This window comes from Variovorax paradoxus NBRC 15149 (assembly GCF_001591365.1).
In the GTDB taxonomy this organism is placed as follows: Bacteria; Pseudomonadota; Gammaproteobacteria; order Burkholderiales; family Burkholderiaceae_C; genus Variovorax; species Variovorax paradoxus.
The window spans coordinates 165154-256612 of sequence record NZ_BCUT01000008.1 but is presented as its reverse complement, the minus strand read 5'-3'; the positions used below and the strand labels follow the sequence as shown (position 1 = coordinate 256612).

The following is a 91459-nucleotide window of genomic DNA, read 5'->3' as shown; positions in this document are numbered from 1 at the left end:
GGGGAGCACCCGATGCCCTGTGCACCAGGGCACGCTGCCGGTGTGCCGCTGATCAACCAGCGCACTGAACAAATCACGTCAAACACAACGCGAGGCAAAGAGTCACTCCAGAAGCTCCAACAGCCGCTCAAGCCCGCCTTCGTTGATCGCCACCATGGCCTGCTCGCGCACCTTCGGCTTGGCGTGGTAGGCCACGGAGAGGCCGGCTTCGCCCATCATCGGCAGGTCGTTCGCGCCATCGCCCACGGCAATGGCTTCCTGCGGAGAAATGCCGAGCAGGGATGCAACCTCGAGCAGCGTGCGGCGCTTCTCGGCGCCGTCGCAGATGTCGCCCCAGCTTTGCTGCACCACCTGGCCGGTGAGCTTGCCATCGGCCTCGTCGAGCAGGTTGGAGCGTGCGAAGTCAATGCCCAGGCGGTCCTTCACGCGGTTCGCAAAGAAGGTGAAGCCGCCCGACACCAGCAGCACCTTGAGCCCGGCCGCCTTGCAGGCCGCCACCAGTTCCGCCGCTCCCGGATTGAGCTTCAGCCGCTCGTCGTAGACCTGCTGCAGCGCCTCGACCGGCACGCCCTTGAGCAGCGCCACGCGCCGCCGCAGGCTTTCCTTGAAGTCCTTGATCTCGCCGCGCATCGTGGCTTCGGTGATGGCGGCCACCTCGGCCTTCTTGCCGACCGCATCGGCGATCTCGTCGATGCATTCGATGTTGATCAGCGTCGAGTCCATGTCGAACGCGATCAGCTTGAAGTCGGCCAGCTTCAGCGGCGGCTTCATGCGCTGGACGGCGAGGCCGGGGGAGATTTCTGTGATTGCGCTCATGCGGGGGCGGGTTCCTTGACGATCGGTTGTCCGAGGCTGCGCAGCACGTCGCGCACCATTTGCGCACGCTCCTTGGGCTCTTTCAGCTCGCGCTCGATGCGCAGCTTCTCGTTGCCCGCGAGCTTGATGTGCTTGTTCTTCTGGATCAGGTGGATGATGGCCATCGAGTCGACCGGCGGGTCTTTCTTGAACGTGATGTGGATCACGCCCGGCGCCGCATCCACCTTCACCACGCCGTACGGCCGTGCGAGCACGCGCAGCCGGTGCGTGTCGATCAGCGTCTGCGCCTGCGGCGGCAGCTTGCCGAAGCGGTCGACGATTTCTTCGAGCAGGGTGTCGATCTGCTCGGGCGTCTTCGCGGTGGCCAGCTTCTTGTAGAACGACAGGCGCAGGTGCACGTCGCCGCAGTAGTCATCGGGCAGGAGGGCGGGGGCGTGCAGGTTGATCTCGGTGGTGACCGACAGCGGCGCGAGCAGGTCGGGCTCCTGCCCGGCCTTGAGCGCGCGCACGGCCTCGCTCAGCATCTCGTTGTAGAGCTGGAAGCCGATCTCCATCATGTTGCCGCTCTGGTTCTCGCCCAGCACTTCGCCCGTGCCGCGGATTTCCAGGTCGTGCATCGCAAGATAGAAGCCCGAACCCAGTTCTTCCATCTGCTGGATCGCGTCGAGCCGCTGCGCCGCCTGCTTGGTGAGGCCCTCGGTGTCCGGCACCATCAGGTAGGCATAGGCCTGATGGTGCGAGCGGCCGACGCGGCCGCGCAGCTGATGCAGCTGCGCGAGGCCGAACTTGTCGGCGCGGCTCATCACGATGGTGTTGGCAGTCGGCACGTCGATGCCGGTCTCGATGATGGTCGAGCACAGCAAGAGGTTGTAGCGCTGCGCCACGAAGTCGCGCATCACGCGCTCGAGCTCGCGCTCGGGCATCTGGCCGTGGGCCACCGCGATGCGGGCCTCAGGCAATATCTCTTCGAGCTTCTGGCGCCGGTTCTCGATGGTCTCGACCTCGTTGTGCAGGAAGTACACCTGCCCGCCGCGCTTCAGTTCGCGCAGCACGGCTTCGCGGATCACGCCCGTGCCCTCGTTGCGCACGAAGGTCTTGATGGCGAGGCGCCGCTGCGGCGCGGTCGCGATCACGCTCAGGTCGCGCAGGCCCTCGAGCGCCATGCCCAGCGTGCGCGGAATCGGCGTGGCGGTGAGCGTGAGCACGTCGACCTCGGCGCGCATGGCCTTCATCGCCTCCTTGTGGCGCACGCCGAAGCGGTGCTCCTCGTCGATGATGAGCAGGCCCAGGTTCTTGAACTTGACCGACTGCGAGAGCAGCTTGTGCGTGCCGACCACGATGTCGACCGTGCCTTCGGCCAGGCCCTTGGCCGCCGCGGTGATCTCCTTGGCCGAGCGGAAGCGGCTCATCTCGGCCACCTTGACCGGCCACTTGGCGAAGCGGTCGACCAGCGTCTGGTAGTGCTGCTCGGCCAGCAGCGTGGTGGGCGCGAGGAAGGCCACCTGCTTGCCGCCGGTGATCGCGATGAAGGCGGCGCGCAGCGCCACCTCGGTCTTGCCGAAGCCCACGTCGCCGCAGACCAGGCGGTCCATCGGCTGGGGCGAGATCATGTCCTGCACCACGGCGTGGATCGCGGCCTTCTGGTCGGCGGTTTCCTGGAAGCCGAAGTCGTTGGCGAACACCTCGTAGTCGGCGGCCGAATAGCGGAAGGCATGGCCCTGCCGCGCGGCGCGGCGGGCATAAATGTTGAGCAGCTCGGCGGCCGAGTCGCGCACCTGCTCGGCCGCCTTGCGCTTGGCCTTTTCCCACTGGCCGGAGCCCAGCTTGTGCAGCGGCGCCTCGTCGGCGCTGACGCCGGTGTAGCGGCTGATCTGGTGCAGCTGCGAGACCGGCACGTAGAGCGTGGCCTTGTCGGCGTACTCCAGGTGCAGCATTTCCTGCAAGAGCGGCTTGCCTTCGGCATCGGTGCCCTGGCCCAGGTCCATGTGGATCAGGCCGCGGTAGCGTCCGATGCCGTGCGCGGTGTGGACCACCGGGTCGCCCACGTTGAGCTCGGACAGGTCCTTGATCAGCGCCTCGACGTCGCTGACCTGTTCCTGCTTCTTGTTGCGCCGGCGCGTGGTGGGTGCGGTGGCGAAGAGCTCGGTCTCGGTGACGAAGTCGATGCCCTGCTCGCGCCAGGCAAAGCCCGAGGCCAGCGCGGCGGTGGCGATGCCGATCTTCTCGTCGGCCGAGGCTTCGAACTCGGCCAGCGAATCGAAGGCCGGCGGGCTCACGCCGCTGGCGCGCAGGAAGTCGAGCAGGCTTTCGCGCCGGCCTTCGCTTTCGGCGATCAGCAGCACGCGGTGCGGTGTGGCCTTGATGTGGGCCTTGAGGCCGACCAATGGGTCTTCGGCGCCGCGCACCACGGCAAAGGGCGGCAGCCTGTCGAACTCGGCGTAGGGCGTGTCGGTGGCAATGTCGCCGCCGCCGGCGTTTCCGCGGATCGCGAGCTGCGCATGCGGCTTGGCGCGCTGGTAGAACTGCTCGGCGCTCAGGAACAGCGCCTCGGGCGGCAGCGCCGGGCGTTCGGGGTCGCCGCGCACCAGGCGATAGCGCTCGCTCGTGTCCTGCCAGAAATGCTGGAACGCGGGCTCGAGGTCGCCGTGCAGCACCACGGTGGCGTCCGCACCCAGGTAGTCGAACACCGTGGCCGTCTCGTCGAAGAACAGCGGCAGGTAGTACTCGATGCCGGCGGTGGCCACGCCGTTGCCCATGTCCTTGTAGATGCGGCTCTTGGTCGGGTCGCCTTCGAGCAGTTCGCGCCAGCGGCTGCGGAAGCGCGCGCGGGCGTCGTCGTCCATCGGGAACTCGCGGCCGGGCAGCAGCCGCACTTCGGGCACCGGATAGAGGCTGCGCTGGGTGTCGGGGTCGAAGGTGCGGATCGAGTCGATCTCGTCGTCGAACAGGTCGACGCGGAAGGGCACGGGCGAGCCCATCGGAAAGAGGTCGATCAGGCCGCCGCGCACCGCGTATTCGCCCGGGCTCACCACCTGTGTCACGTGGCTGTAGCCGGCCAGCGTGAGCTGGGCCTTGAGCTTGGATTCCTCGAGCTTCTGCTTGGCCTTGAAGTGGAAGGTGTAGCCGGCCAGGAAGGCCGGCGGCGCGAGCCGGTAGAGCGCGGTGGTGGCGGGCACCAGCACCACGTCGGCCTCTTTCTGGCTGATGCGCCAGAGCGTGGCCAGGCGCTCGCTGATCAGGTCCTGGTGCGGGGAAAAGCTGTCGTAGGGCAGCGTTTCCCAGTCGGGGAACAGGGCGCAGCGCAGTTCGGGCGCGAAGAAGGCGATCTCGTCGATCAGCCGCTGCGCGTCGTTGGCATCGGCCGTGAACATCGCGGTGGCGCGGCCCGCGGCCTTCTCGCGCATGCCCAACTGCGCCAGCAGCAGCGCATCGGCCGACAAAGGAGGACGCGGCAGCGTGAATCGCTTGCCCGCCGTGAGGTGGGGGAGGTCCATGGAACGCTTAGAAAATGCAGAACACCCCGCGCTGAGGGCGAGGGGTGTATGAGACGGTCGATTCTAGAATGGCGGCCCCTTATCCGCTTGCCGGCCCTTGGTCCGTGCCGCACCCCATGTCTTCTTCCCGATTTTTCGTGCTGATTCCCTGCGCCGGCTTCGGCCACCGTGCAGGTGGCGCCCAGCCCAAGCAATACCAGCGGCTGGCGGGATCGTCGATGGTGGCCCACACGGTGGCTGCGTTCCGCGCGCTGGCGGGCCGCTTCGCGGGACTGGCGGTGGTGGTGTCGCCGGACGACCGCGAGGTGCAGACGGCGCTGCCGCGCTTTCCGGCCGACAACGAATTCCTGCTGCGCGTGGGGGGCGTCACGCGCGCCGCCACGGTGCGCAACGGTCTCGCGGCGCTGCGCCAGAAGGGTGCCGGGGCGCATGACTGGGTGCTGGTGCACGATGCGGCGCGCTGCCTCGTCACCTCGAGCCAGATCGAGGCGCTGATCGCGGCCTGCGAGCACGACGCCGTCGGCGGGCTGCTGGCGCAGCGGCTGGCCGACACGCTGAAGGCCTCCTCGGCCGACAGCCGCGTCTCCCAGACTCTTTCGCGGGCCGACAAGTGGCTGGCCCAGACGCCGCAGATGTTCCGCATCGGCATGCTGCTCGATGCGCTGGAGCGGGCCGGCGACGCGGTGACCGACGAGGCCGGCGCCATCGAGGCCATCGGCCTGTCGCCCTTGCTGGTGCCGGGCAGCGCGCAGAACTTCAAGGTGACCTTTCCCGAGGACTTCGCGCTGGCCGAGGCGGTGCTGCTCGGCCGCAGGAAGGCCATCGCATGACGGCCGCGTTCAACATCCGCGTGGGCGAGGGCTGGGACGTTCACCAGCTGGTGGCGGGGCGCAAGCTCATTCTCGGCGGCGTGGAGGTTCCGCACACCACCGGCCTGCTGGGACATTCGGATGCCGACGTGCTGCTGCACGCCATCACCGATGCATTGTTCGGCGCGGCCGGCCTGGGCGACATCGGCCGGCATTTTCCCGACACCGATGCGCAGTTCCGCGGCGCCGATTCGGCCGTGCTGCTCGGTGAAGCGGCACGCCGGGTGCGCGCCGCGGGCTGGGAGATCGGCAATGTCGACAGCACGGTGATTGCACAGGCGCCCAAGCTGGCGCCGCACATCCCGGCCATGTGCCGGCGCATCGCCCAGGTGCTGGGCCTCGCGCCCGAGCAGGTCAACGTGAAGGCCAAGACGGCCGAAAAGCTCGGCCCGGTCGGCGAAGGCCGCGCAATGGAAGCGCGCGCGGTGGTGCTGCTGCACCGCCAGGGCTGATCGACTCAGGCCCGCCGGCCCTGCTGCGCTTCCGCCGCCGGCCTCGGCTCGGGCATGGCGCGCGGCATGCGGATGTGCGCCGCCAGGCCGCGTCCGGGCGTGCTGGTGAGCGCAAAGGTGCCGCCCATGCGCTCGATGTTCTTTGCCACGATCGACAGCCCGAGCCCGGCGCCGGCCGCCGAGGTGCGCGCCACGTCGCCGCGGAAGAAGGGCTTGGTCAGCTGCGAGAGCAGGGCGGGCTCGACGCCCGCGCCGTGGTCGCGCACCTTGATCAGCACCGCGTCGTTGTTCGACTGCGCCTGGATCACCACGTCGGCAATGCCGGTGGAGGGTGTCTTGCCGTAGCGCCGCGCGTTCTCCACCAGGTTGGAGATCACGCGCGTGAGCTCGACCTCGTCGCCCAGCACGCGCAGGTCGGGCGGCACGTCGACGCGGATGTTCATTTCTTCGTAGTCCTGCACGGCGTAGGTGCAGGCATCGACAACGTCGCGCAGCAGCACGGGCTTGGGGTCGACATGGTCGGGGCGCGCATAGTCGAGGAACTTGTCGATGATGGCGTCGAGCTGGGCGATGTCGGCCGCCATGTGGTCGCGCGCGTCCTCGTCGGACACGCTCATCTCGGTTTCGAGCCGCAGCCGCGCGAGCGGCGTACGCAGGTCGTGCGAGATGCCGGCCAGCATGATGGCGCGGTCCTGCTCGATCTTGGCGAGCTGGTCGGCCATGCGGTTGAAGCCGATGTTGACCGCGCGGATCTCGTTGGTGCGGGCGCTCTCGTCGAGCCGGTGCGCCTCGTATTCGCCTTCGCGCACCTGCATGGTGGCGCGCGACAGCTGCTTGAGCGGCAGGTTGATGAGCCGCGTGATCAGCGCCGCGCCGGCCAGGGACAGCGCCATGGCGGTGCTGAGCCAGACCAGCCAGGTGCGTCCGCCTACGCGGCTGAAGCGGGTCGGGTCAAGCAGCAGCCAGTAGGTGTCGCTCTCGATGGTGAAGCCGATCCACAGGCCCGGCTCGTCGTTGACGCGGCTGGCCACCGTGGTGCCTTCGCCGAGCTGGTCGATCAGCTCCTCGGTCACGCGCTGGTCGAGCGCGCCGCTGGTGTAGGGCTGGAAGCGGTCGTTGGGCTCGCGCGGCAGGATGCGCACGCCCTCCTGGTCGGCCAGCGTCTTGATCAGCGACACCCGCGTGATCGCATCCGAATACACCAGCGCCGCGCGCGTGAGATTCACGAGCGAGGCGATCTGGTGTGCCGTCTGGATGGCGCGCGGCTCGTATTCGAGCGAGCGGAAGGTCTGCAGCCAGGCGACCGTACAGCCGATCAGCAGCAGAGCGAGCAGGAAGAATGTGCGCCAGAAAAGGCTGAAGCCGAGCTTCAGGCCCGGTCGCCGGTCACGCTGGCCGCTGCCCTCCAGGGGGCTTGGCATGGTGACCTGCGCGCCGTCCTCCTGGGCTGGGCTGGGTCTGGCGGATTGCAGGCCGATGGCCACCTCAGGGTGTCGTTCAGGCCGTGCCGTCCGGCACGAACACGTAGCCCACGCCCCACACGGTCTGGATGTAGCGGGGCGCCGCCGCATCGGCCTCGACCAGCTTGCGCAGGCGCGAGATCTGCACGTCGAGGCTGCGGTCGAAGGGCTCGAACTCGCGGCCGCGGGCCAGCTGGGCCAGCTTCTCGCGCGACAGCGGCTGGCGTGGATGGCGCACCAGCGCCTTGAGCATCGCGAATTCGCCGGTGGTCAGGGACAGTTCCTCGCCGTCCTTCTTGAGCGTGCGCGAACCCAGGTCGAAGGCAAAGGGCCCGAAGGTGACGGTTTCGTTCTCGGTGGAAGGAGCGCCGGGCGCCTCGAGCGGCGGACGGCGGCGCAGCACCGCATGCACGCGCGCCAGCAGTTCGCGGGGGTTGAATGGCTTGCCCAGGTAGTCGTCCGCGCCGACCTCGAGGCCGACGATGCGGTCGACGTCCTCGCCCTTGGCGGTGAGCATGATGATGGGCGTGCGGTCGTTGGCGGCACGCAGGCGGCGGCAGACCGACAGGCCGTCTTCGCCGGGCATCATCAGGTCGAGCACGATCAGGTCGACCGTGTCGCGCAACAGGATGCGGTTGAGCGCCTTGCCGTCCTCGGCCACGATCACTTCGAAACCTTCCTGGGTCAGGTAGCGGCGAAGCAGGTCGCGGATGCGGGCGTCGTCGTCGACGATCACGATCTTGTCAGTGCGGGCGGGAACTTGAGTCATTTCTACAACGTTGAATTTGTAACAGCGCCGATTCTGAAGGCGTTGAGCCCCCGTTGAGCCGGTTTTACTTATGGTTTGACACTAAGTTACAAAACTTGCGGTCGCTCGCTGTCTAGTCATCCGACGTTCGCCCGGCGGTGGCAAAGTCCGCCCAGTGCTATGACTTTTGTTCAATGAGAACCCTTCTTCCCGTCCTGCCGATCCTTGTTGCTTGCAGCTGCGGCCCTGCCTTGGCAAACGCCGGCGAGTTTCTCAGGGTCGGTGATTCGCGGCGCAACGAGGTACGCGAGGCGGTAGCGGCCCACCGTGCCGCGCAGCGCGACGAAATCCGGCGGGAGGAGGCCGTGGCCGGCAGGCGCCTCACGGCGGCCGAACTCTTCGAACTGCGCCAGCAGGTGCGAAGGCAATGGACGCCGTCCGGCACACCCCACGTGCTGAATTCGGCAGAATCGCAGCCGGCCGAGCGAATGGTGCCGGAGCCGATGTCGGCCGCGCGCGCCCTGACCTTGCCCCGCAGCCAGCGCCGCTGAAGCGGCGAGGGCTGCGTGCTCTCGCGTTCTCGAATACCAACCCAGGGGAGTTAGCTCGTCTTGAAAAAAATCAGTTTGATCGCCGCCTTTGCCGCACTGGCTGCGGCTGGCACCGCCGGCACTGCCATCGCCCAGAACATGGTCCCGCCGCCGCAGAACGTGCTGCAGCTCACGGCCTCGGGCACGGTGGAAGTGCAGCAGGACATGCTCAGCATGACGCTCACCACCACGCGCGACGCCGCCGATGCCGCCACGGTCCAGTCGCAGCTCAAGGCCGCGGTGGACGCGGCCCTGGCCGAGGCCAAGAAAAACGCCCAGCCCGGCCAGCTCGACGTGCGCACCGGCAATTTCAGCCTGTCGCCGCGCTACACCCGCGAAGGCAAGATCAACGGCTGGCAGGGCTCCGCCGAAATGCTGCTCGAGGGCCGCGACTTCGCGCGCATCACGCAGACCGCGGGCCGCATCACCACGCTGAACGTCGGCAACGTGGGCTTCGCGCTCAGCCGCGAGCAGCGCGCCAAGAGCGAGACCGAGGCCCAGACCATCGCCATCGAGAACTTCAAGCAGAAGGCCACCGAACTGGCCAAGGGCTTCGGCTTCGGCGGCTACACGCTGCGCGAAGTCTCGGTGAACGCGAACGACAGCGGCCCGATCCGGCCGCGCGTCATGGCGGCGGCGGCCAAGTCCTTTGCGGCCGACGCGCCGGTGCCGGTGGAAGCCGGCAAGGCCAGCGTGGTCGTGAACGTCTCGGGATCGGTGCAGCTCAAATAGCTTCTTCTTTTATTGAGCGGTCCAGCCGCCGTCCATCTGCCAGGCGACGCCGCGCACCTGGTCGGCGGCCGGCGAGCACAGGAACACCGCCAGGCCGCCGAGCTGCTCGACCGTGGTGAACTGCAGCGAAGGCTGCTTTTCCCCGAGCAGCTCGTTCTGCGCCTGCGTGGCCGAGATGCCTTCGCGCGCCGCGCGGTCGTCGATCTGCTTTTGCACCAGCTGCGTCAGCACCCAGCCCGGGCAGATTGCATTGCTCGTGATGCCGGTGGTCGCGGTTTCGAGCGCGACCGACTTGGTGAAGCCCACGATGCCGTGCTTGGCCGCCACGTAGGCCGACTTCTGCGCCGAGGCCACCAGCCCGTGGGCCGATGCCACGTTGATGATGCGGCCCCAGTTGGCCTCGCGCATCGCGGGTATGGCGAGCCGGGTCGTGTGGAATGCGCTCGTGAGGTTGATGGCGATGATGGCGTCCCAGCGTTCAGGCGGGAAGTCCTCGACCTTTGCCACGTGCTGGATGCCGGCGTTGTTCACGAGGATGTCGACGCGCCCGAATCTGGACGCGGCGAACTTCATCATGTCCTCGATCTGAGCGGGCTGGCTCATGTCGGCGCCGTGGTATTCGGCGCGCACGCCGAGCGCCTCGATCTGGGACTTGGGGGTTTCGGCGTCGCCGAAACCGTTGAGCACGATGTTTGCGCCTTGTTGTGCAAGCGACTTGGCAATGGCCAGGCCAATGCCGCTGGTGGACCCCGTGACAAGCGCGGTTTTGCCTTTGAGCATGAAGATCAATCTCCGGATGAATTAGGATGCGACGAGACCATTATCCGCACCAGGACGACTTCGTTTTCATGACAGAACCGACGCTTCATTACGTGGCGTGCGATGACGCCCAGGGCGGTCACCGCATGGCCTACTGGCAATGGGGCGACGCGCGCAGTGCGCGCGTGGTGGTCTGCGTGCACGGCCTCACGCGGCAGGGACGCGACTTCGACGTGCTCGCCGAGGCCCTCGTGGCACGCGCCGCCGGCGACGTGCGCGTGGTCTGCCCCGACGTGGCGGGGCGCGGCCAGAGCGACTGGCTGCGCGACCCGGCCCTCTACCAGGTGCCGGTCTATGCGGCCGACATGCTGGCGCTGGTTGCGCAGCTGCACCGCGAACAACCGATCGACACGCTCGACTACCTGGGCACCAGCATGGGCGGGCTGATCGGCTTCGTGCTGGCGGGGCACAAGCAGCTGCCGCTGGCCCGGCCGATACGCCGCTTCGTCGTGAACGACGTGGGCCCGACGATCGAGGCCGCGGCGCTGCAGCGCATCGGCGCCTACGTGGGACAGGGCGGCCGCTACGACAGCCTGCAGTCGGCGGCCGACGCCATGTGGGCGATCTCGACCAGCTTCGGCCCCCATACACCGGACCAGTGGCTTTTGCTGTCGCAGCACATGGTGGTGCCCGCATCGCAGCGCACGCCCGATGGCGCCGCCAAGGTGGAGGCCGGCGAATCCGATGGCGGCGCAGCCGGTCCCTGGCTGCTTCATTACGACCCCGCCATTGCCGTTGCGCTGCGCGCCATCACGCCCGAGGCTGCGGCCCAGGGCGGCGCCGTGATGTGGAGCCTTTATGACGCCATCGATGCGCGCACGCTCGTGACGCGCGGCGCGCAGTCGGACCTGCTCTCGCGCGAAACGGCCCTGGCCATGACGCAGCGCGGTCCGCGCGCGGCGCTGATCGAGTTCGAAGGCGTGGGCCATGCGCCCACCTTCGTCGACCCCGTGCAGGTGGGCGCCGTCACCAACTTCCTGTTCGATTGAGGCCAACGTGAAGCGCGAGTCTTCGAGTCTTCAAACGGCGCACGCCTCCGATACGGCGGTGGTGGACTATCCCTTGTCCGCCGCCACGGCCGACCGCACGCCGGTCATGGAGAACATGCTCGCCCGTGCACGCGCTTTCGCCGAGCCGCTGATCGCCGACGAAAAGCTCGATACCGGCGAGAACACGCTGGCGCATGCCGACGCCGTCGCCGCCATCGTCGCGAAGATGGGCGGCTCCGAGGCCATGCAGGCCGCGAGCTACCTCGTCTACGCCTGCCAGCATCTCAACCGCCCGCAGGAGGTCATCGCCAAGGTGTTCGGCGACAACTTCGCGGCGCTGGCGGTCGAAACCACCAAGCTGGTGCGCGTGCAGGAGCAGGCCCGCTCGGCTTCGCAGGGCCATCACCTGGCCGAAGGCGCAGCGGGTGCGCAGACCGAGAACGTGCGCAAGATGCTGCTCGCGTTCTCGCGCGACCTGCGCGTGGTCATGCTGCGCCTCGCATCGCGGCTGCAGACCCTGCGGCACGCCGCCGCCAGCAAGCAGCCGGCGCCCGAAAGCGTGGCGCGCGAGTCGCTGCAGGTGTTCGCGCCGCTCGCCAACCGGCTCGGCATCTGGCAGGTGAAGTGGGAGATCGAAGACCTCTCGTTCCGCTTCCTGGAGCCCGAGACCTACAAGCTGATTGCGCGCCTGCTCGACGAGAAGCGTGTTGAGCGCGAAGGCCACGTCGAGCAGCTGCGCTCGCAGCTCGAAAGCGAACTGCAGGCCGAGGGCGTGCGCGCCACGGTGCAGGGGCGGCCCAAGAACATCTACAGCATCGTCAAGAAGATGCGCGGCAAGTCGCTCGACTTCGCGCAGGTGTTCGACATCCTCGCGCTGCGCGTGGTGGTGCCCGACGTGAAGGACTGCTACGCAGCGCTGGCCTGGGTGCACTCGCACTTCCTGCCAATCGACGAAGAGTTCGACGACTACATCGCGCGGCCCAAGCCCAACGGCTACCAGTCGCTGCACACCGTGGTGCGCGAGATGGTCGACGGCAAGCCCGGCAAGCCGATCGAGATCCAGATCCGCACGGACGAAATGCACGACCATGCCGAGCATGGCGTGGCGGCGCACTGGGCCTACAAGGAAGCCGGACACAAGGGCTATGCGGGCGTGTGGGCGAGCGGCGAATACGACGCGAAGATCGCCGTGCTGCGGCAACTGCTGGCATGGGAGCGCGACCTTTCGGGCGGCTCGCAGGGCCAGGGGCTTTTCGACGACCGCATCTATGTGCTCACGCCCGACGCAGCCATCGTCGAACTGCCGCAAGGTGCGACGCCGGTCGACTTTGCCTACACCGTGCACACCACACTGGGCCATCGGTGCCGCGGAGCGCGTGTCGACGGTGCCATGGTGCCGCTCAACACGCCGCTGTCTAACGGCCAGACGGTGGAGATCATCGCGGCCAAGGAGGGCGGGCCTTCGCGCGACTGGCTCAATGCCGAGCTCGGCTACCTTGCAAGCCACCGCGCGCGCGCCAAGGTGCGCGCATGGTTCAACGCGCAGATCACGCACGAAACCGTGGCGCGCGGGCGCGAGGCGGTCGAGAAGCTGCTGCAGCGCGAAGGCAAGACCTCCACGCGCCTCGAGGACCTGGCTTCTCAGCTGGGCTTCAAGTCGGCGGATCATTTGTTCGAAGTGGTCGGCAAGGACGAGTTCTCGCTGCGCAACATCGAGGTGCTGCTGCGTCCGCCCGAGCCCGCGCCCAACCCCGACGACGGCGTGCAGATCAAGAAGCCGCGCGCGAGCGAGAAGTCCGGCAAGGGCGGCGTACTGGTGGTGGGCGTGTCCTCGTTGATGACGCAGCTCGCCAAGTGCTGCAAGCCCGCGCCGCCCGACGCCATCCGCGGCTTCGTGACGCGCGGCCACGGCGTGAGCGTGCACCGCGTCGACTGCAGCAACTTCCGCATGATGGCCTCGCGCGATGGCGAGCGCGTGATCGATGTCGAATGGGGCGCCGCGAAGGGCGGCGAAGCGCCGGTCTATGCAGTCGACGTGGCCGTGGAAGCGGCCGACCGCCAGGGCTTGCTGCGCGACATCTCCGATGTGTTCGCACGCGAGAAGATGAACGTGATCGGCGTGCAGACCCAATCGGTCAAGGGCACGGCGTGGATGACTTTCACCGTGGAAATCTCCGATGCGGCGCGGCTCACGCAGGTGCTTGGCGTGGTGACGGCGGTTGCCGGTGTGCGATCTGCACGTCGGCGTTAAAAAAGCGCGTTTTCTCCTGCTACAATAGCTGCTTCTCGGACACATCCTTAGGCGCGTAGCTCAGCTGGTTAGAGCACCACCTTGACATGGTGGGGGTCGTTGGTTCGAGTCCAATCGCGCCTACCAATTTCTGTTTCGACTTCCGGCCAACCACCGGGTCTTTCGAACAGAGCTTTCACCGGGTTCCCCGGTGATCCAATCGTCCTAGCGGTGAAGCAGACAAAGACCATGGCCATGTTGTTGTGCTACCTTGGCCGCTCTGCAAACCTTTTTCAAATTTCTTGACAAGCGATCTGATGAATACGCGATCAACGCTGGTTGATCGGGCTCATGCCGACATGCGCCTGGCCGCATTGCTCAGGCAGGCTCCCATCGAATTTGCGCGCGCGGTCTATGGCATCAACGACCACGCAAGCGGCCGCACCGACACCATGGCGGCACGCGAAATAGCCCGCGCCATCCGGCAGGGCACGCCCGTGACGCAGGAGCGCGCCGAGCAGCGCTCGCGCGCCTACTTGCCCACGGCAGGCCAGGAGCACTGTCCGCGCTGCTGGGTGGTCTATGGCCACAAGAGTCCGCTGCGTTTCAGGGAAGCCACCGAAGAACGCCCCGAGACCGCCACCTGCAGCGCCTGCAGCGCCGAGTACGCGACAACGCTCGGTTGAAGCGGCGCAGGCACGGTCAGGGTAAACCTTGTCGCGATGCAGCAAAACCGCTACCTAGAATCATCGGATGACATGGGCATCCATGTGAAGGAGTCCGCAGTGCAGAGCAAGAAGTCCGGGGTCAAGCCGGTGCAACGTGTAATCAAGAAGTACCCCAACCGAAGGCTCTACGACACCGAGACATCCACGTACATCACGCTCACCGAGGTGAAGCAGCTGGTCATACAGAATGCCCAGTTCGTGGTGCGCGATGCCAAGACCGGCGACGACCTCACGCGCAGCATCCTGCTGCAGATCATCCTCGAGGAAGAGGCGGGCGGTGCGCCCATGTTCACCGAGCAGGTGCTGGCCAACATCATCCGCTTCTACGGTCAGGCGATGCAGGGCTACATGGGCCCCTACCTCGAAAAGAACATCCAGGCCATGACCGAGGTGCAGGCCCAGCTCGCCGAAAAGGCCGAGGGCCTCACGCCCGAGATGTGGTCGCGCTTCATGACCATGCAGTCGCCCATGCTCCAGGGACTCATGGGCAACTACGTCGAGCAGTCCAAGAACGTGTTCCTGCAGATGCAGGAGCAGATGCAGAAAAATACCGAGCAGGTCCTGGGCGCATTCGGCATCAAACGCCCCTGAAATCCCGGCCCCGGCCGATAGCTGGGACAATAGGGGCATATATGAGCGAAGTTGCCTCCCCCGAACGTGCCGCCACGACGGCCGCCCCCAAAGTCGGCTTTGTGAGCCTGGGCTGCCCCAAGGCCCTGACCGATTCCGAACTGATCCTGACCCAGCTGAGCGCTGAGGGCTACCAAACGGCCAAGACCTTCGAGGGCGCCGACCTGGTGATCGTCAACACCTGCGGCTTCATCGACGATGCCGTGAAGGAAAGCCTGGACACCATCGGCGAGGCGCTGGCGGAAAACGGCCGCGTGATCGTCACGGGCTGCCTGGGTGCCAAGACCGGCGACCAGGGCGGCAACCTGGTGCGGCAAATGCACCCGAGCGTTCTGGCCGTGACCGGTCCGCACGCCACGCAGGAAGTGATGGACGCGGTCCACGCCAACCTGCCGAAGCCGCACGACCCCTTCGTCGACCTGGTTCCCAACACCTTCGGCATCGCGGGCCTCAAGCTCACGCCGCGGCACTATGCCTACCTGAAGATCAGCGAAGGCTGCAACCACCGCTGCACCTTCTGCATCATTCCCTCGATGCGCGGCGACCTGGTGTCGCGGCCGGTCGGCGATGTGCTCGGCGAGGCCAAGGCTCTGTTCGAAGGCGGCGTGAAGGAACTGCTGATGATCAGCCAGGACACCTCGGCCTATGGCGTGGATGTCAAGTACCGCACCGGCTTCTGGGACGGCAAGCCGGTCAAGACGCGCATGCTCGAACTGGTGCGCACGCTGGGCGAAATTGCCGAGCCTTATGGCGCCTGGGTCCGGCTCCACTATGTGTATCCGTATCCGAGCGTGGACGAGATCATTCCGCTGATGGCCAGTGGCCAGGTGCTGCCTTACCTCGATGTGCCGCTGCAGCACAGCCACCCCGACGTGCTCAGGCGCATGAAGCGGCCGGCCAGCGGCGAAAAGAACCTGGAGCGCCTGGCGCGGTGGCGCGAGGTCTGCCCCGAACTGGTGATCCGCAGCACCTTCATCGCGGGCTTCCCTGGCGAAACCGAGCAGGAGTTCGAGCACTTGCTCGACTTCATCCGCGAGGCGCAGATCGACCGCGCCGGATGCTTCGCCTACAGCCCTGTGGCAGGCGCCACCGCCAACGACATTCCCGGCATGCTGCCGCCGGAAGAGCGTGAAGCGCGCCGCGCCCGCTTCATGGAAGTGGCCGAAGCGGTGTCGATCGCCAAGCTGCGCCAGCGCATCGGTGCAACCATGCAGGTGCTGGTGGACTCGGCACCCGGCATGGGGCGCAAGGGCGGCGTGGGCCGCACCTACGCCGACGCCCCCGAGATCGACGGCACCGTGCGCCTGCTGCCGCCCGAGAAGATCAGCAAGACGCTCAAGGTGGGTGAATTCACGCGGGCCCGCATCGTGGGTGCCGAGGGCCACGACCTGATCGCGCTGCCGATCTGAACCGTCGCCATCCTGGCGAGAGCAAGAGAGAGCAGGGTGGCGATCGCCGACTTGCGAACCACGGACTGAGCGACAGGCGAAAAAGTTGTACGCCTACAGACGCATGCACCCTGGCATTTGAACGTGGCGGCTTGTGTTCTCCAGGAGGTCCCATGTTCTTCCAGCTCTTTCAATCCGGATCCAGCCTTCATCTCAAAAGGGCTGCCACGCTGCTTCACGAAGCCCAGATGGCGCGTCTCGAGCACCAGGCTGCAGCGGAGCATCACGCGGCCCTGGCCAAGATGTATGCGGAGCGTGTGAAGCGCCTTTCCGGCGAGGTCTATCCGCTACCAGCTCCCAGCAGCGAGGCGGCGGCTACGAAGACCGAGCAGGACAAGCCGGCGATCTATTCGATCGAGAGCAACCGCAGGCCCAAGTCGAACCTGCTGACGTAGTTCAAGAAAAGGAAAAGCCCGCTGCAAGCGGGCTTTTCGATGGGCATGGACAGGGCTGCAAGGGCCCGGCCGTTCTTCTTCTCAGTCATCCGAGCGAGAAACGACCAGGAGGCTCATGAACAACGCCCCGAGGAACATGCCGACTAACAAGGTGAATGCTGTGATCACAATGGTCTCCGCTAAATTTGATATTCTCAAATCAAACGTAACCTTGTGTACGCATTCAAGTTACCTTTTGAATCGTTTTTGACGTGAAAGTGTGACTTTTGCTACACGTTGGAGCCGAAAGTCGGCAGTGCATCGTTGCTCTTGGGCGGGCGGCCTGGATACAGGTACCTGGAATACTCGCCCGACTGGCCGTACAGCCGTGCCGCGAGTTCCACAGGGTCCTCGTTGCGGTGTTTCTCATAGAGCACAGGGCCCCAGATGATGAATCCATCGATGCTCAGCGAATGAGGTGCCGGCTCGATGGCCTTCCATGCATGTGCGAACTTTGAAATCCATGCCAGTGCTTCGGCCAGCGCATGGTTGCGAGCAGGGGAGGTGGTGGGTTCGGATGTCGACATGGCGGTTATCCTTTGTGAAAAGACTGTACAAATATACAGTAAAATTCACGATGTCGAGAGTTGTTGCCGCCGGTGACGGCCTACTTTTGCGTGCCGAACCAGGCCCAGAGCGCAGCACCAGCACCGATCCAGACCGCCAGGACGAGCACGGCCCCCGCAATGCTTCGGGGCTTCGCGCCTTGTTCCTTCATCCACAGGTCGGCGCGCTGGCGGCATTCCTCGAGCACATCGGCCGGAATGAGCCGGATGTTCAGCCAGATCAGGCCGGGCAGCAGCAAGGCGTCGTCGAGGTAGCCTAGAACGGGAATGAAATCCGGGATGAGGTCGATCGGGCTCAGCGCATAGGCGACGACGAAGGCCGCGAGCAGCTTGGCGAACCAGGGCGTGCCCGGATGGCGGTAAGCAAACCACAGGGTCACGCCATCGCGCTTGATGCGCGACGCCCATTGCCTGATGCGTTGGAAAATGGCCATGCTCACACGCTGTCGAACCGGCGCATTGCTTCGCGTGTTAAGGTGCACCTCGGCTTCAAAGCCGTCGCAACCCACGCAGATCCGCCGGCGATCCACTGCTGCGAGCCCATACCGCGCTCATCAGCTTGGGTTGTGCGGTTCACCTCTACTGCCAACACGGTGTTATTGATTCGGTTGCTCTGCTTCTCGAGACTCTGCGCGATCATCCGTCGATGTACTGCGTCAGAATGGTGGAAAGCCGCTTCTTCAGGAGCGGGTTGCTGCATCATTCCATGAGACGAAGCCCGTTCCATTTGTTCGAATCCGTGCCGCCGACAAGCGCTTCGCAGAATGTTCCGCTTCAGGATCACGACGCGGTGCGCGAACGCGGCACACAACCGTCGGTGCGGCCTGGCTTGGCCGCGATCGGCATCCGTGAGGGAGAACATCCCTCGATCATGTTCCCAGGGAAAAGAAAAAACCCCTGTAAATCGATGATTCACAGGGGTTTCAGCTTGGTAGGGGTGGTGCCCAGAAGAGGACTCGAACCTCCACGATGTTACTCGCTAGTACCTGAAACTAGTGCGTCTACCAATTCCGCCATCTGGGCCCACATAGCTGCCGAAGCAGTTATGTTTTGAATTTCAGGAAAGAGAGAATCATATCAAAAATAATGGCACTTCCAGCGGTCTGCTGGATGAATTTGAAGGAACTGTTCAAGGGCATCGCGACGGACACGGTTTCGTGCAGCGCGACGACGGCGAAGCCGACATCTATCTGCCCCCGAACGAGATGCGTGCAGTGCTGCACAAGGACCGTGTCAAGGCGCGCGTGGTGCGGCAGGATCGGCGCGGACGTCCCGAGGGGCGGGTGGTCGAAATCGTCGAGCGCCCCGAGCAGCCGATCATCGGCCGCCTGCTGCATGAAGGCGGCGTCTGGCTCGTCGCGCCCGAAGACAAGCGCTACGGACAGGACGTCCTGATTCCCAAGGGCGCCACCGGCCCCGCCAAGGTGGGGCAGGTGGTCGTGGTGCAGCTCACCGAGCCGCCGGCGCTGTTCGGCCAGCCGGTCGGGCGCGTGAAGGAAGTGCTGGGCGAGATCGACGACCCCGGCATGGAGATCGAGATTGCGGTGCGCAAGTACGGCGTGCCGCACGAGTTTTCCGAGGCCTGCCTGGCCGAAGCCAAGGCGCTGCCCGAGAAGGTTCGCCCCGCCGACAAGAAAGGGCGCATCGACCTGACCGACGTTCCGCTGGTCACCATCGACGGCGAGGACGCGCGCGACTTCGACGACGCCGTGTACTGCGAGCCCGCCAAGGTCGGCCGCGGCAAGGGGTGGCGCCTGCTGGTGGCCATTGCCGACGTCAGCGCCTATGTGCAGACCGGCTCGGCCATCGACATCGATGCCTACGACCGCGCGACCAGCGTCTACTTTCCGCGCCGCGTGATTCCGATGCTGCCCGAGAAGCTCTCGAACGGCCTGTGCTCGCTGAACCCCGAAGTCGAGCGCCTGTGCATGGTGTGCGACATGCTCGTGGCCGCCGACGGCGAGATCTACGCCTACCAGTTCTACCCGGCCGTGATGTTCAGCCATGCGCGCTTCACGTACACCGAAGTGGCCGCCATTCTTGGCAACACGCGCGGCCCCGAGGCTGCCAAGCGCAAGGACCGCGTCAAGGACCTGCTGAACCTGGCCGACGTCTACAAGGCGCTGCTCAAGCAGCGCGGCAAGCGCGGCGCGGTCGACTTCGAAACCACCGAGACGCAGATCATCTGCGACGACGCGGGCCGCATCGAGAAGATCGTGCCCCGCACGCGCAACGAGGCGCACCGCCTCATCGAAGAAGCCATGCTCGCGGCCAACGTGTGCAGTGCCGACTTCATCGCCGAAGGCAAGCACCCGGGCCTGTTCCGCGTGCACGAAGGCCCGACGCCCGAGAAGAAGGAAATCCTGCGCGGCTACCTGAAGGCCATGGGCGTGGGCTTGAGCATCACCGACGATCCGCGTCCCGGCGAGTTCCAGGCGATTGCCGAAGCCACCAAGGAGCGCCCCGACGCGCAGCAGATCCACACCATGCTGCTGCGCTCGATGCAGCAGGCGATCTACACGCCCATCAACAGCGGCCATTTCGGCCTGGCGTACGAGGCCTACACGCACTTCACGAGCCCGATCCGGCGCTACCCCGACCTGCTGGTGCACCGCGTGATCAAGGCCATCCTCGGCAAGACGCGCTACCAGCTGCCGATGCTGCCGACGCCGGGCGAGGCGCATGCCAAGCTCGCCAAGCGGCTGGCTTCGCGCGTGAAGGCGCCGACCACCAAGCCGCAGAAAGCCACCGTCGCGCCGACCAAGGAAGTGCTGGCCTGGGAAGCGGCCGGCCTGCATTGCAGCGCCAACGAGCGCCGCGCCGACGAAGCCAGCCGCGACGTCGAAGCCTGGCTCAAGTGCAAGTACATGCGCGAGCACCTGGGCGAAGAGTACGGCGGCGTCGTCACCGCGGCCACCACCTTCGGCATCTTCGTGACGCTCGATGCGATGTACGTCGAGGGGCTGGTGCACATCACCGAACTCGGCGGCGAATACTTCAAGTTCGACGAGATGCGCCAGGAACTGCGCGGCGAGCGCACCGGCATTCGCTACGCCATCGGCACCCGCGTGCGGGTGCAGGTGAGCCGCGTCGACCTGGACGGGCGCAAGATCGATTTCCGCCTCGTGCGCGAAGGCGAAGACCTCACCACGCGCGCCATGAAGGACAAGGGCGCAGCCTCGGCCGGCGTGCCGGTCAAGGCATCGGCCAAGCGCAGCTCGCGCCACAAGGCCGAAGCCGTGTCCGAGCAGCGCGTCGAGCGCAGCGCGACCGTCGCGGCGGCGGGCCCCCAGTCGGCGATGCAGGCTTTCAAGTCCGCCGTCAAGAAGGCCGCCAACAAGATGAAGGGCCGCAAGCCGCGGCGCGCATGATGCGCAACGCAGCATTGCATCCCATCCATACAGACAAACCGAGAAGGAGACACCGAGCATGAGCGTGGAAAACAACAAGGGCCGCATTGCGATCGTCACGGGCGCCGGCACCGGCATCGGCCGCGCTGCGGCGCTGGCGCTGCTGGCCGACGGCTGGAGCGTGACCCTGGCGGGGCGCCGCCTCGAGCCGCTGGAACAGGTGGCCGAAGAGTCCGGCGCCGGTGCGCGCGCCTTCGCAGTGCCCACCGACGTGGCCAATGCGCAATCGGTGCAGGCGCTGTTCGCCGCCGCGGTGGAGCGCTTCGGCCGGGTCGACCTGCTGTTCAACAACGCCGGCGTGGGCAACCCGCCGGGGCCGTTCGAAGACTGGACGCCCGAGCAGTGGCGCGGCGTGGTCGACATCAACCTGAGCGGCATGTTCTTCTGCATCCAGCAGGCGTTCCGCACGATGAAGGCGCAAACGCCGCGCGGCGGCCGCATCATCAACAACGGCTCCATCTCGGCCACCGCGCCGCGGCCCAATTCCGCGGCCTACACCGCGACCAAGCATGCAGTCGAGGGCCTCACCAAGACCGCTTCGCTCGACGGGCGCAAGTACGACATCGCGGTCGGCCAGATCGACGTGGGCAACGCCATGACGGAACTGGCCGCGCGCATGGCCAAGGGTGTGCCGCAGGCCAACGGCGAGCTCGCGATCGAGCCGCTGATGGACGTGAAGATCGTGGGCCAGTCGGTGCTCTACATGGCGAACCTGCCGCTGGAGGCCAACGTGCTGTTCCATACGGTCATGGCGACGAAGATGCCCTTCGTCGGGCGCGGCTAGAACCCGTCAGCAGGGCGCCTGGCGCGCCAGTGCGCCGGCCGTCAGCGGCGGCGCGCCGGCCGGCCAGGCGTCGGCCATGCGGCCGTGGCGCCAGACGGCTTCGCGCGCCGCCTCGAACGGCGGCCGCTGCGCCGCCAGTGCGGCGCCGATCATTCCCGCGAGCACGTCGCCGGTGCCGGCGGTTGCGAGCTTCGCGTTGCCGGTCAGGTTGAGCACCGGCGGCGTGCCGCCGCCTTCGGCAATCACCGTTCCCGATCCCTTGAGCACGGCGACCACGCCGTAGCGCGATGCGAGCTTGCGGGCGGCTGCGAGCCTGTCGGCCTGGATGTCGGCCGCCGCGCAGTCCAGCAGACGCGCGGCCTCGAGCGGATGCGGAGTGATCACCGTCGGCCTGCCGCGCCGCGCACGCGATGCCAACTGGGCCTGCAGCGCGCCGTCGACTGCGATGGCGTTCAATGCATCGGCGTCGAGCACCAGCGCGGCCGCCGTCGCCAGCACGCGCGGCAGCACCGCGCGGATGTCCGTGCCGCCGCCGCATCCGCAGACCGCCGTCATGCCCGAGAGATCGAGCGACCTGGCGTCACGCAGCATCAGCTCGGGTTGCGCCAGGTCGACCGGGGCCGCGCTCGCGTCGAGCAGGCCGACGAACACGCGGCCCGCGCCCGCATGCAGCGCGGCGGAGCCGGCCAGCAGCGCGGCGCCCGCCATGCCGGATGCGCCGCCGATCACCGCAACATCGCCATAGCTGCCCTTGTGCGAGGCGTGGCTGCGCGGGCTATCCGCCGGTGCGCCCGCCAGGCGCGCGGCCGGCGGCTCGCCGGCGCTGCTGCAGCCCAGGTCATCGAACCAGACCGTACCCGCCGCGTCGCGCCCTTGCGCCGTGAACAGGCCGGGCTTGACGGTCAGGAAGCTCAGGCAGAAGCGGGGCGAAAGAGCACCCGGATGAGGCGCTGCGCTCGAAACGCCGGTGTCGGCATTCAGGCCGGAGGGCACATCGACGCTGAGTACCGGCGCGGCCATCGCATGCATCCGCCGCAGCCAATCGGCCATGAGCTTTTCGGGCGGCCGGCTGGATCCGATGCCGAGCAGCGCGTCGATCGCCAGTTCGCAGCCCGCAGGCGGCTCCGGCGCGAAGATCACGCCGGCATCGCGGGCCCGTTGCAGTGAGGCGCCGGCATCCGGCGGCAGCCGGTTTTCGTCGCCCGCGAAGGTCACGATCGGCAGGAAGCCGCGCTGCTGCAGCTGCGCAGCAGCTTCGAAGCCGTCGCCGCCGTTGTTGCCCGGTCCACAGGCGATCCAGATCGTCCGCGCATGCGGCGCCAGCGCCATCGCGAGGCGCGCCACGGCCAGGCCCGCGCGCTGCATCAGCGCATGAGGAGGCAGGGCGGCGGCCGCTTTCTGTTCGATGCGACGTGTTGCCGCAATGTCGAACAGGCCGCAGGCGGTGGCAGGCGTGATGCGTTGCATGGGCCGATTCTGCCCGCCTGAAGCTGCGGCTGCGCAGCCGCCCCGTTGTGCCTACTGGACGAGCCGCTCGACGCCCAGGCCTTCGAGGTCGACGCCCGCGTCGCGGCCGCCGATCAGGTCGGCCACCACGCGTGCGCTGCCGCACGACAGCGCCCATCCGCTCGAGCCGTGGCCCAGATTGAGCCAGACGCCCGGCACGCCGCTGGCACCAAGCACCGGCGGACCGTCGGGCAGCATCGGGCGCGCGCCCTTCCATTGCTGCACGCCCGACTGCAGCGTTGCGGCGCCCGGAAACCAGTCGTGCAGCACCTTGTAGAGCGTTTGCACGGCGGACGCATTCATGGAGCTCAGGGAGCCGCCGATCTCGGCGCCGCCGGCCACGCGCACGCGCTGGCCCAGGCGCGAGATCGCAACCTTGTAGCGTTCGTCCATCACGGCGCTGCGCGGCGCGTTGAGCGATTCGCGGATCGGCGCGCTGATCGAATGGCCGTACACCGGCGCCAGCGGAATCCGCAGGCCGAGCGGCCGCAGCAGCGTGGCCGAGGCAAGACCGGCGCACACCACCACCGCATCGAAGCGCAGCGGCTGCGAGCCGCTCGCGAGCGAAATGGAGGTGGGCGCCGCGCGGTGGATCGGCGCGATGTCGCAATTGAAATGGAACTGGGCGCCGAGCGCTTCGGCTTCCCACTTGAGAAGCAGCGCGAACTGGCGGCAGTTGGCCACTTCGTCCTCGGGCAGGTGGATGGCGCCTGCGAGCTCCGTGTCGGTGTTGAGCGCGGGTTCGATCCGGCGGGCCTCGTCGGCGTCGACTTCCCTGAAGACGCTGCCGGCCGCGCGCAGCACCTCGAGGCCCGGCTGGACCAGTTTTTTCTCGCGCTTGGAGCGCAGCAGCACGAGGTAGCCGTCGCTGCGTTCGTAGCTCAGTTCGCGTGCTTCGGTCACTTCGTGCAGCCGGGTGCGGCTGTAGAACGCGAGGCGCTGCATGCGGGCGCGGTTGGCCAGGTAGGTTTCGAGCTTGCAGGCCTTCTGCCAGCGCGACATCCAGCCGAGGTCGCGCGAATTGAGCGGCCAGCGCAGCTTGATGGCGCCGTGCGGCGACAGCAGCGAGCGCAGCACCTTGGCGCGCATGCCCGGCGCCGCCCAGGGCGTCACGTAGCCCGGCGCGACCACCCCCGCATTCGCAAAACTGGATTCTTCGGCGGCGGCGCCGCGGCGCTCGAACACGGAAACTTCATGGCCGTCCGAAACCAGTTCCCAGGCGGTTGTGACGCCGATGATGCCGGCGCCCACGATCGCGATTTTCATTGAATTTTTGAGTAAGAAGAGATGGCCGCCGCCCGTCGATCGGTGCGCGAGGCTATTGTTTTTGCAGCGCTTTTTCTGCTTGCAGGGCGACGGCCAGGACAGCGTCGTCATGCAGCGCGGCATGCCACAGCATCAGGCCCACCGGCAGTTCGCCGGCGGCATGGCAGGGCAGCGAGATGGCGCAGCCGTCGAGCATGTTGACGATCGACGGGTTGCGCAGCAAGAGCGCATTGATGCGGAAGAATTCGTCGTCGCGCTCGGCGCCCGGCGCAACGCTCGCAATGGCGGGCGCGGTGATCGGCACGGTGGGCGACAGCACCGCATCGAAGGGCGACAGCGCCGCCTCGACGCGGGTGATCCAGTCATGGCGGGCATGCACGAGATCGATGTATTCGTGCGCCTTCATGGTGGCACCCTTGAGGATGCGCTGCACCACGCGAGGATCGTAGCCGGCGCCGCTGCGCTCGAGCAGCAGCCGGTGCCAGGCGTAGGACTCGGCCGCCGAGAAACCGCCCGTGGCGTTGATGGCCTGCAACTGCGCGAGCTCCGGCAGCTCGATTTCCTCGATCCGGGCACCACCATCGCGCAGTGTTTGCATCGCATCTTCGAAGGCGCGGGCCACCGCGGGCTCGATGCCGTCCAGGAACACGTTCTTCACGACGGCAAGCCGGTATGCCCCCAGCGAGGCCGCACCGGCGGTCACGCGGCGTGCCGCGAGGACTTCATGCGCGGTGATGGCATCCCGCACCGAGCGCGTCATGGCGCAGACGGTGTCGAGCGTGGTCGACAGCGGCAGCGCGCCCTGGGCCGGCACCAGCCGGGCGGTGCTCTTGAAACCCACGATGCCGTTCAGCGCGGCCGGAATGCGGATCGAGCCGCCGGTGTCGGAGCCCAGGCCGATGAAGGCTGCCCCAGTGGCGACCGACACGGCGGCGCCGGAGGATGAACCGCCCGGGATGCGCGGCGTGGCCGCATCGCTCGCGTTGGCCGGCGTGCCGTGATGCGGGTTGACGCCCACGCCGGAGAATGCGAATTCCGTCATGTTGGTGCGGCCCGTCAGCACGCTGCCCGCGGCGCGCAGTCGCGCCACAGCCACGGCATCGGCCTTGGCGGCCGGCGCATGCGAGAGCACCATGGAGCCCGCCGGGGTCGGCTGCCCCTCGATGTCGAACAGGTCCTTGGCGGTGAAGGCGAGCCCGGCGAGCCGGCTTTGCGGCGCCGAACCGGCGACCTGCCGGCGGGCTTCGTCGAACAGCGTGCGGGTGAACACGTGGCGGCAGGCCGGGGACTGGGCGATGCCGATGGCGCGCTCCATTTCGGTGCATGCATCGGTGCCACCTGCCAGAAGATTCAGACGGGTGGCGTGGAGGTCGTTCATGGGTGGGCTGCGAGGGCGCGGACGGCTCGGTTCCGGGGTGGGCAAGGAGAAAGGGCGAGAGAGGGCCGTGCTATACTCTTTGGGTTTCGCTGAACATGTGACGGCTTTCGTCGCACCCAGCCAAACACATCCGCAAACCGGCCCAATCAAGGTGTTGTGATTCCATTCGAAGGAAGCACAAAACGGGCTGGATTTTAGACCCAACCTTTGGAGTAATTTTCAATGTCTACCACCATGCGCGAAATGCTGGAAGCCGGTGTCCACTTCGGTCACCAAACCCGCTTCTGGAACCCCAAGATGGCCCCGTTCATCTTCGGCCATCGCAACAAGATTCACATCATCAACCTGGAAAAGTCGCTCCCGATGTTCCAGGACGCGATGAAGTACGCCAAGCAGCTCACCGCCAACCGCGGCACGATCCTGATGGTCGGCACCAAGCGCCAGGCCCGTGAAATCGTGGCTGCCGAAGCCCGCCGCGCCGGCGTGCCTTTCGTCGACACCCGCTGGCTCGGCGGCATGCTGACCAACTTCAAGACGGTCAAGACCTCGATCAAGCGCCTGAAGGACATGAAGGCCCAGCAGGAAGCCGGCCTCGACAGCCTGAGCAAGAAAGAGCAGCTCACCTTCACCCGTGAAATCGAGAAGCTCGAGAAAGACATCGGCGGCATCCAGGACATGACCGCGCTGCCCGACGCCATCTTCGTGATCGACGTGGGCTTCCACAAGATCGCCGTGGCCGAAGCCAAGAAGCTGGGCATCCCGCTGATCGGCGTGGTCGACTCCAACCACTCGCCCGAAGGCATCGACTACGTGATCCCGGGCAACGACGACTCGTCGAAGGCCGTCACGCTCTACGCCCGCGGCATCGCCGACGCGATCATCGAAGGCCGCAACAGCGCCACCGGCGACGTGGTCAAGGCCATTGCCGAAGGCAGCGATGAATTCGTCGAAGTCGAAGAGGGCGCCTCGGCCTGATCGAGTGCTCTCACGCGCCTGAAGAAGGGGCTTGGTGCCCCTTTTTTTTAATCTGATTTTTTGGACACGGAGATAGAACAATGGCTGCAATCACCGCAAGCATGGTCGGCGAACTGCGCGCAAAGACCGACGCGCCGATGATGGAATGCAAGAAGGCCCTGACCGAGGCCGACGGCAACATGGAAAAGGCCGAAGAGCTGCTGCGCATCAAGCTCGGCAACAAGGCTGGCAAGGCATCGGGCCGCATCACCGCCGAAGGCGTGGTCACGGCGTTCGTCGACGGCGCTGCCGGCGGCATGATCGAGATCAATTGCGAAACCGACTTCGTCACCAAGAACGACAGCTTCCTGGCCATGGCCAACGCTGCCGCGATGCTGGTCGCCAAGCACAACCCCGCGGACATCGCCGCGCTCGGCGCGCTGCCCTATGAGCAGGACGGCTTCGGCCCCACGCTCGAGGACGTGCGCAAGGGCCTGATCGGCAAGATCGGCGAGAACATGAGCTTCCGCCGCTTCAAGCACTTTGCCGGCAACGGCAAGCTGGCTTCGTACCTGCACGGCACGCGCATCGGCGTGATGGTCGAGTTCGAAGGCGACGACACCTCGGCCAAGGATGTGGCGATGCACATCGCCGCCATGAAGCCGGTCGCCATCCAGGCATCGGATGTGCCTGCCGACCTGATCGAAAAAGAGCGCGCAGTGGCCGCCGGCAAGGCCGAGGAAGACCGCAAGACGGCCGAAGCCGAAGGCAAGAAGCCGCAGCCGGCCGAGATCGTTGCCAAGCGCATCGAAGGCGGCGTGCAGAAGTACCTCAAGGAAGTCTCGCTGCACAACCAGCCGTTCGTGAAGAACGACAAGCAGACCGTCGAGCAGATGCTCAAGGCCGCCAACACCAGCATCAAGGGCTTCACCCTGTATGTGGTCGGCGAAGGCATCGAAAAGAAGGTCGACGACTTTGCCGCCGAAGTTGCAGCCCAGGTGGCTGCCGCCAAGGCCGCCGCGTAAAAACTGTTACGCCCCAAAGCGGAGGTGCGCGCGCGTGTGCCGCCGCTTTTTCACCGCCTCGTTCTACACTCGCCCCCGCCAACCCAAGTAAGGAAATTGCCCATGTCTGATCCCCGTCCAGCCCACAAGCGAATCTTGTTGAAGCTGTCGGGTGAGGCGTTGATGGGAGACGATGCCTTTGGTATTAATCGCGCCACCATCGTCCGCATGGTCGAAGAGGTGGCCGAAGTGGTGAACATGGGTGTGGAAGTCGCCGTCGTGATCGGCGGCGGCAACATCTTCCGCGGCGTTGCGGGAGGCTCGGTGGGCATGGATCGCGCCACGGCCGACTACATGGGCATGCTGGCCACCGTCATGAATTCGCTGGCCCTGGCCGACGCCATGAACAAGCAGGGGCTGGTGGCGCGCGTCATGTCCGCCATCGCCATCGAGCAGGTGGTCGAGCCCTACGTGCGGCCCAAGGCGCTGCAGTACCTCGAAGAGGGCAAGGTCGTGGTGTTTGCCGCGGGCACCGGCAATCCGTTCTTCACCACCGACACGGCCGCCGCGCTGCGCGGTGCCGAAATCGGTGCCGAGCTGGTGCTCAAGGCCACCAAGGTCGACGGCGTATATTCCGCCGATCCGAAGACCCATCCCGACGCAACGCGCTATTCGACGCTCACTTTCGACGAGGCAATCGCGCAGAATCTCGGCATCATGGACGCCACGGCCTTTGCGCTGTGCCGCGACCAGAAGCTGCCGATCAAGGTGTTCTCGATCTTCAAGAACGGCGCGCTCAAGCGCGTCGTCATGGGCGAGGACGAAGGCACGCTGGTGCATGCCTGAGGAGTAATTTGAGATGACGACCCCCACCATTGCTGAAATCCGCAGTGCGACCGACGCCAAGATGAACCAGTCGCTCGCCGCGTTCCAGAACAACCTCACCAAGATCCGTACCGGCCGCGCGAATTCCGCGCTGCTCGACTCGATCCACGTCGAGTACTACGGCTCGCAGGTTCCGCTGAGCCAGGTGGCCAACGTGTCGGTGCTCGACTCGCGCACGATCAGCGTGCAGCCCTGGGAAAAGGGCATGGGCGCCAAGATCGAGAAGGCCATCCGCGAAAGCGACCTGGGTCTGAACCCGGCCTCCATGGGCGACCTGATCCGCGTGCCGCTTCCCGCGATGAGCGAGGAGCGCCGCAAGGAAATGACCAAGCTGGTCCGCAACGAAGGCGAAAGCGCCAAGATCGCCACGCGCAACCTGCGCCGCGATGCGAACGAGGCGGTCAAGAAGCTGGTGAAGGAAAAGCTCGCCTCCGAGGACGACCAGAAGCGCGCCGAAGCCGAGATCCAGAAGGTCACGGACCGCCACATCGCGGAAATCGACCGCCTGGTCGCGGCCAAGGAAGCGGAGATCATGGCCGTTTGAGGCTGCGCATGGCCTCGTCTTCGCTGCAGATTCCCCACCATATTGCCATCGTCATGGATGGCAACGGACGCTGGGCCACGCGGCGATTCCTGCCTCGCGTGGCGGGGCACAAGCAGGGCGTCGAGTCGCTCAGGCGCTGCGTCAAGGCCTGTGTCGACCGCGGGGTGGGCATTCTCACGGTCTTCGCGTTTTCGTCGGAGAACTGGAACCGTCCGCCCGAAGAAGTTTCGGGCCTGATGGAAATCATGGTGGGCGCACTCGCGCGCGAAGTGCCCAAGCTGAGCCGCGACGGCGTGCAGCTGCATTTCGTCGGCGAGCGCGCCGGGCTCTCCAAGAAAATGGTGCAGGGCCTGGTCGACGCCGAGAGCGCCACCGCGCAGAACACCAAGCTGATCCTGAACGTCTGCTTCAACTACGGTGGCCGCTGGGACATTGCCCGCGCCGCGGCCAGGCTGGCCGAGCAGGGCGAGGCGCTCACCGAAGCGAATCTCGACCGCGCCATGGCTCTCGCGCACGTGCCCGATCCCGACCTTCTCATCCGCACCGGCGGCGAGCAGCGCCTGTCGAACTTCCTGCTGTGGCAAAGCGCCTACGCGGAGCTTTTCTTCAGCGACAAGCTCTGGCCCGAGTTCGACCAGGCCGAACTGGATGCAGGAATCGCCGCCTTCCAGGCGCGCGAGCGCCGCTTCGGCAAGACCTCCGCACAAGTCACGGCCGGCAGCGGCTCCGCACCCGATCGCCAGTTGGCCTGAGGGCCTCACGGTCCGACCCTCCAGCGCATGCTCAAACAACGCATCCTCACGGCCATCGTCCTGCTGGCGATCCTGCTGCCGGCGCTCTTCTACCCGTCGCACGTTCCCTTTGCCTGCGTGATGCTGGTGCTGATCGGCGCCGGGGCATGGGAGTGGGGCCGCCTCAACGGCTATGGCCAGCGGCTGTCGGTCTTCCTCGGCGTGGAAACCGTGGCGCTGTGTGCGCTCTCCTGGTGGCTCGGGCTGCTCGATCGATCGCTGCTGCTCATGTGGCTGCTGGCCAGTGCGGCCTGGGTGCTCGGCGGTGCCGCGTTGCTGCGTGTGGCCGTGCCGGGCTGGCCCCGCATTCCCCGCGGGCTGCGGCTGGTGAGCGGGCTGCTGGCACTCTGGGTGGCGTGGCTCGCGGCCGTGCAGGCGCGCATGGTCGGCATCAACTTCCTGCTGTCGATCCTCGTGCTGGTCTGGGTGGCGGACGTCTTCGCGTACTTCGCGGGCCGCGCCTTCGGCCTCAAGTTCACGCGCAGCAAGCTCGCGCCCGCCATCAGCCCCGGCAAGAGCTGGGAAGGCGTATGGGGCGGCATGGCGGGCGTCGTGGTGCTGGCCTTTGCCTGGGTGTGGGCCGATAGGGCCGCCGGCGCAACGGTGGCCAGCCTCTACACCCGGCTGTACGAGCGCGGCTGGTGGCTGCTGCTGATCGGCGTGCTGTTTCTCGCCGCCATCAGCGTCGTGGGCGACCTCGTCGAATCGCTGATCAAGCGCAGTGCCGGCGCCAAGGACAGCAGCAGCCTGCTGCCGGGCCACGGCGGCGTGCTCGACCGCGTGGATGCCCTCTTGCCGGCGCTTCCCATTGCAATGATGCTGGCTTTCCTGTGAACACACCCAAACAACGCATCACGGTGCTGGGCTCGACCGGATCGGTCGGCGTCAGCACGCTCGATGTCATTTCGCGGCACCCGGAGCGCTTCGAGGTCTTCGCGCTTTCCGCATCGACCAAGGTCGACGAACTGCTGGCGCAGTGCGCGCGGTTCTCGCCGCGCTATGCGGTCATGGCGAGCGCGCCGCATGCGGCGCTGCTGGCCGAAAAGATAGAACAGAACAATCTCAAGACCACCGTCCTGAGCGGCGGCGATGCTATTGAAAAAATAGCATCCCACGAAGAGGTCGATGCCGTGATGGCGGCCATCGTGGGGGCGGCCGGCCTCGGGCCCTGCCTGGCCGCGGCGCGCGCCGGCAAGCGGCTCCTGCTGGCCAACAAGGAGGCGCTGGTGGTCGGCGGCGAGCTCTTCATGCGCACCGTGCGCGAAGGCGGTGCCACACTGCTGCCGATCGACAGCGAACACTCGGCCATCTTCCAGTCGCTGCCCGAAGATCCGTCGACCTGGCCGCGCCGCATCGACAAGATCATTCTCACGGCGTCGGGCGGCCCGTTCCGCACGCGCGCGCCCGACACGCTGGGCACGGTCACGCCCGAGCAGGCCTGCGCGCATCCGAACTGGGTCATGGGCCGCAAGATCTCGGTCGATTCCGCCACCATGATGAACAAGGCGCTCGAGGTGATCGAGGCCCGCCATCTGTTCGGCGTGCTGCCCGAGCAGATCGAGGTGGTGATCCATCCCCAGAGCGTGGTGCATTCGATGGTCCAGTTCACCGATGCATCGGTCATTGCCCAACTGGGAACGCCCGACATGCGGGTGCCCATTGCGGTCGGACTGGCCTGGCCCGAGCGCATCGAGAGCGGCGCGGCGCGGCTGGATTTCCGCCGGATGGCGTCGCTGAGCTTCGACGCCCCCGATGCGGCGCTGTTTCCAGGGCTCGGCCTGGCCTGGCATGCGCTGCGCGCGGCGCCGGGGACCACGGCGGTGCTCAATGCCGCCAATGAAGTCGCGGTCGAGGCCTTTCTTGATCGGCGCCTGCGCTTCGACCGCATTCATGCGGTCAACATGGAAACTTTGGAAACCGTCAGCCCCTCCAAGCCCGCATCGCTGGCCGACCTGCTGGCGCTCGACGCCAGCGCCCGGGCGGCGGCCAATGCCGCGGCGCTGCGCTTCGCGGCCTGACACTCCCGCCAACAGAGGATCCGGATGCTTACCGTCATCGCTTTCGTGGTTGCACTCGGCCTCCTGATCGCCGTGCATGAATACGGCCACTACCGCGTTGCCGTCGCCTGCGGCGTCAAGGTGCTGCGGTTTTCGGTGGGCTTCGGCAAGACGCTCTACCGCTGGCAGCCCAGGCGCCAGCATCCGGGGCAGGAAACCGAGTTCGTCATCGGCGCGTTTCCCTTCGGCGGCTACGTCAAGATGCTCGACGAGCGCGAGGGGCCGGTGGCGCCCGAGGAGCGGCACCGCGCCTTCAACACGCAGCCGCTGCGCTCCCGCGCGGCCATCGTCGCTGCCGGGCCCATTGCCAATCTGCTGCTCGCCGTGGTGCTCTACACGGCCGTCAACTGGATCGGGGTCGAGGAGCCTGTTGCCAAGCTGGCGCGTCCGGTGGCGGCATCGCTGGCGGAAGCGGCGGGCCTGCGCGGCGGCGAGCACATCACGCGCGCCGGCTTCGAAGGCGAGCTGGAGCCCGTGCAGTCGTTCGAGGACCTGCGCTGGCGCATGACGCGCGGCGCGCTCGACGGCCGCGACCTGACGCTCGAAGTGGCGGGCGAGGGCGGCCGGCCCGGCCGCCAGGTCGTGCTGCCGCTCGGCCTCATGGAGGCCAAGGACGCCGACCCGCAGATGTTCCGCAAGATCGGCGTGCTCGCACCGCTGACGCGCCCCGAGATCGGCCAGGTGATGGCCGGCAGCGCGGCAGAACGCGCGGGCCTTCGCAGCGGCGACGTGGTCCGCAGCGTCGGCAATGTGCCCATCGTCGATGGACAGCAACTGCGCGAGGCGATCCGCACCTCGATCGATGGCGACCAGCCGCGCACGCAGACCTGGCAGGTGCAGCGCGGCAGCCAGTCGATCGAATTGGAAGTCAGGCCCGAACTGCGCGAGGAGGGCGCCGCGAAGGTCGGCCGTATCGGCGCCTATGTCGGTGCGCCTCCCGAAATGGTGACGGTGCGCCAAGGCCCGATCGACGGCGTCTGGCGCGGCATCGTGCGCACCTGGGAGGTGTCGGCGCTGACCGTCCGCATGATGGGCAAGATGGTGATCGGCGAAGCCTCGCTCAAGAATCTGAGCGGGCCGCTCACGATTGCCGACTACGCCGGCAAGTCCGCGAGCCTCGGGCTGACCCAGTACCTGGTGTTCCTTGCACTGATCAGCGTGAGCCTTGGCGTGCTCAATCTCATGCCGCTGCCGGTCCTCGATGGGGGACACCTGATGTATTATCTTTGGGAGGGCCTGACCGGCAAGAGCGTCTCTGACGCCTGGATGGAACGGCTTCAGCGCGGCGGTGTCGCTTTGCTGCTGGTCATGATGTCGGTTGCGCTCTTCAACGACGTCACGCGGCTCTTTGGTTAACTTTCTGCCGGCCCTTTCCGCGCCGGCCCAATTCACAGATGAACACAAACTTCAGTCGCTTTCGCCTGCGTAGCGTTGCCGCGGTGGTGGCCAGCGCGTTGGCGGCCACGGCAGCCTGGGCCGTCGAGCCCTTCACGGTGCGTGACATTCGCGTCGAGGGCCTCCAACGCGTCGAGCCCGGCACGATCTTCGCATCGCTGCCGCTGCGAGTGGGCGATACCTACAGCGACGAGCGCGGATCGGCCGCCATCCGTGCGCTGTTCGACCTGGGGTTGTTCAAGGATGTGCGCATCGACGTCAACGGCAACGTGCTGGTGGTGATCGTCGAGGAGCGTCCCACCATTGCCGACGTCGATTTCGTCGGCGCCAAGGAATTCGACAAAGCCGCGCTCCAGAAGGCGCTGCGCGAAGTGGGCCTGGCCGATGGCCGACCCTACGACAAGGCGCTGGCCGACCGCGCCGAGCAGGAGCTCAAGCGCCAGTACGTGAGCCGCAGCCTCTACAACGCGCAGGTCGTGACCACGGTCACGCCCATCGAGCGCAACCGCGTCAATCTCACGTTCACCGTCACCGAAGGCGATTCCGCACGCATCCGCGAAGTGCGCGTGGTCGGCAACAAGGCCTTCAGCGAATCGACGCTCCTGAGCCTGTTCGACCAGGACAGCGGCGGCTTCATGAGCTGGTACACCAAGTCCAACCAGTACTCGCGCTCCAAGCTCAACGCCGACCTCGAAACGCTGCGCTCGTACTACATCACGCGCGGCTACCTCGAGTTCCGCATCGATTCGACCCAGGTCGCCATCTCGCCGGACCGCAAGGACCTGTCGGTGACCGTCAACATCACGGAAGGCGAGAAGTTCGTGGTGGCCGGCGTCAAGCTCGACGGCAACTATCTCGGCCGCGACGAGGAGTTCAAGTCCCTCGTGACCATCAAGCCCGGCGAGCCCTACAACGGCGAGCAGGTCACCGAAACCACCAAGGCCTTCACCGACTATTTCGGCACCTTCGGCTATGCGTTCGCGCGCGTGCAGGCACGCCCGGAAATCGACCGCGTCAACAACCGCGTCACCCTGACCCTGCAAGCCGAGCCCTCGCGCCGCGTCTATGTGCGCCGCGTGGCGGTGGGCGGCAACGCCAAGACGCGCGACGAAGTGATCCGGCGCGAGTTCCGCCAGTTCGAGGCCTCGTGGTACGACGGCGACAAGATCAAGCTCTCGCGCGACCGCGTGGACCGCCTGGGCTTCTTCACCGAAGTGAACGTCGAAACCCAGGAAATCCCGGGCTCGCCCGACCAGGTCGACCTGGTCGTCAACGTGGCGGAAAAGCCCACCGGCAGCCTGCAGCTGGGCGCCGGCTACTCGAGCGCGGAAAAGGTGGCTCTCACCTTCGGCATCTCGCAGGAGAATGTCTTCGGTTCGGGCAACTTCCTGGGCGTGCAGGTCAACACCAGCAAGTACAACCGCACGCTGTCGCTGACCACCACCGATCCGTACTTCACGAAGGACGGCATCTCGCGCACGATCAGCGTCTATCACACCACCACGCGCCCGTATTCGACCAACATCGACGGCGACTACAAGCTGGTGAACCAGGGCGCCTCGATCCGCTTCGGCGTGCCGTTCAGCGAAGTCGACACGGTCTTCTTCGGTGTCGGGCTCGAGCGCTACGCCTTCGATCCGAACACGTCGACCTCGTTCTCCGGACTCTTCACGCCGGCGTCCTACCTGCGCTACTTCCAGTGCTCGAAGGATGCGACCGGCTTGTTCGTGACCGGGTGCGACCAGAAGAGCGTGTGGGGCGTGCCGCTCACTGTCGGCTGGGGCCGCGACAGCCGCGACAGCGCGCTGGTTCCGACCACCGGCCGGCTGCAGCGTGCCAACCTGGAACTGGGCGCCGCCGGCGACATGAAGTACGTCAAGACGAACTACCAGTACCAGCAGTTCTTCGCGATCAACAAGCAGTACACCTTTGCGATCAACGCCGACGTGGGCTATGCCAAGCCCCTGGGCGGCAAGGTCTACCCGATCTTCAAGAACTTCTATGCCGGCGGCCTGGGTTCCATCCGCGGCTTCGAGCAGAACTCGCTCGGCCCGCGCGACGTGCCGCTCCTCGGCCAGACCGAAGGCGCCGCGCTGGGTGGCACCAAGAAGGCCGTCTTCAACGCCGAGCTCAGCACGCCGTTCCCCGGTGCGGGCAACGACCGCACGCTGCGGCTGTACACCTTCTTCGACGTCGGCAACGTGTTCGGTTCGCGCGCCCCGGGCCTCACCGACGAGCAGTACAAGGCGCAGAAGAAGCTGCGCGCCTCGGTGGGTCTCGGGATCAGCTGGATCTCGCCGCTGGGCCCGCTGCGCATCGCCTACGCCTTCCCCATCAAGTCCCAAAAGGAAGTGCTGGATCCGAATACCGGCCTCACTGTGATCCCGAAGGATAGAATCCAGCGCTTGCAATTCCAGATCGGAACGTCTTTCTAAATGAAGCATTTGATTCGCGCCGCCGTTGGCGCGTTGTTGGTCCCCGTTTTCGCGCTGGCTGCGGCGCCTGCCGCCCAGGCGCAGGAAACCTTTCGCATCGGCTTCGTGAATCCGGATCGCGTGCTGCGCGAGGCGCAGCCGGCCAAGGTTGCGCAAGCCAAGCTCGAGGCTGAATTTCTCAAGCGCGAAAAGGATCTCACGGCGCAGGGCGAAGCACTGAAGACGGCCTCCGAACGCTTCGAGCGCGAAGCGCCCACCCTGTCCGAAAGCCAGCGCACCGCGCGCCAGCGCGCGCTGGTCGACCAGGACCGCGATTTCCAGCGCCGCCGCCGCGAGTTCCAGGAAGACCTGAACGCGCGCAAGAACGAAGAGCTCCAGCAGGTCTACGAACGCGCCAACCGCGTCGTGAAGCAGGTGGCCGAGGCTGAAAAGTACGACGCCATCCTGCAGGAAGCGATCTACATCAATCCCAAGCACGACATCACTGACAAGGTGATCAAGGCCCTGAACGCCTCGACCGCTGCTCCTTCGGCCGGCAAGTAACGCCGCGAATCGGCGTGGGACTGCAGCTCGGAGCCATCGTCAGCGCCCTTGGGGGCGAGCTTCACGGGGACCCGGCGCTGTCCATCGAACGGCTTGCGCCACTGCAGAATGCGCAGCCCGATGCGCTCAGCTTCCTGAGCCATCCCAAATACCAGCAGGAACTGGCGGCCTCCAAGGCTGCCTGCGTGATCGTCGCGCCGGCCATGCGCGAGGCCGCGGCCGCGCGCGGGGCGTTCATCGTCGCGGCCGATCCCTACCTTTATTTCGCGCGCCTCACGCAGCTGTGGAAGGCGCATCATGCGCGGCCCGAGGCCGACCGCATCCATCCCTCCGCGGTGATCCATCCCGAGGCCGTGGTGGACGCCACGGCGCGCATCGGCGCCTTGTGCGTGGTGGAGCGGGGCGCGCGCATCGGCGCCGGCACGGTCCTCAAGTCGCGCGTGACGATCAGCGAAGACTGCGTGGTCGGCGAGCGCTGCCTGCTGCACCCGGGTGTGGTGATCGGCGCCGACGGCTTCGGCCTGGCGCCGCACGAGGGCGCCTGGGTCAAGATCGAGCAGCTGGGCGCGGTGCGCATCGGCAACGATGTCGAAATCGGCGCCAACACCTGCATCGACCGCGGCGCGCTCGACGACACCGTCATCGAGGACGGCGTCAAGCTCGACAACCTGATCCAGATCGGCCACAACGTGCGTGTCGGCAAGCACACCGCCATGGCCGGCTGCGTCGGCGTGGCGGGCAGCGCCACCATCGGCGCGCACTGCACCTTCGGCGGCGGTGCGATCGTGCTCGGCCATCTCACGGTGGCCGACGGGGTGCACGTGTCCGCGGCCACCGTGGTGACCCGCTCGATCCGCAAGGCCGGCCAGTACACCGGCATGTTCCCCATCGACGACAATGCGAACTGGGAAAAGAACGCGGCAACGCTCAAGCAGTTGCACAGCCTGCGCGAACGACTCAAGGCGCTCGAAAAGGCCCCTCAGAAAAAGTGAAGACGATGCAGGAACAGAAAATCATGACGACGACGACGCTCGATATCCATCAAATCCTCAAGCTGCTGCCCCACCGCTACCCGTTCCTGCTGGTGGATCGCGTGCTGGACATGGAAAAGGGCAAGCGCATCACGGCGCTCAAGAACGTGACGATGAACGAGCCGTTCTTCAACGGCCACTTCCCGCACCGTCCGGTGATGCCGGGCGTGCTCATGCTCGAAGCCATGGCGCAGGCGGCCGCGCTGCTGTCGTTCCATTCGCTGGACATCGTGCCTGACGACAACACGGTCTACTACTTCGCGGCGATCGACGGCGCGCGCTTCAAGCGCCCCGTGGAGCCGGGCGACCAGCTCACGCTCGAAGTCGAGATCGAGCGCATGAAGGCCGGCATCTCCAAGTTCAAGGGCCGCGCGCTGGTGGGCAGCGAACTGGCCTGCGAGGCCACGCTGATGTGCGCGATGCGCCAGATCAACTGATCCTGCGGCGGTTACGACAAGGCATGACGCAGGTTCATCCCACAGCGCTCGTCGACCCGAAGGCACAGCTGGACGCCTCCGTTTCGGTCGGGCCCTACACCGTGATCGGTCCGCACGTGCGGGTCGGCGCCGGCACGACCATCGGTGCGCATTGCGTGATCGAAGGGCGCACCACCATCGGCCGCGACAACCGGATCTTTCAGTTTTCCTCGCTCGGCGCCATTCCGCAGGACAAGAAATACGCGGGTGAGCCCACCGAGCTGGTCATCGGCGACCGCAACGTCATCCGCGAGTTCTGCACCTTCAACCTCGGCGTGCCCGGGGCGGGGGGCGTGACGACCGTGGGCAACGACAACTGGATCATGGCGTACACGCACATTGCGCATGACTGCCATGTCGACAACCACACCACGCTGGCCAACAACACCACGCTGGCCGGCCACGTGCACCTGGCCGACTGGGTCACGATCGGCGGGCTGACGGGCATCCACCAGTTCGTCTCGGTCGGCGCGCATGCCATGGTCGGCTTTGCCAGCGCCGTGTCGCAGGACGTGCCTCCCTTCATGCTGGTCGACGGCAATCCGCTGGCGGTGCGCGGCTTCAACGTGGTGGGCCTGCGCCGGCGCGATTTTTCGGCGCCCCGCCTGGCCGCGGTCAAGCAGATGCACCGCCTGCTGTACCGGCAGGGCAAGACGCTCGAAGAAGCGCGCGCCGGCATCGCCGCCCTGGCCACCGAAATGCCGGAAGCGGCCGCCGACGTGGCGCTGATGGAGCAGTTCCTGGCCACATCGACTCGCGGCATCGCGCGTTGAAGTAAGCGAGACAGCCGCCATGGGCAAGGACGAACAGCGACGCTTCGCGCTGGTCGCGGGAGAAGCTTCCGGCGACCTGCTCGCAGGCCTTCTTCTCGACGGCCTGCAGGCGCGTTGGCCCTCGCTCCAGACCATGGGCATCGGCGGGCCCCGCATGCTCGCGCACGGGCTGCAGAGCTGGTGGCCGCAGGAAAAGCTTGCGGTGCGCGGCTACATCGAAGTGCTGCGCCACTACGCCGAGATCGCGGGCATCCGCCGGCAGCTCAAGGCGCGGCTGCTGCGCGAATGGCCCGAACTCTTCATCGGCGTCGACGCCCCCGATTTCAACCTCGATCTCGAAGCCGGACTGCGCAGCCGCGGCATGAAGACCGTGCACTTCGTCTGCCCGTCGATCTGGGCCTGGCGCGCCGACCGCATCGAAAAGATCCGGGCCGCGGCCGACCACGTGCTGTGCATCTTTCCATTCGAGCCGGCGCTATTGGCCGAGCAGGGCGTGCAGGGCAGCTACGTCGGCCATCCGCTGGCCAATGTGATTCCGATGGTGCCCGACCGCGCCGGGGCCCGCGCGGCCCTCGGCCTTGCGCCGGATGCGCAGGTCGTGGCCCTGCTGCCGGGCAGCCGCCGTTCGGAAGTGCGCTACCTCGCTGCGCGGTTCTTCGCCGCCGCGGCGCAGATGCTGAAGGCGCGGCCCGCACTCCAGTTCGTCGCCCCCATCCTGCCGGGGCTGCGCGTCGAGGTCGAGGCGCTGCTGCAGGCCAGCGGCGCAGCGGGGCGGGTGCAACTGCTCGATGGCCAGTCGCATGCAGCGCTGGCCGCCTGCGACGCCACCCTGATCGCCAGCGGCACCGCCACGCTCGAGGCGGCGCTGTTCAAGCGGCCGATGGTCATCGCGTACAACATGAATGCGCTGTCATGGCGCCTGATGCAGCGCAAGCAGCTCCAGCCATGGGTCGGCCTGCCCAACATCCTGTCGCGTGAATTCGTGGTGCCCGAGCTGCTGCAGGAGGCCGCCACGCCGCAGGCGCTGGCCGACGCCACGCTCGCCTGGCTCGACGCGCCCGAGAAAACGCAGGCGCTGCAACAAAAATTTTCAGAGCTGCACGTGCAACTGCAGCGCGATACGCCCACACTTTGCGCCGATGCGATCCAGAAAGTTCTTGAAGGCTGAGCAGGCGGCCCTCGTGTGGGACGCGCCGGGCCTCGTTGCGGGCGTCGACGAGGCGGGCCGCGGGCCACTGGCCGGCCCGGTCGTCGCGGCAGCGGTCATCCTGGACGACCAGCGGCCGATCCGCGGCCTGGCCGATTCCAAGACGCTCACGGCCTTGCAGCGCGAACGCCTGAACGACCAGATCCTTGCCAAGGCGCTGTGCTGCTCGGTGGCCCAGGCCACGGTCGAGGAAATCGACACCCACAACATCCTGCAGGCCACCATGCTCGCGATGCGCCGCGCGGTCGAGGGCCTGCGCCTGAAGCCCGCCAAGGTGCTGGTCGACGGCAACCGCCTGCCCACGCTCGACGTGCTGGCCGAGGCCATCGTCAAGGGCGACGCGCGGATCAAGGCGATTTCCGCCGCCTCGATCCTGGCCAAGGTCCATCGCGACCGGCTGTGCGAGCAACTGCACCTGGAGTTTCCGCACTACGGCTTTGCCGGCCACAAGGGCTACGGCACGCCGGAGCACCTGGAGGCGCTGCAGCGCCATGGCGCGTGCATTCATCACCGCAGGTCGTTCAGCCCGGTGGCCGCGGCGCTGGCGCGCACCGCGGAGGGCGCCGCGGCGCTCGTGCTCGAGGCCTCGATGCAGGTTCCGGCCGAATTTCCGGCGGCCGAGACCGTGCACCTCGACCTGCGCACCGCGCCCTGAGCCGAAGCATGACCAGTCCCACCGGCGCGAACCACATCAGTTCGCGCGACAACCCCCTGCTCAAGGAGCTGCGCAAGCTGGCCCAGGACCCGGGCGCCTACCGCCGGCTGGGCCGGGTCTGGCTCGAAGGCGACCATCTCTGCCGGGCGGCGCTTGCGCGCGGCATCCGGCCTGCGGTCGCCGTTTTTTCGGAGTCATTCTGGCCGTCGGCGCCCGCCGAATGGGCGAGTTCTGCTATCAAAACGGTAGTTGTGGACGACGATCTGCTGCGGGCCGTCAGCGGCCTGGAGTCGCCTGCGCCAATGGGCTTCGTGCTCGATCTGCCGGCGCGGCCGGAACTGCTTCCCGATGCGCCCAGCGTGGTGCTCGACCGCCTGCAGGACGCCGGCAACGCCGGTTCCATCCTGCGCAGCGCGGCGGCTTTCGGGTTCAAGCAGGTGATCGCGCTCAAGGGCACGGCCGCCCTGTGGGCGCCGAAGGTGCTGCGTGCCGGCATGGGCGCGCATTTCGGGCTGCGGCTGATCGAAGGCGTGGAGGCCGATGCGCTCGACGAGCTGAAGGTGCCGCTGGTGGCCACCAGCTCCCACCGGGGCGACTGGCTCCATGAGGCGAGGCTGCCGCACCCCTGCGCATGGCTGCTGGGGCACGAAGGGCAGGGCGTTTCAGCGGCGCTGGAAGCCCGCGCCAGCCATCACATCCGGATTGCGCAGCCGGGCGGCGAGGAGTCGCTGAACGTGGCGGCTGCGGCGGCGATCTGCCTGCACGCGAGCGGCGCGGCGGCGCTTGTCCAGGCGGCTTCCTGATCCTCGAATGCCGCATAGGCATGAGGCGCGAATGTTTTCCGGCCCCGAGGCCCGAGAGGGCGATGCCGCCGGGCTACAATCGGGGGCTTACTCGCAATAGCGTCGCCCGGCCGCCTTTAACGCCAAAATCCCCTTAAGCAGCAGTCCGCAGGCAACGCGCCTGGGGCTCCGGGCGACCGTAACCATCCGGAGAACCCAGTGCTTTTGTCTCTCAAGGGAAGTTTCCCGCCCGCCATCCTGGCGCTCGCAGACGGCACGGTCTTTCAAGGCAATTCGATCGGAGCCGCCGGCTCCACGACCGGCGAAGTGGTGTTCAACACCGCCATGACCGGTTACCAGGAAATCCTCACCGACCCGAGTTACTGCCAGCAGATCGTGACGCTCACGTATCCGCACATCGGCAACTACGGCGTCAACGGGGAAGACATCGAAGCCGACAAGATCCATGCCGCGGGCCTGATCATCAAGGACCTGCCCCTCGTCGCCTCCAACTTCCGCAAGACCGCCACGCTGAGCGAATACCTCGTGGCCGGCAAGACGGTGGCCATCGCGAACATCGACACCCGCAAGCTCACGCGCCACCTGCGCACCCACGGCGCGCAGAACGGCTGCATCCTGGGCCTGGCCGCGGGCGAGGCCGTGACGCAGGCGCTGATCGACAAGGCCATTGCCGCCGCCAAGGCCGCGCCCAGCATGGCCGGGCTCGACCTCGCCAAGGTGGTGTCGGTCACGCAGACCTACGAATGGACCGAGACCGAATGGAAGCTGGGCGCGGGCTACGGCGTGCAGATCACGCCCAAGTTCCACGTGGTGGCCTTCGACTACGGCGTCAAGAAGAACATCCTGCGCATGATCGCGCAGCGCGGCGCCCGCATCACCGTGGTGCCGGCGCAGACGCCCGCGGCCGACGTGCTCAAGCTCAAGCCCGACGGCATCTTCCTGGCCAACGGCCCGGGCGACCCGGAGCCCTGCGACTACGCCATCAGCGCGGTCAAGGAACTGATCGAGACCGGCATTCCCACCTTCGGCATCTGCCTGGGCCACCAGATCATGGCGCTGGCCTCGGGCGCAAAGACCTTCAAGATGAAGTTCGGCCACCATGGCGCGAACCATCCGGTGAAGGACCTGGACGACGGCCGCGTGAGCATCACCAGCCAGAACCACGGCTTCGCGGTCGACGAGAAGTCGCTGCCCGCCAACCTGCGCGCGACCCACATCAGCCTGTTCGACAACACGCTGCAGGGCCTTGCGCGCACCGACAAGCCGGCGTTCTGCTTCCAGGGCCACCCGGAAGCCTCGCCCGGCCCCCACGACATCGGCTACCTGTTCGACCGCTTCACCGCGCTCATGGAGCAGGCACGTGGCTGATGCACCCGCGGTGCTCGACGTCTCGGTCATCGCCGCATTGCGCGATGCCGAGGGCAAGATCTATGTGCTGCGCGGCCTCAAGGTCATGCTGGCGCAGGACCTTGCCGCGCTCTACGGCGTCGAGACCCGGGTGCTGTTGCAGGCCATGCGCCGCAACCTCGATCGTTTTCCGGCGGACTTCGCCTTCACCCTCGAGAACCACGACCTCGAGGCTTTGAGATCACAGCTTGTGATCTCAAAACCCGAGAAGCCCGGCTCCGGCGGCGCGCGCTACCGCAGCGTGGCCTTCACCGAGCAGGGCGTGGCCATGCTGTCGAGCGTGCTGCGCAGCGAACGCGCGGTGGCCGTCAACATCGAGATCATGCGGACCTTCGTCAAGCTGCGCAGCATGCTGTCGGAGCATGCCGATCTCAAGCGCAAGCTGAATGCGCTGGAACAGCGATACGACCAGAACTTTCGCGATGTATTCAACGCGATCCATCAATTGATGGATGAGCCGAAGCCGGGCGCCTACAGCGGCCGCGGCATCGGTTTCACCAAGGACAAATAAGATGCCCAAGCGCTCAGACCTCCAATCCATTCTCATCATCGGCGCCGGCCCGATCATCATCGGCCAGGCCTGCGAGTTCGACTACTCCGGCGTGCAGGCTTGCAAGGCACTGCGCGAGGAGGGCTACAAGGTCATCCTGATCAACAGCAACCCCGCGACGATCATGACCGACCCGGCCACGGCCGACGTGACCTATATCGAGCCGATCACCTGGCAGACGGTCGAGAAGATCATCGCCAAGGAACGCCCCGACGCGATCCTGCCGACCATGGGCGGCCAGACGGCGCTGAACTGCGCGCTCGACCTCTGGCGCCACGGCGTGCTCGACAAGTACACCGGCGCGGCCACCAACAAGCCGGTCGAGCTGATCGGCGCCACGCCCGAAGCCATCGACAAGGCCGAGGACCGCCTGAAGTTCAAGGACGCGATGACCAAGATCGGCCTCGGCTCGGCGCGCTCCGGCATCGCCCACTCGATGGACGAAGCCTGGGCCGTGCAGAAGTCGGTCGGCTTCCCGACGGTGATCCGCCCCAGCTTCACGCTCGGCGGCACCGGCGGCGGCATCGCCTACAACCCGGAAGAGTTCGAGACCATCTGCAAGCGCGGCATCGAAGCCTCGCCGACCAACGAACTGCTGATCGAAGAGTCGCTGCTCGGCTGGAAAGAGTACGAGATGGAAGTCGTGCGCGACAAGGCCGACAACTGCATCATCGTCTGCTCGATCGAGAACCTCGACCCCATGGGCGTGCACACCGGCGACTCGATCACCGTGGCCCCTGCGCAGACGCTCTCCGACAAGGAATACCAGATCCTGCGCAACGCCTCGCTGGCCGTGCTGCGCGAGATCGGCGTCGATACCGGCGGCTCGAACGTGCAGTTCTCGATCAACCCGAAGGACGGCCGCATGGTCGTCATCGAGATGAATCCGCGCGTGTCGCGTTCGTCGGCGCTGGCCTCCAAGGCCACGGGTTTCCCGATCGCCAAGGTCGCGGCCAAGCTGGCCGTGGGCTACACGCTCGACGAGCTGCGCAACGAAATCACGGGCGGCGCCACGCCCGCGTCGTTCGAGCCGTCGATCGACTACGTGGTCACCAAGATCCCGCGCTTCGCTTTCGAGAAATTCCCGCAGGCCGATTCGCGCCTGACCACGCAGATGAAGTCGGTGGGCGAGGTGATGGCCATGGGCCGCACCTTCCAGGAGTCGTTCCAGAAGGCGCTGCGCGGCCTCGAAGTGGGCGTGGACGGCCTCAACGAGAAGACGCAGGACCGCGAAGTGCTCGAGAAGGAACTGGGCGAGCCCGGCCCTGAGCGCATCTGGTACGTGGGCGATGCCTTCGCCATGGGCCTGAGCGTCGATGAAGTGTTCGCGCTGACCAAGATCGACCCCTGGTTCCTGGTGCAGATCGAGGAGATCGTGAAGATCGAGCTCGAGCTCGAAACCAAGTCGCTGGCCGACATCGACCGCGACACGCTGCTCGCGCTCAAGAAGAAGGGCTTCTCGGACCGCCGCCTTGCCAAGCAGCTCAAGACCACCGACACGGCCGTGCGCGAAAAGCGCCGCGCCCTCGGCGTGCGCCCGGTCTACAAGCGGGTGGACACCTGCGCGGCCGAGTTCGCGACCAACACGGCCTACATGTACTCGACCTACGAGGACGAGTGCGAAGCCGATCCCACCGACAAGAAGAAGATCATGGTGCTCGGCGGCGGCCCCAACCGCATCGGCCAAGGCATCGAGTTCGACTACTGCTGCGTGCATGCCGCGCTCGCGATGCGCGAGGACGGCTACGAGACCATCATGGTCAACTGCAACCCCGAGACCGTGTCGACCGACTACGACACCTCCGACCGCCTGTACTTCGAGCCGCTCACGCTCGAGGACGTGCTCGAGATCGTCGACAAGGAAAAGCCGCTCGGCGTGATCGTGCAGTACGGCGGCCAGACGCCGCTGAAGCTCGCGCTCGACCTCGAGGCCAACGGCGTGCCGATCATCGGCACCTCGCCCGACATGATCGACGCGGCCGAAGACCGCGAGCGCTTCCAGAAGCTGCTGCACGAGCTGGGCCTGCGCCAGCCGCCGAACGCCACGGCGCGCACCGAGCCCGAGGCGCTCGAAAAGGCCGCGGCGCTGGGCTATCCGCTGGTGGTGCGCCCGAGCTACGTGCTCGGCGGCCGCGCGATGGAAATCGTGCACGAGCAGCGCGACCTCGAGCGCTACATGCGCGAGGCGGTGAAGGTCAGCAACGATTCGCCGGTGCTGCTCGACCGCTTCCTCAACGACGCCGTCGAATGCGACGTCGACTGCATCCGCGACGCCGAGGGCCAGACCCTGATCGGCGGCGTGATGGAGCACATCGAACAGGCCGGCGTGCACTCGGGCGACTCCGCCTGCTCGCTGCCGCCCTACAGCCTGAGCGCCGAAACCATTGCCGAACTGAAGCGCCAGAGCGCCGCGATGGCCGCCGCGCTCAACGTGGTGGGCCTGATGAACGTGCAGTTCGCGATCCAGCAGAAGGACGGCAAGGACGTCATCTACGTGCTCGAAGTGAACCCGCGGGCTTCGCGCACCGTGCCCTACGTGAGCAAGGCCACCGGCATCCAGCTCGCCAAGGTGGCGGCGCGCTGCATGGCCGGCCAGTCGCTCAAGTCGCAGGGCGTGACCAAGGAAGTCACGCCGCCGTACTTCAGCGTGAAGGAAGCCGTGTTCCCGTTCGTCAAGTTCCCTGGCGTGGACACCATCCTCGGCCCCGAGATGAAGTCGACCGGCGAAGTCATGGGCGTGGGCAGGACCTTCGGCGAGGCCTTCGTGAAGTCGCAGCTCGGTGCCGGCACGCTGCTGCCGAAGTCGGGCAAGGTCTTCATCTCGGTGAAGAACAACGACAAGGCGCGCGCCGTTGAAGTGGCGCGCGGCCTGGTCAAGCTGGGCTTCGAGATCATCGCGACCAAGGGCACGGCCGCCGCCATCGGTGCCGCGGGCATTGAATGCGCGACGGTGAACAAGGTGACCGAGGGCCGCCCGCACATCGTGGACATGATCAAGAACAACGAGATTGCGCTGGTCATCAACACGGTGGAAGAGCGCCGCAACGCGATCAACGATTCGCGCCAGATCCGCACCTCGGCGCTGCTGGCCCGCGTGACCACCTTCACCACGATCTTCGGCGCCGAAGCCGCGGTCGAGGGCATGGGCTTCATGGACGAGCTCGGCGTGATCTCGGTGCAGGAGATGCACGCGCAGCTGGCTGCCGCCTGAGCGTGGCCATGGAAACGCAGCTCGTCGAACTGGATCTGAGCGACTGGCGCGCGGCCACGCCCAACGAGGCGTGGATCGCGCAGCTGGAAGCGGGCAAGGTGCTGTATTTTCCGCGCCTGGGTTTCGAGCTGCTGCCCGAAGAGCGCAGCCTGCTGACGCCCAGCCTGCTGTCGCCCGACGTGCGCAACATCAGCCTCGATGCCAACGGCAAGCTCAAGGGCGCCGTCGGCGACGAGGCGGTGCAGCGCACGGCGGCGGCGATGGTAGGGCGGTTTCGCGCGCAGGCGCAGCAGCTGATCCACGGCCTGCTGCCGCACTACACGCCGGCCCTGCGCCTGGCGCCGACCAGCTACCGGCCGGCACAGGTCGAGACGCGCGTGCAGTCCTGGCGCGCCGACGACCGGCGCCTGCATGTCGATGCCTTCCCGTCGCGGCCCAACTACGGCGAGCGCATCCTGCGCGTCTTCACCAACGTCAACCCCGAGGGTGCACCGCGCGTGTGGCGCGTGGGCGAGCCTTTCGAGGACATCGCCAGGCGCTTCCTGCCGCGTGCCAAGCCCTATGTGCGCTGGCAGGCCAGGCTGCTGCAGGCGCTGCACGTGACCAAGTCGTTTCGCAGCGAATACGACCACCTGATGCTGCAGCTGCACGACGGCATGAAGTCGGACATGGCCTACCAGGAGAATTCGCCGCAGGAGAAGGCCGAATTTCCGCCGGGGTCGGTGTGGGTGTGCTTCTCGGACCAGACCTCGCACGCCGTCATGGCGGGCCAGTACATGCTCGAGCAGACCCTTCATCTGCCCGCGTCGAAGCAATACAATCCGGATTCGAGCCCGCTCGCCATCCTGAGCCGGCTGACCGGACGCACACTCGTCTGATCCTGTCCCCCAATCGACCGCCGAACGGCAGCGTTCGGCGGTTTCGCTTTATGGAGAACCAAACATGGCCACCATTCCAATTACCAAGCGCGGTGCCGAGAAGCTGCGCGCCGAGCTGCATCAGCTCAAGACCGTGGACCGCCCCTGGGTCATCAATGCGATCTCCGAAGCCCGCGCACAGGGCGACCTGAGCGAGAACGCCGAATACGAAGTCGCCAAGGACCGCCAGGGCTTCATCGAGGGCCGCATCCAGGAAGTCGAGGGCAAGCTTTCGGCCGCCCAGATCATCGACCCGGCCGAGCTCGACGCCGGCGGCAAGGTGGTGTTCGGCTCCACGGTGGAACTCGAGGAAGAAGAATCGGGCGAGGCCGTCAAGTACCAGATCGTCGGAGAGGACGAGGCCGACTTGAAGCTGGGCCTGATCAACATCTCCAGCCCGATCGCGCGCGCGCTCATCGGCAAGGAAGAGGGCGACACCGCCGAGGTGCAGGCGCCCGGCGGCCTCAAGCGCTACGAGATCGTGGCCGTGCGCTACATCTGACAGGCAGGATGAAAGACCGCCTCGCGCTGCTGCTGGCCGCCTTCTGGTGGGGCAGCCTCACGACGATCGGTTTCATTGTGGTGCCGATGCTCTTCGCGCGGCTCGGCAACCCCGCGGTGGCCGGCAATTTTGCGGGCCAGCTGTTCGAGGCGCAGAGCTGGATAGCAATTGGCTGCGGCCTGCTGCTTTTGGTTCACTTCCGCACGAAGATGGACCAGCGCATCGACAGCGCCTCGATGGCCGCCATCTTCCTGATCCTGGGTGCGCTGCTGCTCGCGCTGCTGCAGCAATATGCCGTGGCGCCGCGCATCCTCGCGCGCGACAACCTCAAGCTGTGGCATGCCGTGGGAAGCGGCATGTACGTGGTCCAGTGGCTCTGTGCCGGCGCGCTGCTGTGGCGCATGGGCGGCCGGGCGCCTGCTGCGACCTGAGCGCCGGCGGCGGCAGGACAACGACTTGCGCCCTCCCTGCCGCCATCCCGTTCATTCCTTCCAGAACCTGGCGACCCAGTTCGCCGGCCGGATGTAGCGGAAAGCCCGGTTGCGCCGGCCCGCCAGTGCGTCGGGCGGATTGCATTCGCCGTGGAACACCATGATGCGCGCGCCCTCGGGCACGAAGGGCTCTTCCCAGTAGTTGGCCGGCCACATCGGAATGCCGTGGTACTTGAAGCTCGGGCACCAGGCCGCGGGCCAGTAGCCCAGCTTGCCTTGCTTGTGCAGCATGGCGGACAGGTACGTCTGCTCGTTGCGGTACTCGGCCTGGACCTTGTCCATGTTGGCGCGGAAATACGCCAGGATGTCGGCATGGGCGCCCAGCTCGAAACGGTAGACCGATGAGTTCCCCGTGATCCGCTGGCGCCGCCAGGGGCGCGCGTAGTCGTGGATGATCAGGAATTCGCCGGGGTATTCGAAGAAGGCATCGAGGCTGCCGACGACGACCACGTCCACATCCAGGAACAGGGCGGTGCCGCGCAGGCCGTGCAGGTCTTTTTCGAAGGTGGTGAGCTTCTTCCACGCGCCGTCGCGCTGGCCGGGCGCCAGCTGCAGGTTGAGCGGCGGGATCGGCAGGCAGGTCACTTCGGGGCGGATGCCGGTGCCGTCGTCCGTCAGGCACACGAACTTGAAGTCGCCGCTGAGATTGCGGCGCACCATCGCGTAGAGGCGGTTGACGTATTCGGGGCCGTATTTCGTGCCCCACTTCATGCAGAGAATGTGGCGCTGTGCGCCTTGCGCTGGCGCCAAGTTCAGTCTGCCTGGTTGCGTTTCTTGGCCGAGAGCGGCCGCTTGGCCTTGGCGCGCTTGATGGTGCCGCCGGGCGTGAGGCGCTGGTTGCCGAGCACGCGCAGGGTCTTGATCTCGGGCCGCTGGCCGCCGCGCTTGCTGTACTTCAGCACCTTGATGTCGCGCGGGCCGGGCATGCGGTCTTCATCGACCACGCGCTCCTTCTCGGGCTTGGGGCGCCACAGCACCAGCAGCTTGCCGATGTGCTGGATGGGCGCGGCGCCGAGCTCGTCGGCGAGCTCTTGCAGCATGGCATCGCGGGCCAGGCGGTCGTCGGAGAAGACGCGGATCTTGATCAGGCCGTGGGCCTTGAGCGCCGCGTCGGCCTCTTTCTTCACGGCAGGGGTGAGCCCGTCTCCACCGACCATGACGATCGGATCCAGGTGGTGAGCTTCGGCGCGGTGCACCTTGCGCTCGGCAGGGGTAAGTTGAATGGCGGGCATCCCCGTATTATCGACGCGTTACAAAGACCTCCATGAGCACCAAAGCCAAAAGCAAAAAAGTCAACAAAGCCTGGCTGCACGACCACATCAACGACCCGTATGTGAAACTGGCCACGCGCGAGGGATACCGCGCACGCGCCGCCTACAAGCTCAAGGAAATCGACGAATCGCTCGGCCTGGTCCGGCCGGGCCAGCTGGTGGTCGACCTGGGTTCCACGCCGGGGGCCTGGAGCCAGTACCTGCGCCGGCGCATGTCGCCCGAGGGCGCCGCGGCCGGGGAGCTGAACGGCACCATCATTGCGCTGGACATCCTGCCGATGGAGCCGATCGAGGGCGTGACCTTCCTGCAGGGCGATTTCCGCGAGACGGAACTGCTCGAGCAGGTGCTGGGCGTGCTGGCCGGCCGGAAGGCCGACCTGGTGGTTTCCGACATGGCACCCAACCTGTCGGGCATCCATTCGGCCGATGCGGCCCGCGTGGCGCACCTGATCGAGCTTGCCATCGACTTTGCCCAGCACCACCTGAAGCCCGAGGGGGCCCTGGTGGCCAAGCTCTTCCATGGCAGCGGCTATGACGAGCTGGTGAAGCTGTTCAAGGCGAACTTCCGCACCGTGAAGCCCTTCAAACCCAAGGCCTCGCGCGACAAATCGTCGGAAACCTTCCTTGTCGGCATGGGTCTGAAGGCTCAGGAAACGCTTTGATACCTTGACGCTGGGGCCCGCAAAGCGTGCCCATGGGGCGCAAACCCTTGTCCGGCTATGGCTGCTTTAGGGAAATGCCCGCTTTTCGCAGCTTGAAAAGCCTAAAATGGGGCGCAATTGCGTATCCATAGCGCGTTCTTTTCACAATCTTGTCACGCGCTTTCGACTGGAGCTTCGTTTGAACAATCAGTGGTTTTCCAAAGTTGCCGTATGGCTCGTCATTGCCATGGTGTTGTTCACTGTGTTCAAGCAGTTCGACACCCGCGGCGGCGTCGGCTCAGGGACGGTGAGCTATTCGGAGTTCCTGGATCAGGTCCGAAACAACCAGATCAAGAGCGCCGTCATTCCTGAAGGTGCCGGCGGCGGAGAAATCGTGGCCGTCACCAACGAGGATCGCAAGATCCGCACGACCGCCACCGTGCTCGACCGCGGCCTGGTGGGCGACCTGATCGACCACAACGTCAAGTTCGACGTCAAGCCGCGCGAAGAGGGCTCGCTCCTCATGACGCTCTTGGTGAGCTGGGGCCCGATGCTGCTCCTGATCGGGGTCTGGATCTACTTCATGCGGCAGATGCAGGGCGGCGGCAAGGGCGGGGCGTTCAGCTTCGGCAAGAGCAAGGCCCGCATGATGGACGAGAACAACAACACGGTCACTTTTGCCGACGTCGCGGGCTGCGACGAGGCCAAGGAAGAAGTCCGCGAGGTGGTCGATTTCCTGAAGGACCCGCAGCGCTTCCAGAAGCTCGGCGGCCGCATTCCGCGCGGCCTGCTGCTGGTCGGCCCTCCGGGCACCGGCAAGACCTTGCTGGCCAAGTCGATTGCAGGTGAAGCCAAGGTGCCGTTCTTCTCGATCTCGGGTTCGGACTTCGTCGAAATGTTCGTCGGCGTGGGCGCGGCCCGCGTGCGCGACATGTTCGAGAACGCCAAGAAGAACGCGCCCTGCATCATCTTCATCGACGAAATCGATGCGGTGGGCCGCCAGCGCGGTGCCGGCCTGGGTGGCGGCAACGACGAGCGCGAGCAAACGCTGAACCAGATGCTGGTGGAGATGGACGGCTTCGAAACCAACCTGGGCGTGATCGTGGTGGCTGCCACCAACCGCCCGGACATCCTGGACGCCGCGCTGCTGCGCCCGGGCCGTTTCGACCGCCAGGTGTACGTGACGCTGCCCGACATCCGCGGCCGCGAGCAGATCCTGGGCGTTCACATGCGCAAGGTGCCGCTGGGCCAGGACGTGAACCCGAGCGTCATTGCGCGCGGCACGCCCGGCATGTCCGGCGCCGACCTGGCCAACCTCTGCAACGAAGCCGCGCTGATGGCTGCACGCCGCAATGCGCGCGTGGTCGAGATGCAGGACTTCGAGAAGGCCAAGGACAAGATCTTCATGGGCCCCGAGCGCAAGAGCATGGTCATGCCCGAGGAAGAGCGCCGCAACACGGCCTACCACGAGTCCGGCCACGCGCTCATCGGCAAGCTGCTGCCCAAGTGCGATCCGGTCCACAAGGTCACCATCATCCCGCGTGGCCGGGCCCTGGGCGTGACCATGAGCCTGCCGGCGCAGGACCGCTACAGCTATGACCGCGAGTACATGCTGAACCAGATCAGCATGCTGTTCGGCGGCCGCATCGCCGAAGAAGTGTTCATGCACCAGATGACCACCGGCGCCAGCAACGACTTCGAGCGCGCGACCTCCATCGCCCGCGACATGGTCACGCGCTACGGCATGACCGACGCGCTGGGACCGATGGTCTATGCCGAGAACGAAGGCGAAGTGTTCCTCGGCCGCTCGGTCACCAAGACCACCAACATGAGCGAGCAGACCATGGAAAAGGTCGACGCCGAAGTGCGCCGCATCATCGACGAGCAGTACGCCCTGGCGCGCCGCCTGATCGAGGAAAACAGCGACAAGATGCACGTCATGGCCAAGGCCCTGCTCGAATGGGAAACCATCGACACGGAACAGCTCGACGACATCATGGCCGGCCGCGCACCGCGTCCGCCCAAGGACTGGACGCCGCGCATTCCGCCGTCGGGCAGTGGCGGCAGCGGCGGCACGCCGGCAGTCAATCCGGATCCGGCACCCACAGTGGCCTGAAGTGAATCCGGTGTTCAACACCAACGGGGCCATGGGCCCCGTTTTCGATGATGAAGGTGCCGCATGACGATGGCCCCCGCGGCGGTCTGGCAGGCCGGCCGTTTTGCAATCGATCTCGCGCAGCCGCGCGTGATGGGCATCGTCAACGTCACCCCCGATTCCTTCTCCGACGGCGGCGCGCATGCCTCCACCGAGGCCGCGCTGCGGCATTGCGAGCAGTTGCTGAAGGAGGGCGCGGACATCCTCGACATCGGCGGCGAATCGACCCGCCCCGGCAGTCCGGCCGTGCCGCTCGATGCCGAACTGGCGCGCGTGCTGCCGGTGGTCCGGGAAGCGGTCAAGCTCGATGTGCCGCTGTCCATCGACACCTACAAGCCGGAAGTGATGTGCGCGGTGCTCGAACTGGGCGCCGACATCGTCAACGACGTCTGGGCGTTGCGCCGGCCCGGTGCGCGCGAGGCGGTGGCGGCGCATCCCTCGTGCGGCGTCTGCCTGATGCACATGCATCGGGATCCGCAGACCATGCAGACCGCACCCATGCAGGGCGACGTGGTGCCCCAGGTGCTGTCGTTCTGGGCGGAGCAGGTGGCGCAGCTTCGCGCGCTGAAGGTCGATGCCTCGCGCATCACGCTGGACCCGGGCATCGGGTTCGGCAAGACCGTGGCGCAGAATTTTGCGCTGCTGGCGCGCCAGCGCGAACTGCTCGAAGCGGGCTGTCCGCTGCTGCTGGGCTGGTCGCGCAAGTCGTCGATCGGCACGGTCAGCGGCATTCCGGCGGCCGCCGAGCGCCTGGTGCCCAGCGTGACGGCGGCGGTGCTGGCTGTGGACCGCGGCGCGGCCATCGTGCGGGTGCACGACGTGCGCGACACCGTGGCGGCCATCGCCGTGTGGCGCGCCATGAAGGCCGAAGAGACACATCCATAACAAAACCCGAGAACAAGAACGAATCCATGACCCGCAAATACTTTGGCACCGACGGCATCCGCGGCACGGTCGGCCAGTCGCCCATCACGCCCGATTTCGTGCTGCGCCTCGCGCATGCCGTGGGCCGCGTGCTCAAGAAGAGCGAGGCGCGCCCCACGGTGCTGATCGGCAAGGACACGCGCATCTCGGGCTACATGCTCGAGTCTGCGCTGGAGTCGGGTTTCAACTCCGCCGGGGTCGACGTGGTGCTGCTGGGGCCGCTGCCGACGCCCGGCGTCGCCTACCTGACCCGCGCCCAGCGCGCGAGCCTGGGCGTGGTGATCAGCGCCAGCCACAACGCCTATCCGGACAACGGCATCAAGTTCTTCAGCGCGCAGGGAACCAAGCTCGACGATGCGTGGGAGCTTGCGGTGGAGGCCGCGCTCGAGGAGGCCCCCGTGTGGGTCGATTCCGCCAACCTCGGCAAGGCACGCCGCCTCAATGATGCGCCGGGCCGCTACATCGAGTTCTGCAAGAGCACCTTCGCCAACGACCTGACGCTGCGCGGCATGAAGCTCGTGGTCGATGCGGCGCATGGCGCGGCCTACCAGGTGGCGCCGAACGTGTTCCACGAACTGGGCGCCGAGGTCAGCAGCATCGGCTGCGCACCCGACGGCCTCAACATCAACAAGGGCTTCGGCGCGACCCATCCGGCCGCGCTGGTCGAGGCCGTCACGGCGCAGAAGGCCGACTACGGCATCGCGCTCGACGGCGATGCTGACCGCCTGCAACTGGTCGACGCCAGCGGGCGGCTGTTCAATGGCGACGAGCTGCTCTACCTCATGGTGGCGGAGCGCATCGCGCGCGGCGACAAGCCGGCGGGCGTGGTCGGCACGCTCATGACCAACAAGGCGATCGAGGTGGCGCTGCGCGGGCAGGGCATCGAGCTGGTGCGCGCCAAGGTGGGCGACCGCTATGTGCTCGAGGAACTCGAAAAGCGCGGCTGGCTCCTGGGCGGCGAGGGCTCGGGCCACCTGCTGGCGCTCGACCGCCACACCACCGGGGACGGCATCGTGAGCGCGCTGCAGGTGCTGCAGGCCTGCGTGCGCAGCGGCAAGACGGTGGCGCAGCTGCTCGCGGAGATCACGCTGTTTCCGCAGGTGCTGATCAATGTCCGCCTGACGCCGGGACAGGACTGGAAGAACAACGATGCGCTGGCCGGCGAAACGCGCCGCATCGAAGCCGAGCTCGGCGACAGCGGCCGTGTGCTGATCCGTGCGAGCGGCACCGAACCGCTGGTGCGCGTGATGGTCGAGGCGCGCGATGCGAAGCAGGCGCAGTCTTGCGCGCAGCGGCTTGCCGCCACCCTGGAACCTGCACGGTGACGATGGTCGAGGTCGTGCTGGCGGACTACCGCAACGCCGCGCATGCGGCCGCGCTGGTTCGCCTGCTCGACGCCTACGCACGCGATCCCGCGGGCGGCGGCACGCCGCTCGAAGCGGGTGTGCTGGCCGAGCTGCCTGCGGCGCTGGCCGCGAGGCCGCAAGCCTTCAGCGTGCTCGCGTACGACGGGCCAACGCCCGTGGGCCTGGTCAACTGCATCGAAGGCTTCTCGACCTTCGCCTGCAAGCCGCTGGTCAATGTGCACGACGTGGTCGTGCTGCCCAGCCATCGCGGCCGGCGCATCGCGCAGCGCATGCTTGCGCGGGTGGAGCAGGAGGCCCGCGCGCGCGGCGCCTGCAAGCTCACGCTCGAGGTGCTGTCGGGCAATGCGCCGGCGCTGCGCAGCTATGAACGCGAGGGCTTCGCCGGCTATCAGCTCGATCCGGCGTTCGGGCACGCCGTCTTTTTGCAGAAGAAGCTCTGAAAGAGAAAAGGGCCGTGGCGCATGGATCGCCGTCGGCCCTCACCCCAACCCTCTCCCCACGGGGAGAGGGGAGCAAGACAGATCAGAAGCGCGTGACGGGCATGTCGGCATCGCCCTTGTTCGGCGCGTACTTGCCCAGCTCCCACTTGGCGATCGCGTTGCGGTGCACTTCGTCCGGGCCGTCCGCGAAGCGCAGCGTGCGCGCGCCGGCATAGGCGTAGGCGAGCGGGAAGTCATCGGACATGCCGCCGCCGCCGTGGACCTGCATGGCCCAGTCGATCACCTGGCAGGCCATGCTGGGCGCGACCACCTTGATCATCGCGATCTCGTTCTTGGCCACCTTGTTGCCGGCCACGTCCATCAGCCATGCGGCCTTGAGCGTGAGCAGGCGCGCCATGTCGATCTTGCAGCGCGCTTCGGCGATGCGCTCCTGCGTGACGGTCTGCGAGGCGACGGTCTTGCCGAAGGCCACGCGCGAGGAGGCGCGCTTGCACATCAGCTCGAGCGCGCGCTCGGCCAGGCCGATCAGGCGCATGCAGTGATGGATGCGTCCGGGGCCGAGGCGGCCCTGGGCAATTTCGAAGCCGCGGCCTTCGCCGAGCAGCATGTTGTCGGCCGGCACGCGCACGTTCTCGAAGTACATCTCGACGTGGCCGTGCGGCGCGTCGTCGTAGCCCATCACGTTGAGCGGCCGCACGATGCGGATGCCCTTGGCGTCGGCCGGCACGATGATCATGCTCTGCTGCGAATGCCGCGGCGCGTCGGGGTCGCTCTTGCCCATGGTGATGAAGACGGCGCAGCGCGGATCGGCAGCGCCCGAGATCCACCACTTGCGGCCGTTGATGACGTACTCGTCGCCCTGGCGCTCGATGCGGGTCGAGATGTTGGTGGCATCGCTCGATGCCACGTCGGGTTCGGTCATGGCGAAGGCCGAGCGGATCTGGCCTTCGAGCAGCGGCTTGAGCCAGCGCGCCTTGATGGCTTCGGAGCCGTAGCGGGCGATGGTCTCCATGTTGCCGGTGTCCGGCGCCGAGCAGTTGAAGGCTTCCGAGGCCCATGGCACGCGGCCCATGATCTCGGCCAGCGGCGCGTATTCCTGGTTGGTGAGGCCGGCGCCTTCGTAGCCGGAGGCGGCCGCGCTGTCGACCGGCAGGAACAGGTTCCACAGGCCCTGGGCCTTGGCCTTTTCCTTGAGCTTCTCGACGGTCTTGAGCGCGGTCCAGCGTTTGCCCGCGGCCGTGTTGGCGGCCAGCTCGGCGGAATACTCGGCTTCGGCCGGATAGATGTGCGCGTCCATGAATGCGCTCACGCGCTTCTGGAGTTCCTTGGTTTTTGCCGAGTATTCGAAGTCCATCGTCTGTCTCCTGGTGGGGTGTGGGGGCGGTTATGCCTTTTGGGCAAACTGCCAGGCCATTTCGGCCATGGGGCGCGCGCCGCGGGCCGAAGCCACGGCCTGCTCGCTCGATGCGGTGCCTGCCTCGACCCGCTTGGCAATGCCTTGCAGGATCGCGGCCATGCGGAACAGGTTGTAGGCCTGGTAGAAATTCCAGTCGGGCGCCAGCGCCTCGGGCGTGGTGATGCGCGTGCGCTCGCAGTAGCGGCGGATGTATTCGCTCTCGGTGGGAATGCCCAGCGCCGCGACATCCACGCCGCCGATGCCGCGGCCCGTGGTGGGGGGCATGTGCCAGGACATGCAGTGGTAGCTGAAGTCCGCCAGCGGATGGCCCAGCGTGGAGAGCTCCCAGTCGAGCACCGCGATGATCCGCGGCTCCGTGGCATGGAACATCACGTTGTCCAGGCGGTAGTCGCCATGGACGATCGAAACCTTGGTCTCGTCGCGCGCGCTCGCCGGCATATGGGCGGGAAGCCAGTCGATCAGGCGCTCCATGGCCTCGATCGGCTGCGACAGTTCGCCGGCGCCATCGGCCGAGGCCTTGTACTGCTTGCTCCAGCGGCCGATCTGGCGCTCGAAGTAGTTGCCGGGCTTGCCGTAGTCCGCGAGGCCGCGCTCGGCGAACTTCACGGTGTGCAGCGCCGCGATGACGCGGTTCATCTCGTCGTAGATGGCAGCGCGCTCTGCATTGCCCATGCCGGGCAGGGCCTGGTCCCACAGCACGCGGCCCTGCATGAATTCCATCACGTAGAAGGCGCGGCCGATCACGGCTTCGTCCTCGCACAGGCAATGCATGCGCGGCACGGGCACGCCGGTGCCGGCCAGGCCGCTCATGACCTTGAATTCACGCTCCACCGCATGGGCCGAGGGCAGCAGCTTGGCAACCGGGCCGGGCTTGGCACGCATCACGTAGCTCTGCGTGGGCGTGACGAGCTTGTAGGTCGGGTTCGATTGCCCGCCCTTGAACATCTCGACCGTCAGCGGTCCCTGGAAGCCGTCGAGGTTCTTCGCCAGCCACGCTGCGAGCGCCTCGACGTCGAAGGCATGCTGCTGCGAGACCGCACGGGTGCCGATGAAGTTGGAGAAGTCCTGGCTCATGTCAATGATCTGCTTCCGAGACGCGCATCAATGCTGCGCGGTCCAATACGACCAGGCCGCCCGGCTCGATGCGGATGGTGCCCTCGCGTTCCATGGTCTTGAGTTCCTGGTTGACGCGCTGGCGCGAGGCGCCGAGCAACTGGGCGAGTTCTTCCTGCGCAAGCTGCAGGCCGATGCGCATCTGGCTGCCGTCTTCCAGGTTGGGCACGCCGTAGCTGCGCACCAGGTGGATCAGCTGCTTGGCCAGGCGTGCACGCAAGGGCAGGGTGTTGAGGTCTTCCACCAGCCCGAACAGCGTGCGGATGCGGCGCGCCTGCAGCCGCATCAGCGCTTCGTACAGCTCCACGTGCGCAGCCAGGATCTTCTGGAAGTCGGCCCGCGCGACGCACAGGATGGTGGTGTCTCCATGCGCATAGGCATCGTGCGTGCGCCGGTCCCCGTCGAACATCGCCACGTCGCCGAACCAGATGCCCGGCTCCACGTAGGTCAGCGTCACCTGCTTGCCCGAGACGGCCGTCGAGCTGACGCGCACCGCGCCCTTGGCGCAGGCGATCCAGTGGTCGGGAGGGTCGCCGCGGGCAGCGATCAGGTCGCCGTCCTTGAAGCGTTTGACGAAAGCACATCGGAGGATGTCGTGCCGTAGCGATGGAGAAAGAGAAGAAAACCAGCGACCACTGTTGATCGCTTCACGTTCTTCGATGGTAAGAATGGGGTCGTCCATTGGTCTGTCCTGTCGGCGACTGAAAAACTGAGGGGTGTCGCAGGAGCGACGGCGTGCCGCTACTCGTAGTGCGGTGGTTTCTTCTCGATGAACGCGGCAATGCCGACGCCCGCATTCGGGTGGTGCAGGTTGCGAACGAAATGGTCGCGCTCCTGCGAGAGCTGCGACGCGAAGGTGGCGCCGGGCGCTTCGCTCAGCAGCTCCTTGATGCTGGCCAGCGAATTGGGCGCGCGTGCATTGAGCCGGGCCGCCAGCGCCAGGGCGCTTGCAAGCGCCTGGCCGTGCTCGCTCAGTTCATTGACCAGCCCGAGCGCATGCAGCCGCGGCGCGCCGATGCGCTCGCCGCACATCAGCCACTCGCTGGCCAGCTGGCGCGGCAATGCACGCGCAAGCTGCCAGCTCAGGCCGCCGTCGGGCGAGAGCGCCACGTTGCTGTACGACGCCGCAAAGACCGCGTCGCGTGCGGCCACCACGAAATCGCAGGCCAGTGCCAGCGAGAAGCCGGCGCCTGCGGCCGCGCCTTCGACCGCCGCGATGATGGGCTTGGGAAAGGCGCGGATCGAGTCGATCCAGTTGTGCAGGCCCTCGATGCTTTCGGCCTGCACCGAAGGATCGCGCTGGCGGTTGTCGGACAGCCGCTGCAGCGAGCCGCCGGCGCAGAACCATGCGCCTTCGCCCACGATGACGACGCTGCGGATCTCATCGCTGCTCTCGGCGCCGTTGAGCGCCTCGATGCCCGCGGCGTAGATCTCGGGGCCCAGGGCGTTGCGCTGGGTCGGGTTGGCGATCGTCAGCACCATGGTGCGTCCCTCGCTGGTGCTCTTCAGTTCGGCGGTCATCGCTGTGATGCTTTCGTTTTTTGGTGTTGGTCTGCTTATTCTTCTTCGTGCAGCAGGCTCAGGCCGATCGCGCCGCGGCGGCGCAGCCAGGGGCTCGGGCGGTAGCGCGGATCGCCGTAGACGGTCTGCAGGTTGAACAGCACTTCGAGCATGTTGGTCGGACCGTACAGGTTGCCCATGGCGAGCGGGCCGCGCGGATAGCCCAGGCCCAGCTGCACCGCGGTTTCGAGGTCGGCCGGCGAGCAGACGCGCTGCTGGCACATGTCGGCGGCAATGTTCACGATGGTGCCGATCACGCGCTGCGTCACGAAGCCGCCGCTGTCGCGGATCACGCTCACCGCCTTTGCATCGCGCGCGAAGAGCGCATGCGCCGCATCGCGGATGTCGCGCCACGTGGCGGGGTTGGTGGCGAGCACGCGGCGCTTGGTGGCGGCATCGTCGATCAGCATGTCGATGCCCATCGTGCGCGTGGCGTCCAGCCGCTCGACCGCGGCCACCGTGGTCACGTCGAAGCCCAGCGGGGCCACCAGGATCAGCGACGTGGGCGCCGCCGTGGCGCCGCTGTCGATCTGCGCGCCCAGTGCGTTCACCAGCCGCAGCAGCTCGGCCCGGCGCGCAGCGCGCGGCGAAACCCAGACCGAGGGCATCGCCGCCACCACCGGCACCGCCGGCTCGGCGGGCTGCTGCATCACGCCGTCGTTGTAGCGGTAGAAGCCTTCATTGGTCTTGCGGCCCAGCACGCCGGCCGCCAGCCGCTGGGCGGTGATCACGCTCGGACGGAAGCGCGGCTCCTCGTAGTACTGGTGGTAGATCGATTCCATCACCGGATGCGACACATCGAGCGCGGTCAGGTCCATCAGCTCGAAGGGGCCCAGGCGAAAGCCGGCCTGCTCCTTCAGGATGCGGTCGATGGTGGCGAAATCGGCCACGCCTTCGCCGACGATGCGCAGTGCTTCCGTGCCGTAGCCGCGGCCCGCGTGGTTGACGATGAAGCCCGGCGTGTCCTGCGCCTGCACGGCGCTGTGGCCCATCTGCACCGCATAGCCCGCGAGCTGCTTGCAGACCTCGGCCGAAGTCTTGAAGCCGGCCACCACCTCGACCACCTTCATCAGCGGCACCGGGTTGAAGAAGTGAAAGCCCGCCACGCGCTCCGGATGCGCGAGCCCGGCCGCGATGGCCGTGACCGACAGCGACGAGGTGTTGGTGGCCAGCGTGGCCGTGGGCGCGACCACTGTTTCGAGTTCGCGGAACAGCTTGCGCTTGACTTCGAGGTCTTCGACCACCGCTTCGATCACCAGGTCGCACTGGGCCAGCGCCCCGACCGAGTCGACCGCCTTCACGCGGGCGATTTGCGCATCGCGCGCCGCGGCGTCGATCTTGCCCTTCTCGTGCAGCTTGTTCCATTGGGCCGCGAGGGCTTCGCGCCCGCGTTCGGCGGCACCTGCAAAACTGTCGAGCAGCAGCACTTCGCTGCCCGCCTGGGCCGCGATCTGTGCGATGCCTCGGCCCATGGCGCCGGCGCCGACGACGCCGATCCGGGTGTAGTTGACTGTCATTGGAAAAGATATTCGCTGGTTGGTGGGTGTCCGGGGGCCGCCTGCAGGCACCGGGCCCGGAGTTTGCGCAGCCTTCGATTTTGCAGCCATCGGCCGCAGGGGCATGCCGGGTTTTACGCGGGGCCGCCGCGCGGTCAGGCCGGCCGGCGGCTGCGGTCGATGGCCACGCTCAGGCCGATGGCTGCGAGCAGCAGGGCAAAACCAGCCCAGTTCATCCACGCCACCGCGTCGTTGGCAAGCAGCCATCCACCCAGTCCGGCACCCACCGCCTGGCCGACATAGATGCCGGAACTGTTCAGCGCCACCGAGCCCGGCGCAAGCGTGGGTGCCAGGCCGACCAGCCGCGCCTGCTGCGCCGAATTGGTCGCGAAGCAGCCCAGCCCCCAGGGCACGAGCACCGCCGCCAGCCACGGCAGCGTGCCGGCCCATGGCCAAAGGAAGAGGCTCAGCGCGATCAGCGAACTCGTCAGCAGCACCATGCGGCCCGCGCCTACGCGGTCGATGAACCGGCTCACGAGCATGTTGCCCGCAAGGCCGAACACGCCGAACAGCGCCCACATCAGGCTCAGCATGGTGGGGTCCGCGCCGAAGTCCCGCTTCAGGATCGGTCCGAAATAGCTGAACAGCACGAACTGGCCAGCCCCCTGCAGCGCCGTGACCGAGACGATGCCCATCAGCACCGGGCTGCGCAGCACGCGCGCCCAGGCGGCCGCCGTCAGCGCCGCGGGGCGGATGCCCTGCGGCAGGGTCAGCCAGATCGATGCCGCACTGGCGATGCTCAGCAGCGCGATCGCCCCGAAAGCCACGCGCCAGCCCAGATGGCCGCCCACCAGCGCACCGATGGGCAGCCCGAGCACCGAGGCCAGCGACCAGCCCAGGAAGACGAAGGTCACGGCGCGGCCGCGATGCTCCGGCGGCACCAGCATGCCGGCGCAGGCCGCAGCCTGGGGCGTGAAGATGGCGGGCGCCACCACCGTGAGCATGCGCACCGGCAGCAGGGCACCGAAGCTCGGCATCAGCGCCGCAACGGCATGCCCGGCCGCGTACCAGAGCAGGGTGAGGGCGAGCAGCTGGCGGCGGTCCCAGCCCGCGACCGCTGCCGCCAGCAGCGGCGCTCCCAGGCACATCACGACCGCGGCCACCGTGATCAGCTGGCCCGCTGTTGCCACAGAGACAGACAGCGACGCGCTGATTTCATTGAGCGTGCCGGGCACCACCATCACGCCCGTGCCGATCACGAAATTGCCGGCCAGCAAGGCCCACAGTGCGCCCCGGGGCGCGGCCCGGCGGCTCATGGATTCACCGGCGAACCTGCAGCGCGCCGGGGTTCACGATGTTGGTGGGGTTGCCCTTGATGAAGCTCACGACATTGTCGAAAGCCTGGCCGAAGTAGCTTTCGTAGCTGTCCTGCTCGACATAGCCGATGTGCGGCGTGCAGATGCAGTTCTCCAGCCGCAGCAGCGCATGGCCCTGCAGCGGCGGCTCGCTCTCGAACACGTCGACCGCCGCCAGTCCGGGCCGGCCGCGGTTGAGCGCAGCAAGCAGCGCATCGGCCTCGACCAGTTCGGCGCGCGAGGTGTTGACGAAGAGCGCGGTCGGCTTCATGCGCGAAAGATCCTCGAGCTTGACCAGGCCGGTGGTTTCCTCGTTGAGCCGCAGATGCACCGACAGCACGTCGGCCGCGGCGAAGAACTCGTGGCGGTTCTGCGCCACCTGGAAGCCGTCGGAGCGTGCCTTGGCACAGCTTGCCTCGCGCCCCCAGATCACCACCTGCATGCCGAAGGCCTGCCCGTAGCGCGCCACCAGCTGGCCGATGCGACCGTAGCCCCAGATGCAGAGCGTCTTGCCCTTGAGCACCGAGCCCAGCCCGAAATTGGGCGGCATGGAGGCCGACTTGAGCCCCGATTGCTGCCAGGCCCCGTGCTTGAGGTTGCTGATGTACTGCGGCAGGCGGCGCATGGCCGCCATGATCAGCGCCCAGGTCAGCTCGGCAGGCGCCTGCGGCGAGCCCGTGCCCTCGGCCACCGCCACGCCGCGCTCCGTGCAGGCCGTGACATCGATATGGCCGCCCACGCGTCCGGTCTGCGAAATGAGCTTGAGCTTGGGGAGCTTTTCGATCAGCTGGCGAGAGATGTGGGTGCGTTCGCGGATCAGCACGATCACGTCGGCATCCTTCAGCCGCACCGAGAGCTGCCCGATGCCCTTGACCGTGTTGGTGTAGACCTTGGCTGCATACGCGTCCAGCTTGGCGGCGCAGCGCAGCTTGCGCACAGCGTCCTGGTAATCGTCGAGGATCACAATGTTCATGGCGTGCCATTGTGCCTCGCAGCATTGGCATGGCGCGCGCGTGAACGTTTGGATACCCACCCCGGGTAGCGGTCACCGGGGGTTGCACGGGTTCAGTGCAGCTGGGTGGAGCGGGGCGCGGGGCTGATGGTTTCCATCGCCTCGAGTGCCGCCAGCCGGTCGAGCTCGGCGCAGACGTCGGCCATGCGGCCCGAAATCACCATGCGGTTGGTGCTGCGTTTGTCGCCTTGGCGGCCGTCGACCACCCGAATGACGCGCAGCGGCCGCACGGGCGCCGGCGCTGCGCTGGGCGCTGCCGCCTGCGCGCGGGCCGTGCAGGCCGGCCGGACCGCGACGTAGCGCAACCCGGCGGATGTGCCGGCGGTGTCGCGGCGGGCCGGGCGGCGCGCCGGCAGCAGCCGGCTTGCAAGCGATTGCAGCGGCATCCACAAATCAGCGATGGCGAGGAGGGCGATTCCCATGTGAACTCCAAAAAAGTCTGAGGTTGAACACAGGCAGGATTTCTTTGAATGGACGCAACAGGGTGATGGCGACAAAGCGCCATACGCCCGCCACCTGTTGCGGCCGGATGGGGTGCAGGCCGCGCGGCCTACATCAGCATGGTGTTGCGGATGAGGCCCACCGCCAGGCCTTCGATCTCGAAGGGCTCGCCGGGCTGGACCACGATGGTCGGGTAGTCGGGGTTTTCGGCATGCAGCTCGATGACCTGCTTGTTGCGCTTGAGGCGCTTGACCGTGACTTCGTCGCCGAGGCGTGCCACCACGATCTGGCCGTTGCGCGCCTCCTTGGTGGCCTGGACCGCGAGCAGGTCGCCGTCCATGATGCCGGCATCGCGCATGGACATGCCGCGCACCTTGAGCAGGTAGTCGGGCTGGCGCTGGAACAGCGTGTTCTCGACGTAATAGGTCTGGTCGACGTGTTCCTGCGCGAGGATCGGCGAGCCCGCTGCCACGCGGCCGATGAGCGGCAGCGCGAGCTGCGACATGCCGGGCAGCGAGAGCGAGAACTGGCCGCCTTCGCGGTGGCGCGTCTCGTTGAGCGAACGCAGCGCGTCGCCCTTGAGCCGGATGCCGCGCGAAGTGCCGCTGACAAGTTCGATCACGCCCTTGCGGGCCAGCGCCTGCAGGTGCTCCTCGGCGGCATTGGCCGACTTGAAACCCAGCTCATTGGCGATTTCGGCCCGCGTGGGCGGCGCGCCGGTACGGGCGATGGCGCTCTGGATCAAGTCCAGGATCTGCTGCTGGCGGGCGGTAAGCTTCACGGCGAACTGCATATGTGTTCCTTGCGGCACTGGCTGAATATCCAGTACCTGTATTTTTAACCAGTTTTTAAAAGTTGGCAACCCATGGTTAATTCCCTTTCCTCCGGCCTGCGGCGCATCGTGGTCCTGGGCACCGGCGGCACCATCGCAGGCCGGGCCGCGAGCGGTGCCGACAACATCGGCTACACCGCCGGAGAGGTGGGTGTGGCGGACCTGCTCGGCGGCATCGAGGCGCCCGCAGGCGTGGCGCTCGTGGCGGAGCAGGTGGCGCAACTCGACAGCAAGGACATGGCTTTCGACGTCTGGCTGCAACTCGCCAGGCGCTGCGCCTTCTGGCTGGCCGAGGCCGACGTGGCGGGCGTGGTGATCACGCACGGCACCGACACCATCGAGGAAACGGCTTTCTTCCTCCAGGTGGTGCTTGCGGCCGGCAAGCCCGTGGTGCTGACCTGCGCCATGCGCCCGGCCAGTTCGCTTTCGCCCGACGGTCCGCAGAACCTGCGCGATGCCATCGCCGTGGCGGCCACGCCGGCGGCGCACGGCGTGACGGTGGTCTGCGCGGGTGCCATCCACGGCGCGCTCGATGTGCAGAAGGTGCACACCTACCGCCCCGACGCTTTTTCATCGGGCGATGCCGGGCCGGTCGGTTATGTGGAAGAGGGTGCAGTGCGGCGCCTGCGCGACTGGCCGCAGGCGGGCGGGGCCTCGAAGATTCCCGAAGCGAAGGCGGGGGCAACCGTGCGCTGGCCGCGCGTGGAGATCGTCACCAGCCATGCGGGCGCAAGCGGCGCGCTCGTCGACCTGCTGCTGCAGGAGCGGGCATCGGGCGTTGCCGAGCCGGTTCGCGGGCTGGTCGTGGCCGCGACCGGCAATGGCACGGTGCACCATGCGCTGGAGGCGGCGGCGCTGCGGGCTCAGGATGCCGGCGTGGCGGTGCTGCGTGCGACCCGCTGCGCAGACGGACGCATCCTGCCGAAGCCTGGCGATCCGCTGCGGGACGCCGGCGCGCTGACGCCCGTCAAGGCGCGTATCGCGCTGATGCTGGAACTGATGGAAACGGCGGCCGCCTGAACGGCAGCCGCGCGCAGCCGACGAGATTCAGCTGCTGAGGGCCGCGAGTGCGCGCTGCTTGATCTCTTCGACGCTGCCCACGCCCTGGATGGCGCGGTACTTCGGCGCCGAGGCCGGATCGGCCTTGGCCCAGGCCGAGTAGTAGTCGACCAGCGGGCGCGTCTGCTGGCTGTAGACCTCGAGCCGCTTGCGCACGGTTTCTTCCTCGTCGTCCTTGCGCTGGATCAGGTCTTCGCCCGTGATGTCGTCCTTGCCCTCGACCTTGGGCGGATTGAACTTGACGTGGTAGGTACGGCCCGACGCAGGATGCGAGCGGCGGCCGCTCATGCGTTCGATGATGTCGCTGAACGGCACGTCGATTTCGAGCACGTAGTCGAGCTTGACGCCGGCCGCCTTCATGGCGTCGGCCTGCGGAATGGTGCGCGGGAAGCCGTCGAACAGGAAACCGCCAGCGCAATCGGGTTGCGCGATGCGTTCCTTCACAAGGTTGATGATCAGGTCGTCGCTCACGAGCCCGCCGGACTCCATGACGGCCTTGGCCTGCTGTCCGAGCGGCGTGCCGGCCTTGACGGCGGCGCGCAGCATGTCGCCGGTCGAAATTTGAGGGATGCCGTATTTCTGGCAGATGAAGGCTGCTTGCGTGCCTTTGCCCGCCCCGGGCGCGCCCAGCAAAATTAGTCTCATGGTGTCCTCGGAGGGTTCTTCGATCTTGTGTCGCGCCAAGCGTCAGCCCGGGAGCGGGGCAAGGCGGAATTGCGTCGAGGATAGCATGCGAGAGCGTGATGAATTTCCGCTGCCGCCCTCGCAGCAGCGCACTTTTTCAGCGCGCCGGATCGGCGGCGAAGACCGCGCGCACGCGCTCGAGGTCTGCGGGAGTATCGACGCCGGGCCCCGGCGCGACATGGCTGACGTGCACCGCAATGCGATGCCCGTGCCACAGCGCGCGCAGCTGCTCGAGCGCTTCGGTGGCCTCGACGGGCGCAGGCGTCAGCGAAGGAAAGCTGCGCACGAAGCCGGCGCGGTAGCCGTAGATGCCGATATGCCGCAGCGGTGCCGGTGCGGGCAGCACGGAAGGCGGCGCCCCGTTGGCGGAACCGTCGCGCCACCACGGAATGGGCGCACGGCTGAAGTACAGCGCGTTGCCCTGCGCATCGAGCACCGCCTTCACCACGTTCGGGTTCAGGAAGTCGTCGAGCGAGTCGATCTCGTGGGCCGCCGTGCTCATGGCGGCTTCCGGGTGGGCGGCCAGCGCGGAGGCCACGGCGTCGATGAGCGCAGGGTCGATCAGCGGCTCGTCGCCCTGGACGTTGACGACGATGTCGCTGCCGTCCAGCCCCAGTTGCTCGCAGGCTTCGGCCAGGCGGTCGGAGCCGCTCGGGTGGTCCTGGCGGGTCAGGATGGCTTCCACGCCATGCCTTGCGCAGGCCTCGACGATGGCTGCGTCGTCGCCCGCCACCACCACGCGCGCGGCGCCGGATTGGCTGGCACGCCGGGCCACGCGCACCACCATGGGCAGGCCGGCGATGTCGGCCAGCGGCTTGTTGGGCAGCCGCGTCGAAGCCAGCCGGGCCGGCACCAGGACGGTGAAGCTCACAGCCCCAGCTCTTCGTCGGACAGCGTGCGGGCCTCGTTCTCGAGCAGCACGGGGATGCCGTCGCGCACCGGATAGGCCAGGCGTGCGCTGCGCGAGCAGAGCTCCTGCTTCTCCGGGTTCCAGGTCAGCGGGCCCTTGGTGACGGGGCAGACGAGCAGTTCAAGCAGCTTGGTATCCATCGAGCGATGATAGCTTTGCGTCGAGCGCCGCGAAGAATTCCGGCGAGGGTGCGAAGTCCAGCGGCACTGCCAGCGCGTCGGGGGCCCTGGGCCACAGCTTGACGGCATCTTTTTCGGTGCAGACGAGGCGCTGCCCGGTGCCGGCGGGGCGCTGCCAGCCCTCGAAATCGTAGTGGTCCGGCAGGGCGATCGTCCCGGCAAGCGTCAGCCCGCGCGCCCGCAGCATGCCGAAGAACGCTTCGGGCCGCGCAATGGCCGCCAGCGCGATCAGCGGTTCGCCGGCGAGGGCCTCGAGCGGCGTGCGTTTGCCGTCGCTTGCCACGGCGTTTTGTGCAAGCGCACGGGTGGCGGTGTAGCCGCCCTTGAAGGCGGGACGTTCCCCGCTGTGGAGCACCAGGTCGCACGGGCGCGGCCAGCGCTCGCGCAGCGGACCCGCGGGCAGCCGCCAGCCGTTGCCCACGCCGCGGTCGTCGAACACGCAGATCTCGATGTCGCGCGCCAGCGCCAGGTGCTGCAGGCCGTCGTCGCTCACGATGACCTGCGTGGCCGGGTGCCCCGCGAGCAGCGCGCGCGCGGCCTCGATGCGGCGCCGCGCCACGAACACCGGTGCGCCGGTGGCGCGGCGAATCAGCAGCGGTTCATCGCCGACATCATGGGCGTTGCTCTCGGCGAGTACTTCGCGGCAGTCGCCGGTGCGGCGGCCGTAGCCGCGCGACACCACGCCAACCTGTAGCCCGCGGGCCTGCAGGTGCCGCACGACCGCCATCACGACCGGCGTCTTGCCCGCGCCGCCGGCAACCACGTTGCCGACCACGATCACCGGCACCGGGACGCGTTCGGTCCTGTGCCATCCCATCCGGTAGAACCAGCGCCGCAGCCCGAAAAGCGCCGCGTAGAGCAGCGACAGGGGCCACAGCAGGCAGGCCAGCGCGCCGCGATGCAGCCAGGCGCGCTGCAGCCGCGAGGCCGGCACAGCGATCGGGCCGGTGGTGCCGATGGTGCTGCGGCCCTGCGACGGCACTCAGTGCCCTGCTTGCTGCGCCGACGACTGGGCTGCGAACGTGATCTGCACCAGGCCCACGCGGCGAGCGGCTTCCATCACCGTGATCACGGCCTGGTGCGGGCTGCTGGCGTCGGCGCTGATGATGACCACGCTGTCCTTGCCGCCCGTGGCGGCCGCGCCCAGTGCGGCGGCCACGGTGTCCACGTTGCGGTCGGCCACGGGCTTCTTGTTGATCGAGTAGCGGCCGTCGGCGGAGACCGCCACGATCACTTCCTTGGGATAGTCGCGCTGCGAATCGACGTCGGCCGTCGGCAGCCGAAGCTGCATTTCGGTGAACTTGCTGTAGGTGGTCGACAGCATCAGGAAGATCAGGATGACCAGCAGCACGTCGATGAACGGGATCAGGTTGATCTCCGGCTCGTCGCGCGCACCGTGGCGAAACTGCATGCGGCCGCGGCTCATGGCAAGCCTCCGCGAGGCGGCGTGGCGCAGGCAGTTGCAAGCGATGCGAAGCCCATCATTTGCGCAATGCGTTCAAATGGCGCGCGAAGCGCTCGCCCGACAGTTCGAGGTTCAGCAGGTATTCGTCGACCCGGCTGCGGAAATAGCGCCAGAAGATCAGCGTCGGAATGGCCACGATCAGGCCGAAAGCCGTGTTGTACAGCGCAATCGAAATGCCGTGCGCCAACTGCGCGGGGTTCCCGGAGCCCACCGCGCCGCTGCCGGGCGACTGCGAGCCGAAGATCTCGATCATGCCGATGACCGTGCCCAGCAGGCCGAGCAGCGGTGCCGCCGATGCAATGGTGGCCAGCGCCGGCAGGTAGCGTTCCAGCTTGTGCGCCACGGTGCGGCCCGAGGCCTCCATGGCGGCGCGCAGGTCGTCCTCGGTGCAGCGCGGATTGGCGTTGAGCGCCCGCAGGCCGGCGGCCAGCACCTGGCCGAGCATCGAATTGCGTTCGAGCTTGGTCACCACGTCGGGCCCCGGCACGGAACCGTGCGACACGGTGATGGCTTCGTCGAGCAGCTTGGGCGGCAGGACCCTCACGGTCTTGAGGCTTGTGAAACGTTCGATAACCAAGGCGAGCGCAATGATCGAACAGGCGAGCAATGGCCAAATCGGCCAGCCCGCGGCAACTATGATGGAAAACAAGGAATCCTCCGGCCCCGTAGACTGCAAATGCGCGGCGATTATCCACCGAGGCCACCATCGCCACGCGGCTTGTTTGCATGTCAGCGAAGACGCACAGATTCTGTGGATAACTTTGTGATTAACCCGCTGCGCAAGTTGTCCGGACCCGCATGGGACGGGCCTCCCGCTAGATCGATTGAATTTTGAGCAGTTCTTTTTCCAATGAAATCAACAGCTTGCACGACAAACCGTGCACCTGTTCCGTGCCCGGACCGCGGCACCAAGGCGGGGCAACCCACTGTGGAAGAGTGGCCGCCGGCCGCGCGGGTGTCCTGTGAACCTGCGTGACTCGAATCCAACGCCGGGCCCGCGGATCTGGGCCGTCGGCGCACTGTGCCGGGCGGTGGCCGACGCGCTCGATGCGCGCTTCAACCCGGTCGCGGTGCGCGGCGAGATTTCCGGCTTCTCGCGCGCGTCGAGCGGACATTGTTACTTCGCGCTCAAGGATTCGTCCGGCCAGCTGCGCTGCGCGATGTTCCGGCGCGCAGCGGGCCTGCTCGATTTTTCGCCGCGCGACGGCGACCAGGTCGAAGTGCGCGGGCGGCTCGCGGTGTACGAGCCGCGCGGCGACCTGCAACTGGTGGTCGAAAGCCTGCAGCGCGCCGGGCAGGGCGCGCTGTTCGAGCAATTCCTGCAGCGCAAGGCGCGGCTCGAGGCCGAAGGGCTCTTCGATCCGGAGCGCAAGCGGGCGCTGCCGGTCATGCCGCGCTCGGTCGGCCTCGTCACCTCGCTCGGCGCCGCGGCGCTGCACGACGTGGTCACGGCGCTGCGGCGCCGCGTGCCGCACATTCCCGTGGTGCTGGCGCCGGCGGCGGTGCAGGGCGCCAACGCGCCGGCGGAACTCGTGCGCGCGCTGCAATCGCTGTACGCACTGGAACCGGCCGTCGACGTGATCCTGCTGGTGCGCGGCGGCGGCTCCATCGAGGATCTCTGGGCGTTCAATGATGAAGCCCTGGCGCGCACCATCGTCCAAAGCCCGGTTCCGCTGATCTGCGGCGTCGGCCACGAAACCGACTTCACCATCGCCGACTTCTGCGCCGACCTGCGCGCGCCCACGCCCACGGCCGCGGCGGAGCTCGTCAGCGCGCCCCAGGCGATGTGGCTCGGTGCGATCGATCTGCTGGATGAACGGCTCGACAGCGCACTGGGTGCGCGCCTCGATGTACTGGGGCAGCGCCTCGACCAGGCGGCAGCGCGCCTGGGCCGGCCCTCCGGGCTCGTGGCGCGCCAGCAGCTGCGGCTCGCGCATCATTCGCAGCGGCTGCGCTATGCGCTGCTGTCCAGGGCCGAGCGCCTGGCCCAGGTGCCGCGCGCGATTGCTGCCGATTTTCCGCTCAGGCTCGAGCGCGCGATGGCGCAGCGGCGCGAGCGGCTGGAACGCGTCGCCCTGCGCCTGCGGCTGCTCGATCCTGCGCTGGTGCTCCAGCGCGGCTATGCCTGGCTCACCGATCCCGACGGCCGCGCGATCGTCAGCGCCAAGAAGCTGAGCCCTGGCGATGCCGTGGTCGCGCGGCTCGCCGATGGTTCGGTCGACCTGGCCGTCGTGCCCGGCAAAACGGGAACGCGTCCGACGCCGGGCGCGTAATTCCTTTCTAGAATCCTTTATTCCCCACAACCAACCCACGAGAAAAAACCATGGAACATGTGCTCCCACCCCTGCCATACGCCCTCGACGCGCTGGCACCCGAGTACTCGAAGGAGACCCTCGAGTACCACTACGGCAAGCACCACAATGCCTACGTGGTGAACCTCAACAACCTGCAAAAGGGCACTGAGTTCGAGTCGATGCCTCTTGAGGACATCATCAGGAAGTCCAGCGGTGGCATCTACAACAACGCCGCCCAGATCTGGAACCACACCTTCTTCTGGAGCTGCATGAAGCCCCAGGGCGGCGGTGCTCCCACGGGCGCGCTGGCCAAGGCCATCGATGCCAAGTGGGGCAACTACGACGCCTTCAAGGAAGCCTTCGTGAAGTCGGCCGTGGGCAACTTCGGCTCGGGCTGGACCTGGCTGGTGAAGAAGGCCGACGGCTCGCTGGACATCGTGAACATGGGCGCCGCGGGCACGCCGCTGACCACCGGCGACACCCCGGTGCTGACGGTGGACGTCTGGGAGCACGCCTACTACATCGACTACCGCAACTTGCGCCCGAAGTTCGTCGAGACCTTCCTGGCCAAGCTGGTGAACTGGGACTTCGCGGCCAAGAACTTCGGCTGAGGAGCCGGGTCCTCCCAATGAGAAAGCCGACCCTCGGGTCGGCTTTTTCGTGGGCCGGAGGCAGGCGGGCGCTCAGCGCTTCGAAGCGGCGAACAGCTCGCCGCCGAGCTTGGTGCCCTTCTTGATGTTCTTCTTGGCGAACCAGCCCTGGTTCATCTCGAGCACGAAGCGCACCGGCTCCTCGGAGCAGTGGGAGTTCTCGGTCATGGGCTGCATGTCGGCCAGGTTGACGATGCGGCCATCGTCTGCCACGAAGGCGGCGGTCAGCGGCAGCAGCGTGTTGCGCATCCAGAAGCACTGGGTGGCCGGCTGGTCGAAAACGAAGATCATGCCTTCGGCCTGCGGCATCTCCTTGCGGAACATCAGGCCGATTTCCCGCTGGCGGGGCGTCTGCGCGACTTGCGCATCGATCTTGTACAGGCCAACGGACAACTGCGTGCGTTGCAGATCGGTCTGGGGCTGCTGCTGGGCCTGCGCGGATCCCATCAGGGCAGCGGCAAGCAGGAGCAGGGCGGCAAAACGCTGGAGCATCGGAAGGCTTCCTTCGAGGGCGGGTTCAAGGGCGCGAGGCCAATAAAAAAATGCCCGCTGATGCGGGCATTTGCCGGTGAGCGTGGAAGCTTACACCTTCTTGGCTGCAGCTGCGTGCGCCTTGGCCACGTGGCGAACCTTGTGCTTCTTGACGGCGTGCTTCATCGGCTTTGCCTTGTGAACGGCGGCAGGTGCAGCCGGTGCGGGGGCGGGTGCGGGCGGAGTTTGCGCAAAAGCGCCGGCTGCGAAGAGACCGGCGACGAGGGCTGCGAGCAGCTTGTTCATGAGACATCCTTTGAAATTCGTTGATATGGACCACCTCCCTTCGGAAGGTGAACATTCAACGCGGCAGCCGCTCATGCCGGTTGACAGCAGTTTCGTTGCCGCAAGCGAAAAAAAAGCGCTCCGTGGAGCGCTCTTTCGTACGGCCTGGGCCGGCTTACTGGGGCGTGCCGCCCTGGGTCGACTTGCGCTTGACGCTGCCATCCTTGTTGCGGCGACGCTGGTCGCGGGTGCTGGCGCGCTTTTCGCCAGCTGCTGCAGCCTTGTCGGCACCGAGTGCGCCGCCTTCGGGCGTCTTGGCGATGTCGCCGGCGGGAGCAGCCACTTGGCCTGCGGGCTTGGCTTCCTTCTTGGCTTCAGCGCGGGCTTGCGGCTTGCTGTTGGTGGCGTTCCCTTGCTCGGGCGTGGTGCCGGTGGGGTTCTGGGCGTAGGCGCCAGCGGCGAACAGGCCAGCGATCATGACTGCGAGAATTTTGCTCATTGATGATTCCTCTATCGAGAATTGGTTGGAAACGCCTCCCGGCGAGCAGAAGGTCAGCCACTAACGAGACCATTGTCTCTTAGGTTGACAAACGCCAGCTGATGGGTTGCGTCTAAAATGTACAGCGATTTGTTCGCGGGCTGTACAGCGATTCCCCATCGCTGTCTGAATTCGCAGACAGTCGTCCGAATTACGTCACTCCCGGAGTCATTCCCCCTCATGTCCAGCTACCAGCACATCAAAGTCCCGGCCGAAGGCCAGAAGATCACGGTCAACGCCGACAACTCGCTCAATGTGCCTGATCAGCCGATCATTCCCTTCATCGAAGGCGACGGCACGGGTCTGGACATCACCCCGGTGATGCTCAAGGTGGTGGATGCTGCAGTGGCCAAGGCCTACGGCGGCAAGAAGAAGATCCACTGGATGGAAGTCTATGCCGGCGAAAAGTCGACCAAGGTCTACGGCCCCGACGTGTGGCTGCCCGAGGAAACGCTGCACGCCGTGCGCGACTACGTGGTGTCCATCAAGGGCCCGCTCACCACGCCCGTCGGCGGCGGCATCCGCTCGCTGAACGTTGCGCTGCGCCAGGAACTCGACCTCTACGTCTGCCTGCGCCCCATCCAGTATTTCGAGGGCGTGCCCAGCCCGGTGCGCGAGCCGCACAAGACCAACATGGTCATCTTCCGCGAGAACTCGGAAGACATCTACGCCGGCATCGAGTTCGAAGCCGAAAGCGACAAGGCCAAGAAGCTCATCAAGTTCCTGCAGGACGAACTGGGCGTCAAGAAGATCCGTTTCCCCAACACCTCGGGCATCGGCGTCAAGCCCGTGTCGAAGGAAGGCACCGAGCGCCTCGTGCGCAAGGCGCTGCAGTACGCGGTGGACAATGACAAGCCCAGCGTCACGATCGTGCACAAGGGCAACATCATGAAGTTCACCGAAGGTGGCTTCCGCGACTGGGCCTATGCCCTGGCGGCCAAGGAGTTCGGCGCCGAGCTGATCGACGGCGGCCCCTGGATGAAGTTCAAGAACCCGAAAACGGGCAAGGAAATCACCGTCAAGGACAGCATCGCCGACGCATTCCTGCAGCAGATTCTCCTGCGCCCCGCCGAATACAGCGTGATCGCCACGCTCAACCTGAACGGCGACTACGTGTCCGACGCGCTGGCAGCCCAGGTGGGCGGCATCGGCATTGCCCCGGGCGCGAACCTGAGCGACACCGTCGCCATGTTCGAAGCCACCCACGGCACGGCGCCCAAGTACGCCGGCAAGGACTACGTGAACCCCGGTTCCGAAATCCTCTCGGCCGAGATGATGCTGCGCCACATGGGCTGGACCGAGGCGGCCGACCTGATCATCAGCTCGATGGAAAAGTCGATTGCCAGCAAGAAAGTCACCTACGACTTCGCCCGCCTGATGGACGGCGCCACGCAAGTGAGCTGCTCGGGCTTCGGCCAGGTCATGATCGACCACATGTAATTGCGCGGGCAGCGGCGCCCCGGCGCCGACCAGCCAAGGCCCTCGAGACCGCCCGGTCTCGAGGGCTTTTCTTCATCCGGCACGGCAAGGCGGGGCCAGGTTGAGAAATGGAACACCTTGCGCCAAATACCCATTTTTTTCCGGGCGGGTGCCGCGTAATATTTACGCTGCAGCGCAGGCGAGAGGCAATTTTTTTGCATCGTCTGTGGTGTCGTGCACGACGCAAGCCCCTTGATTTGTCGAATACGCGCCACCAAGTCTTCTTGCGCCGGCACGGTGCTTGCACGCTCTATAGAATCTTTTTTATGGCAACGAGAATTCCCAAGACTCCCAGCACTCCGCCGGCCCAGAAACCGGCCGGGGACGACGGAGATTCGGTCGTTCTGGAGCGGCGGCCGCAGAAAACCGCGCCGCCCCAGATGTACCAGGTCGTCATGCTGAACGACGACTACACGCCCATGGAGTTCGTGATCGTCGTGCTGCAGGAATATTTCAACAAGGATCGCGAAACCGCGACCCAGATCATGCTCAAGATCCATCTCGATGGCCGTGGCGTTTGTGGGGTCTATTCCCGCGACCTGGCGGCCACCAAGGTCAATCAGGTGATGGAGGCCGCGCATCAGGCCGGGCATCCGCTGCAATGCGTCAGCGAGCCCATCGCGTGAACCAGTTGAATTGCGCGCGCTCAAACCCATCTGAGAATTTATTTACAGCAAGGCAAAAGGAAATCACATGATTGCCCAGGAACTGGAAGTCAGCTTGCACATGGCCTTCGTCGAGGCCAGGCAGCAGCGCCACGAGTTCATCACCGTGGAGCATCTGTTGCTCGCTTTGCTGGACAACCCGAGCGCCGCAGAGGTCCTGCGCGCCTGCTCGGCCAACGTCGACGACCTGCGGGCGTCGCTCACCAACTTCATCAAGGACAACACGCCCCAGGTGGCGGGTACCGACGATGTAGACACCCAGCCGACGCTGGGTTTCCAACGCGTGATCCAGCGTGCCATCATGCATGTGCAGTCCACCGGCAACGGCAAGAAGGAAGTCACCGGCGCCAACGTGCTGGTCGCGATCTTCGGCGAGAAGGACTCGCACGCGGTGTACTACCTCCACCAGCAGGGCGTGACCCGCCTGGACGTCGTGAACTTCATTGCCCACGGCATCAAGAAGAGCGATCCGCCCGAGGCCGTCAAGGGCAGCAGCGAATCGCCTTCGGGCGAGGGCGAAGAGGGCGGCGCCGAAAAGAACGAGAAGGCCTCGCCGCTCGAGCAGTTCACGCAGAACCTCAACCAGCTTGCCAAGGACGGCAAGATCGATCCGCTGATCGGCCGCGAATACGAGGTCGAACGCGTCATCCAGATCCTGTGCCGCCGGCGCAAGAACAACCCGCTGCTGGTGGGTGAGGCCGGCGTGGGCAAGACCGCGATCGCCGAGGGCCTGGCCTGGCGCATCACGCAGACCGACGTGCCCGAGATCCTCGCCGAGGCGCAGGTCTACTCGCTCGACATGGGCGCACTGCTGGCCGGCACCAAGTACCGCGGCGATTTCGAGCAGCGCCTGAAGGGCGTGCTCAAGTCGCTCAAGGACAAGCCGAACGCGATCCTGTTCATCGACGAGATCCACACGCTGATCGGTGCGGGCGCGGCCTCGGGCGGCACGCTCGACGCGTCGAACCTGCTGAAGCCGGCGCTCTCGAGCGGCCAGCTCAAGTGCATCGGCGCCACCACCTTCAGCGAATACCGCGGCATCTTCGAGAAGGACGCGGCCCTGTCGCGCCGTTTCCAGAAGGTCGACGTGGTCGAGCCGACGGTGCAGGAAACCGTCGACATCCTGAAGGGCCTGAAGTCGCGCTTCGAAGAGCACCATGGCGTCAAGTACGCGGTGGCGGCCCTGCAGGCTGCGGCCGAGCTGAGCGCCAAGTACATCAACGACCGCCACCTGCCCGACAAGGCGATCGACGTGATCGACGAGGCCGGCGCTGCCCAGCGCATCCTGCCGGCCAACAAGCGCAAGAAGACCATCAGCAAGACCGAGGTCGAGGACATCGTCGCGAAGATCGCGCGCATTCCCCCGGCCAACGTCAGCAACGACGACCGCGGCAAGCTGCAGACCATCGAGCGCGACCTCAAGAGCGTGGTGTTCGGCCAGGACAAGGCGCTCGAGGTGCTGGCTTCGGCCGTCAAGATGGCGCGCTCGGGCCTGGGCCGCGAGGACAAGCCGATCGGCTCGTTCCTGTTCAGCGGCCCCACCGGCGTCGGCAAGACCGAAGCGGCCAAGCAGCTGGCCTACATCATGGGCATCGAGCTCATCCGCTTCGACATGTCCGAATACATGGAGCGCCATGCGGTGAGCCGGCTGATCGGCGCGCCTCCGGGCTACGTCGGGTTCGACCAGGGCGGCCTCCTGACCGAGGCCATCACGAAGAAGCCGCACGCGGTGCTGCTGCTCGACGAAATCGAGAAGGCGCATCCGGACATCTTCAACGTGCTGCTGCAGGTCATGGACCACGGCACCCTGACGGACAACAACGGACGCAAGGCCGACTTCCGCAACGTGATCATCGTGATGACCACCAACGCGGGTGCCGAGACCATGAACAAGGCGACCATCGGCTTCACCAACCCGCGCCAGGCGGGCGACGAGATGACCGACATCAAGCGCCTGTTCACGCCGGAGTTCCGCAACCGCCTGGACGCGATCGTGAGCTTCAAGGCGCTCGACGAGCAGATCATCCTGCGCGTGGTCGACAAGTTCCTGCTGCAGCTGGAAACGCAGCTGGCCGAGAAGAAAGTGGACGTCACGTTCAGCGACGGGCTGCGCAAGCACCTGGCGAAGAAGGGCTTCGATCCGCTGATGGGTGCCCGCCCGATGCAGCGCCTGATCCAGGACACGATCCGCCGTGCACTGGCCGACGAGCTGCTGTTCGGACGCCTGATCGATGGCGGCCGCCTGTCGGTCGACATCGACGACAAGGGCGAAGTGCAGCTGGACATCCAGCCGCTGCCGAAGAAGGAAGGCAAGTCCAAGCCTGAAGCCGAAGAAGCCGCTGCCGGATAAGGCGGACCAGCAAGGCCGGTTCCGCGCTGTTCCTGGCAGTACCCAAAAGGCCGGTAGCATTCGCTGCCGGCTTTTTTTTGGCCGGAATCTATCCGTACGCAGTTTTACTTTGATCCTCCCCGAGCTCAGTCAGGAATGGAAAACCGGCCTCTCACTGGCCTGGAGCGGCTATATCGCCGTGCTGTCGGTCTGGATCGTGATGCAGAAGCGCGCGCCGGTCTCCACCATGAGCTGGATCCTCTCGCTCGCGCTGCTGCCGTTCGCAGGCTTCGTCATCTACTACTTCCTAGGGCCGCAGCGCCTGCGCAAGCAGCGCGTCAAGCGCCTGCGCAGCCGCGCCAGCGCGCACACGCAGGCCGACCTCGCGCGGCTGCGCGATGCGGCGCAGAATGCGCCACCGGCGCTGCAGCAGATGGCGCGGCTGGGCACCGCGGCCTGCGGGCTGCCGGTGTCCAGCGCGACGGGCGTGGCGTTGCTCTCGGGCGGCGCGCGCACCTTCGACGCCATCTTCGACGCGGTGCGCGCGGCGCGCGACCACGTTCACCTCGAGTACTACATCTTCGAGCCTGACAGGATCGGCACCGCGCTGCGCGACCTGCTGGTGGAGCGCGCCGGCCAGGGCGTGTCCGTGCGCCTGCTGCTCGACGCACTGGGTTCCAAGCGCATCGGCCGCAAGTTCATGGCGCCGCTGCATGCCGCGGGCGTGCAGGTTGCGCTCTTCCACGACACGCGCATCGGCCGCCGCCTGCGCCCGGTGACCAACTACCGCACCCACCGCAAGATCGTGGTGTGCGACGGCCGCGTGGGCTTTACCGGCGGCGTCAACATCACCGACGAGGAAGACAAGCGCACCCGGCCCGACGCCTACCATGACGTCCACCTGCGCATCGAGGGCAGCGCGGTGCGCTGGCTGCAGACCACCTTCCTGGAGGACTGGACCTATGCCACCGGCGAAGACCTGCGCGACATCGACCACCTGATGGGCGCCATGCTGCCGCAGGTCGAGGCCGGCGACATTCCCGTGCAGATCGTGACCAGCGGCCCCGACAACATGCTGGAACCCATCCACCGCATGCACGTGGAGGCGATCCATTCGGCGAGCGAGCGGGCCTGGCTCACCACGCCGTACTTCGTGCCCGGCGAGCCCGCCATGATGGCGCTCACCAGCGCGGCGCTGCGCGGCGTGGATGTGCGCCTGCTGGTGCCGCGGCGCAGCGATTCGGCCATTGTGAGCGCGGCCGCGCGCTCCTATTTCGACGAGCTGATTGCGTCGGGAGTCAAGGTCTGGGAATACAAGGCGCGCATGCTGCATTCCAAGACCTTGGTGGTCGACGACCATTGCGCGATGATCGGTACCGCGAATTTCGACAACCGCAGCTTCAGGCTCAATTTCGAAGTGAGCGCGGTGGTCTACGGCCCCGAGCTGGCACGCCCCCTGGCCGCGCAGTTCGAGACCGACCTGCACAGCTCCGGCGCGGTGCGCGCCCACCGGCCGCAGAGTTTCTGGCGCCGCCTCGGCGACGCGCTTGCACGATTGTTTTCCCCCTTGCTCTGAATGAACCACACCTTTCTCTGGCACGACTACGAAACCTTCGGCGCCGTGCCGCGCCGCGACCGGCCATCGCAGTTCGCCGCCATCCGCACCGACGCCGAGCTCAATGAGATCGGCGAGCCGCTGATGATCTATTGCAAGCCGGCGCCCGACTACCTGCCCAGCCCCGAGGCTTGCCTGATCACCGGCATCACGCCGCAGCTCTGCCTGGAGCGCGGCATTCCCGAGCATGCCTTCGCCGCGCAGATCGAGAAGGCCTTCTCGCAGCCCGGCACCATCGGCGTGGGCTACAACACCATCCGCTTCGACGACGAGGTCACGCGCTTCCTGTTCTGGCGCAACCTGATCGACCCGTACGCCCGCGAATGGCAGAACGACTGCGGCCGCTGGGACCTGCTGGACGTGGTGCGCCTGACCTACGCGCTGCGGCCCGACGGCATCGAGTGGCCGAAGAAGGAAGACGGCAAGCCCAGCTTCAAGCTCGAGGACCTGGCGCGCGCCAACGGCCTGCTGCACGAAGCGGCGCACGATGCGCTGTCCGACGTGCGCGCCACCATCGCGCTGGCGCGGCTCATTCGCGAGCGCCAGCCCAAGCTCTTCGAATTCGCCTTCGGCCTGCACAAGAAGGACCGCGTCGCCAGCGAGCTCGGCCTGCCGGCCATGCGCGAGACGGCGCGGCCTTTCCTGCACGTGTCGGGCATGTTCCCGGTCGAGCGCGGCTGCCTCGGCGTGATGTGGCCGCTCGCGAGCCATCCGACCAACAAGAACGAACTGATCGCCTGGGACCTGGCCCACGACCCCAGCGAGCTGCGCGACCTCGACGTCGAGACCCTGCGCCTGCGCCTGTTCACGCGCACCGCCGACCTGCCCGAAGGCGTGGTCCGCCTGCCGGTCAAGGGCATCCACCTCAACAAGTCGCCGATGGTGGTCGGCAACCTGCGCACGCTGGCGCCCGCCATGGCCGAGCGCTGGAACGTCGACCTTGACGCGGCGCTGCGCCACGCGGCCATCGCGCGCGACCTGCCCGACATGAGCGCCATCTGGTCGCAGGTGTACGCGCGTCCCAAGGAGGCGGTGCCCGATGTCGATGAAGACCTCTACGGCGGCTTCGTCGGCAACGGCGACCGGCGCCGCCTGAACCAGCTGCGCGCGCTGTCGCCCGAGGAGCTCGCCAAGGATCGCACCGGTTTCGACGACGGGCGGCTCGAGGAAATCCTCTTTCGCTACCGCGCGCGCAACTGGCCCGAGCTGCTCAGCTCGGAAGAGGCCGAACGCTGGGAGGCGCTGCGCGCCGCGCGGCTCTTCAAGGGCGAGGGCGGGGCGCGCACCATCGAGATGCTGTTCAGCGAAGTCGATGCGCTGTCCGAAACCGCGGACGAGCGGGGCGAAGAGATCCTGGGCGCACTCTACGAGTACGCCGAGGCCATCGCGCCCGAAGCCTGAGGCGCTAGGACTTGCGGCTCATCCAGCTGGTGGACTGCGCGCGGCCCGGCAAATGCAGCGTGGCCGTCGCGGCCGGCGTTTCCGCCAGCAGTCGCCCCTTGCGGAACACCTTGAGCCGCGTCGCGCGCAGCCGGATCGCTTCGACCGGGTCGCGCGCCTGCAGCAGCACGAAGCTCGCGTCGCAGCCCGCCTCGAGGCCGTAGCCTTCGAGGTGCATCACGCGCGCGGCGTTCGTGGTCACCGCGTCGAAGCACTGGCGGATGCCGGCCTGGCTGGTCATCTGCGCCACGTGCAGGCCCATGTGCGCCACTTCGAGCATGTCGCCCGATCCCATGCCATACCACGGGTCCATCACGCAGTCGTGGCCGAAGGCGACGTTCACGCCGGCGGCCATCAGCTCGGGCACGCGCGTCATGCCGCGGCGCTTGGGATAGCCGTCGTGGCGGCCCTGCAGCGTGATGTTGATGAGCGGGTTGGAAACCACGCTGACGCCGCTCTGCGCGATCAGCGGCAGCAGCTTGCTCGCGTAGTAGTTGTCCATCGAATGCATCGAGGTGCAGTGCGAGCCGGTCACGCGGCCCTGCATGCCGAGGCGCCAGGTCTCGGCCGACAGGGTTTCGATGTGGCGCGAGAGCGGATCGTCCGACTCGTCGCAGTGCATGTCGACCAGCTTGCCGCGCTCGGCCGCCAGCTCCATCAGCAGCTTCACGCTGGCGGCGCCATCGGCCATGGTGCGCTCGAAATGCGGAATGCCGCCGACCACGTCCACGCCCTTGTCGAGCGCGCGCTTCAGGTTGTCGACGCCGCCCGCCGAGCGCAGCACGCCATCCTGCGGAAAGGCCACGAGCTGCAGGTCGAGGTACGGCGCGACCTTGCGCTTGACCTCGAGCAGCGCATCGACCGCGAGCAGGCTCGGGTCGCTCGTGTCCACATGCGAGCGCACGGCCAGCAGGCCCTTGGCCACCGCCCAGTCGCAATACGCCAGCGCACGCTCGATGAGCGCGTCGGCCGTGAGCAGCGGCTTGAGTTCGCCCCACAGCGCAATGCCTTCGAGCAAGGTGCCGCTCTGGTTGATGCGCGGAAGGCCATAGCTCAGCGTGGCATCCATGTGGAAGTGCGGATCGACGAAATGCGGCGCAACCAGCAGGCCCTGGGCATCGAGCTTGTCGAGCGCCGGCGCGTCGAGCCCGGCGGTGACTTCGGCAATGCGGCCGCCCTGCACGGCGATCGACATGCCCGAGCGGCCGTCGGGGAGGGTGGCGTTGATGACGAGGAGGTCGAGCATCGTGAGGGTCTCCGGAAGCGGGTGCGGGGATTTTCGTTTGCGCGGGCGGTGCTGCGCGGGTGGTCGCGAAGTAAATTCGTTCAGCGCGTGCGCTGCGCCCGATACCGGTACTGCCCCGGCGCCGGCCCCGCCTCGATGGTCACGCGGCGCAGCTTGTCGTCGTGGCCGGAGGCGGCGCGCGCCGTCACCACGATGCCGCGCGGCGTGGCGCGGCAGCCGAGATCGGTCAGGGCGATTTCCGCGTGGTCGTTGTCCAGTTCGGAGATGGCTGCGGTGTGTGCGGCGTTCAGGCGGCCGTTGGCATCGCGCGCCATCCACTGCACGTAGAGAAAGGACTGCGCGTCCTGGCTGGCATGGATCACCCGGTACGTGCCCTGGTGGTCCTTGCCCCAGATGCCGCACAGCTGGACCCAGCTGACCGCATCGGGTGTCTTGAAGCCGTCGTAGCCGTGATCGCTGCCCAGCGCGTGCGCGCCGGCGGCGCACAGCGACAGCGCGGCCGCGAGCAAGGTTGCAGCGCCTGTCTTCGCCATGATCAACGTTCCCCCTTGCGATAGGGCTTCATCAGCGCCTGCGGATAGCTGGCCTTGCGCGCCACCAGCACGAGCGCGAGGATCGAGAGCAGGTACGGCAGCATCAGGTAGATCTGGTAGGGCAGCACGGCATCGCCCGATTGTTGCAGCCGCAGCTGCAGCGCATCGAAGAACGCGAACAGCAGCGCGCCGAGCAGGGCCTTGCCCGGCCGCCATGAGGCGAACACCACCAGCGCCACGCAGATCCAGCCGCGGCCGTTCACCATGTTGAAGAAGAAGGCGTTGAAGGCCGAGAGCGTGAGGAAGGAGCCGGCCACACCCATCAGCGCCGAACCCGCCACAATGGCGCCGGTGCGCGTGGCCGCGACCGACACGCCCTGGCTCTCGGCGGCCTGCGGGTTCTCGCCCACCATGCGCACGGCGAGCCCGAGCGGCGTGCGGTACAGCACCCAGGCAATCGCCGGCACCAGCAGCAGCGCGAACAGCGTGAGCGCGGTCTGCGCATTGAGGATGGGCACCGGCAGCCACTCCATCGGCGCGAAGGGCGCGATGGTCGGCGGCGTGTTCACCTTCGGAAAGCTCACGCGGTAGCCGAAGTAGCTGAGCGCCGTGGCCAGCAGCGTGATGCCCAGCCCCGAGACGTGCTGCGACAGCGCCAGGCCCACCGTGAGAAAGGCATGCAGCAGCCCGAACACCATGCCCGTGAGCGCGGCGACGCCCACTCCGGCCCAGAGCGGCGCGCCCGCATACACCGCGAGCCAGCCGGTGAAGGCGCCCGCGACCATGATTCCCTCGATGCCGAGGTTGAGCACGCCCGCGCGCTCGCACAGCAGCACGCCCAGCGTGCCGAGGATCAGCGGCGTGGCGATGCGCAGCACCGCGACCCAGAACGCCGGATTGGTCAGGATGTCGAGCAGGTCTGTCATCTGGTGTTTCTCCCTCCCCTTCCGGGGGAGGGTGGGGGTGGGGGCACGCGGCGCTCGATGTGGGCGCCGATGCCCCCATCCCAGCCTTCCCCCGGCGGGGGAAGGAGCAAATGCGCAGGCGCCAACTCGGTCATTTCATCCGCACCCGGTATTGCGTGAGCAGCGTCGCCACCAGCACCGCGACCAGCGAGGCCGCGACGATCACGTCGGCGATGTAGGTCGGCACGCCCACGGCGCGGCTCATGGTGTCGGCGCCGACCAGCACGCCGGCCACGAACACGCCCGCGGCGATCACGCCCAGCGGATGCAGGCCCGCGAGCATCGCGATCACGATGCCGGTGTAGCCGTAGCCCGGCGACATGTCGAGCGTGACATAGCTGGTGCGTCCCGCCACTTCGATGGCACCCGCAAGGCCCGCCAGCGCGCCCGAGAGCAGCGCCACCATCACCACCGTGCGCGTGACCGGCACGCCGGCGAAGGCGGCGGCGCGCGCATTGGCGCCCACCGCGCGGATGTCGAAGCCCAGCACCGTGTACTTGAAGATCGCCCACACCATCACCGCGAGCGACACGGCCCAGACGAGTCCGGTGTGCACGCGGGTCTGCGCAACGAGCTTGCCGAGTTCGAGCTCGGACTGCAGCGACACGCTCTGCGGCCAGCCCATGGCGCTCGGGTCCTTCATCGGCCCGTCGAGCAGCGCCGACACGCCGAGCAGCACGATGAAGTTGATCAGCAGCGTGGTCACCACCTCGTCGACGCCGAGCCTGTTCTTCATGAGCGCCGGGCCGAGCAGCAGCAGGGCGCCCGCCGCGGCGGCGGCCAGCATCATCAGCGGGAACAGCAGCCAGGGCGGCAGCTCGAAACCCGTGCCGCCATGCATGCCGCCCACGGCCACGGCCGCGAGGGCACCCGCGAACAGCTGACCCTCGGCGCCGATGTTGAAGAGCCGCGCCTTGAAGGCGACGGTCGCAGCCAAGCCGGTGAGGATCAGTGGAATGGCGCGCGTCAGCGTTTCGCTCCATGCGAACACCGAGCCGAAGCCGCCCTGCAGCAGCAATGCGTTGGTGTGGACTAGCGGCGCGCCGGCCCAGAGCACGAGCAGCGCGCTCACCGCCATGGTGAAGGCCACTGCGCCGATGGGTGCCAGCACCAGCGCGGCGCGCGAGCTTTGGTGGCGCCGTTCGAGCCGCATCATGGCGTGGCCCCTGCGCGCTGCTGCTGCTGCTGCGCCGCGCCGGCCATGGCCAGCCCGATGGCTTCGCGCGACCAAGCCGCGGCCGGGCGCGCTTCGCCGAGGTGGCCGCCGTGCATCACGGCCACGCGGTCGCCGAGCGCGAGCACCTCGTCGAGGTCGTCGGAAATCACCAGCACCGCCGCACCCGCATCGCGCGCGGCAATGAGTTGCTGCTGCACATAGGCGACGGCGCCGATGTCCAGGCCCCAGGTCGGCTGGTGCGCAACGATCAGGCGCGGCGCACGCGTCGGGTATTTCCTGTTGTCCGGGTCTTCTTCGTCCTGCTCGGGCGCCAGCAGCGCGCGCCCGAGGATCAGCTTCTGCATGTTGCCGCCCGAAAGCGAACGGGCCGGCGCCATCAGCCCCGCGCCGCGCACGTCGAACGCCTTTTCGATGCGCCCTGCATGCAGCCGCGCGGCCGCACGCCGCACGAACCACGACCAGCGCGAGAAGACGGGGCTGCGCAGCCGCTCCGACACCGCGTTCTCCCACACCGGCAGGTCGCCGACCACGCCGACCGCGTGCCGGTCCTCCGGAATGCGCGCGACGCCGCGCTGCACCAGCCGTGCGGGCGAGGGCGGCAGCGCGCGGCCCATCAGCACGGCCGTGCCCGAGGCGGCGCGGCGCGTGCCGCACAGCAACTCGGCCAGCGCCACCTGGCCGTTGCCCGAGACGCCCGCGATGGCGGTAATTTCGCCGGCGCGCAGCGTGAGCGACACCTCGCGCAGCCGGTTCCGCTCCTGGTCCTTGTCCGACGCGGTGCTCACATGGTCGAGCACGCAGACCGCGTCGCCCACCGACCTGGCGGGCCGGCGCTGCGGCGCTTCGACCGCATGCCCGACCATCCACAGCGCGAGCTGCGCCTGCGTGGTCTCGGCGGTGCGCGCCTCGGCCACCAGCTTGCCGCCGCGCAGCACCGCGATGCGCTGCGACACGCGCAGCACCTCGCCCAGCTTGTGGCTGATGAAGATCACCGACAGGCCCTGCGCGACCATCTGCGCAAGCGTGGCGAACAGCGCTTCGCTTTCCTGCGGCGTGAGCACGGCGGTCGGCTCATCGAGGATCAGGATGCGCGCGCCGCGGTACAGCGCCTTCAGGATCTCGACGCGCTGCCGTTCGCCGACCGAGAGGCTGCCGATCTTCGCGTCGGGCTGCACCGGCAGTCCGAAGCGCCGTGCCACCTCGAGCAGCTTCGCGCGTGCGGCCGCCCGGCGCGAGACCGGGCGCCAGAGTGGTTCGGTGCCCATCATCACGTTGTCGAGCACGCTGAGGTTGTCGGCCAGCGTGAAGTGCTGGTGCACCATGCCCACGCCCGCGGCCAGCGCCGCCTTGGGATTGCCCGGCGGCAGCGGCGCGCCGAAGACTTCGATGCTGCCTTCGTCCGCGACATAGTGGCCGAACAGGATGGACATGAGCGTCGATTTCCCCGCGCCGTTCTCACCCAGCAGCGCGAGCACTTCGCCCGCGCGCAGGTCGAGCGAGATGGCGTCGTTCGCGACGAGGGTGCCGAAGCGCTTGGTGATGCCCTGCAGGCGCAGGACGGTCGTGCTGTTCATGAAGGTCTTGCTCCTTCCCCTTCCGGGGGAAGGCCGGGATGGGGGCGGGCAGCGCCCGCAACGCCATGGTGATCGATCGAAGACCGCGTGCCCCCACCCCAACCCTCCCCCGGAAGGGGAGGGAGAAAAGGCAGGATCATTTCCATGCAGCCAGGAACGCCAGCATCACCTTGGCCGAGTTGTCGGCCGCAATGCCCATGAAGGTGCCCATCTCGTTCTCGCCTTCGCCGCCGCCCGCCAGGTCGCTGAGGGAGCGGAAGGCGATGTAGGGCACGCCGTTGCTGTAGGCCACCATGCCCACGGCCGCCGTTTCCATGTCGAGCACGTTGGCCTGGAAGGTCTTGAAGGTGTATTCGCGCAGGGCCTTGTTGTCCATGAAGGCCTGGCCCGAGACGCCGTTGCCGCCGACGACGAGCTGGGGCTTGCGCGCCAGGCACTTGCCGGCGCTGCAGTTCGCCAGGTCGACATTGCGGATGCTGCGCGCCACCTCGAGCATCTTCGGGTCCGCCTCGAACCAGAACTTGCGCGCGATCTGCGGATGCGCCGCGGAGCGCACTTCCACCGGGCGCGGATGCATCATGCCGAAGTTGGGCAGCGTGGCATCGGTGATGAAGGGCGGCGCGGTGAACTTGCCCGGCACGGTTTCGCGCGCCATCAGCACTTCGAGGTACTGGCCCCATTGCGCGGGCACCGTGACGTCGCCCACGTGCAGCTGCGGATTCACGCCGCCCGCGATGCCGCTGAACACGATGTGGGTGACGCGAAAGCGGTCGAGCACCAGCTGCGTGTTCATCGTCGCGTTGGTCATGCTGATGCCGGAGAGAAACAGCACCACCGGCTTGCCTTCGAGCGTGCCGGTGGTGAACTCGACGCCGTTGACGCTGTGTCTTGCCGGCTGCTGGAGCCGGTTCAGCAGCAGCGTGAGCTCGGGCTGGAAGGCCGAGACCACCGCGATGCGCGGCGTGCCGTCCAGTCGCACGCTGCCGTCGGCGGCGCTCGGGCTCTTGTAGACACCGGCACAGCCCGCGAGGCCGAGGGCCAGCACGCCGGCCGCGAGAAGAGAACGCCAGCGCATCGTCATCGGCCCCTTCACTTCGCGGTCGACTTGGGCTGCGAGTCGTCGACCTTGATGGTGACCTTGCCCGCGAGGATGTCGGCCTGCTTGGCCTTGACCTTGGCGACGATGTCCGCCGGCACCTTCTTCTCGAAGGTGCCCAGCGGCGCGAGTTCGGAGCCCTTGTGCTTCATCATCGAGTAGGGGCCATAGTCCTCGGCCGTGAACTTGCCTTCCTTCACGAGCTTGATCGCGCGGTCGGCCGAGGGCTCGAAGTTCCAGAGCGCCGAAGCCACCACCGTGTCGGGGTACTGCGCCTGCGTGTCGATCACGTTGCCGATGGCGAGCTTGCCTTTTTCCTTGGCCGCGTCCGAGACGCCGAAGCGCTCGGCGTACATCACGTCTGCCCCCTTGTCGATCATCGCGAAGGCCGCTTCCTTGGCCTTGGGCGGATCGAACCAGCTGTTGATGAAGCTCACGCTGAATTCGACCTTGGGGTTGGTTTCCTTCGCGCCCGCCATGAAGGCATTCATGAGCCGGTTCACTTCAGGAATCGGAAAGCCGCCGACCATGCCGATGCGGTTGGTCTTGGTCATGCCGCCGGCCACCATGCCGCTCAGGTAGGCCGGCTCCTGGATGTAGTTGTCGAACACGCTGAAGTTGGGCGCCTGCGGCTTGAGCGAGGAGCCCATGAGGAAGGCGACCTTGGGAAAATCCTTCGCGACCTTGCGTGCCGCCGCTTCCACGCCGAAGACCTCGCCGAGGATCAGCTGGTTGCCGCCGGTGGCGTACTCGCGCATCACGCGCTCGTAGTCGGCGTTGCTGACGTTCTCGGTGGCCTTGTATTCGATCTCGCCGCGCGCCTCGGCCGCCTTGAGCGCCTTGTGGATGCGGCCGACCCATTGCTGCTCGAAGGGCACGGTGTACACCGCCGCCACCTTGAGCTTGGCCTGCGCGAGCGCGAAGCCGGGCGTGCCGGCCGCAAGCGCTGCTGCGGCCATGGCGGCGGAACGAATGATCAACTGACGGCGTGCTGTCACGGTGCTTCTCCTCGAGGTATGGAAATCTTCTTGTCGCTGCCCGAGGGACAGCGTGCCGGCCGCCGGGGGCCTCACTTGGTGCCGAAGATGCGGTCGCCAGCGTCGCCGAGGCCCGGCAGGATGTACCCATGGCTGTTGAGCTCCCGGTCGATCGCCGCGGTGTAGACCGGCACGTCGGGGTGGGCCTTCTGCATGGTCGCCAGGCCTTCGGGGCAGGTGAGCAGGCAGACGAACTTGATCGACTTGGGGTTGAGTTCCTTGAGCCGCTCGACCGCGGCCACGGCCGAGTTGCCGGTGGCCAGCATCGGGTCGACCACGATCACGTCGCGGTTCTCCATCTCGCCGGGCATCTTGAAGTAGTACTCGACGGCCGTGAGCGTCTTGGGATCGCGGTACAGGCCGATGTGGCCGACGCGCGCGCCCGGCACCACCGTGAGCATGCCGTCCAGGATGCCGGTGCCCGCGCGCAGGATCGACACCAGTACCAGCTTCTTGCCGTCGATGACCTTGGCCTGCATGGTTTCAAGCGGGGTCTCGACCTCGATGTCCTGCATCGGCATGTCGCGCGTGACCTCGTAGGCCATGAGCATGCTGATTTCGTTCAGGAGCCGGCGGAAGCTGTTGGTGGAGGCGTCCTTGCGGCGCATCAGCGTGAGCTTGTGCTGGACGAGGGGGTGGTCGACGAGGTGGACGTTGCTCATTTGGTTTTTCTGCCGTTGCTGAATGGACCCGCGAGTCTAAAAGACGGTGCCGTCGCTTTCGATCAGGAGCGGTGGCGATCCGTCTCGCAAGCGCTGTGCCAGCACGCGGCCGGCGGCCCAGGTGCCGCCCTCGAGCACGCAGGCCAGCGGCAGCTCTTCGTCGGTGCGGTCGAGGATCTTGCGCACGCGCGGCGCCAGTTCGTCGAGCAGCGCCACGGTGAGGGCACGCCATTCGACGATGAACTCGTCGCCGGCCTTCCAGGTGCGCGAAAGAAAGGCCGGGTCCTTCGGCACGATCACGCCGCTGTCGATCAGCAGGCCGCCGTTGCGGTATTCGGGCAAAGCGGTGAGCGCGTCGAGGTGGCGCACCTTCACGCCGGCCCGCTCGAAGGGTTCGAGCAGTGAATAGGTGAGCCACTGCGACAGCTTGTGGAACGGCATCCAGCCGTTGGTGAGGCCGGGGCCGCGCACCGCGCTGTGGCGCCAGCAGTCGCCCAGCGCGAGCGCCGGGTCGCTCGAGCCGATGCCGCCCGTGGTGTCGCTGCCGTCGAGAGCGATGCTGTCGATGGCGTTGGCCGAGGGCCAGATGCGCGAGAGCGTCTCGAGCAGCAGCGAAAGGATCTGGTGCGCCGTGATCTCGGCCGTGGGCGGCGCGGCCGCGCCGAACGGGGCGACCAGCGCATCGAACATGCCGGCGGGCCGGCCCTCGTCGCCGAAGGTCTCGGGCTGCTCGCTCATCGCCTCGCCGAGCCGGCGCAGCAGCACCGCGCGGCCGGCCAGGCCCACCAGCGGATTGACGTCGCTGACCTGGAAGGCGTCGCCGAGCCGGTCGGTCACCAGGCCGCGCAGGCCGGCGGCATCGACCTGCAGCGGATGGTCGGGGTTGGACGAGAACAGCCCGCTCGTGAAGGCATGGAAGCTCGCGACGGCCAGGCCCTCGGAACGCGTGTAGCGCTCGCCGGTGGCGGGCTCGGTGTAGTGCCAGCCGGGGCCCGCGCCGGCATCGAGCAGAACGCTCACCAGCACGAGGTCGATGTGCGCGCTGGCGCGCTGCCGCGCATCAACGCCCTTGCCGAGCAGTTCATCGAGCTGCTTCAGCCGGTCGACGCCGCCGGCCTCGAAGTGGCGCCAGCGGCTGTGGTACGGAATGGTGTCCCAGGGGTAGCGCTCGCGCGTGACTTCGGCCACGGTGCGCGCCGCGTCTTCGAGCACGTCGCTGCCGGCGACGCGGAACCACTGCGACTCGCCCCGGCGCGCGCGCGCCAGCAGCGCGGCCGCGCGCTCGCGGATGGCGGCGGTGGTGCGCAGCACCGTGGCGGCGCCCGCGGGATGGCTGGTGTCGGGCGCGAACTCGATCGCCGGGTCGATGTCGCCCGCGCCGCCCGGTGGCAGGCTGCCCGAGCCGTCGGCGGGCAGGTGGTCGCTGCTGCTGTTTTCCTTGCTGTTGCTCATTCGCTCAATCCCCGGCCCTTGGCCTTCTTGAGTTCCTCGGCGTCCGGCACCGGGCCGGGCGTGAAATAGCCGGCGGCCATCTTGGCGTCCATCTCGACGCGGGCGTCGGCCGGAATCAGTTCGTCCGGAATGTTCACGCGCTCGCCGATCTCGATGCCCGAGCCGGTGATGGCGTCGAACTTCATGTTGCTCATCGACACGAGCCTATGGATCTTCTTGATGCCGAGCCAGTGGAAGACGTCGGGCATCAGTTCCTGGAAGCGCATGTCTTGCACGCCGGCCACGCATTCGGTGCGCGCGAAATACTGGTCGGCCGTGTCGCCGCCGACCTGGCGCTTGCGCGCGTTGTAGACCAGGAACTTGGTCACCTCGCCGAGCGCGCGGCCTTCCTTGCGCGAGTAGGCGATGAGGCCCACGCCGCCGCGTTGCGCGCCCTGGATGCATTCCTCGATGGCGTGCGTGAGGTAGGGGCGGCAGGTGCAGATGTCGGAGCCGAACACGTCGGAGCCGTTGCATTCGTCGTGGATGCGCGCCGTCAACTCGACCTCGGGGTTGGCGAGGTCGCGCGGGTTGCCGAAGATGTAGAGCGTCTGCCCGCCGATGGGTGGCAGGAACACCTCGAGGTCGGAGCGCGTGACGAGCTCGGGGTACATGCCGCCGGTTTCCTCGAACAGCGTGCGGCGCAGGTCGGTCTCGGAGCAGCCGAAGCGCCGCGCCACTTCGGGCAGGTACCACACGGGCTCGATGGCGGCCTTGGTCACCATGGCTGCGCCGCCGGCGGTGAGGAAGTGGCCGTCGGCCTTGAGGCGGCCGCTCTGCAGCGCCTCGATCACCTCGGGCAGGATCACGTGGGCCTTGGTGATCGCGATGGTCGGGCGGATGTCGTAGCCCGCCGCCAGTTCCGTGGAGAACACATCGGCCACCAGCGCGCCCCAGGGGTCGAGCGAGACGATGCGTCCGGGCTCGCTCCACTGCGGGTACGGGCCGATCACGTCGGTGGGCGCGGTGTTGGTCAGGTCGGCCTTGTGCTCGCGCTTGAGCGCGCCGGCGGCCACGGCCAATGCGCGATAGACGCTGTAGGAGCCGCTGTGCGTGCCGATGACGTTGCGGTGCGCCCGCTTCGTGGTGGTGCCGACCACGGGTCCGCGCTCGGCGGCGGTGGCCGCGCCCCAGCGGATGGGCAATGCGCCGAAGCCGCCGGCATGGGAGGTCAGCCGGATGTGGCCGGTCGACGAGGAAGGGTGGAGCGGGGGAAGGGGCGAGACGGAGATCGCTGAAGTCGCAGGGACGGCGGGGATCGCGGAAATCTCGGGAATTTCGGAAGGGGTCGCTGTGCTATCTGCGGACATTGGAGGCCCTCAAAAAATGCAATGTACCGATCACTCGCGCGGCTGGCAAGCAGGGCGCGAGGGTCGTCAATGCCGCCGGGGGCCGCGGCCATGGCGCCGCGGCCGGTGCGCCGATCAGGCCGGCGAGGAGCGCAGGCCGTAGGCCTTGCCGCCGACGAACAGGTATTCGGCGCGCAGCACCGGATCGCCTTTTTCACCGGTGTAGGTGAAACCCAGCGCGGCCACCGGGGTGCCGGGCTTGATCTCCTCGAGCCCCCAGGCCTGCAGCCGCGTGAGCGGTGCGAGTTCGATCAGCCACTTG

The 91459-nt window shown here is 67.0% G+C and carries 89 protein-coding genes and 2 tRNA genes (1 of these 91 cut by a window edge); 48 read left to right on the top strand and 43 right to left on the bottom strand.

The genetic code is table 11. The annotated features are described in order from the left end of the window. Positions 1-102: 102 nt before the first annotated feature. Positions 103-816 carry a phosphoserine phosphatase SerB gene (gene serB / locus VPA02S_RS30205; RefSeq protein WP_062367144.1) on the bottom strand — a complete coding sequence of 238 codons (714 nt, stop codon included), beginning with the start codon at positions 814-816 and terminating at the stop codon, positions 103-105. Next, complete coding sequence (gene mfd / locus VPA02S_RS30200; RefSeq protein WP_018905038.1) at positions 813-4310, bottom strand: transcription-repair coupling factor; 3498 nt, start codon at positions 4308-4310, stop codon at positions 813-815. The genes serB and mfd overlap by 4 nt, the downstream gene beginning before the upstream one ends. Before the next feature lie 116 nt (positions 4311-4426). Between mfd and ispD the strand changes: the two genes are divergently transcribed. Both ispD and ispF read left to right on the top strand, forming a co-directional pair. Then, positions 4427-5140: a 2-C-methyl-D-erythritol 4-phosphate cytidylyltransferase gene (gene ispD, locus VPA02S_RS30195; protein WP_026284068.1), complete on the top strand. Its 714-nt coding sequence runs from the start codon at positions 4427-4429 to the stop codon at positions 5138-5140. After that, a complete protein-coding gene (gene ispF, locus VPA02S_RS30190; protein ID WP_062367142.1) occupies positions 5137-5631 on the top strand; it encodes a 2-C-methyl-D-erythritol 2,4-cyclodiphosphate synthase in 495 nt (164 codons plus the stop codon). Before ispD ends, ispF begins: the two co-directional genes overlap by 4 nt. Before the next feature lie 5 nt (positions 5632-5636). Here the strand turns inward: ispF and VPA02S_RS30185 are convergent, their stop codons facing one another. Continuing rightward, positions 5637-7052, bottom strand: a complete 1416-nt coding sequence (locus tag VPA02S_RS30185) for a sensor histidine kinase family protein (RefSeq protein ID WP_012747690.1) — start codon at positions 7050-7052, stop codon at positions 5637-5639. A 76-nt stretch (positions 7053-7128) separates the two neighbouring features. Continuing rightward, complete coding sequence (gene ompR / locus VPA02S_RS30180) at positions 7129-7860, bottom strand: osmolarity response regulator transcription factor OmpR (RefSeq protein ID WP_012747691.1); 732 nt, start codon at positions 7858-7860, stop codon at positions 7129-7131. 173 nt (positions 7861-8033) lie between these two features. On the opposite strand from ompR, the gene VPA02S_RS30175 reads away from it, so the two are divergent. Both VPA02S_RS30175 and VPA02S_RS30170 read left to right on the top strand, forming a co-directional pair. Beyond that, positions 8034-8390, top strand: a complete 357-nt coding sequence (locus tag VPA02S_RS30175) for a hypothetical protein (protein WP_062367140.1) — start codon at positions 8034-8036, stop codon at positions 8388-8390. Between the two features lie 60 nt (positions 8391-8450). Beyond that, on the top strand, positions 8451-9161 hold the full coding sequence (locus VPA02S_RS30170) for an SIMPL domain-containing protein (RefSeq protein WP_062367138.1): 711 nt from the start codon (positions 8451-8453) through the stop codon (positions 9159-9161). A 9-nt stretch (positions 9162-9170) separates the two neighbouring features. On the opposite strand, the gene VPA02S_RS30165 is transcribed toward VPA02S_RS30170, so the two are convergent. Next, positions 9171-9941 carry a 3-hydroxybutyrate dehydrogenase gene (locus VPA02S_RS30165; RefSeq protein ID WP_062367174.1) on the bottom strand — a complete coding sequence of 257 codons (771 nt, stop codon included), beginning with the start codon at positions 9939-9941 and terminating at the stop codon, positions 9171-9173. A gap of 68 nt (positions 9942-10009) precedes the next feature. Here VPA02S_RS30165 and VPA02S_RS30160 point away from each other — a divergent pair, with 68 nt between their 5' ends. The 7 genes from VPA02S_RS30160 (at position 10010) to VPA02S_RS30130 (ending at position 16400) form a co-directional block, all read left to right on the top strand. Further along, positions 10010-10969, top strand: a complete 960-nt coding sequence (locus VPA02S_RS30160; RefSeq protein ID WP_244883810.1) for an alpha/beta fold hydrolase — start codon at positions 10010-10012, stop codon at positions 10967-10969. Between the two features lie 106 nt (positions 10970-11075). Next, positions 11076-13220 (top strand): RelA/SpoT family protein, encoded by a 2145-nt coding sequence (locus VPA02S_RS30155; protein WP_244883817.1) that lies wholly within the window; start codon positions 11076-11078, stop codon positions 13218-13220. A gap of 49 nt (positions 13221-13269) precedes the next feature. Beyond that, a tRNA-Val gene (locus VPA02S_RS30150) sits at positions 13270-13346 on the top strand. Positions 13347-13516: 170 nt separating this feature from the next. Beyond that, on the top strand, positions 13517-13885 hold the full coding sequence (locus tag VPA02S_RS30145) for a hypothetical protein (protein ID WP_244883808.1): 369 nt from the start codon (positions 13517-13519) through the stop codon (positions 13883-13885). Positions 13886-13957: 72 nt separating this feature from the next. Next, the gene (phaR, locus tag VPA02S_RS30140) at positions 13958-14518 is read left to right on the top strand and encodes a polyhydroxyalkanoate synthesis repressor PhaR (RefSeq protein ID WP_041946121.1); all 561 of its coding nucleotides are present in this window, start codon (positions 13958-13960) and stop codon (positions 14516-14518) included. A 41-nt stretch (positions 14519-14559) separates the two neighbouring features. After that, the gene (gene rimO, locus VPA02S_RS30135) at positions 14560-15966 is read left to right on the top strand and encodes a 30S ribosomal protein S12 methylthiotransferase RimO (protein ID WP_062367135.1); all 1407 of its coding nucleotides are present in this window, start codon (positions 14560-14562) and stop codon (positions 15964-15966) included. Positions 15967-16118: 152 nt separating this feature from the next. Further along, positions 16119-16400, top strand: a complete 282-nt coding sequence (locus VPA02S_RS30130) for a hypothetical protein (RefSeq protein ID WP_012747700.1) — start codon at positions 16119-16121, stop codon at positions 16398-16400. A gap of 269 nt (positions 16401-16669) precedes the next feature. Here VPA02S_RS30130 and VPA02S_RS30125 read toward each other — a convergent pair whose 3' ends face one another. The 4 genes from VPA02S_RS30125 to VPA02S_RS30110 all read right to left on the bottom strand — a co-directional run bounded on the left by VPA02S_RS30125 (position 16670) and on the right by VPA02S_RS30110 (position 18028). Next, on the bottom strand, positions 16670-16966 hold the full coding sequence (locus VPA02S_RS30125; RefSeq protein WP_062367133.1) for a hypothetical protein: 297 nt from the start codon (positions 16964-16966) through the stop codon (positions 16670-16672). Positions 16967-17046: 80 nt separating this feature from the next. After that, a complete protein-coding gene (locus VPA02S_RS30120; protein ID WP_062367131.1) occupies positions 17047-17439 on the bottom strand; it encodes a YkvA family protein in 393 nt (130 codons plus the stop codon). A gap of 2 nt (positions 17440-17441) precedes the next feature. Next, entirely contained in the window at positions 17442-17705 is a 264-nt protein-coding gene (locus VPA02S_RS30115; RefSeq protein ID WP_218002190.1) for a hypothetical protein, read from the bottom strand. A 238-nt stretch (positions 17706-17943) separates the two neighbouring features. Next, positions 17944-18028, bottom strand: a tRNA-Leu gene (locus tag VPA02S_RS30110). A gap of 80 nt (positions 18029-18108) precedes the next feature. Here VPA02S_RS30110 and rnr point away from each other — a divergent pair. Beyond that, positions 18109-20376 carry a ribonuclease R gene (gene rnr, locus VPA02S_RS30105; protein WP_062367127.1) on the top strand — a complete coding sequence of 756 codons (2268 nt, stop codon included), beginning with the start codon at positions 18109-18111 and terminating at the stop codon, positions 20374-20376. 58 nt (positions 20377-20434) lie between these two features. Further along, positions 20435-21199, top strand: coding sequence for an SDR family oxidoreductase (locus VPA02S_RS30100; RefSeq protein ID WP_012747703.1), 765 nt, complete (start codon positions 20435-20437; stop codon positions 21197-21199). A gap of 6 nt (positions 21200-21205) precedes the next feature. On the opposite strand, the gene VPA02S_RS30095 is transcribed toward VPA02S_RS30100, so the two are convergent. Genes VPA02S_RS30095 through VPA02S_RS30085 form a run of 3 tightly spaced genes read right to left on the bottom strand, consistent with a single transcriptional unit; the run spans position 21206 to position 25349 of the window. Beyond that, positions 21206-22666 (bottom strand): bifunctional ADP-dependent NAD(P)H-hydrate dehydratase/NAD(P)H-hydrate epimerase, encoded by a 1461-nt coding sequence (locus VPA02S_RS30095; RefSeq protein WP_062367125.1) that lies wholly within the window; start codon positions 22664-22666, stop codon positions 21206-21208. Positions 22667-22717: 51 nt separating this feature from the next. After that, the gene (locus tag VPA02S_RS30090; RefSeq protein WP_062367123.1) at positions 22718-23971 is read right to left on the bottom strand and encodes a D-amino acid dehydrogenase; all 1254 of its coding nucleotides are present in this window, start codon (positions 23969-23971) and stop codon (positions 22718-22720) included. A 52-nt stretch (positions 23972-24023) separates the two neighbouring features. Beyond that, positions 24024-25349 carry an amidase gene (locus VPA02S_RS30085; RefSeq protein WP_062367122.1) on the bottom strand — a complete coding sequence of 442 codons (1326 nt, stop codon included), beginning with the start codon at positions 25347-25349 and terminating at the stop codon, positions 24024-24026. 222 nt (positions 25350-25571) lie between these two features. Here VPA02S_RS30085 and rpsB point away from each other — a divergent pair, with 222 nt between their 5' ends. The 22 genes from rpsB to VPA02S_RS29975 all read left to right on the top strand — a co-directional run bounded on the left by rpsB (position 25572) and on the right by VPA02S_RS29975 (position 47920). Further along, entirely contained in the window at positions 25572-26324 is a 753-nt protein-coding gene (rpsB, locus tag VPA02S_RS30080) for a 30S ribosomal protein S2 (RefSeq protein WP_012747707.1), read from the top strand. Positions 26325-26404: 80 nt separating this feature from the next. After that, complete coding sequence (tsf, locus tag VPA02S_RS30075; protein ID WP_012747708.1) at positions 26405-27328, top strand: translation elongation factor Ts; 924 nt, start codon at positions 26405-26407, stop codon at positions 27326-27328. Positions 27329-27430: 102 nt separating this feature from the next. Next, positions 27431-28153, top strand: a complete 723-nt coding sequence (gene pyrH, locus VPA02S_RS30070) for a UMP kinase (RefSeq protein WP_012747709.1) — start codon at positions 27431-27433, stop codon at positions 28151-28153. A gap of 13 nt (positions 28154-28166) precedes the next feature. After that, positions 28167-28736 carry a ribosome recycling factor gene (gene frr / locus VPA02S_RS30065; RefSeq protein ID WP_018905020.1) on the top strand — a complete coding sequence of 190 codons (570 nt, stop codon included), beginning with the start codon at positions 28167-28169 and terminating at the stop codon, positions 28734-28736. 8 nt (positions 28737-28744) lie between these two features. Continuing rightward, on the top strand, positions 28745-29488 hold the full coding sequence (uppS, locus tag VPA02S_RS30060; protein WP_062367120.1) for a polyprenyl diphosphate synthase: 744 nt from the start codon (positions 28745-28747) through the stop codon (positions 29486-29488). 27 nt (positions 29489-29515) lie between these two features. Next, on the top strand, positions 29516-30361 hold the full coding sequence (locus VPA02S_RS30055; RefSeq protein ID WP_062367118.1) for a phosphatidate cytidylyltransferase: 846 nt from the start codon (positions 29516-29518) through the stop codon (positions 30359-30361). Further along, on the top strand, positions 30358-31545 hold the full coding sequence (gene ispC / locus VPA02S_RS30050; RefSeq protein WP_012747713.1) for a 1-deoxy-D-xylulose-5-phosphate reductoisomerase: 1188 nt from the start codon (positions 30358-30360) through the stop codon (positions 31543-31545). Before VPA02S_RS30055 ends, ispC begins: the two co-directional genes overlap by 4 nt. Positions 31546-31569: 24 nt before the next feature. Then, entirely contained in the window at positions 31570-32940 is a 1371-nt protein-coding gene (rseP, locus tag VPA02S_RS30045; RefSeq protein WP_012747714.1) for an RIP metalloprotease RseP, read from the top strand. 38 nt (positions 32941-32978) lie between these two features. Then, positions 32979-35414: an outer membrane protein assembly factor BamA gene (gene bamA / locus VPA02S_RS30040; RefSeq protein ID WP_012747715.1), complete on the top strand. Its 2436-nt coding sequence runs from the start codon at positions 32979-32981 to the stop codon at positions 35412-35414. Beyond that, positions 35415-35957 carry an OmpH/Skp family outer membrane protein gene (locus VPA02S_RS30035; RefSeq protein ID WP_012747716.1) on the top strand — a complete coding sequence of 181 codons (543 nt, stop codon included), beginning with the start codon at positions 35415-35417 and terminating at the stop codon, positions 35955-35957. It abuts the gene before it with no gap. A 14-nt stretch (positions 35958-35971) separates the two neighbouring features. Further along, positions 35972-36949: a UDP-3-O-(3-hydroxymyristoyl)glucosamine N-acyltransferase gene (gene lpxD, locus VPA02S_RS30030; protein WP_018905017.1), complete on the top strand. Its 978-nt coding sequence runs from the start codon at positions 35972-35974 to the stop codon at positions 36947-36949. Positions 36950-36972: 23 nt separating this feature from the next. Then, positions 36973-37425, top strand: a complete 453-nt coding sequence (fabZ, locus tag VPA02S_RS30025) for a 3-hydroxyacyl-ACP dehydratase FabZ (protein WP_012747718.1) — start codon at positions 36973-36975, stop codon at positions 37423-37425. A gap of 23 nt (positions 37426-37448) precedes the next feature. Continuing rightward, complete coding sequence (lpxA, locus tag VPA02S_RS30020; RefSeq protein ID WP_012747719.1) at positions 37449-38237, top strand: acyl-ACP--UDP-N-acetylglucosamine O-acyltransferase; 789 nt, start codon at positions 37449-37451, stop codon at positions 38235-38237. Positions 38238-38256: 19 nt separating this feature from the next. Further along, positions 38257-39405 carry a lipid-A-disaccharide synthase gene (gene lpxB / locus VPA02S_RS30015; protein ID WP_018905015.1) on the top strand — a complete coding sequence of 383 codons (1149 nt, stop codon included), beginning with the start codon at positions 38257-38259 and terminating at the stop codon, positions 39403-39405. Next, entirely contained in the window at positions 39377-40099 is a 723-nt protein-coding gene (rnhB, locus tag VPA02S_RS30010) for a ribonuclease HII (RefSeq protein WP_012747721.1), read from the top strand. The genes lpxB and rnhB overlap by 29 nt, the downstream gene beginning before the upstream one ends. Positions 40100-40107: 8 nt before the next feature. Then, positions 40108-40902, top strand: a complete 795-nt coding sequence (locus VPA02S_RS30005) for a TrmH family RNA methyltransferase (protein WP_012747722.1) — start codon at positions 40108-40110, stop codon at positions 40900-40902. Positions 40903-41100: 198 nt separating this feature from the next. Further along, a complete protein-coding gene (carA, locus tag VPA02S_RS30000) occupies positions 41101-42270 on the top strand; it encodes a glutamine-hydrolyzing carbamoyl-phosphate synthase small subunit (RefSeq protein WP_018905013.1) in 1170 nt (389 codons plus the stop codon). Further along, positions 42263-42820, top strand: a complete 558-nt coding sequence (locus tag VPA02S_RS29995; protein WP_018905012.1) for an ORF6N domain-containing protein — start codon at positions 42263-42265, stop codon at positions 42818-42820. Before carA ends, VPA02S_RS29995 begins: the two co-directional genes overlap by 8 nt. A gap of 1 nt (position 42821) precedes the next feature. Further along, entirely contained in the window at positions 42822-46070 is a 3249-nt protein-coding gene (carB, locus tag VPA02S_RS29990) for a carbamoyl-phosphate synthase large subunit (RefSeq protein WP_012747725.1), read from the top strand. A gap of 8 nt (positions 46071-46078) precedes the next feature. Continuing rightward, positions 46079-46948, top strand: coding sequence for a Kdo hydroxylase KdoO (gene kdoO / locus VPA02S_RS29985; RefSeq protein WP_062367170.1), 870 nt, complete (start codon positions 46079-46081; stop codon positions 46946-46948). A gap of 64 nt (positions 46949-47012) precedes the next feature. Further along, positions 47013-47489 carry a transcription elongation factor GreA gene (gene greA, locus VPA02S_RS29980; RefSeq protein ID WP_012747727.1) on the top strand — a complete coding sequence of 159 codons (477 nt, stop codon included), beginning with the start codon at positions 47013-47015 and terminating at the stop codon, positions 47487-47489. 8 nt (positions 47490-47497) lie between these two features. Beyond that, the gene (locus tag VPA02S_RS29975; RefSeq protein WP_062367117.1) at positions 47498-47920 is read left to right on the top strand and encodes a DUF4149 domain-containing protein; all 423 of its coding nucleotides are present in this window, start codon (positions 47498-47500) and stop codon (positions 47918-47920) included. Between the two features lie 51 nt (positions 47921-47971). Here VPA02S_RS29975 and VPA02S_RS29970 read toward each other — a convergent pair whose 3' ends face one another. Then, positions 47972-48730 (bottom strand): glycosyltransferase, encoded by a 759-nt coding sequence (locus VPA02S_RS29970; protein ID WP_081247646.1) that lies wholly within the window; start codon positions 48728-48730, stop codon positions 47972-47974. A 2-nt stretch (positions 48731-48732) separates the two neighbouring features. Next, positions 48733-49212: a YhbY family RNA-binding protein gene (locus VPA02S_RS29965; RefSeq protein WP_012747730.1), complete on the bottom strand. Its 480-nt coding sequence runs from the start codon at positions 49210-49212 to the stop codon at positions 48733-48735. Between the two features lie 32 nt (positions 49213-49244). Between VPA02S_RS29965 and VPA02S_RS29960 the strand changes: the two genes are divergently transcribed. The 5 genes from VPA02S_RS29960 to VPA02S_RS29940 all read left to right on the top strand — a co-directional run bounded on the left by VPA02S_RS29960 (position 49245) and on the right by VPA02S_RS29940 (position 54778). Beyond that, positions 49245-49913, top strand: coding sequence for an RlmE family RNA methyltransferase (locus VPA02S_RS29960; protein WP_018905008.1), 669 nt, complete (start codon positions 49245-49247; stop codon positions 49911-49913). A 178-nt stretch (positions 49914-50091) separates the two neighbouring features. Continuing rightward, positions 50092-52008 (top strand): ATP-dependent zinc metalloprotease FtsH, encoded by a 1917-nt coding sequence (gene ftsH, locus VPA02S_RS29955; RefSeq protein ID WP_012747732.1) that lies wholly within the window; start codon positions 50092-50094, stop codon positions 52006-52008. Between the two features lie 63 nt (positions 52009-52071). After that, positions 52072-52932, top strand: a complete 861-nt coding sequence (folP, locus tag VPA02S_RS29950; protein ID WP_062367115.1) for a dihydropteroate synthase — start codon at positions 52072-52074, stop codon at positions 52930-52932. A gap of 26 nt (positions 52933-52958) precedes the next feature. Beyond that, positions 52959-54296 (top strand): phosphoglucosamine mutase, encoded by a 1338-nt coding sequence (gene glmM / locus VPA02S_RS29945; RefSeq protein ID WP_012747734.1) that lies wholly within the window; start codon positions 52959-52961, stop codon positions 54294-54296. 2 nt (positions 54297-54298) lie between these two features. Continuing rightward, a complete protein-coding gene (locus VPA02S_RS29940) occupies positions 54299-54778 on the top strand; it encodes a GNAT family N-acetyltransferase (RefSeq protein WP_062367113.1) in 480 nt (159 codons plus the stop codon). 82 nt (positions 54779-54860) lie between these two features. Here VPA02S_RS29940 and VPA02S_RS29935 read toward each other — a convergent pair whose 3' ends face one another. The 9 genes from VPA02S_RS29935 to lexA all read right to left on the bottom strand — a co-directional run bounded on the left by VPA02S_RS29935 (position 54861) and on the right by lexA (position 63965). After that, positions 54861-56132 carry an acyl-CoA dehydrogenase family protein gene (locus VPA02S_RS29935; RefSeq protein WP_012747736.1) on the bottom strand — a complete coding sequence of 424 codons (1272 nt, stop codon included), beginning with the start codon at positions 56130-56132 and terminating at the stop codon, positions 54861-54863. Between the two features lie 30 nt (positions 56133-56162). Then, a complete protein-coding gene (locus tag VPA02S_RS29930; protein ID WP_062367111.1) occupies positions 56163-57269 on the bottom strand; it encodes a phosphotransferase in 1107 nt (368 codons plus the stop codon). Position 57270: 1 nt separating this feature from the next. Next, positions 57271-57990, bottom strand: a complete 720-nt coding sequence (locus VPA02S_RS29925) for a Crp/Fnr family transcriptional regulator (protein ID WP_012747738.1) — start codon at positions 57988-57990, stop codon at positions 57271-57273. Positions 57991-58049: 59 nt separating this feature from the next. Next, positions 58050-58829, bottom strand: coding sequence for an oxepin-CoA hydrolase, alternative type (locus VPA02S_RS29920; protein WP_062367109.1), 780 nt, complete (start codon positions 58827-58829; stop codon positions 58050-58052). 35 nt (positions 58830-58864) lie between these two features. Beyond that, complete coding sequence (locus tag VPA02S_RS29915; RefSeq protein WP_062367107.1) at positions 58865-60385, bottom strand: 3-hydroxyacyl-CoA dehydrogenase; 1521 nt, start codon at positions 60383-60385, stop codon at positions 58865-58867. Between the two features lie 134 nt (positions 60386-60519). Continuing rightward, entirely contained in the window at positions 60520-61680 is a 1161-nt protein-coding gene (locus VPA02S_RS29910; RefSeq protein ID WP_018905001.1) for an MFS transporter, read from the bottom strand. 4 nt (positions 61681-61684) lie between these two features. After that, a complete protein-coding gene (locus VPA02S_RS29905; RefSeq protein ID WP_012747742.1) occupies positions 61685-62692 on the bottom strand; it encodes a D-2-hydroxyacid dehydrogenase family protein in 1008 nt (335 codons plus the stop codon). A gap of 92 nt (positions 62693-62784) precedes the next feature. Next, the gene (locus VPA02S_RS29900; protein ID WP_062367106.1) at positions 62785-63153 is read right to left on the bottom strand and encodes a hypothetical protein; all 369 of its coding nucleotides are present in this window, start codon (positions 63151-63153) and stop codon (positions 62785-62787) included. Between the two features lie 128 nt (positions 63154-63281). Beyond that, complete coding sequence (gene lexA, locus VPA02S_RS29895; protein ID WP_018904999.1) at positions 63282-63965, bottom strand: transcriptional repressor LexA; 684 nt, start codon at positions 63963-63965, stop codon at positions 63282-63284. Between the two features lie 72 nt (positions 63966-64037). Here lexA and VPA02S_RS29890 point away from each other — a divergent pair, with 72 nt between their 5' ends. Continuing rightward, the gene (locus tag VPA02S_RS29890; RefSeq protein ID WP_062367104.1) at positions 64038-65024 is read left to right on the top strand and encodes an asparaginase; all 987 of its coding nucleotides are present in this window, start codon (positions 64038-64040) and stop codon (positions 65022-65024) included. Positions 65025-65051: 27 nt separating this feature from the next. Here VPA02S_RS29890 and adk read toward each other — a convergent pair whose 3' ends face one another. The 6 genes from adk to VPA02S_RS29860 form a co-directional block, all read right to left on the bottom strand. Next, positions 65052-65708: an adenylate kinase gene (gene adk / locus VPA02S_RS29885; protein WP_012747746.1), complete on the bottom strand. Its 657-nt coding sequence runs from the start codon at positions 65706-65708 to the stop codon at positions 65052-65054. A 136-nt stretch (positions 65709-65844) separates the two neighbouring features. After that, on the bottom strand, positions 65845-66618 hold the full coding sequence (gene kdsB / locus VPA02S_RS29880; protein ID WP_062367102.1) for a 3-deoxy-manno-octulosonate cytidylyltransferase: 774 nt from the start codon (positions 66616-66618) through the stop codon (positions 65845-65847). Further along, positions 66615-66797: a Trm112 family protein gene (locus VPA02S_RS29875; protein ID WP_007836935.1), complete on the bottom strand. Its 183-nt coding sequence runs from the start codon at positions 66795-66797 to the stop codon at positions 66615-66617. The genes kdsB and VPA02S_RS29875 overlap by 4 nt, the downstream gene beginning before the upstream one ends. Next, complete coding sequence (gene lpxK / locus VPA02S_RS29870; protein WP_174545107.1) at positions 66778-67794, bottom strand: tetraacyldisaccharide 4'-kinase; 1017 nt, start codon at positions 67792-67794, stop codon at positions 66778-66780. Before lpxK ends, VPA02S_RS29875 begins: the two co-directional genes overlap by 20 nt. Positions 67795-67818: 24 nt before the next feature. Continuing rightward, positions 67819-68247 carry an ExbD/TolR family protein gene (locus VPA02S_RS29865; protein ID WP_026284063.1) on the bottom strand — a complete coding sequence of 143 codons (429 nt, stop codon included), beginning with the start codon at positions 68245-68247 and terminating at the stop codon, positions 67819-67821. Positions 68248-68317: 70 nt separating this feature from the next. Beyond that, on the bottom strand, positions 68318-68950 hold the full coding sequence (locus VPA02S_RS29860; RefSeq protein WP_012747750.1) for a MotA/TolQ/ExbB proton channel family protein: 633 nt from the start codon (positions 68948-68950) through the stop codon (positions 68318-68320). Positions 68951-69263: 313 nt separating this feature from the next. Here VPA02S_RS29860 and xseA point away from each other — a divergent pair, with 313 nt between their 5' ends. Together xseA and VPA02S_RS29850 are read left to right on the top strand one after the other, a co-directional pair. Further along, positions 69264-70574, top strand: coding sequence for an exodeoxyribonuclease VII large subunit (gene xseA / locus VPA02S_RS29855; RefSeq protein ID WP_062367100.1), 1311 nt, complete (start codon positions 69264-69266; stop codon positions 70572-70574). Between the two features lie 50 nt (positions 70575-70624). Next, complete coding sequence (locus tag VPA02S_RS29850) at positions 70625-71206, top strand: superoxide dismutase (protein WP_062367098.1); 582 nt, start codon at positions 70625-70627, stop codon at positions 71204-71206. Positions 71207-71278: 72 nt separating this feature from the next. On the opposite strand, the gene VPA02S_RS29845 is transcribed toward VPA02S_RS29850, so the two are convergent. The 3 genes from VPA02S_RS29845 to VPA02S_RS29835 all read right to left on the bottom strand — a co-directional run bounded on the left by VPA02S_RS29845 (position 71279) and on the right by VPA02S_RS29835 (position 72500). Further along, positions 71279-71737, bottom strand: a complete 459-nt coding sequence (locus VPA02S_RS29845) for a DUF192 domain-containing protein (RefSeq protein WP_062367096.1) — start codon at positions 71735-71737, stop codon at positions 71279-71281. A 90-nt stretch (positions 71738-71827) separates the two neighbouring features. Continuing rightward, positions 71828-72022: a hypothetical protein gene (locus VPA02S_RS29840; protein WP_012747754.1), complete on the bottom strand. Its 195-nt coding sequence runs from the start codon at positions 72020-72022 to the stop codon at positions 71828-71830. Positions 72023-72176: 154 nt separating this feature from the next. Continuing rightward, positions 72177-72500 (bottom strand): hypothetical protein, encoded by a 324-nt coding sequence (locus tag VPA02S_RS29835; RefSeq protein WP_062367094.1) that lies wholly within the window; start codon positions 72498-72500, stop codon positions 72177-72179. 219 nt (positions 72501-72719) lie between these two features. On the opposite strand from VPA02S_RS29835, the gene icd reads away from it, so the two are divergent. From icd to sbcB, 5 genes are all read left to right on the top strand, one after another. Continuing rightward, a complete protein-coding gene (gene icd, locus VPA02S_RS29830; protein WP_012747756.1) occupies positions 72720-73979 on the top strand; it encodes an NADP-dependent isocitrate dehydrogenase in 1260 nt (419 codons plus the stop codon). A 305-nt stretch (positions 73980-74284) separates the two neighbouring features. Continuing rightward, positions 74285-74644, top strand: coding sequence for an ATP-dependent Clp protease adapter ClpS (clpS, locus tag VPA02S_RS29825; protein WP_012747757.1), 360 nt, complete (start codon positions 74285-74287; stop codon positions 74642-74644). A gap of 67 nt (positions 74645-74711) precedes the next feature. Beyond that, positions 74712-77033: an ATP-dependent Clp protease ATP-binding subunit ClpA gene (gene clpA / locus VPA02S_RS29820; RefSeq protein WP_012747758.1), complete on the top strand. Its 2322-nt coding sequence runs from the start codon at positions 74712-74714 to the stop codon at positions 77031-77033. A 109-nt stretch (positions 77034-77142) separates the two neighbouring features. Next, positions 77143-78588 carry a cardiolipin synthase gene (cls, locus tag VPA02S_RS29815; protein WP_012747759.1) on the top strand — a complete coding sequence of 482 codons (1446 nt, stop codon included), beginning with the start codon at positions 77143-77145 and terminating at the stop codon, positions 78586-78588. Beyond that, the gene (gene sbcB, locus VPA02S_RS29810) at positions 78589-80028 is read left to right on the top strand and encodes an exodeoxyribonuclease I (RefSeq protein WP_062367092.1); all 1440 of its coding nucleotides are present in this window, start codon (positions 78589-78591) and stop codon (positions 80026-80028) included. It begins immediately after the preceding gene. Positions 80029-80032: 4 nt separating this feature from the next. Here sbcB and VPA02S_RS29805 read toward each other — a convergent pair whose 3' ends face one another. The 11 genes from VPA02S_RS29805 to VPA02S_RS29755 form a co-directional block, all read right to left on the bottom strand. Continuing rightward, a complete protein-coding gene (locus tag VPA02S_RS29805) occupies positions 80033-81313 on the bottom strand; it encodes an amidohydrolase family protein (RefSeq protein WP_062367091.1) in 1281 nt (426 codons plus the stop codon). Between the two features lie 80 nt (positions 81314-81393). Next, positions 81394-81846, bottom strand: a complete 453-nt coding sequence (locus tag VPA02S_RS29800) for a hypothetical protein (RefSeq protein ID WP_062367088.1) — start codon at positions 81844-81846, stop codon at positions 81394-81396. Positions 81847-81848: 2 nt separating this feature from the next. Then, positions 81849-82772, bottom strand: coding sequence for an ABC transporter permease (locus VPA02S_RS29795; RefSeq protein ID WP_062367086.1), 924 nt, complete (start codon positions 82770-82772; stop codon positions 81849-81851). Between the two features lie 130 nt (positions 82773-82902). Beyond that, complete coding sequence (locus VPA02S_RS29790; RefSeq protein WP_174545106.1) at positions 82903-83964, bottom strand: ABC transporter permease; 1062 nt, start codon at positions 83962-83964, stop codon at positions 82903-82905. Further along, positions 83964-85562: an ABC transporter ATP-binding protein gene (locus VPA02S_RS29785; RefSeq protein WP_062367082.1), complete on the bottom strand. Its 1599-nt coding sequence runs from the start codon at positions 85560-85562 to the stop codon at positions 83964-83966. Before VPA02S_RS29785 ends, VPA02S_RS29790 begins: the two co-directional genes overlap by 1 nt. 136 nt (positions 85563-85698) lie before the next feature. Then, complete coding sequence (locus VPA02S_RS29780; RefSeq protein ID WP_062367080.1) at positions 85699-86643, bottom strand: 5'-methylthioadenosine/S-adenosylhomocysteine nucleosidase; 945 nt, start codon at positions 86641-86643, stop codon at positions 85699-85701. Positions 86644-86651: 8 nt separating this feature from the next. Beyond that, entirely contained in the window at positions 86652-87656 is a 1005-nt protein-coding gene (locus tag VPA02S_RS29775) for a BMP family protein (protein ID WP_062367078.1), read from the bottom strand. Between the two features lie 71 nt (positions 87657-87727). Beyond that, the gene (gene upp, locus VPA02S_RS29770) at positions 87728-88357 is read right to left on the bottom strand and encodes a uracil phosphoribosyltransferase (protein WP_012747768.1); all 630 of its coding nucleotides are present in this window, start codon (positions 88355-88357) and stop codon (positions 87728-87730) included. A gap of 36 nt (positions 88358-88393) precedes the next feature. Next, positions 88394-89809 (bottom strand): URC4/urg3 family protein, encoded by a 1416-nt coding sequence (locus tag VPA02S_RS29765; RefSeq protein ID WP_062367077.1) that lies wholly within the window; start codon positions 89807-89809, stop codon positions 88394-88396. Next, positions 89806-91158 carry a GTP cyclohydrolase II gene (locus VPA02S_RS29760; RefSeq protein ID WP_012747770.1) on the bottom strand — a complete coding sequence of 451 codons (1353 nt, stop codon included), beginning with the start codon at positions 91156-91158 and terminating at the stop codon, positions 89806-89808. The genes VPA02S_RS29765 and VPA02S_RS29760 overlap by 4 nt, the downstream gene beginning before the upstream one ends. A gap of 114 nt (positions 91159-91272) precedes the next feature. Further along, positions 91273-91459, bottom strand: the 3' end of a protein-coding gene (locus VPA02S_RS29755; RefSeq protein ID WP_062367074.1) for a DUF6152 family protein. Its footprint extends 281 nt past the window's final position; 187 of the gene's 468 nt are visible here — the last part of the coding sequence; its start codon lies off the right edge, out of view; its stop codon occupies positions 91273-91275.

What these genes read in the sequence shown, in the direction of transcription:
- serB (WP_062367144.1), bottom strand. Translation starts at nt 816, where the DNA reads ATGAGCGCAATCACAGAAATCTCCCCCGGCCTCGCCGTCCAGCGCATG.
- mfd (WP_018905038.1), bottom strand. Translation starts at nt 4,310, where the DNA reads ATGGACCTCCCCCACCTCACGGCGGGCAAGCGATTCACGCTGCCGCGT.
- ispD (WP_026284068.1), top strand. Translation starts at nt 4,427, where the DNA reads ATGTCTTCTTCCCGATTTTTCGTGCTGATTCCCTGCGCCGGCTTCGGC.
- ispF (WP_062367142.1), top strand. Translation starts at nt 5,137, where the DNA reads ATGACGGCCGCGTTCAACATCCGCGTGGGCGAGGGCTGGGACGTTCAC.
- VPA02S_RS30185 (WP_012747690.1), bottom strand. Translation starts at nt 7,052, where the DNA reads ATGCCAAGCCCCCTGGAGGGCAGCGGCCAGCGTGACCGGCGACCGGGC.
- ompR (WP_012747691.1), bottom strand. Translation starts at nt 7,860, where the DNA reads ATGACTCAAGTTCCCGCCCGCACTGACAAGATCGTGATCGTCGACGAC.
- VPA02S_RS30175 (WP_062367140.1), top strand. Translation starts at nt 8,034, where the DNA reads ATGAGAACCCTTCTTCCCGTCCTGCCGATCCTTGTTGCTTGCAGCTGC.
- VPA02S_RS30165 (WP_062367174.1), bottom strand. Translation starts at nt 9,941, where the DNA reads ATGCTCAAAGGCAAAACCGCGCTTGTCACGGGGTCCACCAGCGGCATT.
- VPA02S_RS30160 (WP_244883810.1), top strand. Translation starts at nt 10,010, where the DNA reads ATGACAGAACCGACGCTTCATTACGTGGCGTGCGATGACGCCCAGGGC.
- VPA02S_RS30155 (WP_244883817.1), top strand. Translation starts at nt 11,076, where the DNA reads ATGGAGAACATGCTCGCCCGTGCACGCGCTTTCGCCGAGCCGCTGATC.
- VPA02S_RS30145 (WP_244883808.1), top strand. Translation starts at nt 13,517, where the DNA reads ATGAATACGCGATCAACGCTGGTTGATCGGGCTCATGCCGACATGCGC.
- phaR (WP_041946121.1), top strand. Translation starts at nt 13,958, where the DNA reads ATGGGCATCCATGTGAAGGAGTCCGCAGTGCAGAGCAAGAAGTCCGGG.
- rimO (WP_062367135.1), top strand. Translation starts at nt 14,560, where the DNA reads ATGAGCGAAGTTGCCTCCCCCGAACGTGCCGCCACGACGGCCGCCCCC.
- VPA02S_RS30130 (WP_012747700.1), top strand. Translation starts at nt 16,119, where the DNA reads ATGTTCTTCCAGCTCTTTCAATCCGGATCCAGCCTTCATCTCAAAAGG.
- VPA02S_RS30125 (WP_062367133.1), bottom strand. Translation starts at nt 16,966, where the DNA reads ATGTCGACATCCGAACCCACCACCTCCCCTGCTCGCAACCATGCGCTG.
- VPA02S_RS30120 (WP_062367131.1), bottom strand. Translation starts at nt 17,439, where the DNA reads ATGGCCATTTTCCAACGCATCAGGCAATGGGCGTCGCGCATCAAGCGC.
- VPA02S_RS30115 (WP_218002190.1), bottom strand. Translation starts at nt 17,705, where the DNA reads ATGCAGCAACCCGCTCCTGAAGAAGCGGCTTTCCACCATTCTGACGCA.
- VPA02S_RS30100 (WP_012747703.1), top strand. Translation starts at nt 20,435, where the DNA reads ATGAGCGTGGAAAACAACAAGGGCCGCATTGCGATCGTCACGGGCGCC.
- VPA02S_RS30095 (WP_062367125.1), bottom strand. Translation starts at nt 22,666, where the DNA reads ATGCAACGCATCACGCCTGCCACCGCCTGCGGCCTGTTCGACATTGCG.
- VPA02S_RS30090 (WP_062367123.1), bottom strand. Translation starts at nt 23,971, where the DNA reads ATGAAAATCGCGATCGTGGGCGCCGGCATCATCGGCGTCACAACCGCC.
- VPA02S_RS30085 (WP_062367122.1), bottom strand. Translation starts at nt 25,349, where the DNA reads ATGAACGACCTCCACGCCACCCGTCTGAATCTTCTGGCAGGTGGCACC.
- rpsB (WP_012747707.1), top strand. Translation starts at nt 25,572, where the DNA reads ATGTCTACCACCATGCGCGAAATGCTGGAAGCCGGTGTCCACTTCGGT.
- tsf (WP_012747708.1), top strand. Translation starts at nt 26,405, where the DNA reads ATGGCTGCAATCACCGCAAGCATGGTCGGCGAACTGCGCGCAAAGACC.
- pyrH (WP_012747709.1), top strand. Translation starts at nt 27,431, where the DNA reads ATGTCTGATCCCCGTCCAGCCCACAAGCGAATCTTGTTGAAGCTGTCG.
- frr (WP_018905020.1), top strand. Translation starts at nt 28,167, where the DNA reads ATGACGACCCCCACCATTGCTGAAATCCGCAGTGCGACCGACGCCAAG.
- uppS (WP_062367120.1), top strand. Translation starts at nt 28,745, where the DNA reads ATGGCCTCGTCTTCGCTGCAGATTCCCCACCATATTGCCATCGTCATG.
- VPA02S_RS30055 (WP_062367118.1), top strand. Translation starts at nt 29,516, where the DNA reads ATGCTCAAACAACGCATCCTCACGGCCATCGTCCTGCTGGCGATCCTG.
- rseP (WP_012747714.1), top strand. Translation starts at nt 31,570, where the DNA reads ATGCTTACCGTCATCGCTTTCGTGGTTGCACTCGGCCTCCTGATCGCC.
- bamA (WP_012747715.1), top strand. Translation starts at nt 32,979, where the DNA reads ATGAACACAAACTTCAGTCGCTTTCGCCTGCGTAGCGTTGCCGCGGTG.
- VPA02S_RS30035 (WP_012747716.1), top strand. Translation starts at nt 35,415, where the DNA reads ATGAAGCATTTGATTCGCGCCGCCGTTGGCGCGTTGTTGGTCCCCGTT.
- fabZ (WP_012747718.1), top strand. Translation starts at nt 36,973, where the DNA reads ATGACGACGACGACGCTCGATATCCATCAAATCCTCAAGCTGCTGCCC.
- lpxA (WP_012747719.1), top strand. Translation starts at nt 37,449, where the DNA reads ATGACGCAGGTTCATCCCACAGCGCTCGTCGACCCGAAGGCACAGCTG.
- lpxB (WP_018905015.1), top strand. Translation starts at nt 38,257, where the DNA reads ATGGGCAAGGACGAACAGCGACGCTTCGCGCTGGTCGCGGGAGAAGCT.
- rnhB (WP_012747721.1), top strand. Translation starts at nt 39,377, where the DNA reads ATGCGATCCAGAAAGTTCTTGAAGGCTGAGCAGGCGGCCCTCGTGTGG.
- VPA02S_RS30005 (WP_012747722.1), top strand. Translation starts at nt 40,108, where the DNA reads ATGACCAGTCCCACCGGCGCGAACCACATCAGTTCGCGCGACAACCCC.
- carB (WP_012747725.1), top strand. Translation starts at nt 42,822, where the DNA reads ATGCCCAAGCGCTCAGACCTCCAATCCATTCTCATCATCGGCGCCGGC.
- kdoO (WP_062367170.1), top strand. Translation starts at nt 46,079, where the DNA reads ATGGAAACGCAGCTCGTCGAACTGGATCTGAGCGACTGGCGCGCGGCC.
- greA (WP_012747727.1), top strand. Translation starts at nt 47,013, where the DNA reads ATGGCCACCATTCCAATTACCAAGCGCGGTGCCGAGAAGCTGCGCGCC.
- VPA02S_RS29975 (WP_062367117.1), top strand. Translation starts at nt 47,498, where the DNA reads ATGAAAGACCGCCTCGCGCTGCTGCTGGCCGCCTTCTGGTGGGGCAGC.
- VPA02S_RS29965 (WP_012747730.1), bottom strand. Translation starts at nt 49,212, where the DNA reads ATGCCCGCCATTCAACTTACCCCTGCCGAGCGCAAGGTGCACCGCGCC.
- VPA02S_RS29960 (WP_018905008.1), top strand. Translation starts at nt 49,245, where the DNA reads ATGAGCACCAAAGCCAAAAGCAAAAAAGTCAACAAAGCCTGGCTGCAC.
- folP (WP_062367115.1), top strand. Translation starts at nt 52,072, where the DNA reads ATGACGATGGCCCCCGCGGCGGTCTGGCAGGCCGGCCGTTTTGCAATC.
- glmM (WP_012747734.1), top strand. Translation starts at nt 52,959, where the DNA reads ATGACCCGCAAATACTTTGGCACCGACGGCATCCGCGGCACGGTCGGC.
- VPA02S_RS29940 (WP_062367113.1), top strand. Translation starts at nt 54,299, where the DNA reads ATGGTCGAGGTCGTGCTGGCGGACTACCGCAACGCCGCGCATGCGGCC.
- VPA02S_RS29935 (WP_012747736.1), bottom strand. Translation starts at nt 56,132, where the DNA reads ATGGACTTCGAATACTCGGCAAAAACCAAGGAACTCCAGAAGCGCGTG.
- VPA02S_RS29930 (WP_062367111.1), bottom strand. Translation starts at nt 57,269, where the DNA reads ATGAGCCAGGACTTCTCCAACTTCATCGGCACCCGTGCGGTCTCGCAG.
- VPA02S_RS29925 (WP_012747738.1), bottom strand. Translation starts at nt 57,990, where the DNA reads ATGGACGACCCCATTCTTACCATCGAAGAACGTGAAGCGATCAACAGT.
- VPA02S_RS29920 (WP_062367109.1), bottom strand. Translation starts at nt 58,829, where the DNA reads ATGACCGCCGAACTGAAGAGCACCAGCGAGGGACGCACCATGGTGCTG.
- VPA02S_RS29915 (WP_062367107.1), bottom strand. Translation starts at nt 60,385, where the DNA reads ATGACAGTCAACTACACCCGGATCGGCGTCGTCGGCGCCGGCGCCATG.
- VPA02S_RS29910 (WP_018905001.1), bottom strand. Translation starts at nt 61,680, where the DNA reads ATGAGCCGCCGGGCCGCGCCCCGGGGCGCACTGTGGGCCTTGCTGGCC.
- VPA02S_RS29905 (WP_012747742.1), bottom strand. Translation starts at nt 62,692, where the DNA reads ATGAACATTGTGATCCTCGACGATTACCAGGACGCTGTGCGCAAGCTG.
- VPA02S_RS29900 (WP_062367106.1), bottom strand. Translation starts at nt 63,153, where the DNA reads ATGGGAATCGCCCTCCTCGCCATCGCTGATTTGTGGATGCCGCTGCAA.
- lexA (WP_018904999.1), bottom strand. Translation starts at nt 63,965, where the DNA reads ATGCAGTTCGCCGTGAAGCTTACCGCCCGCCAGCAGCAGATCCTGGAC.
- VPA02S_RS29890 (WP_062367104.1), top strand. Translation starts at nt 64,038, where the DNA reads ATGGTTAATTCCCTTTCCTCCGGCCTGCGGCGCATCGTGGTCCTGGGC.
- adk (WP_012747746.1), bottom strand. Translation starts at nt 65,708, where the DNA reads ATGAGACTAATTTTGCTGGGCGCGCCCGGGGCGGGCAAAGGCACGCAA.
- VPA02S_RS29875 (WP_007836935.1), bottom strand. Translation starts at nt 66,797, where the DNA reads ATGGATACCAAGCTGCTTGAACTGCTCGTCTGCCCCGTCACCAAGGGC.
- VPA02S_RS29865 (WP_026284063.1), bottom strand. Translation starts at nt 68,247, where the DNA reads ATGCAGTTTCGCCACGGTGCGCGCGACGAGCCGGAGATCAACCTGATC.
- VPA02S_RS29850 (WP_062367098.1), top strand. Translation starts at nt 70,625, where the DNA reads ATGGAACATGTGCTCCCACCCCTGCCATACGCCCTCGACGCGCTGGCA.
- VPA02S_RS29845 (WP_062367096.1), bottom strand. Translation starts at nt 71,737, where the DNA reads ATGCTCCAGCGTTTTGCCGCCCTGCTCCTGCTTGCCGCTGCCCTGATG.
- VPA02S_RS29840 (WP_012747754.1), bottom strand. Translation starts at nt 72,022, where the DNA reads ATGAACAAGCTGCTCGCAGCCCTCGTCGCCGGTCTCTTCGCAGCCGGC.
- VPA02S_RS29835 (WP_062367094.1), bottom strand. Translation starts at nt 72,500, where the DNA reads ATGAGCAAAATTCTCGCAGTCATGATCGCTGGCCTGTTCGCCGCTGGC.
- icd (WP_012747756.1), top strand. Translation starts at nt 72,720, where the DNA reads ATGTCCAGCTACCAGCACATCAAAGTCCCGGCCGAAGGCCAGAAGATC.
- clpS (WP_012747757.1), top strand. Translation starts at nt 74,285, where the DNA reads ATGGCAACGAGAATTCCCAAGACTCCCAGCACTCCGCCGGCCCAGAAA.
- clpA (WP_012747758.1), top strand. Translation starts at nt 74,712, where the DNA reads ATGATTGCCCAGGAACTGGAAGTCAGCTTGCACATGGCCTTCGTCGAG.
- sbcB (WP_062367092.1), top strand. Translation starts at nt 78,589, where the DNA reads ATGAACCACACCTTTCTCTGGCACGACTACGAAACCTTCGGCGCCGTG.
- VPA02S_RS29805 (WP_062367091.1), bottom strand. Translation starts at nt 81,313, where the DNA reads ATGCTCGACCTCCTCGTCATCAACGCCACCCTCCCCGACGGCCGCTCG.
- VPA02S_RS29800 (WP_062367088.1), bottom strand. Translation starts at nt 81,846, where the DNA reads ATGGCGAAGACAGGCGCTGCAACCTTGCTCGCGGCCGCGCTGTCGCTG.
- VPA02S_RS29795 (WP_062367086.1), bottom strand. Translation starts at nt 82,772, where the DNA reads ATGACAGACCTGCTCGACATCCTGACCAATCCGGCGTTCTGGGTCGCG.
- VPA02S_RS29790 (WP_174545106.1), bottom strand. Translation starts at nt 83,964, where the DNA reads ATGCGGCTCGAACGGCGCCACCAAAGCTCGCGCGCCGCGCTGGTGCTG.
- VPA02S_RS29785 (WP_062367082.1), bottom strand. Translation starts at nt 85,562, where the DNA reads ATGAACAGCACGACCGTCCTGCGCCTGCAGGGCATCACCAAGCGCTTC.
- VPA02S_RS29780 (WP_062367080.1), bottom strand. Translation starts at nt 86,643, where the DNA reads ATGACGATGCGCTGGCGTTCTCTTCTCGCGGCCGGCGTGCTGGCCCTC.
- upp (WP_012747768.1), bottom strand. Translation starts at nt 88,357, where the DNA reads ATGAGCAACGTCCACCTCGTCGACCACCCCCTCGTCCAGCACAAGCTC.
- VPA02S_RS29765 (WP_062367077.1), bottom strand. Translation starts at nt 89,809, where the DNA reads ATGAGCAACAGCAAGGAAAACAGCAGCAGCGACCACCTGCCCGCCGAC.
- VPA02S_RS29760 (WP_012747770.1), bottom strand. Translation starts at nt 91,158, where the DNA reads ATGTCCGCAGATAGCACAGCGACCCCTTCCGAAATTCCCGAGATTTCC.